This is a genomic window from Halorientalis brevis (assembly GCF_023077655.1).
The window spans coordinates 111755-225725 of sequence record NZ_JALLGV010000009.1 but is presented as its reverse complement, the minus strand read 5'-3'; the positions used below and the strand labels follow the sequence as shown (position 1 = coordinate 225725).

Sequence of the window (113971 nt, the reverse complement as noted above, 5' to 3'; positions counted from 1 at the left end):
GCCAACAGGTCGCCCGAAAAAACAGTGAAGCGTGGCGAAGCCACTTCCGGCTTCTCGACAAGTATCACGACAAGAGCGATTCCACCGTCACGAAAAAACCAGAACCACCGGGCTACTGGGGCAACCGTAATGACGGCTATGAACTCCACGGACTCATCAGAAACGACCTGTACTCGTTCGACTGGAATGAAGACAAGAGCGTGTTAGAGTTCGGTGTCGGAGACGTACTTGAAGACCGATACAACTTCGACCACAACGAGCGGGTCACACTCGAAGTCAGAGGCAACCCACAGTGGAACGGTAACGATAGCCGGTTAGAACTCATTTACGACGAAGCGGCCAACACACTCTGTGTCCAGCATCCAGTCCGAATACGGCCAGACAAGCTCCAAGAGCAACGACTGGATGCCTACACTCATACACTCACACCAGAGAACACGAGTCGTGTAGCCGCTCTTGACGTAGGTGCAAACAATACACTGGCTCTTGTCACCGATCACGGCGAAACCAGTGTCTATCACGCCCGGCCCGAGTTCGAACGATTCCAGAGTCTGACCAATAGGATTGCTACACTGCAATCGGAACTACCAGATGACCAGTACACCAGTACGCAGATCCAACGACTGTACGACCAGCGGTCACGAAAACGTGACCACGCCAGAGACGCAGCAGTGAAACATGCTGCCGACTGGCTCCTCAAACATAACGTTGAGACGGTGTACGTCGGTGATCTAACTGACGTACTAGAGACACACTGGTCAGCAGAGGTGAACCAGAAAACCCACGCATTCTGGTCGCACCGGAAACTGGTCGAACGAATAAGACTCACGTTCGAAGACATCGGAATCACCGTCACAGAAGTGAGTGAACAAGATTCCAGCAGTGAGTGTCCAGACTGTGAAAGCAGTAATGTAGCTCGTGATGGTGATTCATTCCGGTGCCACGACTGTCACTTAGACGCGCACAGTGACCTTGTAGGGGCGTGGAACATACTCCAAAATCAAGTTGGGGTTGGGCCGATGGCTCGGCCCGCCGCCCTCGGTGCTGGAAGCCCGAGGGATGAACCCGAGAACCCAACCACGTGTGATGGGGCATACTGGCAGTGGAACGGGCACGATTGGACACCAACGGAGTGGGAACAGTCGCGCCCATCTGACCAACCCAGCATCGGCAAACCCGCAAGTTGACAGCCGGGGTAGACCCACTGGCCGGGTCGCCCACGGAGGAATCCCACGATCTTCAGTCGTGGGAGGAAGTCAAAGTCGTATCACTGGATGTTCCTGCTGCTGCTGTGGTCCAACCGTCTGAATTCTGGCGTTTGATCTCCCATTTATCGGGATTGAATTTGACTTGGTGACCCGAATGCTCATTGTGCAGGACGAATTCAACCGTTTCAATATGCACATCACGTGGATCTGGATTATAAATAGCCGTTGAGGCATCGAGATAGATCTTCTCCCACGCAGTATCGGTAACTGGCCAGCAGACAGTCCTGTCGACGGCGTTTGAAAATGAAGGGCAGTCGGTATCTGTGAACACGATCTCGGGGTTCTCACTCGAACTGCCGGTAGTGTCTTGATTTCCATTCGCTGTCGTTGTTTTTGGGGTCTCGGTGTCATTGCCCCCTGAAGTCAATGGAGAACTACGGGTTGGTGAAGTAGTGTTGGAGGAGGTCAAACAGCCTGCAATACCAACTGTCAGAGTACTAATTGAGGTGAGTAGCGTGCGACGCTTCATAGACTCCTGTTTTGACTGTTGAAATAAGGTGGTTTTCTACGTTCAAACAGTTGTTTTAGCTTTCTTCTATTGATCAGTTTGCACATGTAGTGAGTAGGTGATTCACCATCGGTCTGCGTGTAAGAAAGGCCTGCATCAAAACCCAAACTCCGAAACTGTGTATCATTGAGCCGCTCTGTATACCTCTCTCACTGTGACTTAACAGTTATTCACCACGGCAGAAAGGAGGGTACTTGGAAGAATGGCGCCGGTCCGAACCAGCCAGCGGGCGGCTGACAGCGTGGATTAGCCCTCGGACAGGTCCGTTACTGCCATTCCGATCCCGTATGCCAGTGAGACTAACGCGACACCGAACACGAGAAGCCACAATATAAGGATGAAATTAAACGGAACGGTTATCACTCCCTCGGGGAGGACGCGCTTGACTGCGATCTTATCTGTAACGATCGGGCGGTAAACCAGCTGGATAACCATCAGAACGAGTCCGGTAGTGCCACCGAAGGCGATCGTCCACCAACTCCCGCCATCGGAGGTGGTCTGTCGGAGGATACTGACATAGTCGATCATGAGCGTCACCCCGATGGCGTACAGGAGACAGATGGTAAGAGAGGCTACAGAATAATCCAGTAACAGAAAATGCGAACTTAGCCCCATACAGATCCCTACACCCCCGCCAACGAGCGCTGCTCGCTTCGTTGGCGGATTCCGAGTTGCCTTCTTGGATGCTGACGACGACGTGGCGTGGACCGATCGATCGGAGTTCATCTGACATTCACCAGTCGTTGACGGGGAAATCGGGTCGGCGAATCTCGTTCAATATTCACACCGGCGACTGCGGTCGGAAGAAAGTTAATTTTGATGACGGCGTTTCAATGGTAGATACAGCGGTCAGAACTGACAAGTCTCAATACGCCGTGATGATTGCAGCCTCTCCACTGAGCAAACAAGTCGGGACGCTACTATTGGTCGATAGTGCAGTGGATGTGCCTCTGTATCGGTGCGCCCGTTAGGCGCGTGCCTCTGAAGACTTCGCGGCGTGGGGATCCGAAGGTGACATTTGATTTCACCAGTCCAATTCTTGCATGGTCCCTGATCGATTGTCACGTCGTGACGCCCTCAGCCTGTCAGGTGTCGCTCTCGTCGCTCTCGCGGGATGTACGACAGGCTCCTCGGATGGCACTTCCACATCGACAGCGACTGAACGAGACTACGCACAGAGCGTGGACTCCCCAGAATCAATCACCGTCCGCAATCCACAGGGTACACCTGCTGTGCGCTCAACGGCGTATTCTCCGGGAGAAGATCTGTTTGAATCGTCGGCGACGTGGGACTACGAAGATTGGCTCGTGACGTCTCCCAGTGACCGAGATGCGCTCGAGTTCTCCCAGGCAACCACTGGTGGCGCGGCGGCGAGGGACTTCATCGCCGCCACTGACCTATCCGAAACCACGCTACTCGTCCATCAATACAATATCGGTAGCTGTGATACACGGCGGCTCACCCGACTCAAATGGAGTTCCGAGTTCAGCTGTGGCGATCTCGACTGCATTGGTATCGCTCTCCGCTACGACTCGATCGACCGAGAGGACGACTGCGACGGTCCGGAAGGCGACGAGAGTGACAGTCCACCATACAGTGAGGGCACACACGCCAACGAAACCACGTTCATACGGATTCCGGCTCAGATACAGTCGTATGGACGATTTAGCGTGCAGGTTTAGCAGAGAGTCGTTGCCCATCGGGAGTTTCACTGAGAGCCACTTTGCTGCTCTCTGCCATCGGAGACCAACGGGGAATCGAAGCCGACCAGAAAACACTTGTCAGACTGATAGTCATCCGACATATGCACTATTTCGATCGTCACCCCCGCCGAGCGCTGTGCGTTCTTGGTGCGATTTCTATTCTGACCGGCTACCTCCTTGGCGGTGAACTGTTCCACGGGTATTCGCAGTCGGTGAATGCCGTGCTGGTCCACGCTGGGGTATATGCACTGCTTCTGGCTGGGACGATGTCGCTGTGTGCACAGACGTCCATGCGAGGTGATCGCTGTGGTCTCGTCGCCGCTTTCCTTGCACTCGTTGTCCTGTATCCACTCGCAGTGGGGTTCATCTGGTACGATCTCGTGGTCACGCCCCCGCCATACTACAGCGGCAATCCAACACTCGTGAACATGGCGCGTAACCGCCTGGCATTTGTGCTTGGACTCGCTCCGATCACAGCCGGTTTCATCGCCGGTGCCTCCCTGGCAACGCCCCGAGAAGAACGGTCACTCGTAGTCCCGATACTCGCCATCGCACTGGTCATCGGTGGCCCCATAATGGGATATTCGCTGGCTGTTCAAGGTGGGGCACATGGCGGCTTTGCGATGCTATTCTACCTCCTCCTCGCACTGGGTGCTGGGATTGGCTCACTCCCACTCGCACTCTTCGCAAAGCTCGAATATGACGCTCACAGCGACGAACAGGGCTCGTGATCGAACGACACTCTCGCACCTCCTCTGGCCACGATGGCATTCCGCAGCCCGAACAAAGGCTGCTTACCGTTTGTGTAGCCTCGTATTGATCGCTGACACCACATTGGCCAGTGTCATGTCGGTCCACGGGTCGAGCCAGAGGCCAAGGCCAATCAGTAGGTAGCCAGCGATCACTGGTGGAAGTGCAAAAAATGCGCCACAGCGATCGCCCGAGAGGACAACCGCCAGTGTGCTGATGGAGCCATGGACTCGCTTCGAGGAGAATTCGATAGTCGGTTCCTGGGAGAGCGCTTGGCCTGCCGTCAGGCAATAGCCACCCCAGGTAAACAGCGAGAACAGAACGAAGCCCAAGCCAAGCCCGAGAAGCGTAGCTGGAACCGTCCAGTTTGGCAGGTAAAGCGCACCGACGCCCACAGCTCCGATGGCAGCGATTACAACGACGATCGCCAGGTATAACGGCTCGACCGGGAGCGCCGGGCCGGTGCCGTCGATGAAATGGAGGGAATACCAGGACGCACTCAACAGCGCGTATTGAGCCGCTGCCAAAACGCTAAGCGCACAGCACACCATCGTGAGCCGAAGATACTGCAATGTCTGCGGCGGCTCTGCCATCCTCACGCACATGATTCCACACGAACACAAAGCTACTGGTATTGCTGGACGCCGTGAATACCGGTCGTCTCACTCGGTCGTGATGGGCACTACGTCTACGTCAATAGCCGCTGACACAGTTCGTGGGCGATGTGGGACTCACTCGAACCGATCCTGCTTGGAGAACACTGGCGAGCAATCCTTCTGTTTGTCGGGCTTGCGATCATTGCAGTGGGGCTCACCTATGATCTCGCCGAACTGCTCGACGTGCTGGGAGTGTCTCCTACCGAGCCAGCATGGATCATTCTCCTTGGCGGAATAATGCTGATTCTGCGGAGAGACGGAACTGAGAGATAACAGACGGTCGTTACCGTGCCTGACAGCCTACCGATCCTCAGCTTCACTACGCGGCCGGTGCGATTGGTCATCGGCCCGTGTAAGATACAACGAGTACGCGATTGAGCTCACTCCGCAGAGTTGGACTATCCGGGTGACGAACCGAAAGTAGTCCTGATAGATGAGGGGCAGGTTCCCTGCCCGGAGGAACGCCGTCCCGACGAAGGCCAGCACGTAGGTAACGCCGAACAGGAGCAACAGCCCGATCGACAGATACCGCATCGGGGGACTGTCATGGCGACGGAGCCCCCGGTACGCCTGATAGCCGATATAGAGCCCGGCCAGGGCTGTGACGGCAGCGACCGCCGTCGTCAGCAGGCCGATCGTCGTGAAGCCGGCGAACGGGCGCATCTTAGAAGTCCTCCCAGAGGCGTGTGAGGCGGTCGGCGATGTCGTCACCGTGGCGATCCACCTCGAACTCGAATTCGCCGCCAGCCAGCTGGATCGACAGTTCCGCCAGCGTCGCCACGTACACCGTATCGTGGTGGCCGTCCGCCCGCGGTCGGGTCCGCTCGGTGAGCAATCCGACGTCGGTCAGCCGCTCGACGCGGCGATACACCGTCGCCTGCGAGACGTCAGCCTGCTCGCTCAGTTCCTTCGCGCTCAGCGCTTCGACGTTTGTGGCCGTGAGGATGGTCCGGACAGTGGCATCATCGAGGAGGGAGATCACCGTCTCAAGCGGTACCTCATCGGACACGTCCGACGGATCGGATGGTGGTGTCATAACTATCGGTGTCCTGGACGCTCGTCCGGCGGTTGGACTGCCGGTGGAGTCGACGGGGGCGGTCGTGGTTCTCATGGCAATTCGTATTCGTAGAGTAGCAATGCCGGTTGCTCGTGAGAAGGCTCATACAGCACGCGGACGGTTGCGCCGGCCTCGAACTGAGCTGTGGTCACTGTCAGCAACTCGCCTGGGTCAAGCCGCTCTCCAACGCCTGGACCCGTCTCGATCGGGTCGACACCGTGGTCCTGAATCGTGAGCGTGTCGAGGGGAATCGAGTCGCCGGCTTCGTGAGTGATCGTGAGGCGCTGGGCGTCAGCACTGTATTTCGCGCTCCAGGTGACGGACGGTGTCAGCGCACCGGGACTGTAGTCCTCCCGAAATTCCTCGATCGGAGCGGTCATCGCGATGGTGGCTGTCCGCCCCGAGACGTCGACATCCACGGCGGTGGCATTGACCGCCTGGCCGTGTTGTTTGAGCGCTGTCTTGACCTCCCCAACAGTGACGTCGTACTCCGATGGGAACAGCCACGTTTCGACGTAGTACGCCCCGGACTCGTCGTGGTCGAACGCCATCCCCAGCCCCTCGATGTCTGCCTTGACGTTCTCGTAGCGTCGGAACGTCCCTCGAATCTCGCCCGGCCAGAGCCATGCCCACCGGCGGACGCCCGTGTGCGCCGCTACCGTCGCAAAGTCGGAGTTCTGGGCGTCGTACCGCGGGACGTCACCACGTCGGGCGGCCAGGACCGTGGTCAGGTTCTCCCGGGCTGGGCTGCCGGTCCCGAACACGACTGCATCGCTGCTGACGCCAACTGCGCGCTCAGTGTCCGGTCGCGTGTAGATCTCGTAGTTCCCGTCAGTCCCGACCGGTTCGTAGCTCGTCTGTGCGAGCGTCTCGTGGACGTCTAGCGTTGGGATGTCACCGAGCAACACCGCTGCTACGTCTGTTCCGAGAGCGAGATCGACGTCGTCGATCCCCACACCGACAAAGTCAGTGCTGGAGACCAAATGGTGGCGTTGATAGTTGTTTCTCGTCCAGTCTGGGGCAGCATCCGGCGGCGGTGCGTACACCTGGACGTCGTAGCCATCGTCGACGTCGGCCGCTGGGGGAAAGGTCTCGGCGGCAGGAAGCCATTTCTGGTAGGTTGCCTCCCCGGCGGTTGGGACTGTTACGCTACCGTACTTGATCTCTGGCCCCAGCGGTGGCAGACTGCCACAGCCGCTGAGGGCAGTGAGCCCGGTTGCCAACGCCCCGCCACAGGCTTGGAGGACTGCGCGTCGCGAGGACCGTTCGTCGTCTGGTGACATCCATCCGGTACGTCTCAACCGGCGATAATAAACAGCGGTCCCGTTCCGCCCACGCCTGCAGAGTGTAGAAACGTATAAATAAGTGGTCTGGCGGAACCCGGCGCACTCCGGCGGACTTCGACGAGTGCAGCCATCAAGGGGCGTCCACTGGGTTTCCGCTGCCGGTGCGGTGGCGCCTGATCGGGAGGGCCGCTGTCGCGACCACGCAGGCGCGCCCTGGACATGTCCACTCAGACCGCCAGGCCAGCCCATTGGCCATCGGGCGACTGTACTTCGAAGAGTAACGCTGGGTGACACGTGGGGGTGGTCACCGGCGCTGCTCTGTTCGGTGCCTCCATTTCCCAGCTAATCTGTCACGCGATCTTTCGGCCGGCAACTGTCTCGCTGGCTTCGGCACGGGCCACGACGATTTCTACTCGGTGTGCGAGCGGAGTCGCTCTGTGATCCAGGGGACGACGAACAGCGCCAGTGGCATGGCGATGACGAACGCGCCGGCCCACTTCATTCCGACCATCAGCAGTTCCATCGCTGGACTCTGCCAGGGCGCGTCCGCGCCGAACCCGAACGTCGTGAACAGCTGGATGACGACCTGGAGCGCGTGTATGACGCCCACAGTCTGTCCCTCCAGGGTTCGCATCCCCCACAGGTAGACCAGCGTGCACACTGGCACAGAGCAATTATGAGCACCAGAGAGGTGAGGGTGCGCCGGCGTCGTCGATTCATACCGGCTTATCTGCCCGGCATCAGATAACAGTCAGGTTCTTCTACAGGTTTGCAGGGCGAGTGTCTCGGGGTCGTTCGAGACTCTCCGATCTCGTGATGCCGTGACACAGAGCGTCTCTCATCACTTGCCCTCGAGGCGGGTCATCACTGCCGCTGTCTCCGCAGTTTGCGACGTCCGGGACTCCCCACTGCAGCGGGCCACGTTTGTACCAGGCTGGCTGAAACCGTGCGTTGATGACAGTCACAGCCCACTCGAGGGCATCGTCGAGCCAGCGGTGCAGCCACAGCCCTGTAGCCAGCGCCGGATAGCCGATGACCATTGGCAGTATACCAAGGGAGCCAGTACAGTTCCACCCGGTCGTTTTCACCGCGTGGATGGCGGGGGACCCGATATTCGGCGAGGAATACCCCTGGGAGTACCACATCCAGCCGAATTCGAGCGTGGGGACGGTGGGCTCGGCCATGCTGGCATCGCCTGTTTCGCACACGCCGGTCATCGACACTGTCGCAAACACAAGGAGCACGAAGCCACCGACCGTGAAGCCCGCTACATAATCGCCCCAAACACCCTGGTGTGCGCGCCAGAGGACGACCGCAGCGGCTCCCATCATGAGTCCGACGAACCACAACGGCGGGTACGCGAGCGGATGTGTCTCCTCCGCTGGCTGCGTGACGAGCAAGTACAGAGACGCATACAGCACCGCGAACTGGCCGGCAACGAGAACGGTGACCAGCCCCGTGATTGCCGTCACTCGTAAGAGCACTGGTGACCGGCCAGGGTCTTGTCTCGTGAGGAACATGTAGCGGCGGCACAGGCCCAGGAGCAAACAAACACCGTGGCTCGGGCGAGTCACAGGCCGTGGCGTTCCCGGTAGGTTACTACGCATGTGTCTTGAGCAACGGCGTCTGCAACCTGTGCTCTCCCCGCACTAGTCAGTGGGCGACAGGGTGCAGCAGTTTGCGCACTGCATCGCTGGTCACGCCGGGAGTCACTGCAGATCTTCGCTCGACTGTCTGGTGAATTCACGAAATTGATATTTAAGGTTCGCTATGTTTATTTCGCTGACTTTCCTACGATGTCACACTACCACATGGGAGAGGAATCCACCCCCTCTGTTTCTGAACAGCATCCCAGCGTTCAGGACGCACCATCGCTCCACACCAATCCGGAACTGCCCGAACGCGAGTTTGATGCCGACTTGTGGTTGGACCGGATCGCCCGGGCTCTTGGGTTCGGGTGGCTATCGGATCGGCTCCCTGGCGGGCTGCCACCGTCGTATCTCTACGCCATCGTGTTGATCACCACGATCGAACCGATCGGGAACTCCTATGCGTACGTCGCTGGCGACACAGTCGCATATCTGAAAAACCCGTTTCTCTTCTTGCAGCCGATCGCGTTGCTCATGGCCGTCTATGGGGCGCGCGCGTTACGCCGTCGCTACCACCACGTGATGCAGCAGATGGAGATCGAACAGCGCGCGAGCGAGCCTGCCAAACTGCTCGACATCGTGCCGGGATGGCTCCCGTGGCTGTTTTTCGTGGCGTCCCTCGTCCTGAACTTCACCCGTGTCCTGGCGCTTGGGGGTCCCGGGGTGATTTACGAACAGTATGGCTTGCCGGTCGTCATCGGGTACATGGTCGTCAACCCGATTTGGGCGACGATTTTCGCGCAATTCCTCGCAGTGTATCTCTCGATCGAACTCCTCGCCCCGTGGAGGCTCTGGCACTCAGACGTCGGCGTTCATTTTCTGGATCCGGAAAACCTCGGTGGGCTCCGTCCGTTCGGCGAGCTCATCAAGCATACCTACTACTACATGGTCGCTGGATTGACGCTGTTCGCACTCATCGCGTATGGGCCGGTGATCGTGCTGTCCGAGATGAGTCGCACCGCGACGACGAACGTCATGTTCACCGCCGTCTGGCTGGGGACGGTTCTCACCGTCGCCTTTGCCGTGTTCACACTCCACCGGTTCATGCGTCGCGAGAAACGGGACGAGCTGTGGCGCCTCGAGCGGCTCCGACAGGAGTATATCCAGAACCCGTGGGACATCAAATCGTTCAGCATCGCCGACGGGAAGCAGGAGACGGTCGACGAGATCGAGCAGCGGATGGAGCGGGTGAGCGCCACCAGGGAGTATCCGGCGACGTTTAGCATCTGGTCACAACTCTTGCTCAGTATCGTCCTTCCCAAGGCGTTCCAACTCCTGTTGGCGAGCATCTGAGTTTGCAGATGTGCCACTGCTGCCACCACTCGTGTTCCATACAGGGAGTCGTATTCGTGGGCCGCTCCTGTAACCATCGACCTCGTCGTTAATCGCGGCTACGCTGATCGTGTCGGTGCCCTCCGGCAGAAGGCGGCCTCGACCAAGAAGAGCGACGACGAGCCCGCCTTCCGATTCCTGCAGATCCTCGAACACCTGCGAGACGAGTAACTGGGTTCGGCTGTCTCGTCCTGATGAACCCGATGATGACTCCTGTGTTAGCTGGCGGTGGGGCTGTCAGGTGGTGAGGGTGATTCACGAACCCAGAAAGCCCCCGGACTCCTTCCCGCGACTCGGTGCGTTCCGCAGGGGTTGCGGTTCAGTTCTCTAGTTTGTAGAGGGACACGACGAACGGTAATCGGTCAAGCATCCAGAGCGAGAGCGGCAGCCCGATCACCGTCAGTGAGATGAGCCACGATATACCCATCCAGACGCCACTAAACCACCACCCCACGAGCAAGAAGTACACTGCCCGAAGCAGGAGGTTATGCTGCGCAGGGCCAGTAACTTCGACAGTCGTCTGCTCGCCCGTCTGGGTGATCACCTGCGTCGTCTCCTGTTTTTTCAGCGTGAGAACGAAGGGCACTTTGTTGATCAGTTTGATCCCCAGTGGAATCCCCACGACAGTCACGTTCAGAATCCAAGCGACCGCGAGCACAATACCAGACGCCCACCATCCGACGAGCAGCCACCAGAGGAACCGAACCACGAGCGAATGTTGATTCGCCTGCTGCACGACTGTCGTCGTTGTCTCATCACTCTCAGTCATACGAATAAGACGTGTTAGTGTGGTAACAAAGGACTTCGCACTACTTTTTAGCCACTCCGTCTCGCAAGCGAGAGCAGTAGTCCTGAATTCTCCGTTCACTACGTTCGATGTCTGGTGCATTTAGTTACGGCTTTCCCACCGAGCCAGGCCGCTCGTGAGCACTCGGTGAAGCGCCCACGGACGCCGCTCCCGCGACTCGGTGCGCTCAGTGTCGATCTGGATGAGTCTGCCAGCGCGATCTCGGGACAGTCATCCCGATTCGGGCGGTATCGGAAGTCGATCGAACGCGGCCAAGAACTAGTATCAGGGTCGCTGTTCGGTTGCGCTGACTGGCGACAGTTACGCCTTCCCCGCGGACGAGCCGGTGTAGGCCCATCTCTGGCTTCTTTTTTGGCGTTGAGGAGGTGCTGTGTGTTCAGTGGTGGATCAGTCGAGTAGCGGAGTGTGTATCTGGCGTGCGTCGTTGTTTCAGATCCCGCCCGGAGCGATGGAGCGGTCGGGCACCGGTGTTCGCCGCCACCCAGCGGCCCACCTCCTCGCCCTCCGCTCCTGCCCTCACGACGTTCGGGCAGCAGCCACACCCTTCCGAGCTTCCCCTGGTCCAGTGCCTTTCGGACAACGACAGACACTTCGTCCCGATTCCCCTACGGTCGGGCCATGCCTGAGTACCCGATCGTTGTCCGGACGCTCGGTGGTCAGAACCGCCTTGGCGTAGAGGAAGCCGATGCCCTGGAAGCAGACGTCAGTCGCGTCGTCACCGAAGGGTACGAGCAGATCGATGTCGAGCAGCGGGACGACGGTGAGCAAGTCGGCACTGTCGTCGCTTCCGCTGATAACGCCTCGATCGAGGAGATTCACTGGACGTAGTGGTGCCGATCTAGAACTCCCCCTCTAGTAGTCGCGTGTCTGGCGGGCCAACAGAGTGGGCTAATTCCAGTTGCCGGCTCTCAGTGTGAGATACTGATCTACTGGCAGATCTGGCGTCCCGCATACAGAAGGTGTATGCAGCTTGAAATGCTGATTGCTACCGCTCAATCAATGCTGAACTCACTGTTCACGAAGCCGGATTAGCTCTCAGAGGTTAAGAACAGGACGACGAGTGCTAAACCGATCGATGCCGCCGACAGTGGTTCCCAGTTTCCAGTCTTTCCCACGTGGTAAGTGGCGGCACAGACCGCGAAAATTCCCAGAAGAGACACAGCTAACTCCACTTTCTCGTCGACGATGAGTTTCGGTATTGAATCAGTACTCATGGCCTGAATGATTGGAGAATTAATTTTTAACCGTTATGCTATCTCGGCGACGTGTGTCCGGCTATTCCCTGTATTGAGCATCACTGCTGGTCGCTGATTCTGCGCTGTGCATTCGGCACAGGTTCGAGTATGTGTCTAGAGCCTTCAAGATCTGCTGGCTCTGAACCGCCCGAATTCCCCTGCCTCAACCTGGAAGATCGAGTCGTTCGATGATCGAACAAGGCCCTGCAACGCCCATACTTCACGGGGTGTAACCGCCCGATTGCGGCGGGATGGTCTGCCGATCGAACGCAGCGCCGGTGCGGTCGATAATCGAACGAGAGAGGGCTGCCACTGGGAGTCGCATACAGCCGGACTGGTGACAATTCGGAAAATCAATCGCCGATCGACAGGCAGCCCCGCTTACACGGCACGGATTTCTCGGTAACGCGTGGAATAGAACGCTGGCCACGGAACTCTTGAATCGATCAGTACAGATGAGGAACCTAACGGACGTAGTTAGTCCTGCTTTGCTTCGAGTTCTTCGACCCGCTGTTTCAGTTCTTCCAATTCCTCTTCCGTGTTTCCTTCAGTATCACGGTTAATGAAGGCGATTACGCCGAGGAATACAGGAACAGTGACTATTACGAACAGGAGGAGGAGAAACCAAACTTCAGGGCTCATACGCGCAATGTCGACTGATACTCAATCAACATTTCTGTTCAGTTCGCAGGTACAGTGAGCAGCGGCGGTTCGATTACCATTCGTCATGTCGATGATAAATACCAGCCACCCGCCCTGCTGCCTCTCGGGTCAGTCGCGCGGCGCTCGGACCGGTTCCACGGCCCTCGCGGGCGTCGAGACCGCGCGCTTGCAACGACTGGCCGGGGGTAACAATGCACTCGATGCCATGCCGAACTGGAACGAAGAGTGCCGAGACCTCGTCTCGATGTGGGGCGTTTGTCCCGTCCTGCAGGGTATGGCTTCCGGTGTCGAAACGACTTCGGACCAGGGCCGTGACATACTGACGTTCAGTTCGGGCCCGAAGCCGAGGGCAAGAGCGGCTTTTGACCGGTGTGAGACATGAGTCGGTCCGAACGCTTTTCCACGGAGCATAGGTCGGATTGATATGGACAACGCCGTCGATGATTCTCGTTCTAGCCGTTCTCTCGTGCGTCAGTGGAACAGCAAGCTCCACGAATTCATCAGATACATTCCAGACGGGGACTCGATTCCGGACGAGACCTGGAAGGGGCGTCACCGGAACATCCTCATTCTCCTCGTCGCCCACATGCCGTTTCTCTTTCTTCTTGGGATCTACGATGGAACTGAGTCGCTGATTACGGGGGCGACGATCCCTGAATTCCCCCTGGCCATCGTCTTCATTGCGATGACCGGTCTCCTCTGTTTCGCGATCGTGGGGAGCTGGACGCGCGTGGGACGACGGGAACGGACCGGGTTTGCGACGTTGGGGTTGTTGACTGCCTCCGCGACCCTGGTCTACTTCTCGGGGGGCTACATCGAAGCGCACTTCCACTTTTTCGTGATGATGGCTGTGGTTGCGGTCTACGAGGACTGGCTGCCGTTCCTCCTCGGCATCGGGTACGTTGCATTCCAGCACGGGTACTACGGCATGACGAGTCCGGAGCTGGTGTACAACCACGCCGCTGCCATCAATAACCCGTGGGCCTGGGCGAGTATCCACGCGACGTTCATCCTGGCGCTCGCGGTGGCCTTGATGACGCAGTGGTATTCGACCGAGCGGTCCCGGGAAGAAGCTCGGAAACAGCTTCAGGAGGCCAAAGAGAAAACCGACCAGGTCGAGAGTCTCGAAGCCAAGCAGGCGGAGATCGAGCAGGCGAAAGCCCAGGCCCAACAGGCACAGGCAGCAGCGGAAGCCAAACAGAAGGAGGTTGCGCAGTTGAACGAGCATCTCGAAACCAAAGCCGAAGCCTACAGCGCCATGATGGCACGGGCGGCCGACGGTGACCTCGCCGTCCGGTTGGATCCGCAGAGTGAGAGTGACGCAATGACCGAGATCGCCGAGTCGTTCAACGAGATGCTCGAGGAGACGGAATCGGCCATGCGAGACATTCAGGCGTTCGGCCAGGACGTCGCAGCCACGAGCGAGGAGGTCAACGCCGGGACCGAGGAGGTCACGCAGGCCAGCGAGGCAGTGAGCGATGCGATCCAGGAGATTTCGAGCGGCACGGCCGAGCAACGGGAAATGCTCGACGAGTTATCCACAGAGATGAACGACATGTCAGCAACGGTCGAAGAAGTGGCCGCCTCTGCCGAGACGGTCGCCAGCAACTCCCAGGAAACGGCGGCTGTTGCCGAGACTGGTGAGCAAACGGCACAGAAAGCAATCACGGATGCGCGAGAAGTCCGGGATGCGATCGACGTGACGGTCGACAACGTCGAAGCGCTCGATGAGCAGATGGCTGAAATCGGTGAGATCGTCGAACTCATCGGTGACATCGCCGAACAGACCAACATCTTAGCCCTGAACGCCAATATCGAAGCTGCCCGTGCCGGGAACGACGGGGGTGCGGGCGACGGTGAGGGATTCGCCGTCGTCGCAGACGAGGTCAAGCAGTTGGCCGACGAAACTCACGCCTCAGCCAGCGAGATTGAGCAGCTCATCTCGGACGTCCAGGCCCAGACGGACCGGACTGTCGAGGAAGTGAAGACAGCCCAACAGCACGTGGAGGAGTCGGTTAGTGCCGTCCAGGAAGTCGTCGATGCCTTCACACAGGTGGCGGAGAACGCCGAGGAAACCGACCGCGGTGTCCAGGAGATCAGCAACGCAACCGACGCCCAGGCCGCCAGTACCGAAGAAGCCGTGTCGATGGTGGAGGAAGTCGCCGAGATCAGCCAGACGACCACCGACGAAGTCGAGCGTGTGTCTGCGACCGCTGCAGAGCAGGCCTCGACCATGACACAGGTAAGTTCGAATGTCACTTCACTGGCCGAGCAAGCTGAGAACCTCCAGTCACTGCTGTCCACGTTCGAAGTCGCCGATGGGCAGGTAACACGCGAATAGCGACGGCAACGTGTTGCTCGTCGGCGAACGGGCGGGACGAGTTGTTGACGATGAGCCACGGCCGCTGGGCGTCCGGCCCGAGTTTGAACGGGTCAGTGCTTCGGACGACATCCCCGGGCTCGACGTCATCGATACTCAGAGGTACATCTCGCAATTGGTGTGCTGACGTAATCAGTGTACTGTCGTTCTCTCTCCTGAGTCGTTCGATGGAGGTGAGAACCTAGAGCACCTTCGTCAGGTCGTTTATACTGTCCGCGACCGCACCCATCGTCTGCTCGTCGACTTGGGCGACACGCTTCGCGATCTCTTGATCGGGGAAGCCGTGTAGAGACCACGGACTCACGTAGCTGGGATAGGTCTTCAGTTTACCCTCTGTGAGCGAGTCTTCAGTGAGTTTGACTGCCTGTGCCCGTTCCGTCGACGTGATAACCGCGACAGTGTACCGGTCGCCGAAGAACGGTCGGTTCCGATTCGAGACGATGAGGTAGGGGTGAATGCCACTCTTGAACGTCGCTGGTGCGAGCACGACACTGCCCTGTGCGTACGCCATCGGCGCTATGCGTTTTCCCCGAGATCAGGAGCATCCTCGGCCCACTCATCGTCCTCGCCGTACGCATCATCGCCGTATTCGGCCTCGATCTGCTGGAGGCTCACCACGTTCGCGATCCGTGAGGCAGCCACGTCGTCGGCAACTGCCCAGTAGGAGTCGACCTTGCGGACGAGTCCTTTGTCCTGCAGCCGTGAGAGGGTCTTGTGGACGCTCGAATGTGGGACGTCTGTGAGGTCTGCTAACTCCTTTGGACTGAACCCCATATCAGGGTGGTCGAGGAGGACCGAGAGGAGTTCGTGTTCGTTGGTCCCGGGTTTGACTGCCGGACCCTCGTCACCAGTGTCGTTCAGGTTGATCGGCATCGATGTCTGTCTATGTCAGTGTATGTCTGCGAACGTCATAAATATTGGTTCGCTGCCCCTCCTTCTCCCACTTTGGTGTAGGAGCAGACACGCGAGGTGTGCTGACGACGAGCAGGCAGACGGTGTTGAACCTGCTACGTACATCGTGCTTAGTCAGCACGCGAGATTCTTCGTCAGAACCATCAACGGATTGTCGGTAAGTAGAACTGTTCGATTCTCAGGACAGGTGAACGAAATACCAGGACCCGTCATACCGAGCAAGTAAGCTGTGTCTGTTGTTCTCATCCGTGAGTTGTTCACGGAGAGTACTGAACGCGTCCGAATCCGTTCCACACTCAGTGTACGTCCCTTCGATTGCTTGCGTGACGATGTCTCGCTGTTCGTTCGTGAGCTGGCCGAGGTCGGTACCGCGTTCCCTGCAGAGATACCTGAAGAACTCCTCCGGTGATTCAGCTACAAGTGTCGTGGAGACGGTCGTGCTCGTGATCTCGACTGTTCGTTGCTCATCGAAGACCAATCGTAGCAAGACATCATTCCACTCGAGATAGTGGCTCTCAGTCTCCGGGACGAACAGCGACCGGTGTCGCACCCCCGCATTTTCGTACGCGAACACGACCGAGAACGAATAGTGCGGTGCGTGAAGGAGATGTGGATTGCCGACAGCGCTGCGGAGCGATTCCCGATCGTGAGCCGGCAGATCAGCAAATGAGTGGCTGCCGTTGGTGTTCGGGAGTGATGGTTCATCGACACCGATCTCGACCGAATATTCGTACCCCACTGTCTCCGTCGCGTTGAAATCGGTCGTTTCGACGTGATAGTAGTCCCCAGACTCCGTGACGACGTACTCTTGTGGCGGGTGGAGAGCGTAATAGCTCCGGGACGTAGAGTCACCAGTCTCTGTCGCGAGTGCGCGAGTCAAGACCATCCGTGCGGCGTACGGTACCGATTCGATATCGGTACTGAACTCATTCGAGACGTGGGGCACAGTTACCTTTTGTAAGGAAAAGTGAGTGCCGTCGGGACACGAGTCCGATTGCCCGTCACGGCCTGGCACGCCGAGACACCCAGCAGTCGGGAGACCCGTTACCCCAATCGCTGCAAGAACCGATCGGCGTTTCATACGAGCCCCTACCGAACACACTCATAAGTTCCTGCTGTACGCTCAAACACCCACTTGAGTCAACTGCCACCGACACGGGCCGTAGTTGCCAAAGACTCTGGTCTCTGCTCCTCGGAAAGGATGCGTTTTGTTGGACCCATCCTCTGTTTGCTGCAGACACGTTCGAACTAACTGCTGTTATCGTGCGCTATCAGATCCCCTGCTTTACCTGCTGTTGCAGGGTATGGCATGCAGGGTGTGCTGATAGAACGTTTGGTATCGATACTGCGCAAGCCACCGCCAGGACGCGACTTGGTCGCTGCTCTCTCGACACATATCATGATAACACCCAATTCTCCACGGGAGACATATCGAATATCTAAACACCCTGGACATCCCACTGCCGCCTACGTGCATGTCCACTGCTGAGCGGACGGATGGAGTCTGGGTGACTCGCCTCATACGAGTGATCGTCGAGCGAAGTCCCTTCCGTGCGCTCCCAACGATCCTGCTCACCGTTGGATTGGTTCCGTTCCTGTTGACTGGGCTGTTTCTGGCGCTCGTTGGACCCGATGTTCGACCCATCTTCCTTGGGAGTCAACTCCTCGCAGCGACGTTACCGGCCGTTGGGGCGGTCCTCATCTGGCGATACGACACCGTCGTCTTTCCGACGTTCATCGAGCGCATCACGGAGGTCACGCCGTACGACGACAACCGTGAAATCCAGCGAATCGCTGGCCACTACGGCGCGTTCTTCGCAAATGTGCGAGCAACGACCGCCATCTGGACCGGCTTGGTACTGGTGGCGGTCATCGTCAACGATGCGTACTTCCGGTCGCTCGGGGTCACCGGGTACACCGACCCGTCCTACTTCGTCTACGGGCTCTTCGCCGCGTGGGCTGGTGCGATTACCGCTGTCGGCATTCGGATGGCGCTCACGACGATCCTCTGTATTCGCGAGATCGGCGACCTGGACTTCACCATCGATCCGTTACATCCGGATGGACTCGGTGGACTCAGCAACATCGGCTACTTCGCAATCCGGACGACGTCGATCCTCTCGATCGGCGCGCTGGGATTGCCCCTCGCGTTCGACGTCGTCCGCGTCAGCGGCGGGAGCGGTGTCATCTACGCGCTCGTGGGATTCTACATACTGTTGCTCGTCGGCTCGTTTGCCTTCCCGACCGTGTACATCAACCGCCGCGCGAACGAGATCAAACAGGAGTCGTTGGACGACAAACGCGAACAGATCCACGAGCTCCGCACTCGCCTGCTCGCGAGCGACGACCCGGAGGAAATCGAACCTCTCCAGATGAAACTCGCCGAACTTCGCAAGCAGTACGAGACGTATGACGCCGTGAACCTCTATCCCATGTCGCTGTCGATCGCCTCGCGCCTCGCCTCGTCAGTGTTGCTCCCCCTGTTCTTCTTGGTCATTGAGACGTACGTGCTCTGAACCCTATCGTGCGTTACACGTGGCTGAGCGCGTCATAGAACGCTTCCATTGGGATTCAGAGGCGATCTGTCCAGGTAACGTCAGTTCCGGAGGAACAGTTTCATGTCGCCGACGAAGTGCCACAGGATGTAGACGACGGTGGCTGCGACGACCGCGAGTAGTGGGAGGTAGACCTGAAACCACACGCCCACGGCCGCAAGGAGCACGGAGGCGGCGATAGTTCCCTTCGTTGCCACTTGTTTGCCGAGCCAACTTCGATGGCCGTCGAAGCCCTGATCCGAAAGCAGGAGTGGGACGTCCTCGGACCCGCGAACGGTGTACTCACCCTCGTCGACGTGTCCTTCCCCATACACACTGATCGTCTCTCCGTGAACCAGTGGTTTCGCTTCCAGGAGGTATCGGTCGAGCGCGACGCCGTCGTTGTGTCGCTCTACGGTCCCCTCGAATCGACTCAGCGGGAGATGGACTGTGTGCTTCCTGAGAAAGAGGGACCATGAATCCCACAGGTCGACAGAGAGTTGTGAGCGCTTCGTGATGCCCCCGACAGTCAGGGCAGCAAGCGGCTCGCTCTCGGACGCGCTGCGGAGGTGCTCCGGGTTGATGGCGATGGTTCGATCACCTGTCTCGACGCCGAGCTGTCCCCATTCGATGCCAGATGCGAACGTGTGATAGTGTTGTGTCTGCCACCCCCCATCTTCCGCTGTGAGACCCTGGTTGGTATTGTCCGGAAATCGAGCCCGCCAGACGTACGCCCCAACCGGTGAATCGATGGTGTCGACGGGTGGATCGCCCAGTTCGATCGGTTCGTCGACGACCAGGTCGCCCTCGATCGCGATTGGGTCGCCATCGACACCCTGCGGCGGCCGCTCGGCGTCGATCGATGAGAGCAAGCGAAATACCTGGATGGCCGTCAGTGTTCGGTAGCCAGACGCGAGCGCAACCACCCCGAGAACGCTCGACAGAACGACGACGAATGCCGAAGCCATCTAGCCTGGAGGATGTGGTGACACTCCCAAAAAGCCTCACGAAACCGCTGTCTTCGTGCCGCTGTGGCGGCCTTCCTACCGTGCACTATCACGAGAGGGGCTGCTCACAGATCGGCTCGCGCTCCGGTCGTACGGTGGGCGTGACGCCACAGGTGCTTATCATCCCGGGTGCCGAGTCTCCCCATATGACATCGGACGCACCCGCTCCCGAGACCCGAGAGACCGTCGAGACAGGCCGGTCTGGCCACGTTGGCCGGATCACCCTCTCGCGACCCGACGCGATGAATACCTTCAGTACGCAACTCGCGCAGGAACTCGACGACGCGCTCCACGAACTCGACGCCGACCCGGAGGTCCGGGCCATCGTCGTCGACGGTGCGGGTGACGCCTTCTCCGCGGGCATCGACATCTCCGAGCACGACGACCACGAGTCGAAGGACGCCTACCAGGAGTGGGTCGCGCGAATGGAAGAGCCGTTCCACACCGTCGTTGAGATGCGCACACCAGTCGTCGCCGCGGTGCACGGCCACGCGGCCGCCAACGGTCTCGGCCTCGTCGCAGCCTGTGACCTGGCTGTCGCCGCCGACGGCACCAAGTTCGGGGCCACAGCGCCGAAGGTAGGCCTGTTCTGCATGGGGCCAGCCGTCCCGGTGATGACGTCGCTCACCCGCAAGCGGTACAACGAGATGCTCCTGACGGGCGAACTCATCGACGCCGAGACGGCCCTCGACTGGGGGCTGATCAACCGGGTCGTGCCCGAGGGTGAGCACGTCGAGGGTGCCATGGAACTCGCCGAACCCATGATCGAGAAGAGCCCGGTTGGCATCCAGATGGGCAAACAGGCCGTCACCGAGATGGCCGGCCTCGAGTATCACGAGGCCATCGACTACTCGAACGAGCGGTTCGCCGAGCTGTGTACGACTGACAACGCTCGCGACGGTATCCAGGCGTTCCTGGAGGGCGACCCGCTCGGTGCCGAGGAGTGGCCCGACGAGTAAGTCCGCGACGAACAGAAGGACTGCGGTGACGAGTCGCAGCAGCACGGCGTCCCAACGGAAGCCGCGCCCGTTCGCATCGCTATCGATGTTCTGTGCAGTGTGTCCATATCGTGAAGTTACCTCCTGACCGATACGGATGGTGTATGCAGCAGGTCGTGAGCGCAGTTCCCCTGCCCGACGATCACGTGTCTTCGGGTGGCTCCGATTCCTCGTCAGTGGCCGTCTCGATGTCACGATCCTCGAGTGCGTCGACCGATTCAGGAAGCCGGCGTTCCACCAGCCACAAGGTCAGCCGATAGATGCCGTAGGCAAGCCCGACGAACAAGACCAAGTCGATGATGTACAGTTCGAGAAACTCGACGAGGGAGATCTCACGCAGTGTGAGATCGCCGAAGAGAATGAGGACTTCGAGCGTGATGACGAGGATCAAAACAGGCCCGAGAAGGACGAGGAGTCCGATAGCCAGTCGGCCGAGACGGTCGCGCGAGTCAGACGAGGCCATACCCTGCTAGTCACTCGCTCGGAATAAAATACTGGGCCAGGCGCGACGCCACTACCGACTTCACGATGGCGCTCCCTGCAGGATCGGTGCGGTGTCTGTCGTACACCGGTCTCGTTCCTTGCAGACACGTTCCGCTGAATCGGCTGCGCAGTGTGGTGCCCACTTTTTACGTCGTCGGGTGTCCTCGCTTCGCTGCGGGCACCACTCCTCGTAAAACCTGGACGAAAACCCCCGGACGACTCACTCACTTCGTTCGCTCGCGTCCGGTGAACCACCTCGCTCGCGGTGCTCGCTCGGTGGATGCTTCCGTGCTTACTGCACAGCCTGTACTGTACGGCACGGCCTGGTTGTCGGCGTCCCAAGAACGCGTCGCGTTCTGGTGTCCGAACGAGGCACAGTGTTTCGCCTGCACGCCGAGAGGTGTGTAGCGCGCGACAGCGTGCGCAGCGTCAGCTACCAACGACTGAAGGTCGTTGGCTTGCCGGTGGACTCCCGTTCTACCGACACGTAGGCGTCGGACGCCACGTCAGTCGCGTTCACGGTCATCACCCCCGGCTTCAGGGCGTACTGACAGAACGCCCCTCCAGCGGGGGACTTCTGCCCTCGCTGGAGTTTGAGCGCCAATTTCCGGGCGATATTCTTTGCTGCGTTGTAGTCGGCGTTCACTGAGTACGAACAGTCAAGGCAGGCGAAACGTTGCCCGTCGCGGTTTTCTTCGAGTGTACACCCACACTTCGAGCATTGTTGGCTGGTGTAGGCCGGTTCCACATTCTCAACCGCGATGCCAGCCAGTTCCGCCTTGTTTTCTGTCTGTTGTTGGAGTTCGTTGAAGGCCCACTGTTGGAACTTTTTGTCGTCGCTGATACGCTCTCGAATCTGTTTAAGATCCTCGAAGGCGATATGCGTACAGTTGTGGCGGTGGGATTCTGCGACGATTTCGTTAGAACACTGGTGCAGATAGTCTTGACTCCAGCGTCCGAACCGATCACCGATCCGGTGGTAGGTCAAGTGGCCGCTTCGCGTGCCCGTCTGTTGTAGGCTGGCACGCCGTTTCTCGAATTCGCGGCGCTGGTGGTTCAGATAGTCAGCATTGCCGACGAACCGTCCTGTGCTGGTCACGGCGATATGGTCATCGACATTGCAGTCCACGCCAAGGACTCTCGAATCCTCGGCTTTCTCAGGACTGTTCGCGTCGATTTCGCGCTCCATCACCGCGTGCAGGTAGAACTCGTCGGTTTTACTGTCGTAGTGGACGGTACTGGTTGAGAAGGAGTAGTCCTCGTTCAGCAGGTACTCGCCGTGTGGTGTCCCCTCGGGATCGTCTGGTAAGTCGTATTTGCATTCGACTCTCCCGTTGACGGTGGCGAGACTTACTTTGTCACGGTAGTAGGTGGCTGCTCGCTTGTCGTAGACAATGCTGAACGTGTCGTAGTGGGGCTTACTAGTGTTCTCGCCATCTGCAAGCCGGTCAACACAGTTGCCGATGTCGTCGGTGGCGCGTTTGATGGCTTTCTGCACGAGGTTGGCGTGGAGGTCGTCTGTTTCATCGCGGAGGGCGTCGTAGATGGCGGCTTCAGCTTCGCTCTTGCTAGTCACGCAATTTTCGTCAGGATAGCGCCACGCCCAGTCTGCGGTTCGATTCGCACAGTACTGGAATTTGGAGTTGGTGGCGTGGAGGTCGCTCTTGCGGTCGTCAGGCACGTTGAGACGGACGCGAACCGTCCGAGTTACCTCCCCGCCATGTGTGTCACAGTAGTTTCTACTCTTTATTACTATTTTTGTGAGCGTTGGGGAGTCAGCAATGCCAATACTGGTAAATTGTGGCTCGGAGCGTACGCGCTTCCTCCACACGGCTAAAGCCGTGGGCTTCCGCGCTGTTACCACTGTGACCTTCTCATTCCTTCCTGGGGAACGGGAGACGATCGAGCGCTGTCGTTCTCGCCCAATCGCCAATGACTGCCCCGAGCAGGCCGACAAACGCACAGAGCAACACACCGAGTACGAGAGCAAGCGGTGTCGCGAGTAGTGCAACCACGGCGACCCACTGTGAGACAGACGAAATCGTGGCGAACAGGTTCAGGAGATACAACAGAACGACCGCAATTGACCCTGTGATACCGGTGAGAACACCAGCGCGACGACTCCCGGACGGCCGCTCACTGTAGAGATACCCGACAACTACCCCGGCAACGAGCAGTGGACTCCCAGTGATCCGTCCCCCAGCAATCTGTCCCTCATCGAAAACGAGTCCCCGAGACAGGAAGACAGTAAACGGGATCGAAGCGATCCCTACGAGAATCGCAACTCGGTACGACTCATCGGTGATGTCAGCTCGAAGCTCCTGCAACCGTGATGCGGCCATTGTTTGAGAGTTCCAACACAGTCCAAAAATGCTGCCGCCGAGTTTCGCGTTCAGAAACCCGTGTGCTGAATAGATGTCCTGTCCCTCGCACGCCGGTACTGATGGCAATCAAGCAGGTGGCAAAGAGGCTGCATACACAGCGCGCGTTTAGCATCCAACCCGAACGTGACTTACTCCGGTCGAACTGGTCACCGATACTGAGCAGGCACTCCTGCTTCGTGCCGAAGATCTGCGGACGGAATTAGCGGTAGCGTACAACCACTCCCGCGAGAACGGCTCCGAGCAGATAGACGACTCCAAGCGCAGCAAAAACGGAGAACGTCCACTCGTTGCATCCGTCGTACCAGACGAGAGCCCAATTGGAAACCCGAATCCCACGGACTCCGGAGCACCGTACGTCCGGCAGAGCGCCACTTCTCGGCCCCCTAATCCTGGGGTGGTAATGAAACCGAGTGCGAGGAACAGACCTCCCAGACCAGCAGATACCGTACCGACACGTCTGATGTTCACCCACGAGACGTGATCTCTATCTGTAATGTAACGTCTGCTTCGTTTCACCGGGGACCGACAGCGATAATGGCAATTGTGACACACCTCCGGGTAGATGCCCTCCTCACGACGTCAAATTCTCGGCTTGTCCGCCCTGGGGGTGAGCGGTGCGGCCGGCCTCGCATCGCTCGCAACCCAGGAGGACACAGATCGCCAGTCACCGTCCGACTGGCCGATGGCTCGGTATGACCCGCCCGGGACCGGATACAACCCCCAGGCAGCAGGACCGACCGACGACGTGGCGGTCGCTTGGACACACGAGGCACCGGCCTGGTTTCGCGGGAGCACGCAGCCGGTCCGGCAGGGTGAGACGCTGTATGTCGGTGGCAACGGACTCCTGGCCCTCGATACCGAGACTGGCCAGCGGCGATTCAGCGTCCAGGGGCCGTATCACTCGAGTCCAACGGTTGCGCCAGCGTCGATCTATCGGACCAAGACACTCGGGATCACCGGCCCGACCGGTATTTACGGGCTCAACGCTCGTGGCGGACAGCCACTCCCCCTGACGGACCAGACAGTCGGTGGCGAGCGATGGACAGGGCCACGATCGCCCGCGCCCGGCTTCTTCGGGCCGGCCGAGGCAACGAGCCCAGTCACTGCGAACGGGCGGATCTACACGGCAGTCCCCGGGACGAATTCAGTCGTGGCGGTGGAGCCGAACAATGGAGAGGTGCTCTGGCGGCAAACCCATCACGAAGACGAAGGGATCAGTGGCCCCTACAGCAGACCCGCGGTGGATGACGGACTCGTGGTCGTCACTGCCTGGCCGGAACAGGCCACTGCGTACCGTGCTGATACCGGCGAGCAACACTGGCATCGTGAACTCGGTAAATCGACGGTTCTCCCGCCGATCGCAACGGACGAGGGCGTCGTTATCCCGACGCGTGAGTCCGTGCAGTTGCGTGCCCGCGCTGACGGGTCGCTCCTCTGGGAGCGCGACCTGGCGGGGAATGCGACTGACAGCACGCCAGCAGTTGCCAACGGCACGATCTTTGTCGCCGATGAGCAGGCGTCACTCCACGCGCTGTCACTGGCCACCGGTGAGACACGGTGGACAGCACCGTTCGAGGGAGAGACGACGCCCGTCGTCACTGACAACCGGGTCTACGCCGTCGACTCGCTGTGGGCGCTGAAAGCGTTCGACGTCGCCACGGGTGAGCAGCAGTTCGAGTATCACCCATCGGAGGTCCCCCTCTCGCCACCGATCGTCGGCGACGGCATGCTCTATCTGGCCAACCGTGGCCGCATCCTCGCGCTGGAGGACGCATAATGCCTGGTGAAGAGAACGACGAGCCCGAGATGGATGCCCGATCGAGACAGGCCTCACCAGCCACTCGCCTGTCCACCGTGGGCGTGATACGGGCTGCGCTCCGACGCATTCGTCGCGATCCAGTCCTCGCTGTTCCATTCGCCGTCGTTGGGGTGCTGGTCGCGCTGGCAGACTGGCTTCGCCAGTCCGACCCGATTCCGGTGGCAGCACCGGACGCGTTCAGTGATTCGGTGAGTCTCCAGTACTCCGTGCTTCCGCAGGGGACCGCACGCACGGTCCGGCAGGTTGATGCGCTGATCGACCTCACACTGCCGTATCTCCTCTGGGCCGTCGGACTCGAACTCGTCGTTGCGCTCGCTGTCGGTCTCGCGGGGTGGCTGACGATCAGCCGAACACTCGATAGCCGCTCTCACCCCAGGACGCTGGGCAGGTATCTGCTCGCCCTGGGTGCGATCGTCTCGCTCCCGCAGCTGCTGGGCGTCTCACCCGTCAATATCGACAATTTCCTGCTTGGACTCGCTCTGCTGGCTGCACTCTTGTTCGTCTTCGTCCGGCTGTTCCTCGTCCCCGCATTCCTGGTTACAGGGAGCGGGTTTGTGGCGGCACTCCGGCAGAGCGCCCGCCGGTCACGCGGACACGGCATGACGTTCGCCGGCCTCATCATCGTCGTTGGACTCGCCTCCTGGGGACTCGCAACCGTGCCGATCGCCGGTGGCTTGCTGAGTACGGCACTCGTGGCACCGGTCCACGCCGTCGCGCTCGGAATCATCTCCTCTCCCGAAACTGATGACGTAGACGCGACTCCGTCCACTCGTCCCGGTGACCGTGATGGTAATTCAGACGGCGATCGATAACCGCGTTCGTCTGTTCGCTCCCGGCGTCGATCGCGACCAGTTCGTCCTCAGGAACACGTCGAGCCGCCACTGGTTCCTTCGTCCTCGAATGTCAGCGTGTGTTGCTGGCCTGGTCTCGTACAGGTCTTGATCGTGGTGTAGACGTGCGTCTCGTTGTCACGGAGTTCCTCGACGATGTACACCGTCACGTCGCCCCGAGTCCACCCATCGATCGTGGTCGTCACTTTTTCGCCGGGGGCAACGGTGATGTGTTGCGCTGGGATTCCATCATCGGCCAGCGTCACGTTGTGATCCCTGTCCGACCAGACCAACTGCGAGAGCGTCTTGAGGCGGCGTTCATCAGCCCGGGTCGTGACCTCGAAGTTCATGTACATCGCTTTCTCTCTGCTTTCGACAGTGTATGCGGACAGCTGATACGAGGTCGTGTCGTTATTTTCGACAGTCAGTGTGGGCTGGGCGGGTCCCGACACGGTATCGTACAGGACAACGCCACTCACGAGCGCCAACCCGAGGAGGAGCGCAATCGTTCGGCGGGAGACCATCCGTACGGTGCACTACCTGCAGGGGGCAAAATATCATTCCGATTGCTCACTCCCTCTTTGGGAGTGGGCTCGCAGTACTGGCGCTTCGGAATCTCACGAACCTCGATGGCCGCATCGCGTACGCGGACGCGAAAGAGTCCCGTTCGCAGAAAAACTAGTTCCCGCAGCCAGTGGCCTCCTCCTCGGTGGCAGTCTCGGCATCGGGGCCTGGAGGTTCCCCAAACTGTCTGCGGGCAGTATTGCGGCATTTTCCCTCGGCGTCATCCCCGTGATGCACGACTTCTGGGCCGTCGACGACGAGCAGGGGGGAGGAACCGACCTCGTTCCTACAGACCCTCACCCTCCTCCGCGCTGCGATCGCGTTCTTCCAGCGTACAAGTCAGGACTAGATCCCGGCTGGGTGCCACAGCCAGTGGGTCACCTGTTCGACCGTCGTGAGGGCTGTTTCACCCCACGAGAACAGCTCGTGAATCCCGAACCAGAGTCAGTGGGAGTAGTGGTGTATCCCGCGCTGGAAGGAGAGTACACCGAGGACTGTGCTTATCGTCGCAGAGAGGCCACCCGGCGACGTGTCACGGGATCTGTCAGACATGGGAACGACGACGTAGTACGATCCGTTCCGAGCGAGAAGCCGCTCAGCATGTTGGAGCTCACTGCGAACGGTGACGTTTCCGGTCTCGACGGCCGTTGTCAGCGGGGCAGACCAGTGCCGAGTCGACACAGAGAGATTGGCCAACACTGCTCGCGCTGGAACCGGTTGCAGTGCGAGTGTCGTGTTTTCCTGGTTCTCGGTTGAGACCTGTTTATAGAACTCACCGTGATAGCTGTATCCCCGCCAGTTGTCGGGGCCGGTTGGCACCGTGAGATTCCCCGCTGTCAGTTGTGACTCGAGGGCACATCGGTCCGATACGCCAATCGGATAGCAATCGATCTGGAGCCCCGACTGGCCGCCGATTGCGCCTTCTGCTCTGTGTGCCGCTCTGTCTGGGCCAGAAAACGAGAGCGCATCCCGTTCTGGCTGCACCTCGACAGCAGTGTACTGAACGGTCCCAGTCAGTCCGAGTGCGCTCGGTAACCCGCCGACGAGCGGATGGAGCACCAGGATACTACCGAGGCTCAGAAAGACGAGTGCCTTGAATCGGTGTGAGGGAGACCACCCACGGAACAGCGGATCCGTGGAGCCCTCTTCAGGTTCAGGGCTCATAACTCTCTCGTCGACGGCATCGTGTTTGAATATTGTCTATTCGGAGTGGCTATGACACAGAGGACAGCGACCACGTACTCGAAGTATTCAGTCGTACTATATTTGGGGCGTACAATATGATGGGGGAACGAGTCGTGTTTCGTAACGAGGCTATCGGTCTCTCACCCAGTGAGCCACTGGTGAGCACTGTGCTCCGGTAACCAAATCCTCTTTTGGCACTCGTAGTGATACCTGCATCATGGAGCAGGCCGATGAACAGCCACGGGACGCCAGTCCGACGCTCGATCGGAAGCCCTCGTTTGGCCACCTCCTCGTGGTCTGGTTTCTCGTCGGCTCGTCGTTCTGGACCCTCGGATTCGCCCTGGTCGATGCAGTTTCGGTTGCCGTCCCCCTCTCGCGAATGGGTACCGGGCTGCTGTGTGGGACGATCGTCGTTGTCCTGCTCTGGGCAGTCGGGTGGTACCCCTCACTCTCGGCCAGCGTAGGGTACTTCGTCGCTGAAGCAGCCGTCAATCTGCTGTTGTTCTTTGGGATCGCTCCTGTGTTCAGTAGCGAGCTGACGCCCTGGCTTGAAGTTGGCCTCCATACCACTTCGATAACCCTGGCGGCGGCACTCGTTTTCTCGAACAGCGGCAGACGGATACGACGCTGGATCAGCCACCGCACCCGCGCACTGCTTAAACTGCCATCCGAAGACCATTCACCCAGTCAGGAGTGAAGAAACCTCCCTGACACCCGTTCGTAAGAGGGAGGTGAATCTCCTTTATCTTCTCAGGGTTCCCCATTTACAACGGGGGCCGATTGGCCAGGTTGGTTGCCGGCCAGCCAGTTCCCAATGCGTGCGCCAACTTCGCCGATGAGGGCAGCGATCCCGAATCCACAGAGTGCAATCACGAGCGTGAGAGCAACCGTAAGGACCGTCGCGCTTGTCACGAACCAGGCTGGCCCGGCCAACCCCGATGTCGCCGCCAACAGATCGAACAGGATCCACAACACTGGGAGTCCGCCAAGAAGCCCGACCCGGATTCCGACTCCGCGACTCTCACCGCCTGTTCTGGTGACCAGATAGCCCGCGAGCATCCCACCAAACACCACTGCTCCGAGTGAGAGTTCGGACCCTGTGTGCCAGTAACTGAAGGTGGTGAACGGAAGGGAGGTCAACCCACCGACGAGGGCGTACTTCAACCGTGTCGATTCGTGCTGTGGAGGAGGACCAGTTTCAGGCATACTGTCTCGAGTCGCATGTGAGGTCGGTGTGTTATAAAGGAGGTGGCAGAGTCACACGCTCGTTAACTCTTCCGAAGAAAGACTAATATGGTTCTGTCACGAGTATGATTGGATCAAGGCGACGGTTGTTTATGAGTCACAATGGGGCAGTGCGGAAGCCCGCGAGTGGACGCGTTGGTAGCCGACTCAGGTAGGCACTCTGTTACCCCTCGGCGGGGATTGCGTGGACCCAACAACGATGCTGCAATCAAGGCATCACGCCGGCGTAGGCGTTCCGGATGTCTAATACAACGGCCCGAGACCAACACTAACTCGGACTGCATTCAGGCGTTGCGTGGTGGTCAGGAGTACGTCTGTCCCCCCGAGATGGGGACCTGCTCACTGTCGCACCAGTCGGGGATTGCTCCGGTGACTTGTTGCCGTGGTGAACTTTTTTGTCACCTGTGTGTGAATAGTATCGCAGGATTATGACGACCCTCCAACGACTGCGAACTGACCTCCACCGACAGTGGGATGCGACGACGCTCGGCTTTGGTGCCCTGTTCGCGACGCTCTTTGGTATTCAACTCTGGACGATGCTGGTCACAGAGACCACGCAGGTCATCGTGGACGGCTTCGGCCCCCAGTCAGTCCCGATGTTCACCACGTCGGCGGTGGCATCGCTCGTCGGCCTTGGGGGAGGGACGCTCGTGTACGTTCGGTATCGTGCTCTCGACCTCGGCATGTCGTGGCCCCGGGAGGGGACCTGGCCGATCGCCCTGGCGGTCATCGTCGCTCCAGCGTTGCTTGCTGTTGCCGTCTCAGCCGTGGGAAACGCGCTGTTCGGTGTCTCGCTGAGTGCGATAACACAACAGTGGCTCAGTCCACAGGTCTCGGCTGAGTTCGTCTTCTTGCATCTCGTCCCATCGGACGTCTTCCGTGGGATCGGCGCAGGCCTCCTGATCTGTGGGGTCATCTACGAGTCCGTTCACAGGTTGGTTGGAGCCGACGACGCGGCCGGCTTAGCAGCCCTGTTCATCGGGTACTATTGGCTCATGCCGTGGTCACCGATCCCCACCATTCCACCGAGTCTCACCGACAGCATCCTCTTCGCGCTGACACTGCTACTCGCCGTTGCGTTCGGCATGGCCGTGGGCGTCCTGTATCGGACACTGTCCGACTCCCAGCATGCGAGCGCCTTGGCTCGCCGGGACATCCCCGTTTTCGGCGTTGCCTTCGTTGGCATCCTGGGTATCGCGTCTGATCTGCTCACCTTCCCCCAAGACGTTCGTCACCTCCTCTGGATCCTCGTTCTCGGCCTTGCTGTCATCGGCTACGCCCGGACGCGGTCGGTGTGGGTGGCTGTCCTCTCACTCGTCACGTATCACGTTGGAGTCAGCGCTGTGGTCTGGGTCGAGGCTTCGCTCGGACTGGCCGTCATGTGATCCAGTCTGACGGACAGCTCGTGGTGGTGTCGTCCACAGTGGGGGATGGCGAGAACGACTTCCTGTTCGACCGGAAGCACGACCTGCACGCCGAAAGTGACGCCACAAGTGCCCATTCAGGCAACGACCTGCAGAGTGGCGATATTTCCAGACTCCGTCACGGTGTGATCTACTTCCGCTGGCCCCCTCGGGATAGGACTCGGAGTGACAGAGCTGATAGGTTCCTTGATCGGGTGGCTACTCGCGATCGTGTGGGCGATGAGAAACCGACGTGAGCACGAGAAAACTGTCGAATACAGCTATCAGAGATCCGATCTGCCACTGTTTGGTCCGACAGTTCCGTCTACAACCGTTAGCAATTTGATGATACTGGCCGGGGTTCATCCGCTTACGGCTGGGAACTCGAGTGTCACGATCGTCCCACGGGGTTCGTTGTCCGCGATCGTGACTGTCCCCCCAAGTCGAGTTGCCAGCCAGTTAACCAGCCACAGGCCGATCCCACTCCCGTGCATGAGCGAGGTCTCTTCCCCTTCGCTGATCGTTTTGCGCTCCATCTCTGGCAGGCCGGCCCCCGTATCCACGACGCGAATGCGAACAGACTCATCGGATTGGACATCCAGTGTGACCGTCGGAGATTCCTGATCGCTGTGACTCAGCGCGTTCTCCACTAGCTCGTCCAGGATGCGCCGGAGCGCCGCTTCATTCCCCTGAATCGACGTCTCCGCTCCGGTCACCTCGATCGTGGCGGCAGGGTACGCCTCGAGATATGACGCCGCGATATCCTCTAAAAGGGGTTGAATGGCTACCGTCTCGACGATCTGGTCGTCGTCGGCACCCCGTTCGAACTGCTGGGCCTTCTGCGTGAGATCGATGAGCTCCCGTGAGCTCTCTTTGATCTGTTTGGTTCCAGTAAGCGCCGTCTCGAAGGGGAACGAGGTGACGTGCTCTATAGCGCGGTCGAACGTCGCGAGCTCACGTTGGAGCGACGTCGACAGATCAGCTAGCTCGGCCACGTGGCCGATGACCGCTCCGGGAGAGTGGTCTTCGTTGAGGGAATCGAGGGCCTGCAGCGTCGAGAGTTCCTCTTCGAGGAGATCGGCGTAGCCCATGACTGTACTGAGATTGTTGCGGAGGTTGTGCCGAAGAATCCGATTCAGTACCATCAACCGCTGTTCACGTTGTTTCCGAGCCGTGATGTCCTGAATCGCCCCGTGGAGGACGGTCTTCCCGTTCCGGACGCACCGTTGGCCGGTCGTCCGGACCCAGCGCGTTCGCCCGTCGGCGGTCACCAATCGTGCTTCGATATCGTACTCGATTCCCTGGTTCCGGCACTGGTCGACAGCCTGCTGGATGGTCTCCTGATCGTCGGGGTGGAAGAACTCGATCGCGTCGTCGATGCTCGGCTCGTACGAATCTGGCACCCCGTGGAGCTGCCGTGTCCCATCCGTCCAGCGAAGCGTCTGCGTCTCCGCCACGTACTCCCAGCCACCTGTACCAACCAACTGCTCAGTGTGGGCGAGCAAATCACGGTTCCGTTCGAGTTCCCGTTGGCGGTCGACGAGATCGGAGATGTCCCGCATTGTGATCACGACGCCGTCGACCGTTCCGTCCGGGTCTTCCAGGGGATAGTAACGAATATCGAACGTCCGATCGCCCGTTGACGGACTCGAACGGGCCATTCGGTACGACACCACCTCACCGTCGAGTGCCTGCTCGAAGTGGGGCTCGATCGTCTCGAGCCTGTCGGCATCGAAGACGTCCGCAAGTACCGTGTCGCCGAGTTTGTCCTGCTCGATTCCGTGAAAGCGACGATAGCGGCTGTTCGCGAAGAGATATCGATGCTCCGTATCGAGGGCTGCGATCAGATCGTGTGTCTCCTCGATGGCCCGCTTGTATTTGCGGAGCTGGTCTTCACGCGCTTTCTGGTCGGTGATATCGGTCTGAATGGCCACGAACTGCTCGATGTCGCCGTTCGACGTGACCGGGGCGATCGTCTGATGAGCGGTATAGTGGTCACCATTCTTGCGACGGTTGATGATCTCCTCTTCCCACACGTCGCCTGCGCTGATCGTCTCCCAGAGGCGCTGATAGTACTCCTGGGCGTGCTCACCCGAGTTGAGAATGGTCGGTGTGCGACCGATGGCCTCCGCAGCGGCATAGCCCGTGATGGCTTCGAACGCAGGATTGACGTACGTGATCGTCCCGTCAGGCGCGGTAATGAAGATGGCATGGCCAGCCGCTTCGACGGCGCGTTCAAGGCTGGCGGTGGTGGATGGCTGATGGGTATCGGTATCTGTCATCGTTGATGAATCCGGACGAACAGGGGCTCACCTGCGGTATTCGGTGAGACATGGGTCGAGCGGTTCGTCCAGTGCTGTCCGACCTGTCGCAAGCCATGTAAATAATTGGTGGGACTCAGCTGTCACAGAGTGAAACTGGTGGCGTCTGGTTCGCAGCGATCTGGGTGGCTCGACGCTTCTGGTCGCAATCGTTCCCGCTGGAGAGCATGACGACGCCCGACTGCGATCGGTTTGTCTGGGTTCGTCGGGGATGCGTGCGTCGAGGACCTGATCGAGTGGTTCGGCGAGAGCGTCGCGACTCACGTCTCCTCCCACCGATACGGTGTGACCCGACGGGGCCGTCCATTGACATTCTCCCCGCGCTAAAGCGCGAGGATTCCTCCGTGGGGCGTCGGGCCGTTCCATCGGCCCCCGAAGGCAACTTCCTCACCTCGCGTGGTGGTACCGGGTTCGTGCGCTACACGTCGGCCCTCGAAACGAGGGGATGGCGTATTCGGCGTCCGAGAGGGACCGGTATCCGCTTGTGCCGTACCCGATACCGCCTGAACCGAGGCGTCCGAATGCCGGGCAACCGTCCACGGTTGGAACGTGAGCGGACACGGGTCGTGCCTTCGACCATACTCCGCCGACGAGGGCGGAGTGCAACCGCGAACGGGGCATGTTTTGGTGTGCTGTCGCTCCCTCGTTTGCGCGGTCGTTGCCGACCGTCTCCAGTGACGGGTAGGGGTACTGTGAGGACGGCGGACGAACCTCAACAACGTACTCCTCACCGTTTGCCGGTGGTGGGCGTGGAACCGTCCGTATCAGCGGGAAGCGACCCCGAGTCTTCCTGTTGAGAGTATACGCGAGTTGTCTTACCGCACGATACGACGCTTGACTACTTGGGAATCTCGGTTGTGGAGGGTTTGTCGGCTTCATCCCCGAGTGAACGGCGAGGCTTTCGCCTCGAATTCTCCGTAAGGGAGGGCGGACGGACTCGCGGGACTCGGCTGATAGAATCTGGCTGGTGACACTCCTCGCTCTGGGGGACCGTCGCGTCCCGCGCTGGCGCTTCGAATCGCGAAATCTCGACGACACGGTATTGGTCGGTGAACGTAACACAGATTCGACAGTTATTTTGAAAGGGGTTTCTCACCCGCTATTCGTATGCCCTCCAGCAAGAACATCGTAACAGCTGCACTGCTCTTCAGTGTCCTCCTTTCACTGACGGGATGTACAGCGCTCTTCGAGGAGCCTGCCACGGTCCGCTGTTCATCGGAAACCAGGTCTGACGGTGAGGCTGTGATCAGTGGGTTCACGGCGACCGGGCATGATGGGGCAGTGTACCTCGTTGTCCCGGCCATCCGTGAGCAACTCGACCGATTCAATGTGAGCCGCATCGCCGTCTTTGACCGCCGTGGCGAGCTGGCGTACGATATTCCCGTCGACGAAGACAACTTTGCGATGAACAAGATGGAAGCCCCCCAGGTTAGTGACGGGGAGATTCCATACGCCGTCGCCATCGGTGCGGCCCCACAGCACGGCTGGTATCGAGTCGTGGTCTACAACGGAAGCGGTGGCGCGGTCCAGACGACGACCGGCGGGTTCAACTGCTATAGCGACGAATCCCTGTCACCGTAGGCACTGACTGCCTCCCGCTCCGGGTCGGGGCTTTGAATTCCGTTACGCCCCATTCGACAGCGAAGGAGGACGGACGTTCCCGCTTGCCGACGTCCGTCGGAGTTGAGACAGTCTCTCGCGCGACCGGTGATGAACCGTCCTGCGACAGCGGTGATGAGAACCGGCCCTATGAGGAAGCATGAACTACTAGGCATTCGCAACGAAGAGGAGACTTTCAGACCGTGTCTCCTACGATTGTCGTCAGCAGCGTCGTGCAAGAAACACAGCGCGAGTCTTGCACGACGATCTGCTCACATAGCGGGCAAGGAGACTCGGTCTCACGCGGGGCCATACATCGACGCCGAACCAACTCCCACAACGTTCGTGTGGCTATCAACAATACGGATACAACCGCCACAGTTCGACAGTAGTAGCGGAATGAGATAGCCAGGAGATTCCGGCGGGCTCATAACCCGCAGACCGGTGGTTCAAATCCACCTCCCGCTATATTCTGTCGCTCACAAATCGTGAGCGACGAAATCGCTGTGTGGAGTTGAAGCAGGGAGTGGAGTATCACGGAACGACCGTGGTTCAAATCCACCGCCCGCTATATTCTGTCGCTCACAAACCGTGAGCGACGAACATAGCTGCGTGGATTAGAACCTGGGAACGAGGGAGCGAAGCGATCGACGTTCACGTGGTTCAAATCCACCGCCCGTTATAATTAGAATACCACTCTCGGGTCCGCCTCTTTCACCCGACGCTGATTTCATGCCGATTATATACGTCGGTTGAATACTCACTATCAGGTGTCTTTCTGGTGAGCCTTGCGTCAAATCTGATTCCCATCGTCGTGACGATCCTCGGGCTGGGTGTCGTCTCCCAAATAATCGCAGATCGGCTTGAAGTTCCGAGTGTCCTCTTTCTCGTCGTTGCTGGGCTCGCCGTGGGCCCCGAAGGGCTGGGAATCGTGACTGCGGATTCGTTCGGACAGAGCCTCTCCGGAATCGTGGGACTGAGTGTCGCCATCATCATCTTCGAGGGGTCGTTCCATCTGACGCTGGACAAACTCCGGCAGACGCCGCGAGAGGCGCTTCGACTCATCACACTGGGGGCCATTATTGGGCTGGTCGGAACTGCCCTAGCCGTCCGCTTTGCGCTCGGTGTCTCCTGGGGACTGTCGTTCCTGATCGGGTCGCTGCTCGTTGCGACCGGCCCAACCGTGATCACACCCATTCTGGACGTGGTCCCAGTGCGAGATCGCGTTGCAGCCGCGCTCGAAACCGAAGGGATCGTCAACGACGTGACGGCGGCGATTCTGGCAGTCGTCACCTTCGAGTTGGTGGTCCTCGGCAATCACGAGAACGCCGGGCTGGTCGAAGCCTTCCTGTCGCGGCTCGGGATCGGCATGCTCGTTGGACTGTTTACCGCTGGCGTCATGTGGTATCTCCTCGAACACGTTGACCTCTCCCCGACGAATGCGATTCAGAACTCCAGATTGCTGGTGTTGGTTGGGGCGATTGCTACCTATGGACTGGCCGAATCCATCGCCGGCGAAGCAGGTATCGCCGCGGTCGCGACAGCGGGACTGTTGCTCGGGAACGCAGACATTCCATACGAGGACGAGATTGCAGCGTTCAAAGGTGACATCACGCTCATCGTCCTTTCGTTCGTGTTCATCACGCTCGCAACCCTGCTTTCGATCGAGGACCTGCTGGCCCTCGGGCTGGGTGGGTGGCTCGTTGTGCTCGCTATCGTCCTCATCATTCGGCCGCTCCTCGTGTTCGTCTGCACAGTCGGTGAGCGGTTCACCTTCCGCGAGCGGGTGTTCATGAGTACGGTCGCGCCACGGGGAATTATCCCGGCGAGCGTCGCAACGCTGTTTGCCATTCAACTACGCCCGACGAATCCAGAGGCAGCCTCGGTACTGGTCGGGACTGTCTTCCTCGTCATCCTCACGACGGTCGTTTTCGAAGGTGGCTTGGCCCGGCACATCGCACAGTTCCTCAACGTCCTGCCTATGCGCGTGATTATCGTCGGCGGCGGTCGTGTTGGCAAAGACCTGGCCGAACGACTCGAAGAGCGTGGCGAGAACGTCGTCATCATCGATGCCGATCAAGAGATGGTCACCAACGCTCGCAACGCTGGCTACACCGTCCATCACGGGAACGGAACCGATACTGCAGACCTCGAAGCCGCTGGCGCAGCGAACGCCAAGATCGTCGCCGCTGCCACTGGTGACGACGACGTGAATCTGCTGGTTTCGCAACTCGCCAGTACGAAGTTCGGCGTCGACACCGTCCTCGCCCGTGTGAACAAACCCGGCAACGAGGAAGCGTTCGAGGAACTCGGAGTGCGGGCTATCTCGGCTGGCAAATCCATCTCGTGGGCGATGGACAACGTCATCGAACGCCCGGCACTCTCCGAGTGGATGACCGAACTCGGCCGGTCGGGTGACGTCCAAGAGATCGAGGTCACCGCAGACGACCTCGTCGGGAAATCGATCAGCGACCTCGATACAGAGTTGCCCGACGGTGTTCTCATCGCGCTCGTCGGTCGTGAGGGAGACACCCAGATGCCGGAGCCGTCCTTCGAGTTAGCACATGGCGACCACATCACGTTCCTCGGGCGGAAAGATGCTGTCCGGAAAGCCATTACCCGCTGTCATCCCGAACGAGCCTGAGCCAGATAGTAACGTTAGCTTTCCGAAGCAAGCTCTGGGTGGTCACTGGTTGCATCGTGAGAGAGAACGAGGATGGAGTCGGCATCAGACTCCTGTGTGGAAATGATGAACTGCGTTCGTTTCTCACCAGAACCACGGACCTGGTACTCGATGGTGAGTGAGTCGGGATAGTCGAACTCACCTGCGATTGCGTCGACGGCTTCTTGCAACTTGCTCGGCGACGGGTCTTTCTGCGAACGGTTCGTCTCCATGACCATTTCTTCAAAACGGACCAATGAGAATATTATGTCCGGTTTGACAGAATTTATGCCGGCACAGGAGTGAGCGTCTCGACTAGACTAAGCGGATGATGTTCCCGTTCGTGGTGATGTGGAGGTCACGACCGACTTCGTATCCCTCGTTATCGGCCAGATCGACGTAGCCCGAGAAGCCCTTCATGTTCTGGTGGGCAGGAATCACGTGCTGGGGCTGGAGTGCATCCAGCATCTGGTAGTGACCTTCCTGGCGGAGGTGGCCGGAGACGTGGACGTCGTCGTAGATGCGTGCGCCCTGCATCCCGAGGAGTTTCTCAGCCTGGTAGCGGTTGCCCTCGTTGGTTGGCTCTGGGATGACCCGTGCGGAGAAGATGACCTTGTCACCGTCATCCAGTTCGTACGGCGTCTCGCCGCGTCCCATCCGCGTGAGCATCGCCCGCGGCTCACCCTGATGCCCGGTGACGACAGGAAGGAAGTTCTCCTTGCCTTCCTTCATGATGCGCTCGAACGCTCGGTCGACGGACTTGCGGTGGCCGTACATCCCGAGGTCGTCGGGGAACGACGCGGCACCGACGCGTTCGGCCGTCCCGGAGTATTTCTCCATGGACCGGCCGAGCAAGACCGGCTGGCGACCGATGTTCTCCGCGAATTCGACGAGACTCGTGACACGGGCGATGTGGCTGGAGAACGTCGTCGCGACGATTCCCCCATCGTAGTCTTCGAGACTCCGCATGACGTCTCTGAGCTGGCTCCGGGCGACTGCCTCGCTCGGCGTTCGCCCCTTCTTGTTCGCGTTGGTGCAGTCCTCGATGTAGCAGAGGACGCCATTGTCTTCGCGCCCGATCTCGCGAAAGCGCTTCATGTCGATGGGATCGCCGATGACCGGCGTGTGATCCATGCGCTTGTCCAGCCCGTAGACGATTGCGCCTTCAGGCGTGTGGAGGACCGGATTGATGGCGTCGATGATCGAGTGGGTGACGTTGACGAACTCCAGTTCGTTGCGCTCGCCGATGGACATCGTCTCGCCGGCTTCCATCTTGATCAGGTCGTTCTGGACGTTGAACTTCCCCTCGTCGTTGATCTCCTCTTTGACGAGTTCGAGCGTGAACGGACTCGCGACGATCGGCGCGTCGTACCGGTGGGCGAGTTTCGAGATCGCCCCGATGTGGTCGAGGTGACCGTGCGTCGGCACGATCGCTTTCACCTCACCGTCGAGGTCGGACATGATCCGATCGTCAGGAATTGCGCCCATGTCGATGAGATCGAGCGAGTGCATTCGCTCGGTTTCGACGTTGTCGTGAATCAGTACTTTCGAGAGGTTCAGGCCCATGTCGAAGACGACGATGTCGTCGCCGGCACGGACGGCTGTCATCTGGCGGCCGACCTCCTCGTAGCCGCCAATAGTTGCGATTTCGATTTCCATAGGTGGATCCGATCAGAGCAGTCCCAGAACCCGTGAGAATCCGCCAGTGATGGAGAGCAGGACGTCACAGCAGGCGTCAATGCCAAATCGCTGTGAAGGAATCGAATCGCTGCGTGTCACGCCCTTCCCGGGGACAACGCGTGTTTCGGTTACGAGGGAGTCGGTGGCCCCGACGTATATACCCCGTGGAAATCTCCAGAGCAGGCCAGTTACAGGTTGCGTTGATGGAGACAGGCGGTTACCAGAGTTGATGACACTCGGACAGGTGTGACACGTCGAAACACCCGGGCTGGATTTTAGTGAAAACGCGGCTAACGTGTGTGTATGGAGTTCAGCGTGGTACAGGGAGATATTGCGGAGGAGAGTGCGGACGCACTGGTGAACGCTGCCGGAACGAGTCTGCGGATGGGCAGCGGTGTCGCCGGTGCACTCCGGCGGAACGCCAACGGCCCCATCAACGACGAGGCCATGTCGAAAGGACCGGTGGACCTTGGAGAGGTCGCCGTCACGGACGCGTTCGACCTGGATGCTGAATACGTGATTCATGCTGCCGCGATGCCACACTACGGTGACGGCCGCGCGACGCCAGAGAGTATCCGCCAGGCGACGCGGAACACGCTCGAACGGGCCGACGAACTCGGCTGTGACTCCATCGTCATGCCGATTCTGGGAACGGGCGCAGCAGGCTTCGAGTTCGAACGCGGTGCGCGACTCGTCTGCGAAGAGATCGACGACTACGAGCCAGCAACGCTTACCGACGTCCGCGTCATCGGCTACTCCGAGCGAGAGACCGAGCAGGTCCGCGAGATTGCAGCAACACTACGGGACTAACGGACACTTTCCGCGTTGTCGGACTCGAACCGGTTCTAATCGGCAGAAGAAGGGCGTCGATAGCAGTGTAGATGAAACGCGGAAAGCGGTCACTTCGTCCAGCGGATCTCGTATTCGAGTTCGTAGCGCTGTTCACCAGTCTCCGAATCGGTCAGGCGTTCCAGTTCGACTTCGAAGCGCGGTTCCTCGGGGATGGCAACATCTCTGTCTTCGGATGCGCTCTCCAGATGCACGGAACCCGACTTTATCTCTTCAGCAGCAGTGCTGAGCGCGTCGGCGATGGCGGCTCTCGTCTGTCGCTCCTCGGTTTTGAAAAGGACCTCTTCTGGCATCATCCGCTAGTAGACTGCCTGTTCGTATAAACGGAGGAGGGAATTACCACAGCGTGAACGTCAAACGCATGTCAAAATATTCGCAGTGATGGGTCATGAGCGGAGAAGTGCTCTTCTCATATTATCAGTCATCCGTGACTAGTCGCTCCTTTTTCGAGAGGAGTTACTCGGATGGATCCTTGGAGACCGAAAGTTCGCGCAGCTCTCCGCGCGTCGACCGGAGTTCGAAGGCGAATTCATCGTCGGCCTGCTTCGTCACCCAGAGGACGCGATCCACTGCACTTGCGACCGCTGAGACTGTTGATTCGTCGTGTTCAGTGTAATCAAGACCGAAGAGACCGAACCCACCGGCCGTCCGAAGGCCCGTGATGCGGTCGAGTACGTCGGTGATCTGGCTGACGGATGCGTTCGCCAACAGCGGCGTGAGCGATGGGACAACGAGATGGCGCTCTCCGTCGTCTGGCGTTCGGTTCCTCGTGAGATCAGAGAGGGCAAGAACCAGTCGTTCGACGTCCTCCGCGGAGGGGGTGAACACCGTCGGGACCGTCTCGTACATCGCAGAAATCGATTGCTGTTCGGACACCGTGTCTACGATACAGATCGACGGCTGAGCGTTTGCATCATCGAGGGCTGTGTACGTCTCGATAGTCTTCTCGACGCCACGTGTCGTCGTGACAATGACGCCGGTATCGGTCGATTCCCCGAACTCCGCGAGCGCAAGCAAACTCAAGTCGTGAGCCGTCGGATCAAACGGACAGAGGAGTAGTGTCGTCCCCTCTCCGAGCGAGTCCGGCAGTTCACTCACAGATGGCTGCACTCGCTGCTGGTCAGATTCCTGTGCGGAGTCCATCGGTCAGCTTCCCTCCTGTTGAAGATCGCTTCTAGTGCGATGAACGTCAGAGAGCGTGTCTTCGGGATAATATCGTGCGCCACAGCGGGGACACTCTGCGACAGTGATCGTCTGGTCCTGTGAGGGAAGCGTCACGGGCAGCTCACGGACATCGACGGAGCGTTCGAAGAGCCCTGCACCACAGTCCGAACACGGGAGGTCTGTTTCGTGTATCATGGATTCACTCGTTTCGAGGGGTGTGACCCATTTCCGCCAGAGAGACCTGGTGCCCGCCGCGGGACGCACTTTCATCCGGCACGCACGTTTCAGAGCGCTGCCAAAGAGGACGCTTCCACGAGATGGCGAACAACAGGGCACGCGAAGAAAGGACGGAACTGGACGCCCTGGAACAAGTGGTCCTTCAGACCTCGGCGGTAAATACTCTTCGGCAGATTCTACGGGAAGTGAACGTTCCGTCAACTGAGTGACGATCGGCACCAGTACTTTGTCGCCCACCTGAAATTGTATACGTGAATGCCTTCGACGACTCCCGTTCAGTGTCCAGTCTGTGGGTGGACAGGAGACGCAACCGACCTCGGGACGAACCGCGGCGAGTCAACGTGTCCCGTCTGTGGTGAGACGATCGATTCGTAAGCACCCGTCACCGCTTCTGTGAGAGTGGGACTGAGCTGTGCCGACGGGTTTTAGTCAGCGACGAATTCACACTAGTTGAACACGGTGATCGACGTTTCAGTCGTCGCCGCCTGGCTTGTCCTCTGTCTGGGACTTGGGCTAGCCGGTGGCATCATCGCGCTGGGGGTCCTCCCGCTGCTCGGACGATACGCCGTAGCGTTCGGACTTCCGGTTGCATTGTTCGTACTCGGTCTCGTCGGATTGTGGTTCGGACATCTGTCGATCACCGCTGGACTGTGGGTCGGCATTGCGCTCTTGCTCCTGAGTTCGCTCGTAGTGGTTCGATGCGGCGAGTGGTACGAACAGTTCCGTCGAGGAATGCCAGCCTTCGGTGTGTTTGGCGTTTCTTTCCTGTTTTTGCTCGCACTCCGGGTACTGGACCCTGCCGTCGATCCGGCCAGCGGTGAGAAGTTCCTGAATTTCGGACTCCTGCAGGCACATCTGCGAGCCGACGTCCTTCCGGCTGAAGACATCTGGTTCGCTGGCGAACCATTCAGCTACTACTATGCTGGGCATTTCGTTGCCTCACTCCTCGCTCGACTCACGGGAACAGCAGCTCGATACGCCTACAATCTCTCGTTGGCGACGTTCTATGCCACACTGGTAACGGCGTCGTACGGGCTCACCGGGGCGATCGGGAAGCGGTGGAACGCCGGCACTGCAGCCGCACTGATGGGCGCCTTCTTCGCTGGCTTCGCGAGCAACCTGTTGACCGTTTCTCGACTCCTCGTCTGGGCACTGCCTGATTCGATCGCGTCTCTGCTCGGTGATGGAACGGTGTCGGAATTTGCGCTCTCACCGGGTTCGTTCCACTACTGGTCAGCCAGCCGAATCGTCCCGACTCTGATCAGCGAGTTCCCGCTGTTTGCGTATCTGAACGGCGACCTCCATGCACACATGCTTGCGATGCCGTTCGAGCTGCTCGCTGTCGCCTGTCTCTATGCATACTTCTGCACTGATAGTTCGCAGCGACGGTACAGACAGGTATTACTGTTCGGTGTCATTCCGGCTGTCTCTGGATTCGTCGCAGCGACGAACGCCTGGTCGGTGCCTGTTATCGCTGGGTTGACGTGGCTGACGGTGTACTTCAGGCCTTCATCGCTGGGGACACTTGGACCTGGCCGGGAATGGATCTCTGTTCCGTTCAACGACTCTCGATTCCCCGCTGTGTCTCGAACGTGGGGGCGACTCCTCGGCTCGTCACTCGTGGTCGGCGTTGTACTCGTGCTTGCCGTAGTGTGGTCGCTGCCGTTCTGGCACGTGTCCGAAACGTCCGGGATGGCACTCGGTGTCTTCCCCGCTCGAAGTTCGTTGGGTGCACTGCTGTTGATTCACGGGCCGTTCCTGGCCGTCCTGGTGCCCTCCCTTCTTTCTCGCCTGTCACCCGGCGTGAGTACTTACACGACAGCAACGATGATCGGGATGGTAATTGCGGCGGGCGGCGTTCTCTTTCCGACGTACGCTGCTGTCGTGCTCTTCGGAACGTTGGCAGTCGTCGTTTGGCGCGGTCTCGAACGGACACAGCGAGGGGAACACACCGATCTCGGGTTTGAAACGCTCCTCGCCTTTGCGGGTTTCAGTTTAATCGTCTTGGTGGAACTCGTCTATCTCCGGGAACCCGCAAAGCCCGGCCGGTTCAACACGTTCTACAAGACGTACGCCCAGATCTGGGTGCTCTTCAGTGTGGCCGCTGGTGTCGTCGTTGGTCGGTTCGTCACGAGTCGTCGAGCCATCGATCTCACGCCGGTGTCGAATACTGTTGTCCGCGGATTGGTAGTGGCAGTCCTCCTCATCTCAACGGGTGTCTACGGTATGGGTGCGGTCCACCAGTGGACAACCGCTGAAAATGACGCTGTCCGATCACCGGACGAACCGACGCTTGATGCGTTGGCCTTCGCCGAACAGCGGTATCCGGACCAGATGGCCGCCATCGAATGGCTCGATAACCGGTCAGGAACACCAACCATCATCAGTGTCCCAGGCGCGTACATTTGGCGAGAGTATCGATGGGTCAATGCACCATCGAGTCTTACCGGCGTGCCGACGGTTGCCGGGTGGGCTCATGAATCAGCATATCGAGGTGCAGATACGTACTGGAACCGCGTTGATGACGTCGGCCTCATGTTTAACGGTAGTCGAAAGACACAGTCCCGTCTTCTCGCGCATTACGAGGTGCAATACATCTTTTATGGACCGCTCGAACGGGAGCGATATGGGGCCACTCTGTTCTCAAACAGGACGGCCGTGCGTGAAGTGTATGAAAACGACGCTGTAACTATCTATCGGGTGAACCAGACACGCCTCACTGACCGGCTAGCAGCGGATACTTCGGCGACTTCGAACTGACCCAACACGGTACTCAATTGACGTGTAGAACCCCAGTGCAATGCGCGACTTCGCAACCAGAATTCACACCAGTCGGAAGGTCTCGAGATTGCGTGGAGCGACTGTCCGGAGATTGAGTTTCCGATAGAGTGCAGACGAGAGCTGATCCGTCGCCCGCTCGTCGCCGTGGACACACAGGATTTCTTCGGGCCGTGGGTTCATCGAGCGGACGAAGTTTTCGAGTCCGTTTCGGTCCGAGTGCCCGGAGAAGCCACTCACTGATTCGACATCGAACCGGAGCTCTACCCGATCAGCCCCTCCGCGTCCCTTATCGAGCGTGATCTCCCGCTGTCCAGACTGGATCTGGCGGCCCAAGGTTCCATCCGCTTGGTAGCCGACGAACACGAGCGTGTTCTTCGGGTCCGGAGCGAGCAGTTCCAGCCACGACATGATCGGCCCGCCGGTCACCATCCCCGACGTCGAGAGGATGATGCACGGCTCGCCGCTGGCAATGTCTTCGCGCATCTCTTCGCCGCCGTCGACCTGCTGGAACTGGTCGGCGAGGAACGGGTTGTCGTCCTCGTGGAGGATCCGTTGCTTGAGGCCATCCCGGAGGAATTCCGGATACGCCGTGTGGATGGCCGTCGCTTCGCGGATCATCCCGTCGAGATAGATCGGCATCGTCGGAATCGTCCCCTCGCGCATCCCCTCCTCGAGGACGAGCATCATCTCCTGGGAACGGCCGACGGCGAACGACGGAACGACGACTTTCCCACCTTTGTCGTGGGTCTCCGATATCAGTTCGTACAACCGGCGTTCGCTGTCCTCTTGGTCGGTCTGGTAATCGCCGTCCTGTCCGTACGTCGATTCCATGAACAGCGTTTCGACCCGCGGGAAGTCGTTCGACGCGCCGTTGAACAGGCGCGTATCTCGGTAGTGAATGTCTCCTGAAAACACGACGTTGTAGAGGCCGTCCCCGATGTGGAAGTGCGCGACGGCACTCCCGAGGATATGGCCCGCATTGTGGAGTGTCAGCTTGATATCCGGCGCGATGTCGGTGACGTCGCCGTAATCGAGCGTGATCGTGTGTTTGAGTGCTTCTCGCACCATCTCGCTCTCGTATGGCGCGACTCGCCCTTCTTTGACGGCGACGTCGAGATAGTCGAGTTGGAGCAGACCCATGAGATCGCGTGTCGGAGCCGTCGTGTAGATCGGGCCGTCGTAGCCGTACTTGAACAGGAGCGGGAGCAACGCGCTGTGGTCGAGATGGGCGTGCGTGAGGACGACGGCGTCGAGGTCGGCGATCGGGTTTGCCTCGGGCACCTGCAGATAGGGAACCTCTCCTTCGGCACCGGGCTTGTCGCCGCAGTCGATGAGCACCCGTGTCTCCGGCGTGCTGAGAATGAAACTCGCCCGGCCGACCTCACGACAACAACCCAGCGTCGTGACGCGAACCCACTCGGTGTCTTGTGAGGGTGTTCGGTAAATTCGCTTGCCGATGTCTTCGAGTAGTTCCTGGCGTTCTGCCCGTTCCTGCGTCAGGAACGAGCGGACGTTCGCCACTGTCGAGGATTCGATCGGCGGCGTTCGGAGGACTTCCGGCGTCCAGCCGACGTCTTCTGTGATTTCCTGGAGCGTGCTCGCCCGGCGTCCGATCGCCATCCCCGGTTTTTCGGCTTCCAGCAGTACTTCGCCAGTGTCGGGATAGAACTCGATGTTCGTAATCCCGGCATCATCGGGAACGATGTCCAGAATGCGCGATCGCGCGTCGTCCGGTGAGAGCCGACTCTCTGCTGTCGGTCGAATCGTGATCCGCTTTCGGAACGTACTCGCGAGGTGACCGATGATATCGCCACGCTCAGCGAACTTTCGGGGCGTCTCGGTGTAGATAATAAGCCGTGGGCCTTCGAACGTTACACGAGAGACCGAAAGTGCGTCCGGAATTTCGTCGACAATCTCGTCTCGAATGCTCGTCAAGTCGGTTATGTTCGTCGTCATATCGTGAAAGGGTATCGTGGTGCATCAGTCGAAAGAACGGTAAACAGACGCTCTGTATCCCCTGCGTACTCTTTCGGCGAAAGAGTCGCCGACTCGTGAGAGCCGGCGACCGGGAAAGAGCAGTGGAAGTCCGCGCCAGCGGAACGGAATCGTTCCCGGGGAGTGCGGGAGTTACTCACGATCTCCCCGTAGTGGCGCTCGGACCTACCCTCAGCCAATACGGCCTCATTGGGCACTGGCCATGGGCGCTGCCGACGACGTCACCACAGCAGCAATGATCTGCTTACCTGAAGCTCCTAGGTCCGGCAACTTAACAGTTCGGATAGGAGTTATCGTACTGTCAACTCCTCTATGTGATGTCAGCAGTCGATGAAACGTTCAATTTTGCGGTCTGTGTTCGCCTCACCAGTGAGGAGTGGTTACCCCTCTGAGCCCCAGTTTCTATTAATAGATTGACTGTCGTGACAAGTTCGTCTACAGTGATCGGTTTCTGTAGCCGTGCTGAATACATAGTGCGAATCCAGCAACAAGCGTCTGAGAAAGCACCAAGATACTCGAAGTCACTCGGCGGTGACAATCAAAATATCGTGAAGGACAGGCGGGAATTCCATTTGACCAGAAGTATAAGACAGACCAACGAAATCCACAATTCAACGCCATTTGAGGTGGTGGACTCGACACCCGAAAACACGTTCTCATCCAAGCAATCCTGTGAGCGGACTGTTTGAGGAACTTTAGCCTCTCTTATGAAATCTATCTACCAATATTATATATTGAAAAACATCTTGGTAATATAGATTTACAATTATATACCACTAAGGCTGTTGCTGATACAAACCCAACACCATCTATTGATATAGGCGGATATTATCAGCTTTCAAATGGAGAAACTAACTACCTCATCTCGTCGATGAAAGATCAGACACGCCGACGCGTGCTTCAGAGCACTGGCATTGCACTGACCGCCGGCTTCGCGGGCTGTAGCTCGAATGATTCTAGTGATAGTTCTGGTGGCGACTCCGGTTCGAATGGGGACTCGCCGGGCAACAATTACGAACCGGTCACGTTCATCGAGACGCCGGCTGAAACCCCGGGAGACACGGAGGAGATGTGGGAACCGTTCAGAGAGCACGTTCGGTCCGAGGTCAACGAAGCCGATTTCAACGTCGAATTCTCGGACAGCACCTCGGCGATCATGCAGGCCTTACTCAATAATCAGGGAGAGATGACGCGTAGCGACGTGGCTCTGCTCGCCAACCCGGACGAGTTCGACGTCGTCGGTATCGTGGAGGAAGGTGGTGCAGCGGTGTACTTCTCGGCGCTCGCCACCCTTCCGGACTCCGACATCGAGGAGACCACAGACATCGAGGGCAAGAGCATCGCGTTCGCCGACCGGCCATCGAGCAGCGGGTCGTTGTATCCTAATTACATGCTCCAGAAGGCCGGTCTCGACCCCGGTGAGGCCCCGTACGGTGATTCTGTCGACTACAACGCCATCTACACGGGTAGTCACAGAAACGCCGTCAAAACGCTCATCAACCGAGACGACGTCGTCGCCTGTGGCTGTGACATCGCAGTCCTCCTGAACCACATCCCGGAAGACCAGTGGCCGGAACGGGTCCGCGAACGGTCCGGTCGGTGGAACGACGACGTCGGAACGGAGTCGCCCGAACTGGAACTGGTGGAAGCGTCGACCTCGCTCCCCTTCTCCCCGATCATCGCGCGCAGCAACTGGGAACACCCGCTGCGGTCCGACATCGAGGAGGCGATCGTCTCGATCGACGACGGGACGCTTCGAAAGCCCGACGGGGACGTCGAAAACCCGCTTACGGCAGTCGAACCGGCCACCATCGAAGATTACCAGCCGGTCATTGACGTCATCAATACGCTGGACGTCGATCTGGGCAATTAATTCCTCTCCATGACCCTACGTGTCGAGAATCTAACCAAGCGATACGGTGAGACGACGGCTTTGTCCGAGGTCTCTTTCGAGATCCCTGACGGGAACTTCGCCGTCGTGCTCGGAGAGTCCGGGGCCGGCAAGTCGACGCTGTTGCGGATCCTCAATGGGTTGACCGAACCGACCGCAGGCAGCGTGTACCTCGATGGCGAGGAGATCACCAACTCTCGGTCGGACATCGGGATGGTGTTCCAACAGCACAACCTTGTCGAAGAGCTGAGTGCCTACGGCAACGCCTTGACCGGGACACTCAACCGAACGGGGTTCTTTCGGAGTCTGATCAACCGTCAGCCCGTCGACGATCGGGAACTCGCGCTGGAGGCCTTGGAGACGGTCGGGCTGCTCGGTGAGGCTGGCCAGAAAGTAGGCAGCATGAGCGGTGGACAGCAACAGCGCGTCGGGATCGCCCGCGCGCTGGTGCAAGAACCAGCTCTCCTGCTCGCTGACGAACCCGTCGCGAGTCTGGACCCCTCGAGTGCCGAGACGGTGATGGAGTATCTCCGGGAGACGGCCGAAACCCGCAACCTCACGACCCTGGCGAGCCTCCATCAGATAAATATCGCTCGTGAGTTCGGTGAGCAGTTTATCGGCATAAAGAGCGGAGAAGTGGTGTTCGACGGACCGCGCGAGGAGTTGACGAGTGAGATGCTGGAAGAGATCTATGGTCACATCGAGACCGACGACCTTCGTCAGGGAACTGAAACCGACGAGATGAGTGAACCCATCCAGACAGCAGACAAGGGCATCGGGACCGAACAATGAGTGCGGATTCCGACTCCATGGTCGAGCGGTTCCGTTCACGATACCTCGAGGATAGCCAAGGGGAATCTGCGGTCAAACAGCAGCACGCCGCACTGAAACGAAAACGGCTGATACGGCGTCTCTCACAATCGGTTTTGGTCGTCTTCATTGCGGTGCTGTTGGTCTGGTCGCTGGACATGGCCGGGTTCTGGACGGAAGAGTGGCTCCAGTACTGGCCGGAGTTCGTCACGGCGCTCACACAGTACTTCCCGCTGACGGCGTATTTCGATCTCGTTCCATTCGTCGACGTCGGCCAGTACTACCAATTCTGGGTCGAAGAAAAGCTGGTCGGGGAAGCCGGAATCACGCTAGCCATCGCCCTCGCAGGCACCATCATGGGGGCGCCGCTGGCACTCTTGTTGGGCATCCTCGGCAACGAGCGGGTGACGCCGTTCCCAATCAACTTCATATTCCGGGGGATAATGAGCATCATTCGCTCCATTCCGTCGCTCGTCTGGGCCCTTATATACGTCCCGCTGGGCGGAATCTCCCCGGTAACCGCGACTCTCGCCATCGGGACGGATACCATCGGAGAACTGGGTCGACTGCTCACTGACGAACTCGAAGAGATAGATGACGGACCCATCGAAGGGGTCAGGAGCACCGGGGCCAACAAGCCACAGGTAATCACGTTCGGGATGATCACCCAGATCGTTCGACCGTTCATCGCCTGGGCGATGTTCATCCTGGAAAATAACGTCCGGTCCGCGGTCGGCCTCGGAATCATCGGTGCTGGGGGTCTGGGCGTGACGTTGTCGATCGAGCAGCAGACGTTCAAGTTCACCAATATGATGGCGACGATCATGTTCATCGTTCTGTTGGTCCTCTCGGTCGAGATGATCAGTCAACGAACACGGTCGTACCTTCGTGGAGATGACGACGAAGAACAGTTGAGCCTCTACCAACTCATCGTTGGCTTCCCGGAACGGATGTCAAACTCACTACTCAAGTAGAAATACCTAATCCGTGCTACTATCTACCTGTATTTTCCGTTCTGAGGTGTGCTTCGGACACAGGCACGTGACTTGAGAAAAACCAGACTTCCTGGAACCAAAGTTAGCCGTAGTTATTGACCTTGATACATGAGATGGTTGTGAAAGGTCACACCGAGCAGGCTCAAACATGACCAGATGGTGAGCAGAACGCAGTCGATGCGAAACTGGAGGCGTTCGAGGCGTTCGTCACCCGGGTATCGGACCTGCCGACTGAGTCACTGCCCTCCACATCACCTGGGGTCACAGCCACGGCGAGTCCTCACTTTTCGAACGAATCAGCGTTTGAGGAGCAGTGTCGTACGGTTCGCAGGATTTTCGACGAGACGATCCGACCGCACAGCGTTGCTGATATCGATGGGACAGAATCGTTGCTTGCGACGATTCAGACCGGACTCACAGATTCGATAGCGGTCGCGATAGCGTCAGCGACAGAAACGTCATTTTCGCCGGACCTCAATCGAATGATCGTCGCGGAGGCGAACACTCGACAAGCGGAATTAGAAGTCCTCTGTCTGGTATTCGATAAAGAAATGATACAACTGAAGAGTGCCAGGAGCATCGTTGACGACATCACTGCCTGGCTAGCCGACGCGAATGAAACACCGCTGACCGACCTCGGCTTTGAGGCGCTCCAACACCGCCACGAAACACTGGCTGACCATCGCGACCGGTGTGAGAAATTGGCCTGCCAGCGTCAAGTATCCCTAGAAGAGACTACAACTAAGAAAATTAAAACTAAAATCCAACACTGGAGTCTCGTTTTATACATCTATCAGGAATTCTCGAGTAGTTATCCGTTATTGTCAACTGTCACCCGTCTTGATGACACATGCAAAGAGCGTCAGCGAGTGGTTCGCAGGCATCTGGTCTAGAGAGCCTGACCTCTCATGGGGTTTTCCACTTCTACGGGCAGGATAGGACCTGTTTGCAAAATACACCCTCCTATGGAACTCGGAATCATCCTTGAGACGAACGACCCTGAGCGCGTCTGGAATGCCTTCCGTTTGGCAAATACGGCACTCGATGCGGACCATTCGGTCGAAGTCTTCCTCCTCGGGGATGGCGTCGAGGCACCAGACCTCGACCACGAGAAGTTCAATCCACACGGCGTGATGCTCAAATACGCCCAAAACGGCGGCAAACTCTTTGCTTGCGGGACGTGTCTCGATTCCCGCGATCTCGACGCAGACGACCTCAGACCCCGGGCTTCGATGGACGACTACCTCCGCATCGTGGAGGACGACGAGAAGGTGCTCACTATCGGATAGCCAGACAGCAAATCCTGGCGAGGCCCTCGCAGCTTAATCGGCAGCCTGTTCGGTCTGTCGTGTCTTTTCGACCTGCAACGGATCTCCCGTCGTTGTCGCGGTGACCAGTCGCAAGAACTGCCCCGCGTTCGTGAGGAGTTTGTTCTCCGCTTTCCGGAGGTGTTCTTCGTACGTCGACCGCGCGACGGCAGTTTTGTCGGCCAGATCCCGGAGTGACGTCTTCCGGGGCTGTTCGTAGTAGCCGCTTTCTAGGGCCAATCGGAGTGCTGCCAGTTGCCGCTCGGTCACGTCCTCGAACAGCTGATCGACCGGGGCGAGCATACTGTGTGGAATCTGTTGTTCAGTGATTTCGGTTTTCGAGAGGACCTCGATGTCACGGTCAGCCTCCAGATCCTGCAGAAGTGCTCGGACGTCGCTCTCGTCGAAGGCGATCACCGAGTAGTGCTCCCATCCCTGGCGGTGAATCGTCGGCGGCTGGTACAGACAGTTGTACTCCTCGAAGCGCTCGATGATGGAGTCCTCCAGCGAACAGAGACAGGACTGGGTGACGACGTGGAGCCCGGATTCGTCGACTGACTCGTGAAGAATCGTTCCGAGTTGATCGATTTCGTCGAGGAGTTGATCGGTCGGCGCTCCTGGTGCTGTGAGTTCGATCACCTGGCAGTCGCTCAGATACCACTCGCGAATCGTGAGATCCGGATAGTGCTCCGAAATCTCTCGATACGGACATTCGTGTTTGACCCGGAACGAGGCCTCGTAGAGACTCATACGCGTGTAGATGGATTAGAGCGGATTAACGGTACCGGCCATGTCCGGCAGCACCTATATTCTCGTACTGTTCTTACGAGTGACCACACATGTCGGAGATTAGTCCTGAGACGCTCAGTGACCGATTGCAGGACGACGGAGGCGACTTGCTCGTGGTCGATATTCGCCACGAAGGGGAGTACGACGACTGGCACGTCCCGGACAGCATCAACGTGGATCTCTACGACGAGTTGAAGGACGATGCTGACACAGCACAGGATGCTCTCGGAGACCTTCCTGAAGAGCAAGAGATCGTGACAGTCTGTGGTGCGGGTGCCGTTGCCGAGACCGCGACTGAACTCCTCGAAGAGATGGACTACGACGCGGCGACGCTGGCGGACGGATTGAACGGCTGGAGCCGTGTCCACCGACATGCGGAAGTGCCCGCCGATCTCGATGGCACGCTCATTCAGGTCGCACGTCCGGGGAAGGGCTGCCTCTCGCACGTTCTCGTTTCGGACGGGGAAGCAGCGATCTTCGACCCCTCTCACTACCTTGAGGAGTACGAGGCGATTCTCGCCGACTACGACGCAGCGTTGGTCGGCGTCTTCGACACGCACGCCCACGCCGACCACGTCTCCGGTGCGGCGGACCTCGCAGAACAGCACGACGTCCCGTACTACCTCCATCCGAAGGATGCGCTGGCGCTCGACGCCACCCCGATTGAGGATGGGCAAACCGTCACGGTCGGCAAACTCGACGTCGAGGTGATTCACACCCCTGGACACAGCGAGGGAAGTGTCTCGTTCGATGTCGACGGTGCAGCACTGATTACCGGCGATACGCTCTTCCACGAGAGCGTGGGCCGGGTCGAACTCGGCGTCGAAGCCGGCATCGAAGACTCCGACGTGGAGGAGAACGCTGCGACGCTCTACGAGAGCCTCCAGCGACTGCTCGACCGCCCTGACGACGCCGTCGTCCTCCCGGCGCACGACCCTGGCTCACCAGAACCCCCGGTGACCGCGACCCTCGGTGACGTCAAAGAACGGAACGAGGATCTCAGACGCGACCGCGATGAATTCGTCCAAGAGCTTGCGTCGGATATTCCAGATCATCCGCCGAACTTCGAGCGCGTCAAACGGACGAACGTGGGCCAGGAATCGGTCCCTACCGACGAACTGGCCGAGTTAGAACTGGGTCCGAACAACTGTGCTGCGGAGTAATCCATGAGTACGGCAACAGATCTCACACAGGGAATCCGTGAACACCTCGGCCAGTTCTCGCTGCACGTCCTGCTCGTGTTCGCGACGGGGCTGACCATCGGCTCCGAACGCGCAGTCGTGCCCGTCCTCGGCGAGGAGGTACTCGGCGTGAAGTCGTTCCTCGTCATCGGCTCGTTCGTCGTCTCCTTTGGCTTCGTCAAGTCCATCCTCAACCTCTACGCCGGGAAATGGGGCGAGGAGTACGGCCGCAAGCCGGTGCTCATCCTCGGGTGGGCGACGGCACTGCCGCTGCCCCTCATCCTCATCTTCGCGCCGAGTTGGGGGTGGATCACGGCCGGGAACGTCCTGCTGGGCATCAACCAGGCGCTGACCTGGAGCATGGCGATCAACGCGAAGATCGACCTCGCAGGGCCAGACCAGCGCGGGCTTGCAGTTGGAATCGACGAGGCGTTCGGCTACACTGGCGTCGCCGCCGGTGCCTGGATCACGGGCGTCATCGCTGCACGGACGAGTCTCCGACCCGAGCCGTTCTACTTCCTCGCAGCGGTGGTCGTGCTGGCGTTCCTCATCTCGATCTTCCTGATCAAGGAGACCGTCCAGTACGCGGAGGCCGAGGGTGACGACGACCACCACGATGCGAACCTGCCGTTCATGGATGTACTGAAGCGAGCGACCTACGGGGACAAGACGTTGTTCGCGGCGGCCCAGGCTGGGCACATCGAGAACTTCGTGGACACGCTGTTCTGGATCGCCGTCCCACTGTATCTGACGAGCCAGGGCCTCGGCATCGAAGCCGTCGGTGTCGTCGTCGGGGTTCACAGTGCGATGTATTTCTCCCAGATCGCGACCGGCGGCCTCGCCGACCGAATCGGGCGTCGCCCGCCGGTTATCGCCGGCATGTTCCTGGCAGGTGGCGGTGTCCTCGGGATGGTTCTCGTCGAGGGATACCTTCCGTGGGCAATCTTCGCCGCCGTCTCCGGCCTTGGAATGGCGCTCCTCTATCCCAACCTGATGACCGTGCCCGGCGACGCCGCCCACCCGACCTGGCGATCTGCGGGCATGGGTGTCTACCGGATGTGGCGTGACTCCGGCTACGGCGTCGGCGCAATCCTGATCGGCCTCGCAATGCAGTTTGTGAACGCCGAAGCCGCGTTCTACATGACCGCCATCCTCATGTTCGTTTCCGGGGCTATCGTGTACGTCTGGATGGAAGAAACCCATCCTGACTTCGGCACCCACGAGCCACCCGCACCTGCTCCGGAACAGACAGCCCGGACGGTTCCGCAAGACTAGCTCTGCAGTCCCCTATTTTCATGGGAACCTGCTGTATCCACGTATTCCCGTCCCCAATTTGAACAATATCTGAGACAACCGTCTGCTGGATAGACGTTATGTGGCTCTCGACTCTTAATGGTATGTGTCCAGCTTCGGCGGGCGATTCATCTCTGCCCTACTCGCTCACCACAACTGCGTTCGCTCCTTGCGGCCGGAGGCTTCTCGCCCGAATCAGCTAATTGTGATTACGCCGACACTGATCCCGTGGAGTGGTCCGAAGGGCTCGTCGGGTTCAAGCCGACGTCGGTATTCGACATCTCCCAAATCGAGGGCGAGCCACTGCCCGAGCGACATACGGACAGTACAGTCAGCATGCGCAGTGGCCTGCAATCCACGCCGGATCGTGAGTTAACACATATATCCGCCACCCGTGCATTGCTACGTAACATGCAATTCTGTGACGAGTGTGGTTCGATGATGCACACGGAGGGCGACACGTGGGTGTGTCGCTCCTGTGAGAACGAGGAGCCGCGCGACTCGCAAGCGGAAGCGGCGATGGCGATCCAGGATGGACAGCGGGACGACGGCGCACCCGCCGTGGCCGACGCGACCCAGGGCGCCACCGAGACGATGCAGGAGCCCTGTCCGGCGGACGACTGCGACAGCGACCGGGCCGACTACGAGATGCTGCCGAAGCCGGGCGGCTCCTACGAGGTGCGGCTGTTCACCTGCGTCGAGTGCGGCCACAAGTGGCGCGAGTCCTGACGGCGCATCTCACGAATTCCGCGGCTACTGAGCGGCTGGTTCAACGTCTCCAGCACGAACGAACAGCAGCTGCCGTGCTGCATGCGGCCTCTATCGGTCATGGCGATTTCACCATGGCTGGAAACACCTCCGTTAGAATGGATGGGTACGTTCGCTAATACCTCTACCAGGAACTACAGCAGGTGCCCATGCTCCAGTGGCAGACGGTGGCTCAATCGCGCTCCGTGCAAAGTGTGGTGGCTGTCACTCCGGCAATGATTGACGTTTGGTGACGTAGAGGGAGTAGGCGACGAGACAGAAGCCAATGGCTGTCAACGTGTTTTCGACGACGAGCGCGGTCGCGCTGTCGACCCGCAGGAGTTGATCGACCACCCCCGCGAGTAACGACCCGAAGGTGATGATGCCAAACCCGACCGCAAGGACCGACAGGCCGTCGATCTCGGTTCGCTGCGAGGCTTTCACGGCGAGGTACGTGATGAGACCGCCGACGACGAGCGTCACCGTCTTCAGAGCGATGACGACGAGTGGGATGTGGTCGCTCATAATTGCTCACTCAGAAGGGTCCAGAACCTGCCCAGTCGCTCCTCCGCCGACTCCGGTTCGCGGAGCAGATTCGGTTCGAACGAGTCGCTCCCTTCGAGCGCCACGAACACGCCCGAACAATTCCGGACGTAGGCCGTCGTGTGATGTCCATCCGTTCGAACGTTCGTCCGTTCCTCGACCAGGTCGGCCGCGACGAGGTGGTCCAGTTTTCGGTAGCAACTCGTCTGGGGAAGTTCACACGCGGCGATGATCTCCTGTGCCGTCATCGGTTCGGTGAGTCTCTCCAAGATGGTGCGGCACTCCGGGTCAGCGAGCGCCTCGAAGACAGCCTGTTCGTCGATATCGTCGTTTGTCACGTGGGGGACCTCCTGTCTGGATGCACCCGACAGGGCATCGGTGACAGCCGTCCTCGCGGACAGCGTGAATGTGGACGGTGCATCGATGGGTTCCCGCTGTGTGGACGGTCGTGGAGGGACAGTCACAGCGGCAGGGGCTGGGCTACGTTCTGTGCGTCCGGTGATGTCGCACTCTCAATATAAATCGGGGGCGATTCTTTCCAGAATCTGGAAATCGGGATCCGGCTTTTCGGTCGGGCAGGGCGTACACCAAGCCGCAATGGAACGGTCCCCCAAACGCAGACGGTTCCTCAAGAGTACCGCCGTCATCGGGATTGCGGCGAGTGCTGGCTGTCTCTCGGCTGGACAGTCCAGTTCCGACGGCCCCGCCACCGATGATGAAACGCCTGCGAGTGGTGATCGTACATCACCGACTGCTGACCCCACCGCAACGGCCGAGTCACTCACGCCGCCGGACGACCTCGACGAGTGGCTCGCTGACGCTAATGGCTACACCGGCAGACCCGCTCGATTCGGCGCCGGGGACCGCCCGACCATTCGGGTGGGTGAACCGGTCGACGATGCACTGGCGTTTGCACCGGCAGTCATCGAAGTGCCACCTATGACCAAGGTCCGCTGGGACTGGACCGGGCATGGCGGCCAGCAAAACGTCGTAGCGCTCGACGGCACGTTCGACAGCGGCCGGACGAACGCGCAAGCCGGCACGGAGTACCACTACGTGTTCGAGGACACTGGCGAGTACCCTTTCGTCTCCGAACCACACCGTGATGAGGGGATGAAAGGCGCGGTGATCGTCAGGGAACCACCGTCGACCGGCAACGAAACCGTCGATATGTGGCTCCGGGATGCCGACAACTTCGAGGGTGAGATCGCTGATCGAACCGATGCAGGAACCGTGACGATCGAGACCGGCACGGAGCTGAATAACGGCTACTTCGGGTTCGAGCCACCAGTCCTGAAGATCTCGTCGGGGACGAGAGTCGAGTGGAACTGGAGTGGCGTTGCTCCACACAACGTCGTGTTCCAGAACGCGGATATCCACTCGGGGAAAGTTCGTGACGACGCCGGCGTTCACTTCCAGCACACCTTCGAGGAGTCCGGGACTTATCGGTATGCCTGTCAGCCGCATCGTGGGCTGGGTGAGAAAGGGGCAATCATCGTCGAGTAGGTGTTCACGCGTCGACGGTGGTCGTCTCGCCGCTCGATTCTTCTCTCTTGCCTCGATCGCCGACAACAAGAGGACGGCCCTCCTAGTTGCTTGGCCTTCGCAGGAGGTGAACTCGGCCCATCTCGGTGGGTGAGGACGGCACTTCACTCCGGATCTCGAGTCAGCAGTCTGGACTGTGAGCTACTGCTCTGCCTGTCGAACTGCTGGTTGGTATGTGACGATCCCGTCTCCGGTGTCCAACGCGCCTTCATATAACGGTTTGACCATGAATCCCTCGTCGGCGTCATACTCGGTCCCAAGTCCGTACTCGCTCGCCCGTTCGAAGCCGAAACGGGAATAGTATCCTGGGTCCCCCAGAACGACCACCGCGTCAACGCCGACCTTCCGACACTCTTCTAGCCCTCGCTGGATCAGCGACGAGCCGACTCCCTCGTTTTGCGTCGCCGGTCGGACGCCGATCGGGGCTACCCCGACCGGATCGACATCCGCTCCCAGATTTTCTGCGCGCGCTGGAGAAAACAGGACGTGGCCTCCGATTCGGTCGTCTTCGACTGCCACGAGCGAGACGACGGCCTTGTCAGCGTCGTGTAGTCGCTGTACGATGTGCGATTCGTCCGCCCGTCAAATGCACGTCGATGGACCTCGAAGACTGTCTCAGCATCACCAGCAGTGAACTACCCCGGCCTACTCAGCCGCGACAGCGGCTTCGTTGAGTCCGGGGCTTCCGTTCCTCTCGGGCGGGCTTCCTGATTCAACGACGGTGCGTGCAGACACCGACCGAGAATGGTCGTCACCCACAGCGGCTCCAGTCTCCAGCAGGCGTTGTACTTCGGACTGTCCCAGCCCTAGCTTCCGTAATCCGCGTTCTACCACATTCAGTGCGGCGTTCCAGTCACGATCAAGTTCGAACCCGCAACTCGGACAGCTGTGTTCTCTGACCCAGAGCGGTTTCTTGGTTTTCACACCACACTCGTGACACTGTTTCGTCGTGTTCGCTGGTTCGACCTGTCGGACGTGACACCCGTGCAGGTCGGCTTTATACTCCAAGAGCGTGATGAATTGCCGCCACGCGGCGTCCTGCTTGTTCCGAGCATTCTGACTTCCTTCCAGCATCGGTTTCACGTCTAAATTCTCGACGAACACGGCGTCGTACTCGATAATGAGCCACGTCGTCAATTTGTGCTGGAAATCAAGGACCTTCCGCCGAATGCGACGTTTGATGGACGCGACGTGGCGGCGCTGTTTCTCCCAGTTCTCGCTGCCGTGTACACGCCGTGACAATATGCGCTGCGCCTTCCGAAGATGTTCGTACTCGGCTTCCACGTCCAGTTTCCTGACGGAGAGACCGTCGCTCGTATGAATGTAGTTCAGGATACCGAGGTCAACACCCACACAATCGTCGGCTTCGAGTTCGTCGATCGCTGGTTTCTCCGGCAGGTGGTCGTCGTCGATCTCGAGGGCGAAGGAGACGAACCAGTCGCCGGTGGACTCGTGTTTGACCGTGACCTCCTTGATCACGGCTTCGTCGGGGATGTCGCGGTGGTAGCGGATCGGGATGTCGCCGATTTTCGAGAGCCACAGCGTCGCGGTCTGGCCGCTCGTGTTTTTGAGCTCGAAGCCGGACTGCGAATACGTCATGCTCTGAAAGTCCCGCGGCGACTTCCACTTCAACCGTCCAACGTTGTATCCGGCGTCCTTCTTGTCTTTCAGGTTCGAGAGGTTGTCGTAGAACCGTGCGACTGTGCGTTGCAGTGCCTTCGAGTGAACCTCGCCGAACACCGGAAATTCTGATTTCCAGTCGGTTAGCCGCTTATGATGTCTGTACGCGCTACCGATCGTGTCCGTGTCACTGGGCAGCGTCTCGTATTCGTAGCGGGTGTAGTTGTAGGCCTGGCGATGGATGTCAATGTGTCGGCGGAGTTCCACCGCTACCTCGTTGTTCGGGTGGGCGCAGTAGCGGTGCGTGTATTCCATCGCAGTACAGTGGTTACGGGTCGACAGAATCCTAAATGTTTGCACGAGGTGCGGCGCTGTATCCCCTCCCTACTCGCTCACGGCCAGTTCGCTCGTTGAGGAAGGGGCCTTAGCGCCTCAATTCAGGTAAACGGTCGTATCTGCACGAACTGTTCTTGTATTGGGGGATGATCGCACACAGCGTGAACTTCTCGAATTTGGGCGGCACTGATTCTCGTCTCCGTTGGCAACTTCGCCAGCCGCTCAGTGAATTTGGAGTGCCCGATAGGCGCTGTGTATTCAGCAGACAGTAAGCGAACTGGGTACGCTCGAACACTGCCGTGAACGCAGAAGGCACCGGTGCAAGGCCAGTCTGGTGTTTCGATGCTGCTTCGAGTATTGAATCATGGACACAATTCTCTGTAGCGAGAGGCTGTGCCCCCTCACGTGCGACACAATATCCGTTCAAATAAGGGTGACAGAATGGAATGCAGTTCTACTAATCTGACTCGTGTTGCACTAAATTAGTTCGGTTTTCCAATGCCAAACCAAACTTTGTGCATCAGAAAGTATATTAGAACAGAATACATTATTCTCTGATAGTCACCGACCGTTGAATTGTGCAAATCCACCACCGATGTGAACGCGAACAGACGGTGGCCAACGGTTGGATTATCCAGACGAGCACCCATGACGGCTATGCAAACCCCCACGACCGACGGTCTCGAATCATTCAGTGACCTCAGCACGTTCCAGCAGGAGACGCTGCTGGCAATCGCGAAACTGGAAGGCGCTCAGACAGCGTCGTACGGGCTCGCAATCAAACGGCAGTTAGAAGACGTGTACAACAGCGAGGTCAACCACGGCCGCTTGTATCCCAACCTCGACGACTTAGTGACCGACGGACTCGTGGAGAAGACGGCCCTTGACAAACGCACGAACGAATATACGCTGACCGAGCAGGGGGAACAGTTCCTTTGTGAGCAGCGTGATCGAATCGCCGCCATTCTCGACGACTACCACGACGCGACCGCGTAGAGACGTGGTCGGTCACCGGGACAGTCTCCGGTGTTAGTGATACTATAGGCGCGTGTACCTGCCCGACGAGGGTGCTATTTGAGGAACAACGTTGTAACCCGGTGTATGCCTCCAGATGAGTCTACTTCCAGTGGGAGGTCTCATCGCGCTCCGGACGGGCAGTCGCGCGTCCAGTACTGGGCCCCAGCGATCGCCGTGAGCCTGACGACGTTTCTGATCGTCATCAATGCATCCCTGATGAACGTGGCCATCCCCACGATGGTCGCGGAGTTCGATACCTCGATCACCGTGATTCAGGGGGCGGTTGCCCTCTACTCGCTGGTGATCGCTGCGCTGATCCTCCCAGCCGGGACGCTCCCGTCGCGGCGGAATACGAGGCGTGTCATGGCTATCGCACTGCTCCTCTATGCCGGTGGGACGCTGGTGGCGGCGATCAGTTGGAATACGGCGATCCTCTATCTCGGCTGGGCAGTCATCGAGGGTGCCGCGGCCGCTGTGTTGTTTCCCCTGACGTTCACTGTCTTGACAGTCAGTTACGATGACGACGCTCGGGCGACAGCGTTCGGATTGCTGGCCGGCGTCAGCGGGCTCGGCTCGACGCTCGGCCCGATTCTCGGTGGCGCATTAACCACCTACGCGAGTTGGCGGTGGGGCTTTGCGCTCCAGCTCGTCGGCGTCGCGGTCATTCTCGTCTTCGTTCGGTACGTGACGCCGCACCCACTGTCGGACCAGCCCAGCGCGCTGGATACGGGCGGGACGGTGCTGTCCATCGTCGGGTCGACGTCGCTCGTCACTGGATTCCTCGTGAGTGGCAAATACGGGTGGGTCGTCGCACGGCAGCCGTTCGTCGTCGGGGGGAGGCAGGTCAACCCGTTCGGGACCTCACCGGCGCTCTGGTTGCTCGGAGTGGGCCTCCTCGCGTTCGCGGCGTTCATTCAGTACGAACGGCGACTGGAGCGTGCGGGGCAGTCGCCGCTCGTTCCGCTGCACGTCCTGACGAACCGCGCGTTCCTCTCTGGCGTTCTCACGTACAACCTTCGCTCGATCGTCTCGGCCGGCTTCTTTTTCATCTTCCCGGTCTATCTCCAGGCCGTCCTCGGGTACACTGCCTTCGAAACCGGGCTCGCGTTGTTGCCGTATTCGCTCGCGTCGGTCCTGTTCGCGGCGTTTACGACCGGCTGGCGGAAGTTCATCGCGCCACGGACGCTCATTCAGATCGGTATCGTGTGTATGGGCGTCGGTCTGGGGGTATTGTACGAGCAGACGGGGCCTACTCAGACGATCACCAGGATGGCGCTCCCGGTGGCGCTCGTTGGGACCGGTGTCGGGCTCATACTGGCTCAGATCTCCAATATGACGATGTCGGCCGTCCCGACTGCGGACTCTGCCGAGGCATCCGGCGTCCTGAACGTCAGCAGTTCGATCGGCTACGCCATGGGGACGGCGGTCGTCGGCTCGTATTTCCTCGGCCACTTCTACGGGGGCGTCGTCGACGGGGTCCTCCGGGCAGAACACGTGACCGTTTCGACGGCGGACCGAAACGACCTGGTGATCGCCCTCGAAGACGCCGCAGAGACAGCGACCGAAGCCACGCGCCAACAGTTCCTGACCCACCTGCCGCCAGCACAACGGCAACTACTCAGGGGGATCTTTGAGAACGCGATGTTCGACGCGCAACGGGCGGCACTCCTCCTGCTCGTCCTGTTCGTGCTGGTCTTACTGCTCGCGTCGACGTTCTTGCCACGGCAGATACCGGACGTCGACGACCCACCTGCCCACCCCGAATCACGCCCCGAGCCATCGCGTGAGACGGCTGACACAGCCGTGGAGGACTGACCGACACCTGCTTCGAAAGAGAAGACCTGGCTCTGGGCGCCGGGTCGTCTCTCGAAAAACCGCCGGTGGCTGCTACTACGCGGGGACTTCGACGTGGCTGAGGTAGTCGCCTTCCCACTCGCGGCGTGAGGTGACCTCTGTCGTCCCCTGTTGCGTGAGTGAGTACATGTTGGTCCGGCGGTCTTTTTTGCCCTTCTCGACGAGACCACTTTCGACGAGGTCATCGAGATTGGGATACAGTCTCCCGTGGTGGATCTCTTCCTCGTAGTAGCTCTCGAGTTCGTCCTTGATGGCGAGTCCATGGGGTTCGTCTTTGCCAGCGATGATGTACAAGATGTCTCGTTGGAATCCAGTGAGGTCAAACATCACGAGAAATCTCCACAAATATCCGGAAGAAAGTGGCGTCTAAATGGTTAGGTAGGGTCGAAAAACGTCCCACCCGAACACGCCGGAAATCGGGCATTCACCGTCAGTATCGTAGTCACGTGCGTCCGGAGGTCGAGGGTGATCTAGACGGCTCAGGGTTCGAGCACGACTCTGAACCGCGCCTCGTTGTCGATCATCCGGTCGTAGGCCGTCTCGACCTCGTCGAGCGGGAAGGTTTCGATTTCCGGCGTGATGTCGCGGAGCGAGCTGAACTCGAGGGTGTCCTGTGAATCGCGAGCGTGACCCGACGCCCACCCCGAGACACTGCCGCGCGTCCCGACGAGTTGCTGGGCGTCGACCGAGACCGGCTCCCCGGGAACGCCGACGACGACGACCGAGCCATCGATCCCGAGGCCGCCGACGACCGAGGAGATGGCGTCGCTAGCTGGTGCAGTCGCGAGGACGACCGACGCCCCGCCCAGGTCCTGTAACCGCTCGGCCGGGTCAGTCTCGGTCACGTCGACGAAGTGGTCGGCACCCAGTTCGCGGGCGAGCGATTCCTTGTCGCCACTGGTCGACAGCGCGACGGTCTCGAAGCCCGCCGCGTGGGCGTACTGGATGCCGAGATGGCCGAGTCCGCCGACGCCCTGGACGGCGACGAGATCCCCCGGGCGTGCGTCGCTGTTTCGCAGGGCGTTGTACGTCGTCACGCCGGCACACAACAGCGGTGCGGCGTCGACTGCGTCCAGTTCGTCGGGCACGGCCGCGACGGCTTCCGCGGGCACGGTCGCGTACTCGGCGTACCCGCCGTCGTAGGTGATGCCCGTTACCTCGCCGTTCTCACACTGGAGGAAGTCCCCACGGCGACACGGTTCACAGGTGAAACAGTGGCCACCGTGCCAGCCGACGCCGACGCGATCGCCCACCGACCAGTCGTCGACGTCCGCGCCGACGGCATCGATCTGACCCGCGATCTCGTGGCCGGGAATCCGCGGGTACGAGAGCCCGGGATAGCCGCCCGATTTCACGAACGCGTCGCTGTGACAGATCCCACAGGCCTCGACCGCGACCCGGACCTCCCCTGGCTCCGGGTCGGGGATCTCGCGCTCGACGATCTCGAACTCGGCACCCGGTTCCGGAACGACCGCTGCCTGCATTGTATCGGACATACGATAGATTGGTGGGGACCGAGTCGGATAAAGTCTGGAAAGCCGGAAACAACCGCCCGCTTACCTGCCTCCGGGCGGTGGACAGTCACAGCGAGTGCGTTATGTCGATAATACTAAATGACGCGCACGTTCGTCGCACTCGTGACACGCCGCCCGAAGCGACGAATTGAGGTCAAAGCCATCGCGTACGTCGGCCTGGAGACGAGTAATCCAGCGGGCTGCACTCTGAACGGTGGTCGTCTCTCAAAGGAGCAGTGCTGTGGCACCGAGTCCGAGCAGCGACCCCCCGATACCGACAGCGCCATTCCGCAAAAGATGCTTTCGCTTGCTCGCAACGAGGCCCTCTTCTGTCCCGCGTCCAACCCAGAGTTTCCCCGTGTCTGGCGTGAGGACTCCGTTTTCGTTGGCCATACCCAGTATGTAACACGCCTCTCCCGGTGTCAATAGCGCTTCTCGGTACCGACGGCTTCCGTGCTGTCTGCCGATATCGACGAGGTTCGTGAGCGGTGAGCCTGTTGCGGGTTGTACCGCCGCTGTTTCGTCCACGAATCGCTGAATCGAAGCCGGCGGTGATTCCTCAGCTCCGACTTCAACTGCGGCGTCCCACTGTTGCATCTCCACCGAGAGCTCTTCGTCCACGTAGCCAGCCCCGACTGAACCCTGAGTTGTCTGGGGTAGCTCTCCCAGTACTTTGAGTTGCCCGACGAGATCGAACGAACTGTTGGGAAACTCGTGTGCGTGTGTCCCGGGAGCGACGCGCAGCTGTCCATATTCGTCTTCGATCGCGAACGGCACGCTCGTGACACCGATCGCTGTTGGCCGCCACATGTTGTATTTCGTGGCCTCATCCCACGTCTCAACCTGCCACGCACAGCAGACTGCCTCCGTGCCCGTGACAGGCGATGGAATCGTCTCGGCGGCTGCCGAGACTGTCCCCGACACCTCAACGGCAGTGTTTGGCCGCACCTCGCGCGTTGGGGTGGTTTCCGCGTTCCCCATCTGCCGGAGCGTACGATAGTTTTGACGGGCCAACCACATGCCGTACGCGCCTCCGAGGAGGCCTCCAACTGCAAGGGCATGTACCACGACACTCATTGCTCTCTGGTTGGTCTCAGACTCACAAGTTAAACCTGGATTTCATTATCTGGTTTGGATCTGCTGCTAATAATTATAGGCACCGAGCTTCGGTTGGTGGCGTTACCGGTCGGTCCAACTAGCCGAAAAACTCCCCAGTACGTGAGGGCTGTCCACCCCGGCGAAGTCTTCCTACTGTTGATCGACCGGAGAACTCTCACGTCGGTATCGAAGAACACATACGAGTCGTCCTGACGGTCGAAGAGGTGAAGTCCGCATCCACTAGCGGACGACTGTCACGGGGGCAGCCGCCCGTCTCGCAACGGTTTCGGCGACACTTCCGAGGAGAATCCTCGATGTCCCAGACCGGCCATGGCTCCCCATAATCACGTGGTCGATGTCGCTGTCTTCGACGTAGTCCAGGATCGCCTCCGCTGGTAGATTCGGTCTCGATTCGGTGAGTGTCGTCGTCGTGACGTTGACGTCGTACTCTGCAGCGAGCGCCGCTGCGTCTGCGAGTACCTGCTCTGCTTGTGCTTCGATTTGCTCGTACTCTGCTTCGGTGTGGACGAACTCTCCGTCGCCGAAGTGTGTCTCTAGTGGGTCGATCGCGTGGACGACTGTCGTTTCGACCTCCGGAAAGACCGAGACGGCGTATTCGAGCGCTTTTCGCGATTGTTCTGAGCCGTCGATGGGGACGAGATGGTGCCTGTCGCCCATCCGTTGCTGGGGGCGTACGATCGTGACGGGGACGGGCGCTCGCCGCAGGACGCGCTCGGCGATACTTCCCAACAGGATTCGTGACGTCCCCGATCTGCCGTGGCTTCCCATCATGATCTCGTCGACGTCGGTTTCCTCGCTAACGGTCACAATCTCACGCGCCGGATGACCAACGCGGATCTCGGTTGCTACCTCGACATCGTGACGGTCAGCGATCTCGAGCAACTCGGGAAACTGCCGTTCAGGTCGCAACTCGTCGTCGTCCGGGGTAGTGAAGCGAGCGTCGACGACGTAAAGGAGCGTAATGTTTCCATCCGGAAACGTGGCGATGGCATGTTCGAGTGCCGCTTGCGAGAGTGGCGATCCGTCAGTCGGTAGTAACACTTCCCGTGCCATAGCAGATGGTTCGGCCCCAACTCTGTTAGGGGTTATCGCACGATTTCTGAGACGACTGTGTGACTGAATCCATAGGCGATGCGAGGCCGATGCCCCGACCCTCGAGGTCGGGGAGGAAGCGGACACCCGATGACACAAACCCCATCACGGTGGCGGGCGGACTCTCAACTGTCACCGTAAGTTTGTGAATACTGTCGCACGAAGACACGACAGGAAGCGGCTGGTCCTGCAATCGTGTTGGCTAGGCAGAAGGTATATCCCAGTACGAATAGGTAGCTCTGTGTGATGCACTCCCGCCTTGCCCTCCGCCGTGGGGTCGCCAGTGCACTTCTGTCGGCACTGTTCGTCTCCGGCACCTTCCTCGCGTTCACAGTGCTTCAGGCAGCGCTCGCGAGTAGCCTCCCTGCGACCGGGCAGTTCCTGTTCGTCGTGGTGGGTAGTTGGGGATCGTCGTTCGTGTGGTATGCGCCGGTCCTCCTGGCCGTGGTCTTCGTCGTCGGCCGCGGCGTTACGCGACGGACACTCGTGGGCGGTGTGGCGCTCATCTACCTCGGGCATCTCTCCCTCGCTGTCGTACAGCGACTCGTTACACCGATGGTTCCCCTCACACCACGGGTGGCCGCCGAGCCGCTGGTCCAGGTGAGCCGCTTTCTCGGCATCGCGGTGGCGTACTGGATCGCCTTCGGTGGCGGGTACGAGTTCATTACGCTCGAAGCGCCAGCACACCCGCTGCTCGCCGTCCTCACCGACACCGAGATCGCGATGGACCTCGACGTGGGCCGTGCCGCCGTCGCGGCATCGGTCGCGGGCCTGCTCGCTGTGACCGGGGCTGTGGTGACAGCATTCGTCCAGGACCTCCTCGTGCAGCCAGCCGGCGCTCCCTTCCCGGTGACCGTTTCTGCAGGGGGTACTCCCGCCAACGAAGCCCCGATCGAGTGGGTGGTCGAGACGGCATTCATGCTGGCCGTCTTGTTCGTTACCGGCCCGGAGCCGACGCTTCGTGGCGTGCTGAAAGGTCTCGCTGTCGTCTTCGGTGTCGGCGCACTCGTCCGAATCGCGCCGGCCCTGCTCCCCCCGTACAGACCGGTCGACCTCTGGGATCCGGCCGGTCCGATTCTGGTACCCCTCGGTGACGGCGTGTTGCTGCTCGGGATCGCACTCGCCGTCTGGCTCGCACTCCGTGACGGCTTCGACCGCTTCCAGATACGACACGACGACCGCTCGGTCCCGGAATAAACTGCGTCCCGACCGGTCTGGGTCCGGTTAGCTGTGGTCTGCTTCCCTCGGAGGCCGGGTATACCAGAGTGCCCAGAGGAGCAACACGCCCTGAAGGGGGAGGCGCCCCCACCGAACGAGGGCGGAGGGGTCGCCGCCACCGGGTAGCCCCTCGATGACGACACCACTGGTCGCCATGTAGACGTTGGCCGGGAAGATGGCGACGAGTAACGCGACCGTCGCCCACGCTGCATACCGTCGCGTGCGCGGAATCAAGAGGCCGATACCCACAGCGACTTCAGCGACGCCGGATAGATAGACGAGTGCCAGCGCTGCCGGCAAAACCGGAGGCACGATCTGGACGTACAACTCCGGCACGACGAAATGCAACACGCCTGCGACGACGTACAGCGGTCCCATTAGATACAAGAGCGGACGCTTGAACCGCTGCAGAACCTCGTTCATCGTTCACTGGTACTGTACACGACGGTGAAACGGTTTCGCTCAACTGTCGCGTCGCGACTGAAGCCTCTGCTCAGGAGGCATCCCTAGACCAATGGTCGATATCGACGCGGGAACTCTCCGACACAGAGTCTGTCTCTGGTGGAGAAGGGATTATCCTCCTCCAGGACGTAGGCGGACAGATCTTCCGCGCGTGATGATTCACCGCACTTCGGTCAATTGATCTCCGAGTGCGAGACACAGGCACGCCTTTCTATCTCTCCCAGCTGAACTGGTACGTGTCCGAATCATCTGGAAGGGACCGGGCAACCGCAACTGGCGTCGGACTCGGACTCGCTCTCGGTGCTGGCGTTGGTACAGCGATGGAGAATATCCCCCTCGGCATCGCGATCGGGTTCGTCCTCGGAGCAGCAATCGGTCGTACGCGGGAAACGAGGCACGAGCAGGCGACGAAGCCGGAGTAGTTCACACCTTCAGTACCGTTGTTCCACTCCTTCTGACAGCACCTGGATCGGTCCCAGTGATCGTGGGAAGGTCAGTGTTTGCTCAGCAATCAATCCGAGATCGGCCCGTTGAGTTCTCTACGAAACAATCTGGGGATGGCTGCGCCAATCGACCGTCTGGGGATACTTCGTTCGATGTCAATTCCCCTGTATTCCATCGATAACAACTGTTCCCGCCACGATCGGAGCGAGTGGGACCGAACTGCGATCGCTGATCGTGATTTCGTACTTGTCAAACACGGCGAACCCGCTCTCGATGGTCCCCACTGAGTTGCCCTCGGCATCGGTCACCTCGAACTTGTGTCCGATCCACTGGCCCACTGGCAGGAGCTTTCGAGCGACGGTGTAGAGTGCGCCACGTGAACTGATTTCGGCCAGGAGCGACTCGTCTTCGGCGTCACGGATGCGCCAGGTGTCCTGGAAGAGCGAAAAGTCGTTGTCCAAAATGACGAGTTCCTCTCCGGTCTGGCTATCTGTGAGCAGATAGTCGCCGGCGATGTCCCACTTGCCGCTGGCCTCGACAGTGAACAGTTCAGTTCCGTCGTCGTCGACGAAGGGGAACCTATCGTTGCTCTCGTACATCTGGTGGGTGCAGTGAAAGAGCGTCTCGCCAGTGACGTCCCTGGCTTCGTATTCGGGGCGAAAGTTCTTGTCCGTCCCTGTCTGTTCGACGGTATACTCGGTGCCAGAGAAGTCGAGGGCAGCGATCTCGTATTCCTGTGGTGCTCTCATTGTTCGAGGTTGTTTGCCTATGATACACTTAAAGCCGGGCCACCAGTTTCAATACAACAATGAGTTTACATAGGGAGTAGAGGAACCAACCCCTGTCGATCACCTCGCGTCGCGATCTGCGTCATAAACAGACCAGTTGCTGTCAGAATCGTCGTACCGTTATCGAGGTGCCAGTTAGCACGCGATTCCTCCCGAAGATTCTGAGGGTTTCAACAGAGTCGGTAGCTCAACCGGCGTGACACCACTACCCAGGTCCGAGCGCCGCGATATCCGCACCTACTGTCGCGAGCGCGTCGGCGGGGTTCGGGTCACTGTCCGCTAGATGCGTGTACTGGTGGTTCGGGATGCTCGACAGCGCCGCCGTGACGGCCTCGCTGTACGTTTCGACGCCTTGTTCCGTTGGGTCATTGCCGCCCCAGATGTCTCGGATGACCGTCATCGAGTCGATACGCACCTCCAGACGCTGTGGCTCGTAGCGGGCCAGGAGTTCGGAGAGACCTAGCTGGAGGGCGACGTACTCTGCGGTGTTGTTCCCCGTCCGGGAGCCGACGGGGCGGCCGAGACGGGCGAGTTCGTTCTCCCCAGCGTCCATGATGACAGCGCCCGCACCTGCGGGGCCGGGGTTGCCCCGTGAACTGCCGTCGACGTACAGGACGAAGGGTCCGTCCGTCGGCTCGGGGATCGATGGCTGGGTGACCCCCGACGCCAGCAGCCGTTCGAGTGCGCGACGTAACTCGCTCTGGGTGGTCGCGGGATCGAACAGGCCGCCGTAGCCGGGGACCGCGTCGTCGATACCGTCGGTAGCAGCTGCCATGTCGTAACCGACATTCGCGAGTACTTCGTCGACGAGCGTGGCGAGCGGTGAGAGGTGTTCGGACGGGTGCGGGTCGTCAGTCACGCCCTCTTCTCCCTTCGGCTTCGGTAGCGGGCTCTCACATCCGCACTCCCGGATACGGTCGTTGGCCGATTGAACCACTGCATGGAGACCTCTCGGTGGTCAAGCGGGATAATCCCTTCAGATGGTACCGGTTGTGACACGTTTCGAGTCAGTCACTCGTAATGGGACCACTGATTACTACAGCTCCCACAGACTGTGTCCGTCGATGGAATCCGAAGCTGACTGGGCGTAGACTGCTGATTTTGCCATCAGTGACATTGCAATGGTTCAGTCGACGATGGATTCGGCCCCACTCGTAAACTGCATGTGGCTATATGAAACGAGGGCCCTTTCCTTCGCCGCGGTGGCCGCACCTAGCTCGTTCGAGAATCACCGGGAGAACGGCGTCACTGGTAATCGTAGCCCCACTCCCGGAGTTGATCCGCAACCTCGCTGGGGTGGTTCATCGCAACCAGAATTGCGGCTTCGCGGAGGTCAGTCAACTCGACACTTTCCCCGACGTTCTCCTCGACTTCAGAACGGAATGCGCTCTCTTGTTGTGCGGTAGACTGTTGAAGGTGCAATTGCTTCGTTTTTTCCCGACCGTCCCTGGCGTTTTCCCGGTGATAGATCCAGGGCAGCGGCTGATTGGTCGTGGGTCTGTCGTCTGTCGTCGTCGTTGTGGTTTCAGCTTCGGCCTGTCCTGTGGTTTCTGTGGGCTCTTCCGTGACGGTCGTCGGCTCTGAGTTCGACGCTGTCTCAGTCGACGACGTCGTCGGGGACTCTTCCGATGGTTCGCTGGCGAATGGATCGTCAGCTGACCCTTGTTTCATGCTTCGACCTCCGTCGGTGCTCGAATGTACTCGGCGAGTTGGTCGAATTTTTCGAGCGTCTCTAATTCGTGATCGCGCTCCCTTTCGCGGTGCTCGTCAACGTACGTGAACGCTGTACACTGTTCTGCCCAGCACCCCTCGAGGAGGGAACTGCGCTCGCGGAGGGTGATCGGGATATCCCACCCGTCTCTCTGGAGTTCTTCGAGGAACCGGTCCTGATCGTTCATTCCTTTGTAGCGATTCGGGACGACTGCGAGCACACCGACCTCGATACCGAGATTATTTTCGAGCCCACTGACGAGTTGGTCGAGTCCCTGGACGGATTCATAGCCTTTGCCCGATGGTTCGAACGGGATCACCAGGTGCCGCGTCGCATGGATCGCATTATGGAGCTTGATGTCTGCCGTCGCCGGGGGGTCGATAATCAGGGTATCGTACATGTCCTGGACGCCGGCTTCCCGAAGCACTCGGAGCAGTTGCTTGTTCGGGTTGAACGACTCGCCGAAATCAGCTGCTTCCTCCTCGCGACGCCGCAGGTGTTTCGAGGCGTATTCGAGGATGTTGTGGGCCGGGACGATATCGATCCCCTCGCTCGTTTTGATGAGGTCCTCGAACGGTCCCCGCGGTCGATCGATCATGTGACGTAACAGGCTATCCGCCTGATCGTTCCCGCGGTCATCAGCGACGTCGAGGAGATGCGAAAGGGACGCTTCCTGTGTGTCGAGATCGATTACCAACACGTCGCGGCCGGCACGTGCCTCCGCCTTTGCCAGGTTTGCGGCGAGCGTCGTTTTCCCGACGCCCCCTGCTTCACTGTAAACAGTGTACGCCAGCATACTCACGCATATGTCTGGGGGAGATAAGTAACTTCGTCAGACAAGTGACGTTCGATATATATCTAAGTGAGTAATATGGCTGTGTTTTCTACCACACTAATCTAACTCAGAAATCTAACTAACACATCTTAGATAGGGACATAAGATAAATTTATAAGTTGGAAATATGTGTTGTGTTAATAATATATATGTGTACCGTAGATGTGTGAGTATGATATAATAGTAACCTATGCATGTTTGCTGTCTGTGTTTGGTATCTATGTTTGTCGTATGGGGTGGTTAAATGACTTACATGCATTAGTTTGGTTACAAAGATCGCTATCTCTGGTAGTGAGCAAACGAAGTAACTATTCTCTCCAGGGAAACGATACGCTTGTCGGCAACGTACACACGAGCTGAATCCCCGTCTGATCTGAATGTTGTCTCACCAGTAACAGCGGACGCTATCCCCTGCTCGGGACGTCTCTCTTCCCGAGGTCTTCCTCAGGAAACACGGACTATATCTAAGTTAGATATCTAACTTAGGCACACGTCTTAGATGCTTGGGTGAGCTGGCGTCTCGATCGGCTTCTGAAGAGCACACCCGCAGTGCTTCTGTGCTCCTCTCGAGGACTAGGCGATCCCTCACTTCGGGGTCCGTCGGACTCGATACGACCCTCAGAACTGATAGTGAACCACGTCGTTGTGACGGCTCGATTCTTTCGTAATCGGTGTGGCGGATCGGGCTAGCAAAAAATATCGTGTAGCGAACAGTCATCCCGTCAGCCTCTAGCGCCGAACTGATAGTTGTTATTCCGCGCGCGCAAGAGGCCTGCACTATCGATCGGGTTCCATCGAATTACGGCGAGTGATCGTACCTCTCATTCACTGCAGTGGACTCCAGTGAACTACGCGAACTGTCAGCATCGGCTTCGCTTAGGGAAACAAATACGCTCGCGGGAACGGCGGCCGTACTGGTACCCTGGTAGTCTCCTCGCTGAGGGAACTGGCGAAAGACGAATTCTCCAGGCTGGGCTGATGGTTCTCCTGATCTGGGCCCTCTTAGTGATGCTCGTGATGGGCTGGTTTGATTCTCCATGGATAATCGGGCCGCCCTGATTCTATATAGCGGTATGCGGTTCATTCCTGCCTGTAATACTACCTCCGCCATGTTGTGTTGTGTACTTGTCTGACCGAGACAACTACACAACATCAATTATTGGTGTATTGTTATTTTGTCTCTGGTGGGCGAATACGGCACTCTCAGCACCGACACCGGAGACAGCAACTGAGTTCCTCCCTCGCTTTTCATCACGTGCAGAAACGACTGCAGAGAACTCTCTCGGGCAGTCGCGCGACAGCGACCAACGCCGGACAGAGACGCAGTCGGCAAACGCCACGAGTCTGGCGCTGGAGGGTAGGCAGAGTGGAAGACACAAGTTCGGCTCGCACGAGGCGAGTTCGTCCCGGCCGCTGATGGCACATCGGGCTCCCTCAGATAACGAGCGCCCAGGCCGCAGCGACCGCTGCACCGCCGACGAGAGCGCTCACGGCTGCGTGCGTCCGGAGGCGGTCTTGGAGTTGGTGGACGTCACCCGAATGGTCCGACGCGTCGACGGGACAGGTGTCACTGCCGGTGGTGCATTCGGGGAGGAGGTCCACGGCGACGTGCAGGAACACCCCTGCTGCGATGCCAAACAGCAACCCTCGCAGTCCGCTCGCCGGCGAGAACCCAACGATACCGACGGGGAGAGCGACGAGCCCGACTGCAGCCGCTGGCAACAGGAGCGTGACGACGGATCGACCCCTCGCCGCCAGCCGTCGCGCTGCCGCGTAGCCGGCCGGCGCTTTGTGTGAGACCAGAGCGATGCCGAGGATCGACGTCAACGACGGCATCGCGGTGTAAATCGCCCCGATGATGGCCCCTGCAGAGAGTGCGTGGACCGTCAGCTCGGACGCCGTGTGATCGATCGGGAGTTCGAGGTGGGTGAAACGGTGGCTGACGGTGTGACCGACGTACCCGCCGAGAAACCCGAGTGCGATCCCGAGACTCCCGAGCCGAGTGTGTTGGCCGAGTGCCTGGGGCACGAGGAAAAGCGCCGCGCTGGTCACCATCGCACCGCTGGCGAGCCCGTAGCCCCAGACGGGTTCCAGTGGGTGGTCAGTCGATACCGCCCGAGCGCCGAGCGGGGCACCGACCGCCATCGCCGCGAACGCCGTCCACGAAACCGCGATGAGTTTCCAGTTCACGCCTGCCAACGCCCCACCGACTGAGAAGACGAGTAGCACAGCTACTCCGAGACCACCAAGCAGCCATGCTTGTTTGTCGTGCTGCTGATACCCCGCGCCTGAGTGAAGGTTGTTCCCGGTCACTATTGTACGTTAATAACTATACTCTGTATATTATTAATAGTTGCGCCCGTTCCCACAACGTGCAGTCCGATCGCACCGGGCAATTCACGACTGCGGTGGCTGGAAACACGTCTTCGCCTCATTTCTCGTCCCTCTGCGTGCCCTCGGTACAGCCCCGCTTCTTGAATCAGCGCATCAGTCACCGGGCGATCGCGCCTCGGCGGACGTCTCCAGCCACCAGCCAATACGGCGTAATTGTGTATGTATAACACATCTGCCACATCGACGTAGCTATCACTGAGCCGATGAATGGGCCATATTCTGCGTGTGAGGCACTTGGCCAGCGTTGCCTGCTGAAGTGCAGCTCCCCGCATGTCGGTTGTCCGCCAACGGGACGAGCAGCCAGGCTCAGAGAGTCACAGGCTCGGTTGGAAAGGATCTCTCAAAGCGTCGCGAGCGGCAGACGGCAATTGCGACGGGAACAATCGTTCCACCAGCCGCAAGATTGGACTGATACACGCCATTTAAATATCAAATTTGTCGATGTACCTGCGTTTGGTGACCTCAACCACTGTTCTGACCCAACCATCTGCTATGGCACGGGAAATGCTCATACCAACGGATGGGTCGCCACTCTCGAAAGACGCGCTCGCCCTGATAGAACACGACGATCTCGACTACTCACTGTTCACAGCTCGGCCGATGCAGACGTGACCTCCCCCCGTCGTGAACAGTAGATGCCGAATCAAATTGTGACCGGAAGTAGTCCGGTACTCTCGACAGTTCAGTTGTCTGGTGTTGTTTAATATAGGCTTAGAAATACATTACTGTACTTGAATCAATTGCCATCTTTTTGACGCTATGTCTTCGCATCTCCGGCCAGTTAAACGGAATCACATGCTACCGTTTCCCGTTAGTATTGCAGATCAAAGACAATATTAGATGCGAGAACTGAGTCAGGGTTGATGACCTACGAGTTCGAGCTCCCGGAGCTTGGAAACGACGCAGATGAGGGGACGTTCGTCGCCTGTCACGTCGAACCGGGTGACGTCGTTACCGAAGGCGATCTCGTCGCTGAAGTCGAAACCGACAAGTCCGTCATCGAGGTGTCGGCACCGGTCGATGGCACCGTTACCGAAGTCGTCGCTGACCTCGACGATACCATCTCCGTCGGCGAAGTCGTCCTGCGTTTTGATACCGACGGGACAGTCCCAGACGACACCTCCGATGACGCGGATGCCGATGACCTCACTCCGGCTGTAACGCGACTCGAGACGCCGGACGAGGAAAACGACGCGCACGAGTCGGCTGAGGGCGTGACCCCGGCTGTCACCCGCATCGAGGAGGGGACCGGGTCCACGGGACCGTCAAAAGCGTCCGCGAACACCGCAGATGGCGTTCCCGCGTCGACCGAAGTACTCGTTATCGGGGCTGGTCCCGGTGGCTACGTCGCGGCCATCCGCGCCGCCCAGCTCGGGCTCGAGGTCACGCTCGTCGAGAAGGACGCCTACGGAGGCACTTGCCTCAACGACGGCTGTATCCCGTCGAAGGCACTCATCCACGGGGCAGACGTGGCCCACGAAGCGACGACTGCGGAGCATCTGGGAATCTCCGCCGAGATCAGCATCGACGTCGACCGACTGACCGACTGGAAAGACAGTGTGGTCGATCAGCTGACCGGCGGCGTCGAGAGCCTGTGTCGCGCAGCCGGCGTCACGCTCGTGGACGGCCACGCGGCGTTCGTCGACGACCACCGCGCCCGCATCTCAACCGACGACGGGGAGGCCACCCTCTCGTTCGAGTACGCGATCGTCGCCACCGGGAGCCGCCCCATCGAGATCCCGGGATTCGAACCTGACGGCGAATACCTTCTCGACTCAAGTGACGCACTCGAGTTGTCCACCCGGCCAGACGAGCTAGTCGTCATCGGCGCGGGCTACATCGGCATGGAGCTGTCAACAGCCTTCGCGAAACTGGGTACAGACGTCACTGCCGTCGAGATGTTCGACGACGTCCTGCCGATGTACGACGACGACATCTCACGGGTCGTCCGCGAGCAGGCCGTCGAGTACGGCGTCGAGTTCCGGTTCGGAGAGCGCGCCGCCGACTGGGAGCCAGCCGACGACGGCGTCCTCGTGACGACCGAGGACGAAGACGGCGCGACGGCGCAACTCGCCGCCGACGCCGCGTTGGTCGTCGCCGGGCGTGAACCGGCGACCGACACTGCCAACCTCGAGGCGCTCGGCATCGAACTCGACGAAGACGGATTCGTGCCGACCGACGCACAGGGACGGACGGTCCGCGATCACGTCTTCGCCATCGGCGACATTGCCGGCGAACCGATGCTCGCACACAAGGCCAGCTACGAGGGTGAGATCGCCGCGGCCGCGATCGCCGGCCAGCCGGCCGCACTCGACCACGAGGTGATGCCAGCCGCGGTGTTCACCGACCCCGAGGTCGCGACGGCCGGGCTGACACGCGACGAAGCTGCCGACGCCGGCTACGATCCAGTCGTCGGACGGATGCCTCTCCAGGCCAACGGCCGGGCGCTAACCGTCGAAGCGACTGATGGGTTCGTTCGCGTCGTCGCCGATGCGGCAACAGAACGTGTCCTCGGCGCCCAGATTGTCGCCCCGAACGCCTCCGAACTGATCGGCGAGATCGCGCTCGCACTCGAGGTCAGTGCCGATCTCTCGACGCTCGCCGGAACGGTCCACACGCACCCAACGCTGTCGGAGGCGATCATGGAAGCCGCCGCCGACGCTCGCGACGAAGCGATCCACACGCGCTGAGGGCCCTGTCGGCAGACGCCGATACGGGACCGCTGTCCGCTCGTTTCGATACCGTATTTATATCCGATCGATTCACAAGGCCTTTTGCTGAATAGTGGATGTTGTACAATATAGACATGGACGACATCTCCCTGACGACGACTAGCGACGACGGCTTCGACACACAGAGCGTCATCGGCGACTTCGCACTCGCCATCGATCCGATGGAAGAGACGGGTCCGAATCCGGTCGCGGTGCTCGTCGCCGACTACGCGTCGTGTTTCCTCCCGGCCGTCCGAGTCGGTGCGCAAAAAGCCGGCTACGACGATCTTGGTCAGTTAGAGATCGACGCATCGGCCACACTCGACGACGAGGACGATCTCGAGGCCATCGAGTTCACGTTGAAAGTCGAAGCTGACGTCGACGATCCCGAGGAACTCGCCGCCCTCGGCGAAGAGATCTGTCACGTACACGCGGCGCTTCGCGAGGACCTACACGCCGACATCACGGTCGAAGACGACGCGTTCTAGTCTTTCGGCGCGGTAGCACTATTCACACGTTTTTCGGACTGATACACGATAGTGCTACACTGAAAGTCCCGAATGGAACGCTTCTCGAGATCGTCGTCACCGACGACGAACGGATGACGGAGGTCCGCGTGACCAGTTATCTCTTTCTCGAACCACCGAAGAGTGTCACAGCGCTCGAGGCCCTACTCGAGGGACACCCGACGGGCGTTTCTCGAGGGACGCTCATCGAGGCAATCCAATTACCCGACACATTATCGGCAAATGAATGTACAGCGAGCCGGTGCAGCAGTCCCTCGAGGGCATTCTGTTGGAGCGGCACGACGAGGGAGACGACTGAGGCAATGGACCGGTTTCCCTCCCGGAGCCGACAGTCCGGCACGAAGCGACACGTTCAGCTGCGAAACCGTCGGAAAGACAGCCGCCCGTCGCAACAGAAACGAGAGTCGCGTGTTGCGATTCCTGCAGCAGCGACGCGGGACGCGAGCAGGGGCGTGCTCGCCTCGTTGGCCGGTTCGACTCTGCCCAGGGGAGCTCCCAGCACCGGAGTGTCGATCAGAGATCAGTAGACGACAAGTGAAAGGTACAACTGGCCGCCGCCAGCAATCACCATGACCACACCGGCGAGCCGCTTTACCCAGCCGGCGTGCGTCAGCACGCGATTGGCGTTGCTGACGATACCGACCCCAGTTGCGACGGTCGTCGCCGCCATCAGCACAGCGACGACACCGGCGTAGACCCCCAGAACGAGCACCGCTGCCTCGGTCGGAAGGGTGATGGCGCGAGCAACGACAGCCAGAAAGATCGGCGCGACACAGCCAGCACCGGCCAGCGCGTACCCCGCACCGAACAGACCGAAACCGGCAACGCTCGAACGCCGCTGTGGCAGCGAGAGCGACAGAGACGGAGCGCGGCCGAGCGCAACAAGCAGCCCGAAGACGACGAGGAGTCCGCCGACGACAGTGTCGAAGATGGTGACGTCTGACAGCGTTTCGTGCCCCAGCCACGCTGCTGCACCGCCCAGAAGGGAAAACGTCGCAAGCACCCCGATTGCGGCTGCTACGCCGCGGATCCCTGCGCCAGTAACGGAGGCGCTCTCGGTGTCGACGGAGTTCACGTAGAACCCAACGTAGCCCGGCAGGAGCGGGTACGCACACGGCGAAAAGAAGGTCGCGACCCCCGCTGTGAGGGCGAACGTGACAGTTGTCACGAGCGTCTCGCTGATCATGCGTCGAGCGCCGTCTCGATACCCGCCACGATCTCGTCGGCGGTGTGGACACCCGGTTCGGACCACTGGATCCGAGCGGTCGCATCGATTGCAACGGCAGTCGGGTACGCTCCTACGTTGAGTTTCGCCGCGAGCTCGGCGGTCACGTCTGCCGCAACCAGCCAGTCGCCGTCGTTTTCGCGCCACCAGTCGACGACTGTCTCCTCGGTCAGCGAGCCCCCAACGTCTTCGGTCGTCACGGAGACGAACAGCACCTCGTCGCCGAGCCGGTCTTCGGCCTCGCCGAGCGCCGGCATCTGCTCGACACAGGGCGCACACCACGTCCCGAAGAAGTCGACGAACGTGGCCCGATCGTCGGCGGGGATCGTCACCTCGCCGTCGCGGCTTCCCGGCGCTTCGATCGTCTCGAGCGTCGTCGGTTCGACTGGCTCCGGCGTGTCAGTCCCGCCGTCGAGCGCGTCGGGAATCGCACCGGTTGCAACGAGGCTAGCGCCGCCAAGTACACCGGCACTCCCGAGTCCGGCGAGGAGGTGCCGACGCTTCATGCCGAGACCACCTGCGTGAAGTCGTCCTCGACCCGCTCGACGTCGACCGTCGCCCCGTTTGGGTAGGCTCGCTCGACGATCCCGCGCTTGTTAACGAGGAGGATCAGCCCGTAGTGGGGAAACTGGTACTCCAGGTTCTCGAGGTCGTCGGCGGGTTTCTTCTCGATGACGAGCCCGAAGTGCTCGTCTAACAGTTCCTGGCCCGCCTCGTAGCTCTCCGGTCGGAGGAAATGCCAGTTGCCAGCGTCTAGATCGACGCCCTGTTGGCCGGCGTATTCCCGGAGGACATCAGTCGTGTCACGCTCGGGGTCGAAGGTGAGCGCCAGAAAGGCGGCGTCGTCGCCATATCCCTCCGCAGCTGCGACTTCCTGCGCTCGACGGAGGCGGAGAATGAGGGCCGGACAGACGCCGTCAGGACAGTTCGTGTAGAACGACGTCCAGAGGATGGCTTTCCCCTCGCAGTCTGCGGTTGATATCTCCTCATCTGCAATCGGATCGGGAACAGTGAACGCCGGCATCTCGTCGCCATAACTCGGATGCGATGCCTCACTCAGATCCAGTTCTGGCGGGCCGAGCACCGTCTTCTCGGACCCGGAGTCATCAAATACGCCAAGACACCCCGCGATGCTGACAGTGGTCCCGGTCGCGGCGACCGACCGGAGATAGGTTCGACGATCCATGGTTCGGGCTTGCCACGACCCGAACAAATATCGGCTGGCGTTTTGCAGTCCCAGCAAAGAAGCTATATTGACTATTCCGGAGATTTGCCATCGGACGCGCTAGGGCTCAGGTGTGTTAACGCGAGGCGGGGCGGGCTACGTTGCTACGTCGCTACAGAAGTCACCGACCAGGGTGGGAGGTCACCGCTTACATGACGGGGAGGACGTCCACATCTGAAGAGCCATACCGATGATACCGACCGTCACTGCCGAAACGAGGACGCGGACGAGGCCGCCACCGAGTGCTGCCGTCGTCCCACCGGCGACTGCAGTCCCGACAGCACCCGTCGTTGCCGGTGCCGCAACGAGACAGCAGAGACTTACTGTCCCACCGAGTCCGAGGAGCGACCATCGTCCCCTCGACCTCGCCTCGTCGGTCGCGTCTGGAGAAGCGTCAGTCATCGTTTATTTACTGCTAGTGCGATTGTTGGTCCTGTGTTTCAATTGTACAGGTGTCACACGAACTCCGTGACCGGACATAGAGGAGTCCCGCAAAGAAAACGACACTCACGGCGCCGAGCAGCGGCCGTAACGGGTCAAAATACGTCATCAGAGCGGAGCTGCTAAACAGAGCGAGGAGGAACGCATTGCAGATCGGGCAGCCGAATGCCAGAAAGCCCAGGACGGCACTCGCAGTCGCTGTTCGATCATCGCTGCGCTGGGCGCTCGTTCGCTGGTAGGTGTACACACCCAGGAATGCGGACGTGAGCGTGAGAAAGAGATAATCCAGTGGCGTTCGTGGCACTCGCCGAATGTACAGTGGGTTCGGGATGAGGCCAGTCACGACACCAAAGAGGACGAACGCGCCTGTCCCGACGAGCACTGCTTTGAGATGATGTCTCGATGGAGATCGCATCCGTGCCCGTCGTTTCAGTGCATGGGAGATAAAGGGAATCGGCTGTTTGCTCGTTCGTAGAAAAGCCGGGCTGATCCACTCACAGCCTCGAGATCGGTAAAGCTGTATGCTCCCTCAATCGCGGTCGTGTCGAACCGTCGCTTCTTTGCAGACGAACTCAGTATGTGGACACATGACGACAGGTGACGTCGGCGACTCTGCGGCCCTCTTTCAGCTGTTCGCGGACGACTATTCACGGGAGATTTTGCTCGCCGCTGACGAGGAACCGCGCACGGCGAAGGACCTGAGCCAGCGATGTGATGCGTCGTTGGCGACGATCTACCGGCGGATTTCCACGTTGCGAGAACACGATTTCATCGCGGTGCATTCGACCATCGGGTCCGGTGGCGAACACAAGCAACTGTTCGAGACGACGATCGAATCGCTCCACGTCTCGATTTCGGACGGTGAGCTCGAACTCTCGGTCGAGACACGTGACGAACTCGCCGATAATTTCACCACGCTCTGGGAGAACATTCGTGATAACGTATGATCAGCATCCCAATTATCCTCATAAAGCTGATCGCGTTGCTGCTCAGCCTTTCGGTCGCCTATCTCGCGTTCTATGCGTACCGACGAAGCGAAAGCTCGCCGATGTTTTACGTCTCAGTGGGATTCGTGTTCATCGGGGTTGGGGCGATTTGCGAAGGGCTCATTCTTACCGCGCTCGACACGTCGATGTTTTCAGCCGCGCTCGTTCAGGCGATACTCGTCTCTCTCGGAATGGTTCTGATCTTGCGTTCGATTACGCTCGATTCCGACCACCAGAACATCTAGGTTCGACTCCTGTGAATCACTAGATAGCGTCGGTTTCGCCCGATAGAACCTGGAAGATGCAGCAGGAAATTGGCGACGCCCTATATCGAAAATCGACCACTTCACGAGCAAAGCGGTAACGTTAGCTAACAATGTCGTTGATGGCAGAGGCGAAGTCGCCACCCCTTTGGGCGGCGACGTCACCGACTACGCTCTCGTATCGCTGCACTGTCTGCGGGTGTACTGTGATGAAACGTACTGCAACCCACTCGATCTGTTGAGTGAGATGCCGCATGTTCTCGGGGAGATCGGCCTTGAAGCGGGAACTCTCCCCGATCAGTTGCCGTCAGTGAAGACGCCTGCTAGATTTGAGATAAAAGTCTGGCGAGTTCTGCTTCGACTCCCGTCGGAGTTGCACGAGCTATCGGGTCACGCCGCCATCGACGCCACGTTTTTCGATCGCGAGAACGCGAGCAAGCACTACTGCCGCCGGACGAATTATCGCGTTCAGACACTCAAAGCGACCACGCTCGTCGACACAGAGAGTCAAGTCATTCTTGACGTTCACTGTACGACCGAGAAAACCCACGACACACAGCTCGGCTGGTGAGGTCGTCTGCGTAGCGGCAGGCAACCTGACCAGCCTCGCCGCCGACAAAGGCTACGACTGGATGCAATTACGCGATAAACACCGTGAAAAGGACGTAAGACCGCAAAGCCACTATCGAGCGTGCAAGATGGCATGACTGGCAACAGCACAGCCGTTGCCAGTCAATCGAACGAGGCGCTCACTGCATCTGCGAGCACGCCCGGCTTGCGGTAGTGCTTGCTCACGGGTGGAATCTCCTCATCGAGGTCGAGCAGGTCATAGACGGCGGTCATCGCCGTCCGCACCGAGTACTCGACGGTGAACACGACGTCGCGTCGGAGTTCGGCGTACTGCCCGATGAATGCGAGATTGTGCGAGCTATCGGGGACGACCTGCGGCCGGTCGCCGGGCGTCCGGGGCTGGAAGTGGGCCGTAATGAACGGCATCATGCACGGCACGCAGTCCACGTCCTCCAGGATCTCCGGCAGGCGATCCACACACTGCAGGTGGTAACAGAGCTCTTCGAGGATCTCTCGTCCGGTACATTCGGACATTTTCTTTTCGACGTAATCGCCCTCTTGGTCGGTGAACAGGGCGTACCCCCAGAAGATCTTCACGTCGTCAGGCTGGTTCGGGAAGTGCGGCTGGGCTGCGACGACAGTGGACAGAAGCCAGGACGAGTCGACGTAGGTCACCAGCCCGTTGCCCGGCTCCTCGTCGGTGAATTCGACGATGTGATCGAATAGATCAGTGTTGTGCAACGTGACGGTAAAGGACTCCCACTTGGTCTCCTGAACGTTACCCGCGAAGACCTCGGGATCGCCGAACCCGGTGTTGTCCTCGGCGATCGACCGCCACAACTCCCAGGACGCTCCGGTCTCGTTCGTTTCGGGTGCTTCGTCCCATGCCCCGAGATCCGAGCCATCGGTCATCGAACCGTTGGTGAAAAAGACCAGGTCCGTGGGTTCGACCGCGACGCTCTCGGTGCCGTCTCCGGTCTCGTAGTGGAGCCGCTCGACAGTCCGCCCTGCTCGCGACGTCACGATGTCCATATCGGTCACGCGACGGTCCTGCTGGAAGTCCACGTCACGGGTTTCGAGCCAGCGCCGAAGCGGCAGGATCATCGAATGATACTGGTCGTACCTGGTCCGGTCGATATCTTCCAAGGTGTGTAGACCGGGGAACACGTGAAGGAAACGATATATGTACCGGCGGACTTCAGCGACGCTGTGCCACGGCTGGAAGGCGAAGATCGTCGCCCACATGTACCAGAAGTTCGTCTCGAAGAAGTCGTCGTCGAACCACTCTTCGACCCGGGTGTCCCCGAGTCGTTCCTCGGGTGTCAGTAGAAGTCGAACCAGTGAGATCCGGTGGTGCATCTTCAGTTCGTACTGTGAGGCATCGAGACGGGTGCCATTCTCGACCAGCCGGGTCTGCGCATATGACTCGTGGATCTCGTTGAACTCGTTTATCTCTTCTTTGACCGAGATGCTGGAGTCCTCGAGCGAAGGGATCGTTCGGAAGAGGTCCCAGGTACATTCGTAGGCGGGGAAGTTGAACATGCGTCCGCCGCGGATAACGTACCCTTCGTCGGGGTTGCCTGCACCGTCCATCGCCCCACCGAAGACGTCGAGTTTCTCGTAGACATGAACGTTTTCGCCAGGCATATCTCCATCGCGAATCAGGAACGCCGCGGCTGCCAGGCCGGCGATACCACCGCCAACGACGTGGGCTTCGCGGTCGGCGACGTGTGGCGTCTGCTCACCGAGCATGCAATCCCTCCAACAGCGTACTCGTTCGAGAATGAGCGTGGGCAGTCATACGGTCTGTATTCGGCTGAAGTGCTAGTAGTGGTGTCATGGATCGTCCTCTGGATTGCTGCCGACCTCACAGGGGAACCTGTCGTTTCATCACAATTGAATAGGCGAAGCGATAAGGATTTTTAAGAGAATGTGCGATATATCACAGCAGTTATTCAATAATGGCAGATATAACTACCTATTCAAACAGATCTTTGTCAGTAAATTCGTCTCGATGTGTCGTCTATACTGTCAAGCAGGCAGTATAACAGTGAAATTACGCCGCGTGTGGCGATTCACCACGGCCATCCGAGCCAAATATCCGTACGAGAACAACGGCTGTCTGGCAACCAACACTGAATACTACGTACCTCGTTGTTCTTCTTCCGGGTAGACTCCGGTGGCAGGCCGATGTGACTACGAGAGTGCGGTACTGGTACGTGTGATATTGGTGACCTCTTGGCGAGCTAGACATCATAGTTGCACGAACTCTCGGGCCGTGAGAACGGACGCCGGGCTTGCTTCACTTGGCTCTAAGAATGTGGTGTCGCAGGACGATGCGATACCAGCGCCCACGTGTCCCGACTACAGTGCCAACGTCCTGTGACTATTGCCATCCAACCCTTCTCCTCCGGACGTTTTCGACCGATTCTCGTCTTGCCAGTGGTCTCTCCCCGGAGAGCTATCGGCGACCTGGCTGTGATCAGGGTCTCTGAGTGGTGCTCTTCGAGTCCTCCCCACGACGAACTGCGTGTCGACCCTTCACCTCGGCTCGCAGTCACTGGTCCAGCCGCCAGTGCGACCGGTACGCTCGTAACCGTCCATGACATATGCTCTACTATGCCACGCACCGCTGGATCAGTCGCGCTCAGTAGCCTGTATTCATAACGATGTCTCCTAGCTTCCAGACGGCGACTGTAATGCTCCTGCTGGCAGTCTTCGTTGTCGCCCTCCTCATCGGCGTGAGTGTCTCCCGTCTGTTTCTGCGGGGCACTGCTGGTCCACTGCTCCGCATCGTCGGCATCGCGGTCATCCTGCTCGCCTTCAGCATCGGTCTCTACTGGCGATGGCTCGGGGACGGGCTCCACGCCGACGAGTGAGAGTAACAGAGCACCGCCCACGAGGTCTCTCTTGGCGGCCGGCGTTACCCGAACCGCGCCGCTCGCATGCGCCGCGTGATGAGCGCGTCGACGTTGTAGAACAGGACGCCGATACTGACGAGCGTGGTCAGGAGGTAGATAATGAATCCTGGCGGACCACCGACTGTCGCACCCGCGAGCCCGCCCGTGATACCGACGACTGTCAGTTCGATCCAGGTGACGAGCACGCGGGAGAGCAGTCGCGGTGGCTCGCCTGATACACCGCTAGCATCCGACGCGCCCTCTTTGTCGCCGGCGTCCGAAACCGAATCTGCATCGCCGGTCGAGACGTCACTGGCGTCGCCCATCAGTACGATTCCCCCGCTTCGATCGGGCCGCTGAACGCAGAGTAGAGCACGATGAAGTAGACGAAAACTAGCGGCAAGAGCAGGGCTGCCCCGATCGACATGATGTTGAGCGGGATCGTCGAAACGATAGCTGTCTCGACGGTCAACGCGACCGCTGGGTCGACCTGGGGATACATCAGGCTAGCGACGAGGCTGACGAGCGTGTACACCAGGCCGGCCGCTGCCGCAAAGGCGACGTAATAGCGGTCGAACCGCGTCGCAGCGGCGTACACCACAGCGAAAAGCAGCGTCGCAGCGACGAGCGCGACCACCAGCGGGGACAGCAGCTGTGCGCGAAGCGCGGGCACGCCGACGTAGACGTATCCGAGAGTCACGACGACCAGCACGAGATACGCGACGAGGGATTGGTAGCCAGCCGTCCGAAGGTCGGCGCGGACGTCGCCACGCGTCTTCAGGCGCAGGAACGCGACGCCGTCGACGACGGTGAGTGCGACGACCGTGAGGCCCACGACGACGGCGGGGAGCGTGATAGTGGTCGTAGCTCCGACCAGCCAGTTCGCCGTGAACATGCCGAGAAAGAAGGGCGCCGCGATACTGCCGACGACGAACGCCCGGCCCCACCACCGCTGCCAGCGGTCGTCGTGGCGCTGTTCGTACATCTCGGGGGCGAGGCCGCGGACGATGAGCGCCCCGAGAATGGCGAACATCAGGAGATAGTGGCGGCTGAACAGGTTCGCGTAGACGGCCGGAAACGCCGCGAACAGGGCTCCGCCGAAGACGACCAGCCACACCTCGTTGCCGTCCCAGAATGGCCCGATCGCGGCGAGGAACTGTTCGCGTTCCTGTTCGTCCGCCCGGGTCGCGAACAGTAGCCCCGCGCCGAAGTCGAACCCGTCGAGAAACAGGAAGGTGCCGAAGATGAAAAACACCAAGCCGAACCAGAGGTCCGGGAGCGGGAGCCCGAACAGCGGGCCACTGGCAAGCCACCCGTCAGTCATCGACGCCCACCTCTGACGGGGACGGTTCCTGGCGGTCCGCGTGGGTGAGGTCGCTCACGGCCGGGGGACCGTCACGGACGATTCGGACGATCACGTAGACGTACAGCACGAGCAGCAGGGAGTAGACGAACGCGAACCCGGCCAGCGACGCCGTCGCCTCGGCGCTCGACAGGGTCGTCGAGACGCCCTCGCTGGTCTTCATTACCCCCTGAATAATCCAGGGCTGGCGTCCGACCTCAGTGACGATCCAGCCCAGATGGACGGCGAGGATACCCAACGGCGTCGAGGCCATCAACGCCTTGTGCAGGAGGTCGTCCTCGAGCAGTTCGCCGCGCCACCAGCGGTAGCCGCCCCAGACCGCCAGGAGGATGAACCAGAAGCCCAGCGCGACCATGATGCGGAACGACCAGAACACGAGCGCGACCGGGGGTTGTGGCCCTTCGAACTCTTCGAGCCCGCGTATCGTGGCCTCCGGGTTGCCGCCGCTGGCGAGCCAGGAGGCCCCGCCGGGAATGCCGATGCCGAAGATGTCCTTCGCGCGCGGGTCGAGGAGGTCTTCCACGCTCGTCGGGAACGCGATGAGATACTCGGGAACGTACGAATCCGTCTCCCAGATGGCTTCCATCGCCGCGAACTTCTGGGGTTGGGTTTCGTACACGTGACGGGCGTAGAGGTCGCCCTGGACCACCTGAAGGGGCGCGGTAATCAGCAACACGACGAGGGCGATCTTGAGCGTCCGCTCCCAGAAATCGACCTGTTCGATGGGGTAGCCCCAGACGTAGTGGCGAAAGACGAAATACGCGCCCAGGCCAGCCATGACGAGCGCGACGGACTCGACGGCCGCGTTCTGCATGTGAACGAACATCCAGAGGAACCGGGGATTGAGGTACGCCGCCATCGGCTCAGTGAGTCGCACGACCTGCTGGCCGTTCTGCGTGACCAGTTCGTAGCCGCGCGGGGTCTGCATCCACGAATTGGCGATGAGAATCCAGACGGCCGACAACCACGTCCCGATCCCGACTGCCACGGCCGAAATCATGTACAGCGCGTTGCCGACGCGCTCGCGCCCGAAGACGAAGATACCGAGGAACGTCGCTTCCAGCATGAACGCCATCATCCCCTCGAAGGCGAGCGGGCCGCCGAACAGTTCGCCGGCGGCCGTCGAGAACACTGCGAAGTTCGTCCCGAACTCGAACTCGAGGACGATTCCCGTCACCGTCCCCACGACGAAACTAATGGCGAAGATCTTCGTCCAGAACCGCCGTAACTGCTCGTAAATGGGCTCTCCAGAGCGAATATCTTTCCACGTGAAATAGATGAGGAAGGGCGCTAACCCCATGCTCATCACGGGAAAGATGATGTGGACGATGGTCGTCACGGCGAACTGCAGGCGGCTTGCTGTTACTGGATCTAACATTGATCGATCACGTCGGCGGCTCAGATGGTCTCGGTCCGATTACAGGTCTCTGTGACCGCGCTGAGGCGGTCGGCGCGTTGGCTCGTCTAGGCACAGCGTGCACCTATCCTTTTTTCCCCATCAGTTGGCAAATCAGACCGACGAACTGATTCCCGGCTGACAACGATGGTTCGACGCAGCCCCAGGCCCACAACTCTGCAGGACGCACTACGAGAGACGCAGTTCTCGAGCGTCCCAGACACTTTGTCGCCTTCCTGGTGACCTAGACGCCATAGTTGCACGAACTCTCACGCGCTGAGAATCAACGAGGGATTTACGCTCCATCGCACCAAGGTTGAATTGTCACAGGACAGCACAAGACCAGCGCCCTTGTGTCCCGCTCTACAGTGCCACTGTCCTGTGATCAGGACATCCACACCTTCTCGGACGGACGTCTCTCGGCGTCTCCACTCGGACGCCACGTCTTCCGGCGAGATCCCGGAGACATTTGTAGTACTGCCCAGGTGACCCCAGCTATCGTAGTCAGCAGAAATTTTCACTGTTCACGAGCGTCAGCAGGTCTGTTTTCAGGCTCGCAACGCCCTGACCGAGTAGACTGTGAGCAAAGACTTCTGGAGACTACTATAGTACTGCTGCTCGACTGCCCGCCCGAGGGGTGATCGGCAAGTTCTATTTTGATGTCCGCAAATTTGGTTTCCAGAACCCAAAATATATTTTGCTGTAGGCGGTTGTTCATAGTACAGGCATGACCGAAACACTCCCGAAGACGATGGCGACAGGAGGGGCTTTCCAGTGGTAAGTATCGAGGCGATAGCGTTCGTGTTCGGTGCGGGACTCGTGACGGCGCTCGCGACGGGACTGGGTGCAATACCGTTCTTTCTCTTCGACGAGATCAGTGATCGCTGGAACGTCGCACTCTGGGGACTCGCCTCGGGTATCATGCTGGCAGCGTCCGGCTTCGGGCTGCTGGCCGAGGGTCTCGCTGCCACGAGCGGGCTGCCACTTCTCCTCGGTGCAGGGGTCGTGGCGGGCGTCGGGCTCGTGATCGTCGCCGATGCCGTCATCGATCGGTTAGACGTCGGCGCAACGGCTGCAGCTGCCGGCGTTGACAGCGACCGGGCGGCGACCGACAGCAGTCGTGAGTATCAGACCGATGGCGGCCACGTGTCGGCGGGCACCGCAGACCAGCCCACGGCCGACACGTCGACACAGCAGTCCCGCCCGGACGACCAGCCGCTGGTGTCGACGGCGGTCGCTGACGGCGATCTCCGAAAACTGGCGCTGATCCTGGGAATCTTGACCGTTCACTCGTTCCCGGAGGGCGTGGCGATCGGCGTCTCGTTCGCCGACGTCGGATTGAGCGGCGGCGTCCCGATATTCGGCGTCGTGGTGCCCGTCTTGGCCGTGTTCATGACGATCGCGATCTCGATCCACAACGTCCCGGAAGGAGTCGCCGTCTCGATCCCGCTCCGGTCGATGGGCGTCAGCGAGTGGCGCATGGTCGGTGCGGCAGTCCTCTCGTCGCTCCCACAGCCGATCGGGGCCGTCCTCGCGTTCGTGTTCGTCACCTGGGCCAGAGCCTTCCTCCCGTTCGGCTTCGGCTTTGCCGCAGGTGCGATGATCTATCTCGTCATTACGGAGTTCATCCCTGAAGCGCTCGAAATCGGCGAAACGCTCCAGGGCGATGGCTACCGCGAACTCACCGCCGGCGTCGCGGCTGGCATCCTGCTCATGATCCCGCTGATGCTGGTCTAGACCCCAACCTGACAATCAGCCCGGCAGTCGAAACGAGCGAAGTGCCGATCGCAGTGCTCGGTCGGGAGGCCTGCGTTACTGGTCCGGCTCCGAGTGGTCGATCTCGACTGTGACCTCGTTTTCCAGACTGTCGACGATCGGTGACTTGGACCCGATGGACGCTTTGAGCTCTTCGAGTTCCGCAGTCGAGGCCGGCGATTCGATGTGGGCAGTACACTCGATCTTCTCGAAGCCTGCGCGGACGTCGTCACCGAGTCCGAGGAGGCCGCGCATGTCGACGCTGCCCTCGAACTCGAAACGCATCTCCGTGATTTCGATGCCCTCTTTCGCACCGTGTGCCGCGTAGGTGATCGTCAGACAGGTGCCGAGCGAGGAGAGTAGTTGTTCGAGCGCGTTGGGCGCCTCCCGATGCCCGAACAGCGCGCCTTCCATCGTAAACTCCGGTGAGTCGACGAGCGTTCCACCCTTCTCGATGTCACTGACAGTGGTTTTACACGTCGTCTCACCGGTCCACTCCGTCTCGGCGAAGAACCGAAACTCGGCGTTCGATGCATCCTCCTCTGCCGCAGCCGTCAGTTGCTCGAACTTCTCTAGGTCGATCCCGTTATTGGCAGTCATGTACTGGTCTCACAATGTCATCTCGGCCGACGGCGTTGTAAACTCCGTGGTTGACAACATTATTGGTGTTTGTCGACGGAACGCTCTGGCCATCCTCCGGCAGCACAACCGATTTCACACAAGTGGTTTGTACACTTTGTACAATACATGTCAACGGCTGACGCACAGGGCTGTTAGCGCCTTCACAACGAGAGAGCACGACTCCGGGTAACGAGACTGCCACAGCGAGCGCACGAGGACGGCCGACAGTGGGAGACGCAACAGCCCACGCAAACTGACGAATTCGGTGACACGGTCACGGAGGCTCACTGCTGTCCAGAGACGGTATGAGTCCCGTCGGAGTGGCGCCGCATCGTTCCCAGGCACCCGATTCGTTAACTCGAAATCGGGTGTCTGAAGACGCCGGTCTCGCCGGTCACTTCGGCGAGGCGCTGGACACCACAGACGCGCCCTCGGCGTCGATCGGTTCTGCGATACCGTGAGCCGCTCGGAGATGCTCACGCCCGACGGCCGGACCGCGTCAGTGGACTGCAATCCCAGTGAGGGAACGATCGGCGGTGTTCGGCAGCTCGTGGTGTCCGGTGACGAGCAACGGAAGCGCCGCTACGTCTCCGGCCAGCGCTCGATGTAGACCGTCTCGTCGGTGTAAAACCGAACGACGTCGTCGGCCTGGGCGTGGAGGTCGCCGAAAAACGAGTCCTTCTGCCCGCCGAAGTGGAAAAACGCCATCGGAGCGGCCGTTCCGGCGTTGACCGCCAGGTTTCCGGCTTGGGCGGTGCGGCGGAACAGCCGTGCCTCGGACCCGCGGTCCGTAAAGAGGCTCGCGGCGTTGCCGTAGTCGCTCTCGTTCAACACGTCGATACCCGCCTCGACGCTCTCGACGGGCATCACGCCCAGCACCGGGCCGAATATCTCTTCGGTCGCGATAGTCATGTCCGACGTGACGTCCCGGAAGATGCAGGGGCCGAGGAAGTTCCCGTCCGCAGCTGCGTCGGTCGCGTCGCGACCGTCGACGACTAACTCTGCGCCGTCCTGAATCCCAGTTTCGACGTACTCGCGGACGCGCTGTTCGTGTGCTGCGGAGATGAGCGGGCCGATGGTCGTCTCCTCGTCGAGTCCGTTGCCGACGACCTGTCGGTCGGCTTCCGCGACCACGAGGTCGAGGAACTCCTCGTAGACGGACGCTTCGACGCAGACGACGTCGTTCGCGAGGCAGCGCTCTCCCGAACAGGCGAGCGCCGAGCCCACGGTCTTCTCGGCTGCGTACGAGAGGTCGGCCGTCGCCGAGACGATGACGTGGTTTTTCGCGCCGCCCTGTGCCTGGACGCGTTTGCCGTTCGTGGCGGCCGTCTCGTAGACGTGCCTGGCGACGGGCGTGGAGCCGACGAACGAGACGCCCTCGATCCCGTCGTGTTCGAGGATGGCGTCGACGGTGTCGACGCTTCCGTGCAGGAGTTGGACGACGCCGTCGGGGAAGCCCGCCTCGTCGATGAGTTCGAACAGCTTTTGGGCGGTCAGCGGTGTCTGCTCGCTCGGTTTCAGGATGAACGCGTTGCCGGACGCGACCGCGTAGGGGAGAAACCACAGCGGGATCATCCCGGGGAAATTAAAGGGCGTAATCGCCGCGAACACCCCGAGGGGTTTGCGGACGGCCGTCTCGTCGATGCCCGGCGCTGCGTGTTCGACGTGTCCGCCCTGCAGCAGCGACGGCATGCCACAGGCGACCTCGACGTTCTCGATGCCGCGGCGGAGCTCGCCGCGCGCTTCAGCGAGTGTCTTGCCGTGTTCACGAACCAGCACGGTCGCGAGTTCGTCGAGGTGCGCTTCTAACAGACGCTTCAGCCTGAAGAGCGGCTGGATGCGGTCTTCGACTGGTCGACGGTGCCACTGATCGAATGCCGCGGTAGCGGTTTGGACTGCCGCGTCGACGTCGCTCGCCGAGCTGAAGTCGACCGTCGCCAAGCGCTCGCCCGTCGCTGGGTTCGACACGTCCTGTCCGTCGGCCGACGGCGCAGTCCACTCGCCGTCGACGTAGTTATCCGGGTCGCTGATTGTTCGTCCTGCCCGAGTCACAATGCCCCGAGATACAGCGAGCCTGCCTAACAAACTTGCTGAATCGTCCTGACGGCCGGGCTCGCCGCCTGATTCGTACTGTTTGAATGGGTGCGCTCACGGACGCGACTACCCGTCCCGCCGGCCCTCACACGCCCCGCAAAACTGGCAGATTAACGACACTCCTCTACTGGTCGGCGTCGCGGTAGTCGTCGAGCACGCCAGCGATACGGTCACGCTGTTCTGTGAGGAACTGCTCGGCCTGCTCGGTCAGCGTGTATTCGTTCGTGCGTTTGTCGAGCGCGCGTTTTTCGACGAGTTCTGCGGCGACCAGGTCGTCGAGATTGGGGTACAGTCGACCGTGGTTGACGTCCGCTTCGTAGACGTTTTCGAGTTCCCGCTTGATCGCGAGTCCGTACGCGTCGGTATTTGCTGCTTCGAGTTTGGCGATCGAGAGCAGAATCTCCCGCTGGAAGGTGCTGAGATCAGTAAACGATTCGACGGCGTCGATAGTAGGTTCTTGGATAGTAGCCATGGTGGGAGTTCACTGTGGTTCGTCTGCTTGTTGTCCAGCATTCCCATGACACCACAATACTATGTCGCGTGGCGACCAGTCGGCCCGTTAATTTCACAGGATCTCTGGACAAGTAGGCTGTAGGTACTCCCACTCTTTTGTCTATATCGATATCGATTGCGACGACTCGGACGGGATATCTATGCCACTTTATCATTCAGAATATGGTCGTCACGGTACAATGCTGGTGGTGATCGGTCGGGTAGCGCAGGTGAGCTGTGGGCGTCCAAATTACGCTGCGGGGAGTCGCCGACGCGTCTCTCGCTGTCGTCCGGCCGTCCCCAGAGCGTGTTCGCCAATCGACGAGCTATTTTCGGCTCGGTCGCAAGGTGTCCGTATGGAACCGAACGAGGTCCGTGAGGACTGGGCCGAGCGCTCCGGGAAGTACTCGCCCGAATACTACGCCGAGATCGGTCCGAACGAAGTGAGTGACACGCTCCTCCAGGTCCTCGACCACTACGTCACCACCGATGCGGCGATCCTCGAACTCGGCTGTGGCTCCGGCCGACACCTCGCCCACCTGTACGACAACGGGTACGAGAACCTCACCGGCATCGACATCAACGACGAGTCGTTCGACGTGATGGCCGAGCACTATCCCGGACTGGCCGAGACCGGGACGTTCCACACGTCCGCCCTCGAGGAGTTCGTCACCGGCGTCGACCCTGACGCGTTCGACGTGGTCTACTCGGTCGAGACGCTCCAACACATCCACCCCGACGACGAGTGGGTCTTCGAGACGGTCGCAGAGATCACCGCAGATCTGCTCATCACCGCGGAAAACGAAGGCAACAGCCCGAAGCGCGGCCGGGAGAACGACGGCGTCAGTTACGTCGACGACGAGTTCCCGCTCTATCACAGGGACTGGAAAGCCGTGTTCACCGACGTCGGCTTCGCACAGTTGCTCTGTGAACCCACGGCCCGCGATACGATCCGGGTGTTCCGAACCCCCTGACCGCGCCGCCACGCGAACCCGTCCTCGCGGCGACGCAAACACAATCCATATTCCCGACACCTCGCTACCGCAGGTGTGACCGATATCGCCCTCGCCACCTGTGCCGATCTCCCCTCGCTCGTCGACGACGACGCCTCGTTCGTCGAGGCGCTCCGGAACCGCGGTGCGACGGTCGATCCCGTGGTCTGGTCCGACGACGCCGTCGACTGGAGCGACTACGACGTCGTCGTCGTCAGGTCGATCTGGGACTACTACGAGCGCCCGGCCGCGTTCTCGCAGTGGGTCGACGAACTCGCCGCCGCACCCTGCGACGTGTGGAATCGTCCCGACCTCCTCAGGTGGAACAGTCACAAGTTCTACCTCCGCGACCTGGCCGACAGCGGCGTCCCGACGCTGCCGACGGCCTACGTCGACCGGGGAAGCGACGTGTCACTCGCGGCGCTGTTCGAGGACCGCGGGTGGGAGGAACTCATCGTCAAGCCGGCCGTGAGCGCCGGTGCGTTCGAGACCAGACGGATCGCCAGCGACGACGCCGACGCCGCGCAGCCGTGGGTCGAGTCGCTCGTCGCGGACAACGACCTCCTCGTCCAGGAGTTCGCTGCCGACATCACCGCCGGCGAGTGGTCGCTCGTGTTCTTCGGCGGCGAGTACAGCCACGCCGTCGTGAAGCGTCCCGAGGCAGGCGATTTCAGAGTCCAGGAGGAATACGGTGGGAGCGTCCACGTCGAGACGCCGAGCGACGGGCTCCGAACGCAGGCCAAGCACGTCGTCGACGTAATCACCGATCGGTTCGGCGGCGCCCCCCGCTACGCACGCGTTGACGGGATCGAGCGGGCAGGGACGTTCCGGCTCGTCGAAGTCGAACTCATCGAACCGGAACTGTTCTTCCGGGTCGACCCAGCCGCCGGTGAGCGGTTGGCCGACCTCGTGGTGCCCCCGAACTGAGGACGTCTCACTGCCGCTCTGTGACCCCGGAGTGGGTCCCGTCGACGTTCCGAGTCGGTTCCTGTCCGGCGACTCGGCCGGACGCTCGTGGTCTCAGCCGAGACCACAACCACGACCGCTGTACGCTTCGGCGAAAAACGGGAGGACACGACGCCGGTCTGAGAGCGACTCGCTGTCGGTCGATGGCGTCTCCAGTGAATCCGCTCTCGAAGGCTCTGGTGAGTGCAGCCTCGAACTGTGTCGGTGTTCCCAAACCACCGTGTTGGACGTTGTGTCTGCCTCTGTCGCGGCCGTTGTCCGATCACAGTGAGAGTCGTCTGCCGATAGTTTGCGTCGTGGTCGGAATCGAAGCGAGAGCGATCGCTGACGACAGACGAACGTGAAAAACAGAGCGACGGTGGCCGATCAGGCGCAGTCGTCGTGGACGATGACGCCGTTCTCGTTCGGTCCCCGTCGCTGTCCGGGGCGAATGGGGTCGCCACAGCTCGCACAGGTCAACCCGTGCGTCGCCGCTTGCTCCTCGGACGCGGTCTCGGTGACTGTCTCAGGTTCCGTCCCGGTTGATCCAGCGGAGTCCGCCCCGATCTCGTACTCGGAGCCGTCGTCGCTCTCGGACGCTCGTGACTTCGTCGCGCCTGCGCCGAACGCGACCGCTCCAGCACCCGCGAGCGCGCCTCGCAGTCGCTGTCCGTTTCGAAGCGAGCGAATCGAGACCAGTGCGAACACGACGGCGAGCAGAACGTTCACCGCGCGATTACCGCCGGGGAGGGCATCTCGTAGCTCCATACGTAGATACGACGCCACGGACGCTTGTATGCTCACTGTTTCCTGCAGAACGTGGGTGTGACTCGCGCGTGATTCCCCCGCTCAGCCCACTAGGTGGCCCATCCCGTTCGCCGCCCAGTACCCCACGTAAACTGCGAGCAACAGTGCGCCTTCGGGGCGGCCGACCCGGCCCCTGAACAGAATCGCGCCGACGAGCGCCAGCGAACCGAGGAAGAACGGCCAGTGGACGGTCACGACCGCGCCGTCGGTCGTGAGCGGATGGACTAGTGCCAGGACGCCGACGTTGGCCGTGACGAAAAAGAGCATGCTCCCGACGACGTTGCCGATCCCGAGGTGAGGCCGTCCCTGTCGGACCGGTTCGACGGTCAGGAAGAGCTCTTCGAGCGACGCGACGAAACTCATCACGGTCGCGCCGAAGGCCAGGCCCGAGATACCCAGCGTCGCGAGTACGTCTCGGGCACCGATCACGGCCAGTTCCGACCCGACCGTCATCCCGACGACCGCCAGTAGCGTGACGGCGAGCGTCCACCACGCCACGCGCTCGTCACTGTCGGCATCGCTGGGCCCTCCGTCCGGGCTCGCGTGCTGGTTCCCGTCGGCTTCGATGCGGTCAGCGACTTCCTCCGCCGACAGATACTGGGTGTCAGTGTGCCGTTCGAGGACGTACACAGCCCCGAGCAGGGGGAGGAACGCGAGCGTCAGCACGCCGCCGTCGAGCCGACTCACCGTCCCATCGGCCGCGAGGAGGAAAAACAGCGCCGGCGAGCCGACCGTCAACAGCAGATAGGACCGGGGAACGGTCGTCTCGAACGGACTCAGTATACCAGCGATCCCGAGCGCGACGCCGAGGATGAACAGCGCCTCCCCGAAGACGGTGCCCAGAGCGAGATCGGGCAGCCGACCGAAGACTGCCGCCAGGCCGAGGATCGCGTTCTCCAGGTCGGTTCCGGCGAGCACGACCGTCAGGAAAAATGCCGAGAAGCCCAGGGAGAGGGCGCTCTCGGCGACCGATTCGACGAACCGCTCGACGCTCTCGACGACCAGCGCGACGCCGGCCAGAAAGAGCACGAGCGCACCCAGTGTGGGTGGAATGCTGGGGAAGAGCACAGTCATCGATCTGCCGCGTCAGTTCCCGAGTCGTCCTGGGGACGATGCAGTACGCACGCGCCGCAGTCCGGACACGTGACGGAGACGACCGTCGTCGGGTCGGTACAGCAGGAGTCCAGCCGAGCCGTCGTCCGGTCGAGCGGGCCGCCACATCGCGGACAGTCCTCGAACGCGCTCCGCAGCGTCGAGAGGACGCGCCGGCGCTCGCCGGGCGACAGGTGCGCCCAGCGGTCAGATCGGGCGTCAAGCAGGTCGGCGGCGGCGACGTCCGCGACGAGCGCGAGCTCGGATTCCCACTGCAGCAGATCGTCGTCCAGGACGTACGCGACGCTCCCCGGGACGGCCGAGAGATCGCTCGCGTCGACTCCCAGGGTCTCCGCGACCTGCCGCGGATCGGGGTCGTCACCTCGCAGCTCCGCGATACGCTCCCGCCAGGCGGCACGGAACGCGTCGGAGACTGCGGGAGACTGCGCATCGCCGGCTCGCTCCGCTGCGACCGCGTCGACGTCGATCGACGGCGGGCGTGAGGGCTGTTTGCCGAACAGTCGGAGGAACCACGGTGGTGCGTATTCGCGCGTGATCGTCGGCGTCCCCGGCACGAGATACCCGCGAAGGTAGATGATCGCCGAACAGAAGGACAGGGCGGTCACGCCGGTCGCCACGGAGCGTCTCGCCGCGAGGACGCTACTGATGGCAACCGCGATCACGACGTTGAGGACTGTACACGGGAGACACCGATTCGTGCCGGTGTATGCCGGCTGCGTGAGCCGCGCGCTGGCAGCTCTCACCCGTTCGAGCACCGGGTCCATCACTCCTCGTTCCACGTCCGGACCAATAACGATTCGTCTGGGGGAGCGAGACGTAACTTAACCTTTTCTGGGCATCCTTTTTAGGGGCCGACGTGGAAACCATCGTCGCGTAACTGGTCGCCGGGGCCAGCTACTCCCACGCACCGCCCGTGTGACTTGCGCGCGGGATACCCGATCGCTGTCACTCGATTCTCTGATGGCAGCCGATCGGTTGGGACTCGGTGCAGAATCGAAAACGGAACCACGAATTCTTAAGCGGATTGCTATGGAACGGGAGTGCGGCCTGTGTCACGCTATCACGTAACACGGGCAGGGCACACCCGACAATGACGTACGAGACACCACAAATCGACCACGAAGAACGCCGGCAGTTCCTGAAGGTACTGGGGATTGCGGGCGCGGCCGCAGCGGGCTCTGAGCTCACGATGAGCGAGCTCAGGAACGCGGTCGAGAGCGACGGCGCCGCAGAACTCGCGGCGATGGGACAGGCCATCCGGGCCGACCTCTCGGCCGACCTCGACGCGGCACTCATCGAAGCAGAACTCGCGAACATCGGGGCACAGATCGACCGAGTACCGGCGCTTACAGCGATGGGCGTCCCGGCAGCGGACAGCACTGTCTATCAGGAGGTCGCCACACCCGTGTGGCGCGTGTATGACCACCTCGCGGAGGCGGATTTTTTCGCCGCAGCCGAGGCGAACCTACCAGCGTTCACGACGGACCACATCGAATCGACGGCGCGTGAACTCGTCACCGCGGAACCGCTCGCGGCGGCGCTCACCGACGCCGGCTTCGACGAGGCGGAGATGACGGCACTCATCTCCAACGTCGCGACCAACAGAGGCCAACTCGCGCGGTGGATGCCGACCAAGGAGATTCCCGACGGCGTCGAATTCGACCTCGAACACGTCGCACCGCTCCACCAGCGAGCCATGGGCGGGGTCGCGCTGTGGATCGAAGACCTCGACACGCGTCTCTGGCAGATGGAGTACCTGCTCACGGACGACCTGATCGAGCGCGGGATGTGGGACGTGAAATCCATGCTCGGTGGCGCGAACCTCGTGTCGCTGGCAGCCCGTGACGTCGCTGGCGCTGCTGACCTGACGGACAGTCAATTCACGGCCGCACTGACGGCAGGGACGGCCAGCATGATCATGGGACAAGAGGACCTGACGAACGACCTGTACCGAATTACCGACGACGTACGTGCGCCGCGCGCGGGGGGTGACTAAGCGATGAGTGCACTCGACAACGACGAGGCGGTCAAGGCGGCCCAGGCGATCGAACTCGTCGAGATCGACGACGGCTACACGCTGCGGAACACGCCCGACGAGGACGTCGTCCACCAGCACGACATTCAGCAGATTCCAGAGCAGGACATCACCCAGCAGATGCTGAACCAGTCGGCTCAGAACCCCGAGGCCTGGCTGATGTACGGCGGCGGCTACGAACAGCAGCGCTTCACCACCGCCGACGCCATCACGACGGACAACGTCAGCGATCTGGAACTGGAGTACCTGATCGAGACGGGCGTCTCCAACAGCATGGAGGGGACGCCGATCGTCGTTCCCGGGGACCCCCCGATCATGTACCAGACGAACGGGCCGAACCACGGGAAAGCCATCAACGCCCGGAACGGGGACGTTCTCTGGAGTTACACCTACTCCAATCCGCAGGAAGTCCACGGCAACCAGGGCGCGAACACGAAGCTCCTGCTTTGCTGTGACTCGAACAACCGCGGCTTCGCCGTCTACGGCGACAAGGTGTACATGACCACGCTCGACTCGGGCATGGTCGCGCTCGACCGGTTCTCCGGCGAACCACAGTGGTACACCAGCACCGCCGACTACCGGAAGGGATACTCCGCCACGTGGGCTCCGATCGTCTGGAACGATCAGGTGCTGACCGGGAGCGCGGGCGGCGAGTACGGCGTCCGCGGGTTCGTCGCCGCGCTCGATCCCGAAAACGGCGACATCCTCTGGCGCACCTACACGACCGATCCGGAGCGCTGGGTCGAGACGAGCTACGAGCAGGGCTGTGCGACGACCTGGATGACGCCGACGCTCGACCAGGAATCCGGCACGATGTACTGCCCGATGGGCAACCCCGGCCCGGACTTCAACGGAGCCGTCCGCCCTGGGCCGAACCCGTATAGCTGCGGGACGCTGGCGCTCGATGCGACCAACGGCGATCTCCAGTGGAACTTCCAGGAGAGCGCCCACGACGTCTGGGACTACGATTCCTCGTCGCCGAAGGTCCTCATCCGCGACCAGGAACTCCACGGGGAGAGCCGGAACATCGTCGTGAGCGCCGGGAAGACCGGCTGGGTGTACACCAACGACGCCGAGAACGGGAAGCTCCTCCGCCGGAGCGAGGAGACTGTCCAGCACATCAACATGTGGGAGATGATCCCCCATATCGACGAAGAGCGGCGGATCTCCTACGTGCCGGGGGCGCAGGGCGGCAACGACTGGCAGCCGCCCTCCTACAGTCAGGAGACCGGTCTCGTGTACATGAAACAGCAGAACACGCCCCACGAACTCATGTGGCTCCACGAGGAGTACACGCCGGGCGAAACCTACTGGGGCGGGGCGCTCAACGACTGGCCGCACGTCTCCAACCCGGAGGGCTGGAACGGCCACACGAGCGCCGTCGTCGCGGTCGACCCGGTCTCTGGCGAGCGAGTCTGGCGCGAGTGGATCGACGACCAGAACTACCTGTGGGGCGGCTCCCTGTCGACGGCCGGCGGGCTGACCTTCCTCGGCACGCAGAAAGGCAAGTTCGTCGCCTACGACAGCGAAACCGGCGATCGCCTCTGGGAGTCGCCGAACCTCGGCGCACCGATCAGTTCCTCGCCCAGTAGCTGGTACGACCCCGGGACGGGCAAGCAGTACGTCGCCGTGCAGGTCGGCGGAAGCGGCTGGCTCCGACACGGCCGGCGTGGCAGCACGGTCGCCGTCTTCGCGCTGGAGGGCCAGCAGAGTCAACAGCAGGGACAGCAGGGCCAGCAGTGAGTCGACGCACAATATTTCACCACTATCAACAATGACGTCACAACAAACACGGCGATCGTTTCTCGCGGCGGCAGGAGTCGGCGTTCTCGGCGTCGGGGCCGCCTGGCAGGCCGGCGGACAGGAGAACCTCGCGGAGATCTATCGACTCCGGATGACCAACGACGGGTTCGTCGGGAACGAACCCGAGGCAATCGCAGAGGAGGCCAGCCCCCGGCTGGAGCTGTCGGCTGGCCAGCGCTACGGGGTCGTGGTCGAAAACGAGTCGGACCAGGCCCACAACCTCGTCATGACGGACGCGTACCCGGGCGGGATCGCGATGTTCCGAACGAACGTCGTCGACCCCGGCGGTGCACAGGGAGTCACGTTCACCGCGAGGCCGAGTCTCACCGCTTACTACTGCGAACAGCACAGCCACGAAGTCGGACCCGTCGCAGTCCAGGGGGCGGCCGGGACCCAGACCGGCAACGTCACCGCCGTGAACGCGACCGGTCCGCGCGGCGACGTCAACAACACGACGGCGACGCCGACGCCGCGACCGCCCGTGAACGTCACGGAGCGGCCGGGCACCCCCGCGGTGAACGAGTCGGTCCTGCCCGAGAACCGGACCGGGAACGCCACCGGCGAGAACATCGCCAATCCGACGGCCCGATTCACGGACATCTCCGGCGTCCAGAACGCCTCGGAGAACCAGACCGGGAACGCGACTGGAAACGTGACCGGCAACGCCACCGGCGACCTCGCCGGCGCGTCACCGGACCCTGCGAAGACGTTCAGGTTCGTCGGCTCCGTCCCGGCGTGGGTCGCACAGGCCCCACAGGAGATTCAGGGCCAGGAGAACCCGGAACTCCCCGTCGAGCCCGGGGAGACCTACGAGATCGTGTGGGTGAACGCCGACGGCGCACCGCACAACTGGTTCATCGAGACCGAGGACGACGAATCGCTGGTTCGCTCGGACACCATCCAGCAGGCCGGCTCGTGGCAGACCGTGAAGTTCGTCGCCTCAGAGAACATGTATCAGTACTACTGTCAGTACCACCCGGTCGCGATGCGCGGCGACCTCAATCTCGGGGGAACCTAACGGCGAACCGCGTGACGACCGCTGGCTGACGGCGCCCGGGGTTTCCCGGGCAGTCGTTCACAGAGCCATGATTCGAACTGACGACCTGACCGTTTCGTTCGGCGAGACGCGTGCCCTCGACGGCGTCGACCTGCGGGTCCGGGACGGCGAGTTCGTGACGATCCTCGGGCCGTCGGGCTGTGGGAAAACGACGCTCCTGCGAGCGATCGGCGGCCTCCAGTCGCCGACGGCCGGCGACGTGCGGGTCGACGGCCGACCGCCAGCGGCGGCCCAGACCGCCGGTGATCTCGGGTTCGTCTTTCAGAACCACACGCTGTTGCCCTGGAAATCCGCCCTGGGGAACGTCACGTTCCTGCGGCGGCTGGCTGGCAAGGACCCGGCGCCCGAGGCGGCCCGGGACCTGCTCGCGACGATGGGACTCGCGGGCTACGAAGACGCGCGTCCCGCGGCCCTCTCCGGTGGGATGAACCAGCGCGTGTCGATCGCCCGGGCGCTCCACCTCGGTGCCGACGTCCTCTTGATGGACGAGCCGTTCGGCGAACTCGACGAACTCACCCGCGAGGAGATGGGCATCGCGGTCCGTCGCGTCTGGCAGCGCGAGGACAGAACCATCGTGTTCGTCACGCACAGCGTCCCGGAGGCCGTGCTGTTGGCCGACCGGTGTTTCGTCATGTGCGGGCCGCCCGGGCGAATCGTCCGGGCGGTCGACGTCGAGTTGCCGCGGCCGCGAGACGAGACGGTGCTCGAATCGGCGCCGTTCCATCGAACCGTCGCGACCGTCCGGACGGTGCTCTCGGAGGGAGCCGACGCGATCCAGTGACCGGCTAGCTCACGTCGAGCTCGCTGCCGCCGCGCGGCTCGGTGAACTCGATCTCGATCTCGAGTTCGTCCTTGCGGCCGCCGGTGAACTCGACCTCGACCTCGATCGGTTCCGTGAACTCGAAGGGGATCTCCCAGTCGGCCGTCGAAATCGTGAGCCGGCGTTCGCTCTGGATCTGGTCGGCCAGGTTCCGCAGAAACGTCGCCGTCTCAGCCCGGGAGAGGTGCACTTCGCGCTCGAAGAAACCGTCAGTCACCGTCTTCTGACTGGTGTCGCGGTCGTCCGGAAACTCGACGCGATCGCTCATGGCCACAGCTACGGGCGCAGACACAGTAACCGTTCATTCCGGGACCGTTTCTCGATACGTGCCGGTTCCCCACACGTGCCGGCCGCATCCACACCAGCCTGTCTCGGGCTCTGACGTGTGCTTTTCCGGGTCCCGCCCGTAGTCTGCGTATGTCCCTGCTCGACGTACTGGGGAGCAAATCGCGACTGAAAATCCTCCGGGCGCTCTCGCACGAACCCAAGTACGTCACGGAACTCGCAGAGGAAGTGGGGATGGACGGCAAAACCGCCGTCCATCACCTCCGGACCCTCGAAGACGCCGGCCTCGTCGAGCCGTATCACCGGGGCAATCGCAAGTACTACCAACTGGTCCGGACCGTCACGTTGCGCGCCGCACCGCCGCCCGAACGGACCTTCATCCTCCAGGCCACCGCCGACGGCGACCGGTCGAGCGACGACGGCGAGCAGGCGCCCGGCGAGTCGTGATTCGTGCTGTTCTGTCGACAGCACCGGCACGCTCGGTTGGTCGCGTGTATAAGATTCCAACGAATTTGCCTCCACAACAACGAGGGACCAAATGGGTGAGCGTGGAAAGAGAGCGGTATGGCCGCACCCAGGTTCCTGACCGTGCCGCTCGTCGTACTGCTGGCGGTCGCCCTGGTGGTCACTCCGGCAACCGCCCAGGGAACTGGAGAGGATGCCAAAGAAGGTGAGGGTGGTCTGGAAGGAGTGATCGAGGGCTTCGTCGACGACCAGGGACTGCTGGGGACGGTGCTCGTCCTCGCCGTCGGGGCACTCCTGTTGACTGCCTGTGTCGAGAAACTGATCAGCTATCTAACGAGGGCGGCGCTCGGGTTGCGGATGTCGCTGTTCGCGCTCGCGATCGTTTTCACTGGGTTCGAGTTCGATGATACGATTCTCGCGCTCGTCCTCTCGGCGGGCGATCTCGAGGGCGTCGCTCTCGGGACGGCACTGGGAACGGGCCTGGCGATCATCGGCATCACTCTCGCACTCGCTGCGATCATCCGACCCTTCCCGGTCGATCTCCCGCCGGATTACGTGTTGCTGTTCGCACTGGCGCCGGTCATGTTGGTGCCGTTTGTCCTCGCAGGGACGCTAACCTTCGTCCACGGTCTCTTGCTCCTCGGAGCCTTTCTCGTTATATTCGTATACCTCATCGCCAGGGAGTATCAGCGTGAGACGCCTGTGTTCCGAAATACCGAACTCGGCGAGGAGGTTCAGGTCGACGGTGGCGTGACGCTGCCACCGAGCGTCGCCGAGATCCCCGAAGATCGCCTCGTCGGCGGGTATTCAGGTACCGGGTGGATTTGGCTCGGCCTCTGCGTGCTCGCACTGGGGGGAATCGTCTTCGGGTCGATACTGCTGGAGGCAGGGTCGGAAGCCGCCGTCGAGGGCTTCGGCATCGAGGAGACAGTCTTCGGAGCAACCGTTCTGACTGCGATCCTCACGTTCGAAGATATCATGCTCACGATCGAACCAGTTCGACGGGGCGTCCCCGAAATCGGCGTGGGGAACGTCATCGGGAGTGTCCTGTTCTCGGTGACCGGCAACGTCGGCGTCATCATGCTGCTGAGTGACCTCGCGATTTCTCGGTCGGTACTGACGTTCCACCTGCCTGCAGTGATCGTCGGGACTGCACTCGCCGCGTACTTCCTCTTCGAGGGGCGCCTGAAACGATGGCACGGCTATCTCCTCGGAGGCCTCTACGTGGTCTACTGGCTCGTCGCGCTCGTCGTGTTCGGGGGACTTCCGATCAGCGGCTGAACCCGGTCGCCAGTCGGTCGTGACTGGTTGCCGGGTCTCGTTGGGCCACGGACAACGGTTAAGCGTTCAGTCGACGACTGTCTACACGAGGCAGCAGTCCGGACAGGTCGGCCGACGCGTGGTGATCTGGGGCGTCGCACGTTAAGTACGACGGACAGCGAGTCCGTTTCGACACGGGGATCTCGACTGTGCGAATCGAGCGGTATCCGGTACTCACGGCGGCCGATCGCGACCTCGTGAGACGTCTTGGCGTCGGTCTGGGAGACCGGGAAGCGCGCGTCCTCGCGTATCTGCTCCGCCGCGAGGCGGCCGACGAGTTCGGCCAGGAGCCCGCGACGCTCCTCGCCGTCCGGATCGGGACGGAACTGGGCCGGTCGGCGGCGAAGGCGGCGCTCTCGTCGCTCGTCGAGGCCGGACTCGTGACCGAGACGACGGCCGAGACAGACGGGCAGGGGCGGCCGCCGTCGGCCTGGCGCGTCGACGCGGACACAAAAACGATTCTCGCGCAGGTGTACGCGACCCACGCGCGAGCACTCCTCGACCGCGCCACCGAGTTCACTGCCGACGAGTCTGCGCCCGATCACGACGCCGACGAGGTTGATGGGCCGCACCAGACCCGGTCGATCACGGTGAGTCTGAACTGGCAACCGAACGGGCTCCAGGCGCCCCTGTACGCGGCACGCGAGGCTGGTGCGTACAGCGAGCGGAACCTGTCGGTCACGTTCGCGCCGCGGACCGGTTCCGGTGCGGCGCTTCGAGACGTCGTCGCGGGCGACTCGCTGCTCGGCATCGTGGGCTCGACCACGCTTCTCAGGGCCGTCGCGGACGAGCAGCCAGTCGTCCCGCTGGCGCTCCTTTACCAGCGAGCGCTCGCTGTTCTCTACACCACGCGGGCGGCGTTCGGAGAACCGTTCGAGCGCGTCGCCCAACTCCGCGGTCGTCGCCTCGGCATGCCCGTCGATTCCGAGATCGGCCTTCTGGGGCGATTCTACCTGCGTCAGGCGGGCGTCGCCGACGACGTGACCGTGATCGATCTCCAGGGCGAGGAACGGACCGCACTGCTGGCGGACACGGTCGACGCGGTCACCGGCTCGCTCTCGGATCCGGCTCGGGTCCGAACGGGGGACGCGACTGTCGACACGATTCGCCTCGGCGACCGCTTTCCCATCTACGGTCCCGCCGTCGTCGCGCGTGAGGAAGCGCTCGCTGCGGCCCGATCCGTGCTCGCGGACTTCCTCGCCGGAACGATGGTCGGCGTCGCCCGGGCTCGCGCCGACCCGGCGGTCGCTGCCAGCGCCGTTGACGGCGACGAGTCCGCCGCGCGGGCGCGCCAAACCTTCGAGGACGCCATCGAGACGGGATGGACGAGCGACGCGGTCGCGGCCCACGGCTGGGGCTGGCACCAGGCCGAAGACTGGGAACGGCTGCGGGGCGTGCTTGCGCAGGTCGACCTCCTTACGGAGTGACCAGCCGACGGGCGCCCGGACGGGCCGGCCTCAGCGGCGACCGATCCGCCCGGCGTAGTCGGTGATCGGCGGCGCGTCGTCGAGAAACTCGTTCGTCCACGCGGCGTCGGGATCGACCGGCCCGTCGAGGAGGTCGGTGTCAGCGAGGGTCCCGGCGAGCGACCGCCAGCGATCGGCGTCGTGGTGGCCCCAGCCCATTTTGCGGACGTGTGGCGTGAACTGCAGGTCGGCGGCCGCGGTCTCGAACTTCGCCTGCTCGATCTCGCGAGTGCGTTCGAGCGTGGCGTTGCGAGCGACCAGCGCGTCGATAGCCCCAGTCGGGTCTTTGGTCGCGGCCGCCCACCCACGGGCCGTCGCCCGAAGGAACGAGCGCACGGTATCGTCGTTCTCCCGGGCGAACTCGGGACTGGTCACGAGCGTCATCCCATAAACGTCCAGATACTCGCCGATCGGTAGCTCGTCGGCAGGGCGGTCGTACTCGCGTTCGAGTTCGAGGCCGTTGGTGACGACGCCGACGGCGGCGTCCACCTCGCCGTCGAGCAGTTTGTGCTGCACGCGGTGATGAGTGTGTTCGTCGACGGGCAGGAGTTCGACCTCCTCGCGGATGCCGGTAGATTCGAGCAACTGAGCGGTGAGAATGCGGGTTTTGGTCGCGGAGGGAGCGACGGTGCGGCCGGCGAGTTGCTGGGGGTCGGTGAGTCGCTCCCCGAACACGTCACGCAGCGTGTAGATGGCTGCCGGCGTCTGTTGGGTGACGGCCGCGACGGCGAGCGGGTCGACGCCCTGACTCCGGACCGAGAGGACGGCGCTGCCGCCCGCGAGTGCGAACTCGCGACGACCCTGTCCAGCCTGTTCGGCGGCGAACGGCGAACCGTGGCCCTCGACGAACCGCACGTCCAGGCCCTCCTCCGCGTAGAACCCCTGCTCGCGGGCGAGGAAGTACGGCGCCTGGAACCCGTTTGGCTCCCAGTTGAGCTGGAAGTCGATCGTCCGGGTCACCCTCACACCTCCAGCCGGAAGGTGCCCTCCGGGATGCGGTCGACGCCGAGGACGTCGGTGCCCGCAACGTCGTGCAGATGTTCGAACAGCCGGTGCATTCCCCGGACGGTCTCGTCGTTCCAGTCCCGGACGACCATCTCTCGCCAGCCGTCGCGGACGGCGGTGACTATGGCGTCGTCTGCGCCGTCCATCATCTCCGCCCCGAGTTCGCGCCAGAGGTCGTCGTCGCGCCGGAGCCGGTCGACGGCCGCGCGGTACGCCTCGCGGAACCCCCTGACGGCGTCGGGATGGGCCTCGAGGTACGACTCGGTCGTGAGGAACGTCGAGACCGGGATCTTCTCGTCGGTGGCCGAGAGCCGCTGGACCAGATCCGACATCGGCAGGACCTCGCGATACGCGCCGCCGTCGACGATGGCTGGGATGAGTTGCCAGAACTGTAGCGCCGCGTCGACCTCGCCCCGTTCGAGCATCGCGGTCAGTCCCGACTTCGAACCGGCCTCGACGACTTCGGCCTCCTCGTCCGGGTCGTAGTCGTGGAACTCCCGACAGGCCGCCCGCGTGAGAATCCAGTTCTTGTCGAGTCGGCGCACGACGCCGACGCGGTGGCCAGCCAGATCGTCGATTCCCTCGATCGGGGAGTCTGCAGGGACGACGAGTCCGCCGACCGTTCGTCCGTAGGGGTAGATGCCGACGATTGGGGCGCCGTCGGCCCGTTCGCGGGCGGTCGAGACGTAGTCGATGTCGATGAGGTCGGCGTCCCCGTGCTGGAGCTTGGCCTCGACCGTTTCCAGGTCGTCTTCGATGTCGTCGGCGACGAGTTCGACGTCGAGGTGGAACCCGGCGTCGTGGTCGAGGCCGAACTTCTTGATCGTATACAGGACGTACCGTGGGCTGCCGTTCTCTTCGAAGCGGGCGCGCATCACGGTGCGGCCGTCCGGGTCGTCGTGGTGGGCGTCGAGTGCGCTGTGAGACACGAATAGCTTCACCAGTGTGGAACGTCAACGATACTCATGATAACGGTGGCCGATCGTTCGCGCCTGTAAGCAAACGCTATTCCAGCCCCCGCGTTCCAAACGCCGGCTTATAAAAAGGAAAGCGGAAAATGTTCAAAAGGGTGTAGCCCGTGTGTGGACATCTCATGCACGGGGTGCGTGACGCCAGTCGTCGTCGGGCATTACGCGTCGGTGGAACGGCGCTCGCGGCAGGGCTCGCCGGCTGTAACGGGATGCTGGGGCGATCAGGGTCGAACACGTCCACGTCCACGGGTGTTCGCGCCGTCCTGAACTGGAAGCCGAATCCGACCCAGGCCGGGTACTTCGTCGCTCAGGACCGCGGCTTCTACGCCGACCAGGGACTCGACGTGGATCTCGTTCCCGGGCAGGGCGGGAGCTTCGCCACCAAACAGGTGGGGCTGGGCAACGCGGCGATCGGACTCGGCAGCGGCGTGGCGGTGTTGCAGGCGCGTGCGAAGGAGCTGCCGGTGCGGTCGTACGCTGCCGCCCAGCAATCCTCGAACGCCGCGCTCTTCACCGTCGAGGAGGCGTTCGGCGGGTCGTTGTCCGACGTCAGTCAGCTCGAAGGGGCGCGCATCGCCGTCGTCTCCGGGTCCGCGAAAACCAAGACCTACCTGGAGTCGCTGCTGGCGACCGCGGACATCAGCGAGTCTGTCGATCTCGTCTCGGTCGGGGTCGAGCAACAGACGTCGAACCTGCTCGCCGGCAACGTGGACGTCGCGACGGGCATCTTCTCGAACGCGTTGGCGCTCGAAACGGAAGGGTACGACGCGTCGTTGCTGTTGGTCGGGGACTACGTCCCGACGGTCGGCCGCGCGGTATTCGCACGCCCGTCGTACGTCGCCGACAACCAGGAGGCCGTCCGTGGGTTCCTGCGAGCGACTGCGCGGGGCTGGGCAGCGGCGGCGAACGATCCGCAGGCAGCCGAGGACGCGATGATCGCCGCCCAGCCCAGCCTCCGGAGCAGTCGCGACCTCGGCGTGACGAAGATCAAGTTCACGGCGAAACACCTCATCGCGACCGACGCAGTCCGCGAGCACTGCTGGGGCTGGCAGTCCGGCGAGACCTGGCGGCGCGTCCACGGGTCGCTCGCGTCCGCCGGCATCCTTCCCGACGACATGGACGTCGACGCCGCCTGGTCGAACGACGCACTCGACACGTCGGCCCCGGCCATCGGCGACTTCGCCGACCGTGTCAACGTCGACTACCGGACACAGATCTAGATGCTCGAACGCACCCGCCACCGGATCGAGGTGGGCTGGCCGGCGTCGGTGGCAGTGCCGGACTGGGTCCGCGTCGGCGCCGAAGGGGCCGGTGCGGTGCTGGCTCTCCTCGTCGGGTGGCAGGCGGTCGTGTGGCTGACGGGACTGCCGGCCGTGCTGGTACCTGCGCCGTTCGACGTCGCCGCTGCCGTGAGCGCTCACGCCGATCTCGTGCTGCGCGACGCGGTTTACACCGGCGGCGAGATCGTGCTGGGATGGCTGACTGGCGTCACCGTGGGGATGGTACTGGGGTTCTGTATGGCCGCCTCGCGCCGACTCAGGCTGTTCCTCTATCCCCTCCTGATCGCCGTCCGGATCGTCCCGCTCGTGGTGTTCGCACCGGTGTTCATCGTCGTCCTCGGGCCGACCCTGGAGATGCGAATCCTCCTGGCTGCGATCCTCTCGTTTTTCCCGGTCGTCGTCGCCACGCTCGACGGGCTCCAGTCCGTCCCCGAGGAACAGGTGGCGCTACTCCTGTCGGTCGGTGCCACTCGCTGGCAGCGGCTCGCTCACGTCCACCTTCCGAACGCGCTCCCCAGCGCGGTCGCCGGAGTGAAGATCGCCACGCCGCTCGCCGTCGAGGGCGTCGTCATCGCCGAGTTCCTCGCCGCCTCGAAGGGCGTCGGACACGGGATGGTATCGGCTGTCGACCGACTGGACACCGCGCTGCTGTTCGGGTACATGCTCGTCCTGATCGCGATCGGTCTGGCGGTCTTCGTGGCCGTCATCGCGCTGGAACGCGCCGTTTCCTGGGACACCGGCGGTGACGCGTTCGCGACCGACCAACTCTGGACGCCCGAGTCGGCGTCCAGCGGCGGCGCGGTGACGACTGGCGTCGTGATGGGGATCGCGCTGGTCGCCCTCACCGTCGGCTGGGAGGCCGCAGCCACGGCCGTCCCCCACGCGCGTCTGTTCCTGGCCGGGCCGCAGACGGTCGGCGACGTCCTCCTCGGCTCGCCGGCGCTGTTCGTCGCGGCGACGGTGGCGACGCTGGAGAAACTCGCAGCCGGCTGGGCGCTCGGTGCGACCGTCGGCATCACCGTCGGCACGGTCGCAGCGCTGTTCCCGCGACTCCGGACGGGCGTCTACACGTATCTCGTCGGCTTCCGCGTGATGCCGGTGATCGCGTTCGCGCCGGTGTTGCTGGTGTGGTTCGGCGTCTCCTTCGCCGCTGGCGCGCTCCTCGTCGCTGCGGCCGTCTTCTTCCCGATAGCCATCGGCACGGCCACCGGCCTCCGCCAGCTTCCCGAGACCCAGCGGGACCTCTTTCGCCTGGTTGCAGCGCCCCCGCATCGAACGGCGCTGGTCCGGCTCCGGTACGCGGCGCCGACGCTCCTGGCCGGCTGTAAGCTCTCGATCGTCACCGGGCTCTCCGGGGCGATCGTCGCCGAGTGGTTCGTGGCCGCGGACGGCCTCGGCCTGCTCGTACTCCAGCAGACGCGCACCTTCCAGCCGGCGCTTTCCTTCGGCGCGATCGCCGTCCTCTTCGCCTGTGGCAGCGTGCTCTTCGCGCTCACTACACTTCTCCAGCGATCGCTCCGATGGTGACACACTCATGACTCACTCACACGACTCAACCCGCGGTTCGGCGTACGTCGCCGACCGGTTCGACCGATGGGGGTCTCGCTTTCGGGCGAAGGGCCTCGACAGCAGCGGCATCGACCGTCTCAAACAGGACATCGACGCGTGGCCGGACTGGTGTCGCGCGTTCAGCGCTGTCGGCGAGGAACACGCCGACCGCGGCCGGGATGCACTCGAACACGGAAACGAGATCACGGCGAGCGAGCACCTGCTGCGCGCGGCGATGTACTACCACTTCGGGTCGTTCGCTTGGTTCTTCGACGAGGACGAACGCGAACGAGCGCACAGACGGGCCGTCGCCCTGTTCAGACAGGCCGGGGCGTACTTCGACCCGCCAATCGAACGGATCGAGGCGCCAGCGCCCGACGGCGACTACGTGATCCCGGGCAACCTCAGGGTGCCCGACCGGAACCCCAACGGTCTCGACGAGTCGCCGCTGGTCGTCCTGTTGTCGGGGCTCGACTCGACCAAAGAAGAACAACACACCCGCGCGTCTGACTTCCACCGCCGTGGCGTCGCGACCCTCACCGTCGACGGCGCGGGCCAGGGCGAAGTCTGGTACCACCAGCGCATGACGCCGGCGTATCCCCGGTTCGTCTCGGCGATCGTCGACCGAGTGCAGTCGGAGCAGGTGTCGGGACTCGACGCCACCCGCCTCGGGATCTACGGCGTGTCGCTGGGCGGGTTCTACGCGCCACAGGTCGCTGCGACGGACGACCGATTCGACGCCTGCGTCGGCCTCTCCGGACCGTTCACGGTCGGGCCGGTGACCAGTCATCAGTCGGAGTCGCTGATCGAGGGGTTCGAGCACGCCTGCAAGACTGACTCACTGGTCGACGTCGACCGGATCACCGAGCGGATGCACCTCAGAGACCGCATCGAGGACCTCCAGGCGCCTGCGCTGTTGATCGCTGGCGCGAACGACCACGTCATTCCACCGGCCCAGACCGAACGCATCGCCCACGAGGCTCCGAACGGCGAACTGCTGTACTACGAGGACGGCGACCACGTCTGTAAAAACAAAGCTCACGACTATCGGCCGCGGGCGGCCGACTGGCTTCGGGACCGCCTCGTCGCCGCTGGGGGTGAGTGACGTGCGGGGCGTCGACCACGTCAACGTCGACGTGGACGACCTGGCGGCGTGTCTCCAGTTCTATCGCGACGTGCTCGAGCTCTCGCTCGTTCGCGGACCGGACGACTTCGGCGGCGAGCACGCGATGTTCACGGTCGGCGACACGACGGTGACGCTCGCGGAAACGGGATCGGCCGCCGGGTGGGACGAGCGGGGAATCGACCACCCCCTCGACAAGGCACACCTCGCCTTCGAGGCCGACCGCGACGAGTACGAGCGCCTGATGGACCGCCTCGACGGGCAGTTCCCCAACCAGGGGCCCTACGACTGGAGCGACTTCGAGGGGTTCTACTTCCTCGACCCGAGCGGGAACCTCCTGGAAGTGATCACGTACGAGACGCCCGCTGACCGAGACCGATCGCTGCTCACTCACAACGACGTGGTTCCGTGAGCTATTGCCCACGTAGGTAGGAATTGTCGCACTCGTCGTGCGCCAGAACACACAGGTATCGAAGTAACTAATTTAGATTTACAATAATAAGTGAAAACCGAAATACTGCCAATAATTTAACCGAATACAGTTTCACAAGGGTGGCAACCACTAACACGCTCTGGCCCGTATGTAATGGGTGAGACTAGCAATGACAGAACTCGGTGGATTCCAAGATCACGTCGCACGCATCGACCTCTCGGACGAAGACGTCCAGTACGAGAGCGTCCCCGACGAGGACGCGAAGAAATACATCGGGGCGCGGGGCCTCGGTGTCAAGTACGTGTTCGATCAGGGGCCGGACGTCGACCCCCTCAGCGAGGAGAACCTGCTCTCGTTCACGAACGGGCCGCTCACCGGGACCCAGGTGACGATGAGCGGCCGCATCGCCATCTGCACCAAATCACCGTTGACGGGCACCGTAACGGACTCCCACCACGGCGGCTGGTCCGGCGCTCGCCTCAAGTGGTCGGGGTTCGACGCGCTGCTGTTCGAGGGGCGCGCTGACGACCCGGTGTACGCCTTCGTCGAGGACGGCGAAGTCGAGCTCCGGGACGCCTCGCACCTCTGGGGCAAGGGCGTTCACGAGACGCGCGACACCCTGGAAGAGGAAGTCGAGGGGGCCTACGGCAAGAACCTCTCGATAATGGCGATCGGGCCTGGCGGCGAAAACGAGGTGAAGTACGCCTGCATCATGAACGAGGACGACCGCGCCTCGGGTCGCGGCGGCACGGGCTGTGTGATGGGCAACAAGAACCTGAAAGCCGTCGTCGTCAAGTCCGGCACGAAGATGCCCAAGCCCGCCGATCAGGAGACCTTCCAGGAGGGGCACCGCCAGGCGATGCAGGTCATCCAGGAGTCGGACGTCACTGCGCCCAACGAGGGCGGCCTCTCGATGTACGGGACGAACGTCCTGATGAACATCACCGAGGAGATGGACGGCCTCCCGGTCAAGAACGGCGTGTACACTTCGACGCACTCGGAGGCCGAAGACGCGCCGGACGAGCCGAACATCGACTCGGAGAAGGTCTCCGGTGAGAACGTCCGCGAGAACATCCTCGTCGACGAACCCACCTGTCACTCCTGTCCGGTCGCCTGCAAGAAGATGGTCGAAGTCCAGACCATGCACAAGGGCGAGGAGATGAACGTCAAGATGGAGTCCTACGAGTACGAGTCCGCGTGGGCGCTCGGCCCGAACTCCATGAACGACGACCGGGACGGCATCGCCGTCATGATCGACCGGTGTAACGACGTGGGCATCGACACCATCGAGACGGGGAACATGATGGCCCTCGCGATGGAGCTGACCGAGGAAGGCGGGCTCGACGAACTCGACGACGTCTCCGAGTCGGGAGACTCGGAGGCTCGGGAGACGAAGTCTCCCGGTGGCATCGAGTGGGGCGACGCCGAGGCGATCATCGACATGATCGAGAAGATCGGCCACCGCGAGACCGAACTCGCGGACCACATGGCCGAGGGCCAGGAGCACCTCGCCAGCGAGTTCGGCGACATGACGAACACGCTGACGGTCAAGAACCAGGCCATCGCAGCGTACGACCCGCGCTGTATGAAGGGCATGGGCATCGGCTACGCCACCTCGAACCGCGGCGCCTGCCACCTGCGCGGGTACACGCCCGCGGCGGAGATCCTGGGCATTCCGGAGAAGGCAGACCCCTACGAGTGGGAGGGCAAAGGCGAGATCTGTGCGCTGTTCCAGGATCTCCACGCCATCAGCGACTCGTTCGACATCTGCAAGTTCAACGCCTTCGCCGAAGGCATCGAGGAGTACGTCCTCCAGTACAACGGCATGACCGGCCGCGACGTCAGCGAGGACGAACTCATGCAGGCCGGCGAGCGCGTGTACAACCTTGAACGCTACTACAACAACCTCGTCGGCTTCGACGGCGACGACGACACCCTGCCGAACCGGTTCGTCGAGGGCGACGAGCACGCGATCCCCGGCCAGGGCGGCAGCGAAGGCGAACTCTGCGAACTCGACGAGATGAAAGAGGAGTACTACGAGGTGCGCGGCTGGGTCGACGGCGTCGTTCCCGACGAGAAACTCGACGAACTCGGCATCGAAGTCGGCCCCGGAACGGGCGTCAGCAGCGAAGGCGCCGCCGCGACGGGCGACGACTGATCGGCGCCCAGCTGGGCGGCCCGTCCGGGCACTTTGACCTCTCGAATCCGGATTTTTCGTCACGCGTCGGAGCCAGTCGTCAGCTCCCCGAGGAGTCGCTGCCCGCAACGAATCCGAGATCGACGACCGGCTGCCCCGCCGAGACGTACGGCCCGTCTTCCTGCCCCTGAGAGGTCGAGAAGTCGTACGACTGGTTGCCGTTCGTGTCGCGATGAGGCATCGGAATGAGCGGCGGTGCCGGCGGGAATTCCACGGTCGTAATCGCACTGGGATCGTCGAGCTGAACCTCGACAGCGGTGTGGCTGCCGGGATCGAGGTACGCCG

The 113971-nt window shown here is 61.0% G+C and carries 110 protein-coding genes, 1 tRNA gene and 4 pseudogenes (2 of these 115 cut by a window edge); 54 read left to right on the top strand and 61 right to left on the bottom strand.

Annotated elements, in window-relative coordinates; genetic code table 11:
* Positions 1 to 1187, top strand: the 3' portion of a protein-coding gene (locus tag MU553_RS20930) for a transposase (protein WP_247381311.1). Its footprint begins 220 nt before the window's first position; only the last 1187 of its 1407 coding nucleotides appear in the window; its start codon lies beyond the left edge, outside the window; the stop codon is at positions 1185 to 1187.
* Positions 1188 to 1239: 52 nt separating this feature from the next.
* Here the strand turns inward: MU553_RS20930 and MU553_RS20925 are convergent, their stop codons facing one another.
* The gene (locus MU553_RS20925) at positions 1240 to 1737 is read right to left on the bottom strand and encodes a hypothetical protein (protein WP_247381310.1); all 498 of its coding nucleotides are present in this window, start codon (positions 1735 to 1737) and stop codon (positions 1240 to 1242) included.
* A 285-nt stretch (positions 1738 to 2022) separates the two neighbouring features.
* Complete coding sequence (locus MU553_RS20920) at positions 2023 to 2502, bottom strand: hypothetical protein (protein WP_247381309.1); 480 nt, start codon at positions 2500 to 2502, stop codon at positions 2023 to 2025.
* Between the two features lie 1078 nt (positions 2503 to 3580).
* Here MU553_RS20920 and MU553_RS20915 point away from each other — a divergent pair.
* Entirely contained in the window at positions 3581 to 4210 is a 630-nt protein-coding gene (locus tag MU553_RS20915) for a hypothetical protein (RefSeq protein ID WP_247381308.1), read from the top strand.
* Positions 4211 to 4273: 63 nt separating this feature from the next.
* On the opposite strand, the gene MU553_RS20910 is transcribed toward MU553_RS20915, so the two are convergent.
* The gene (locus MU553_RS20910) at positions 4274 to 4822 is read right to left on the bottom strand and encodes a hypothetical protein (protein ID WP_247381307.1); all 549 of its coding nucleotides are present in this window, start codon (positions 4820 to 4822) and stop codon (positions 4274 to 4276) included.
* A gap of 129 nt (positions 4823 to 4951) precedes the next feature.
* On the opposite strand from MU553_RS20910, the gene MU553_RS20905 reads away from it, so the two are divergent.
* Positions 4952 to 5158: a hypothetical protein gene (locus MU553_RS20905; RefSeq protein WP_247381306.1), complete on the top strand. Its 207-nt coding sequence runs from the start codon at positions 4952 to 4954 to the stop codon at positions 5156 to 5158.
* Between the two features lie 27 nt (positions 5159 to 5185).
* On the opposite strand, the gene MU553_RS20900 is transcribed toward MU553_RS20905, so the two are convergent.
* The 5 genes from MU553_RS20900 to MU553_RS20880 all read right to left on the bottom strand — a co-directional run bounded on the left by MU553_RS20900 (position 5186) and on the right by MU553_RS20880 (position 8700).
* Complete coding sequence (locus MU553_RS20900) at positions 5186 to 5548, bottom strand: DUF7521 family protein (protein ID WP_247381305.1); 363 nt, start codon at positions 5546 to 5548, stop codon at positions 5186 to 5188.
* Position 5549: 1 nt separating this feature from the next.
* Positions 5550 to 5894 (bottom strand): helix-turn-helix domain-containing protein, encoded by a 345-nt coding sequence (locus tag MU553_RS20895; RefSeq protein ID WP_247381304.1) that lies wholly within the window; start codon positions 5892 to 5894, stop codon positions 5550 to 5552.
* 98 nt (positions 5895 to 5992) lie between these two features.
* Entirely contained in the window at positions 5993 to 7225 is a 1233-nt protein-coding gene (locus tag MU553_RS20890; protein ID WP_247381303.1) for a hypothetical protein, read from the bottom strand.
* Positions 7226 to 7637: 412 nt separating this feature from the next.
* A complete protein-coding gene (locus MU553_RS20885) occupies positions 7638 to 7838 on the bottom strand; it encodes a hypothetical protein (protein WP_247381302.1) in 201 nt (66 codons plus the stop codon).
* 151 nt (positions 7839 to 7989) lie between these two features.
* Positions 7990 to 8700 (bottom strand): hypothetical protein, encoded by a 711-nt coding sequence (locus tag MU553_RS20880; RefSeq protein ID WP_247381301.1) that lies wholly within the window; start codon positions 8698 to 8700, stop codon positions 7990 to 7992.
* A 339-nt stretch (positions 8701 to 9039) separates the two neighbouring features.
* Here MU553_RS20880 and MU553_RS20875 point away from each other — a divergent pair, with 339 nt between their 5' ends.
* Positions 9040 to 10170 carry a hypothetical protein gene (locus tag MU553_RS20875; protein ID WP_247381300.1) on the top strand — a complete coding sequence of 377 codons (1131 nt, stop codon included), beginning with the start codon at positions 9040 to 9042 and terminating at the stop codon, positions 10168 to 10170.
* A gap of 358 nt (positions 10171 to 10528) precedes the next feature.
* Here MU553_RS20875 and MU553_RS20870 read toward each other — a convergent pair whose 3' ends face one another.
* Positions 10529 to 10978: a YccF domain-containing protein gene (locus tag MU553_RS20870; protein ID WP_247381298.1), complete on the bottom strand. Its 450-nt coding sequence runs from the start codon at positions 10976 to 10978 to the stop codon at positions 10529 to 10531.
* Positions 10979 to 11635: 657 nt separating this feature from the next.
* Between MU553_RS20870 and MU553_RS20865 the strand changes: the two genes are divergently transcribed.
* Positions 11636 to 11845 (top strand): hypothetical protein, encoded by a 210-nt coding sequence (locus tag MU553_RS20865; protein ID WP_247381296.1) that lies wholly within the window; start codon positions 11636 to 11638, stop codon positions 11843 to 11845.
* Positions 11846 to 12045: 200 nt separating this feature from the next.
* Here MU553_RS20865 and MU553_RS20860 read toward each other — a convergent pair whose 3' ends face one another.
* Both MU553_RS20860 and MU553_RS20855 read right to left on the bottom strand, forming a co-directional pair.
* Positions 12046 to 12231 (bottom strand): hypothetical protein, encoded by a 186-nt coding sequence (locus MU553_RS20860; protein WP_247381295.1) that lies wholly within the window; start codon positions 12229 to 12231, stop codon positions 12046 to 12048.
* Between the two features lie 498 nt (positions 12232 to 12729).
* On the bottom strand, positions 12730 to 12894 hold the full coding sequence (locus MU553_RS20855; RefSeq protein WP_247381293.1) for a hypothetical protein: 165 nt from the start codon (positions 12892 to 12894) through the stop codon (positions 12730 to 12732).
* A gap of 445 nt (positions 12895 to 13339) precedes the next feature.
* On the opposite strand from MU553_RS20855, the gene MU553_RS20850 reads away from it, so the two are divergent.
* Positions 13340 to 15256 carry a methyl-accepting chemotaxis protein gene (locus MU553_RS20850; RefSeq protein ID WP_247381291.1) on the top strand — a complete coding sequence of 639 codons (1917 nt, stop codon included), beginning with the start codon at positions 13340 to 13342 and terminating at the stop codon, positions 15254 to 15256.
* 220 nt (positions 15257 to 15476) lie between these two features.
* Here the strand turns inward: MU553_RS20850 and MU553_RS20845 are convergent, their stop codons facing one another.
* The 3 genes from MU553_RS20845 to MU553_RS20835 all read right to left on the bottom strand — a co-directional run bounded on the left by MU553_RS20845 (position 15477) and on the right by MU553_RS20835 (position 17288).
* The gene (locus MU553_RS20845; protein WP_247381289.1) at positions 15477 to 15806 is read right to left on the bottom strand and encodes a type II toxin-antitoxin system PemK/MazF family toxin; all 330 of its coding nucleotides are present in this window, start codon (positions 15804 to 15806) and stop codon (positions 15477 to 15479) included.
* A 5-nt stretch (positions 15807 to 15811) separates the two neighbouring features.
* Positions 15812 to 16168: a MarR family transcriptional regulator gene (locus MU553_RS20840; protein ID WP_247381288.1), complete on the bottom strand. Its 357-nt coding sequence runs from the start codon at positions 16166 to 16168 to the stop codon at positions 15812 to 15814.
* Between the two features lie 217 nt (positions 16169 to 16385).
* Positions 16386 to 17288 carry a hypothetical protein gene (locus MU553_RS20835; RefSeq protein WP_247381286.1) on the bottom strand — a complete coding sequence of 301 codons (903 nt, stop codon included), beginning with the start codon at positions 17286 to 17288 and terminating at the stop codon, positions 16386 to 16388.
* A gap of 427 nt (positions 17289 to 17715) precedes the next feature.
* Between MU553_RS20835 and MU553_RS20830 the strand changes: the two genes are divergently transcribed.
* The gene (locus tag MU553_RS20830; RefSeq protein ID WP_247381284.1) at positions 17716 to 18723 is read left to right on the top strand and encodes a hypothetical protein; all 1008 of its coding nucleotides are present in this window, start codon (positions 17716 to 17718) and stop codon (positions 18721 to 18723) included.
* 80 nt (positions 18724 to 18803) lie between these two features.
* Here MU553_RS20830 and MU553_RS20825 read toward each other — a convergent pair whose 3' ends face one another.
* The gene (locus tag MU553_RS20825; RefSeq protein WP_247381282.1) at positions 18804 to 19709 is read right to left on the bottom strand and encodes a hypothetical protein; all 906 of its coding nucleotides are present in this window, start codon (positions 19707 to 19709) and stop codon (positions 18804 to 18806) included.
* A gap of 185 nt (positions 19710 to 19894) precedes the next feature.
* Here MU553_RS20825 and MU553_RS20820 point away from each other — a divergent pair, with 185 nt between their 5' ends.
* Positions 19895 to 20707, top strand: coding sequence for an enoyl-CoA hydratase/isomerase family protein (locus MU553_RS20820; protein ID WP_247381280.1), 813 nt, complete (start codon positions 19895 to 19897; stop codon positions 20705 to 20707).
* Positions 20708 to 20888: 181 nt separating this feature from the next.
* Here MU553_RS20820 and MU553_RS20815 read toward each other — a convergent pair whose 3' ends face one another.
* The 3 genes from MU553_RS20815 to MU553_RS20805 form a co-directional block, all read right to left on the bottom strand.
* Positions 20889 to 21209, bottom strand: coding sequence for a hypothetical protein (locus MU553_RS20815; RefSeq protein ID WP_247381278.1), 321 nt, complete (start codon positions 21207 to 21209; stop codon positions 20889 to 20891).
* A gap of 453 nt (positions 21210 to 21662) precedes the next feature.
* Entirely contained in the window at positions 21663 to 22910 is a 1248-nt protein-coding gene (locus MU553_RS20810) for an RNA-guided endonuclease InsQ/TnpB family protein (protein WP_247381276.1), read from the bottom strand.
* Between the two features lie 193 nt (positions 22911 to 23103).
* Entirely contained in the window at positions 23104 to 23571 is a 468-nt protein-coding gene (locus tag MU553_RS20805) for a DUF5518 domain-containing protein (RefSeq protein ID WP_247381275.1), read from the bottom strand.
* 634 nt (positions 23572 to 24205) lie between these two features.
* On the opposite strand from MU553_RS20805, the gene MU553_RS20800 reads away from it, so the two are divergent.
* Together MU553_RS20800 and MU553_RS20795 are read left to right on the top strand one after the other, a co-directional pair.
* A complete protein-coding gene (locus MU553_RS20800) occupies positions 24206 to 25390 on the top strand; it encodes a PQQ-binding-like beta-propeller repeat protein (protein WP_247381272.1) in 1185 nt (394 codons plus the stop codon).
* Positions 25390 to 26244, top strand: coding sequence for a hypothetical protein (locus tag MU553_RS20795; RefSeq protein WP_247381270.1), 855 nt, complete (start codon positions 25390 to 25392; stop codon positions 26242 to 26244). The genes MU553_RS20800 and MU553_RS20795 overlap by 1 nt, the downstream gene beginning before the upstream one ends.
* Positions 26245 to 26291: 47 nt before the next feature.
* On the opposite strand, the gene MU553_RS20790 is transcribed toward MU553_RS20795, so the two are convergent.
* Positions 26292 to 26786, bottom strand: coding sequence for a hypothetical protein (locus tag MU553_RS20790; protein ID WP_247381268.1), 495 nt, complete (start codon positions 26784 to 26786; stop codon positions 26292 to 26294).
* A 32-nt stretch (positions 26787 to 26818) separates the two neighbouring features.
* On the opposite strand from MU553_RS20790, the pseudogene MU553_RS23825 reads away from it, so the two are divergent.
* A pseudogene (locus MU553_RS23825) lies at positions 26819 to 27175 on the top strand (DoxX family protein).
* Positions 27176 to 27270: 95 nt separating this feature from the next.
* Here the strand turns inward: MU553_RS23825 and MU553_RS23975 are convergent.
* Complete coding sequence (locus tag MU553_RS23975; protein ID WP_465262025.1) at positions 27271 to 27990, bottom strand: DUF8127 domain-containing protein; 720 nt, start codon at positions 27988 to 27990, stop codon at positions 27271 to 27273.
* A 238-nt stretch (positions 27991 to 28228) separates the two neighbouring features.
* Between MU553_RS23975 and MU553_RS20785 the strand changes: the two genes are divergently transcribed.
* Complete coding sequence (locus MU553_RS20785; RefSeq protein ID WP_247381266.1) at positions 28229 to 28708, top strand: hypothetical protein; 480 nt, start codon at positions 28229 to 28231, stop codon at positions 28706 to 28708.
* Between the two features lie 53 nt (positions 28709 to 28761).
* Here the strand turns inward: MU553_RS20785 and MU553_RS20780 are convergent, their stop codons facing one another.
* Complete coding sequence (locus tag MU553_RS20780; RefSeq protein WP_247381264.1) at positions 28762 to 29217, bottom strand: DUF5518 domain-containing protein; 456 nt, start codon at positions 29215 to 29217, stop codon at positions 28762 to 28764.
* A 467-nt stretch (positions 29218 to 29684) separates the two neighbouring features.
* Here MU553_RS20780 and MU553_RS20775 point away from each other — a divergent pair, with 467 nt between their 5' ends.
* Positions 29685 to 30641 carry a hypothetical protein gene (locus tag MU553_RS20775; protein WP_247381262.1) on the top strand — a complete coding sequence of 319 codons (957 nt, stop codon included), beginning with the start codon at positions 29685 to 29687 and terminating at the stop codon, positions 30639 to 30641.
* A gap of 380 nt (positions 30642 to 31021) precedes the next feature.
* Here the strand turns inward: MU553_RS20775 and MU553_RS20770 are convergent, their stop codons facing one another.
* A complete protein-coding gene (locus MU553_RS20770; protein WP_247381260.1) occupies positions 31022 to 32941 on the bottom strand; it encodes a sensor histidine kinase in 1920 nt (639 codons plus the stop codon).
* Between the two features lie 1146 nt (positions 32942 to 34087).
* Between MU553_RS20770 and MU553_RS20765 the strand changes: the two genes are divergently transcribed.
* The 3 genes from MU553_RS20765 to MU553_RS20755 all read left to right on the top strand — a co-directional run bounded on the left by MU553_RS20765 (position 34088) and on the right by MU553_RS20755 (position 37223).
* Positions 34088 to 34561: a hypothetical protein gene (locus MU553_RS20765; protein ID WP_247381258.1), complete on the top strand. Its 474-nt coding sequence runs from the start codon at positions 34088 to 34090 to the stop codon at positions 34559 to 34561.
* Between the two features lie 411 nt (positions 34562 to 34972).
* Positions 34973 to 35047, top strand: a tRNA-Met gene (locus MU553_RS20760).
* Between the two features lie 313 nt (positions 35048 to 35360).
* Entirely contained in the window at positions 35361 to 37223 is a 1863-nt protein-coding gene (locus tag MU553_RS20755; RefSeq protein ID WP_247381256.1) for a cation:proton antiporter domain-containing protein, read from the top strand.
* Positions 37224 to 37237: 14 nt separating this feature from the next.
* Here the strand turns inward: MU553_RS20755 and MU553_RS20750 are convergent, their stop codons facing one another.
* Together MU553_RS20750 and MU553_RS20745 are read right to left on the bottom strand one after the other, a co-directional pair.
* Complete coding sequence (locus MU553_RS20750; protein ID WP_247381254.1) at positions 37238 to 37474, bottom strand: hypothetical protein; 237 nt, start codon at positions 37472 to 37474, stop codon at positions 37238 to 37240.
* Positions 37475 to 37556: 82 nt separating this feature from the next.
* Positions 37557 to 38900 (bottom strand): RNase J family beta-CASP ribonuclease, encoded by a 1344-nt coding sequence (locus tag MU553_RS20745; RefSeq protein ID WP_247381251.1) that lies wholly within the window; start codon positions 38898 to 38900, stop codon positions 37557 to 37559.
* A gap of 324 nt (positions 38901 to 39224) precedes the next feature.
* Here MU553_RS20745 and MU553_RS20740 point away from each other — a divergent pair, with 324 nt between their 5' ends.
* Positions 39225 to 39731 (top strand): macro domain-containing protein, encoded by a 507-nt coding sequence (locus tag MU553_RS20740; RefSeq protein ID WP_247381249.1) that lies wholly within the window; start codon positions 39225 to 39227, stop codon positions 39729 to 39731.
* An 89-nt stretch (positions 39732 to 39820) separates the two neighbouring features.
* On the opposite strand, the gene MU553_RS20735 is transcribed toward MU553_RS20740, so the two are convergent.
* Positions 39821 to 40063, bottom strand: coding sequence for an amphi-Trp domain-containing protein (locus tag MU553_RS20735; protein ID WP_247381247.1), 243 nt, complete (start codon positions 40061 to 40063; stop codon positions 39821 to 39823).
* A 163-nt stretch (positions 40064 to 40226) separates the two neighbouring features.
* A complete protein-coding gene (locus MU553_RS20730; RefSeq protein WP_247381245.1) occupies positions 40227 to 40913 on the bottom strand; it encodes a DUF7504 family protein in 687 nt (228 codons plus the stop codon).
* Positions 40914 to 41630: 717 nt separating this feature from the next.
* Here MU553_RS20730 and MU553_RS20725 point away from each other — a divergent pair.
* Positions 41631 to 43931 carry a DUF2298 domain-containing protein gene (locus tag MU553_RS20725; RefSeq protein WP_247381364.1) on the top strand — a complete coding sequence of 767 codons (2301 nt, stop codon included), beginning with the start codon at positions 41631 to 41633 and terminating at the stop codon, positions 43929 to 43931.
* Positions 43932 to 43994: 63 nt separating this feature from the next.
* Here the strand turns inward: MU553_RS20725 and MU553_RS20720 are convergent, their stop codons facing one another.
* Positions 43995 to 45908, bottom strand: a complete 1914-nt coding sequence (locus tag MU553_RS20720; RefSeq protein ID WP_247381243.1) for a beta-CASP ribonuclease aCPSF1 — start codon at positions 45906 to 45908, stop codon at positions 43995 to 43997.
* Between the two features lie 910 nt (positions 45909 to 46818).
* Between MU553_RS20720 and MU553_RS20715 the strand changes: the two genes are divergently transcribed.
* The 5 genes and pseudogenes from MU553_RS20715 to MU553_RS20695 all read left to right on the top strand — a co-directional run bounded on the left by MU553_RS20715 (position 46819) and on the right by MU553_RS20695 (position 50932).
* Positions 46819 to 47820 (top strand): PhnD/SsuA/transferrin family substrate-binding protein, encoded by a 1002-nt coding sequence (locus MU553_RS20715; protein WP_247381242.1) that lies wholly within the window; start codon positions 46819 to 46821, stop codon positions 47818 to 47820.
* A 9-nt stretch (positions 47821 to 47829) separates the two neighbouring features.
* A complete protein-coding gene (gene phnC / locus MU553_RS20710) occupies positions 47830 to 48630 on the top strand; it encodes a phosphonate ABC transporter ATP-binding protein (protein ID WP_247381241.1) in 801 nt (266 codons plus the stop codon).
* The gene (phnE, locus tag MU553_RS20705) at positions 48627 to 49622 is read left to right on the top strand and encodes a phosphonate ABC transporter, permease protein PhnE (protein WP_379815048.1); all 996 of its coding nucleotides are present in this window, start codon (positions 48627 to 48629) and stop codon (positions 49620 to 49622) included. The genes phnC and phnE overlap by 4 nt, the downstream gene beginning before the upstream one ends.
* A 194-nt stretch (positions 49623 to 49816) precedes the next feature.
* A pseudogene (locus tag MU553_RS23895) lies at positions 49817 to 50536 on the top strand (DUF7260 family protein); the annotation flags it as partial.
* Between the two features lie 72 nt (positions 50537 to 50608).
* Complete coding sequence (locus MU553_RS20695; RefSeq protein WP_247381238.1) at positions 50609 to 50932, top strand: DsrE family protein; 324 nt, start codon at positions 50609 to 50611, stop codon at positions 50930 to 50932.
* Between the two features lie 33 nt (positions 50933 to 50965).
* Here the strand turns inward: MU553_RS20695 and MU553_RS20690 are convergent, their stop codons facing one another.
* Positions 50966 to 51700 carry a helix-turn-helix domain-containing protein gene (locus MU553_RS20690; RefSeq protein WP_247381237.1) on the bottom strand — a complete coding sequence of 245 codons (735 nt, stop codon included), beginning with the start codon at positions 51698 to 51700 and terminating at the stop codon, positions 50966 to 50968.
* An 89-nt stretch (positions 51701 to 51789) separates the two neighbouring features.
* Between MU553_RS20690 and MU553_RS20685 the strand changes: the two genes are divergently transcribed.
* The 3 genes from MU553_RS20685 to MU553_RS20670 all read left to right on the top strand — a co-directional run bounded on the left by MU553_RS20685 (position 51790) and on the right by MU553_RS20670 (position 54942).
* Positions 51790 to 52902: an MBL fold metallo-hydrolase gene (locus MU553_RS20685; RefSeq protein ID WP_247381236.1), complete on the top strand. Its 1113-nt coding sequence runs from the start codon at positions 51790 to 51792 to the stop codon at positions 52900 to 52902.
* A 3-nt stretch (positions 52903 to 52905) separates the two neighbouring features.
* Positions 52906 to 54195 carry an MFS transporter gene (locus MU553_RS20680; RefSeq protein WP_247381235.1) on the top strand — a complete coding sequence of 430 codons (1290 nt, stop codon included), beginning with the start codon at positions 52906 to 52908 and terminating at the stop codon, positions 54193 to 54195.
* Between the two features lie 429 nt (positions 54196 to 54624).
* Positions 54625 to 54942, top strand: a complete 318-nt coding sequence (locus MU553_RS20670; protein WP_247381361.1) for an RPA12/RPB9/RPC11 RNA polymerase family protein — start codon at positions 54625 to 54627, stop codon at positions 54940 to 54942.
* A 243-nt stretch (positions 54943 to 55185) separates the two neighbouring features.
* On the opposite strand, the gene MU553_RS20665 is transcribed toward MU553_RS20670, so the two are convergent.
* Together MU553_RS20665 and MU553_RS20660 are read right to left on the bottom strand one after the other, a co-directional pair.
* A complete protein-coding gene (locus MU553_RS20665) occupies positions 55186 to 55485 on the bottom strand; it encodes a DUF7521 family protein (protein WP_247381234.1) in 300 nt (99 codons plus the stop codon).
* Positions 55482 to 55841 carry a winged helix-turn-helix domain-containing protein gene (locus tag MU553_RS20660; protein WP_247381232.1) on the bottom strand — a complete coding sequence of 120 codons (360 nt, stop codon included), beginning with the start codon at positions 55839 to 55841 and terminating at the stop codon, positions 55482 to 55484. Before MU553_RS20660 ends, MU553_RS20665 begins: the two co-directional genes overlap by 4 nt.
* 259 nt (positions 55842 to 56100) lie before the next feature.
* Between MU553_RS20660 and MU553_RS20655 the strand changes: the two genes are divergently transcribed.
* Positions 56101 to 57009, top strand: a complete 909-nt coding sequence (locus tag MU553_RS20655) for a halocyanin domain-containing protein (protein WP_247381231.1) — start codon at positions 56101 to 56103, stop codon at positions 57007 to 57009.
* Between the two features lie 180 nt (positions 57010 to 57189).
* Here the strand turns inward: MU553_RS20655 and MU553_RS20650 are convergent, their stop codons facing one another.
* Positions 57190 to 57567: a GNAT family N-acetyltransferase gene (locus tag MU553_RS20650; protein WP_247381229.1), complete on the bottom strand. Its 378-nt coding sequence runs from the start codon at positions 57565 to 57567 to the stop codon at positions 57190 to 57192.
* 126 nt (positions 57568 to 57693) lie between these two features.
* Entirely contained in the window at positions 57694 to 58983 is a 1290-nt protein-coding gene (locus tag MU553_RS20645; protein WP_247381228.1) for an RNA-guided endonuclease InsQ/TnpB family protein, read from the bottom strand.
* A 678-nt stretch (positions 58984 to 59661) separates the two neighbouring features.
* On the opposite strand from MU553_RS20645, the gene MU553_RS20640 reads away from it, so the two are divergent.
* Together MU553_RS20640 and MU553_RS20635 are read left to right on the top strand one after the other, a co-directional pair.
* Entirely contained in the window at positions 59662 to 60000 is a 339-nt protein-coding gene (locus MU553_RS20640; protein WP_379815054.1) for a PadR family transcriptional regulator, read from the top strand.
* 195 nt (positions 60001 to 60195) lie between these two features.
* Positions 60196 to 61836, top strand: coding sequence for an MFS transporter (locus MU553_RS20635; protein ID WP_247381226.1), 1641 nt, complete (start codon positions 60196 to 60198; stop codon positions 61834 to 61836).
* Between the two features lie 75 nt (positions 61837 to 61911).
* On the opposite strand, the gene MU553_RS20630 is transcribed toward MU553_RS20635, so the two are convergent.
* From MU553_RS20630 to MU553_RS20615, 4 genes are all read right to left on the bottom strand, one after another.
* Positions 61912 to 62202: a PadR family transcriptional regulator gene (locus tag MU553_RS20630; RefSeq protein WP_247381225.1), complete on the bottom strand. Its 291-nt coding sequence runs from the start codon at positions 62200 to 62202 to the stop codon at positions 61912 to 61914.
* A gap of 152 nt (positions 62203 to 62354) precedes the next feature.
* Positions 62355 to 63359: an alcohol dehydrogenase gene (locus MU553_RS20625; protein WP_345893426.1), complete on the bottom strand. Its 1005-nt coding sequence runs from the start codon at positions 63357 to 63359 to the stop codon at positions 62355 to 62357.
* Between the two features lie 255 nt (positions 63360 to 63614).
* On the bottom strand, positions 63615 to 64466 hold the full coding sequence (locus MU553_RS20620; RefSeq protein WP_247381223.1) for a hypothetical protein: 852 nt from the start codon (positions 64464 to 64466) through the stop codon (positions 63615 to 63617).
* A 261-nt stretch (positions 64467 to 64727) separates the two neighbouring features.
* Positions 64728 to 65561 (bottom strand): universal stress protein, encoded by an 834-nt coding sequence (locus MU553_RS20615; RefSeq protein ID WP_247381222.1) that lies wholly within the window; start codon positions 65559 to 65561, stop codon positions 64728 to 64730.
* A 285-nt stretch (positions 65562 to 65846) separates the two neighbouring features.
* Between MU553_RS20615 and MU553_RS20610 the strand changes: the two genes are divergently transcribed.
* Positions 65847 to 66797: a hypothetical protein gene (locus MU553_RS20610; protein WP_247381221.1), complete on the top strand. Its 951-nt coding sequence runs from the start codon at positions 65847 to 65849 to the stop codon at positions 66795 to 66797.
* Between the two features lie 27 nt (positions 66798 to 66824).
* Here MU553_RS20610 and MU553_RS20605 read toward each other — a convergent pair whose 3' ends face one another.
* Positions 66825 to 67241 (bottom strand): DoxX family protein, encoded by a 417-nt coding sequence (locus MU553_RS20605; protein WP_247381220.1) that lies wholly within the window; start codon positions 67239 to 67241, stop codon positions 66825 to 66827.
* Between the two features lie 227 nt (positions 67242 to 67468).
* Here MU553_RS20605 and MU553_RS23970 point away from each other — a divergent pair, with 227 nt between their 5' ends.
* Positions 67469 to 67702, top strand: a complete 234-nt coding sequence (locus MU553_RS23970; RefSeq protein ID WP_486860561.1) for a glycine zipper domain-containing protein — start codon at positions 67469 to 67471, stop codon at positions 67700 to 67702.
* Positions 67703 to 67879: 177 nt separating this feature from the next.
* On the opposite strand, the gene MU553_RS20600 is transcribed toward MU553_RS23970, so the two are convergent.
* From MU553_RS20600 to MU553_RS20580, 5 genes are all read right to left on the bottom strand, one after another.
* Entirely contained in the window at positions 67880 to 68473 is a 594-nt protein-coding gene (locus tag MU553_RS20600; protein ID WP_247381219.1) for an LURP-one-related family protein, read from the bottom strand.
* A gap of 244 nt (positions 68474 to 68717) precedes the next feature.
* On the bottom strand, positions 68718 to 69371 hold the full coding sequence (locus MU553_RS20595; protein WP_247381218.1) for a ribonuclease HI family protein: 654 nt from the start codon (positions 69369 to 69371) through the stop codon (positions 68718 to 68720).
* Positions 69372 to 69757: 386 nt separating this feature from the next.
* Positions 69758 to 70183, bottom strand: coding sequence for a DUF7970 domain-containing protein (locus MU553_RS20590; protein WP_247381216.1), 426 nt, complete (start codon positions 70181 to 70183; stop codon positions 69758 to 69760).
* Positions 70180 to 71019: a ParA family protein gene (locus MU553_RS20585; RefSeq protein ID WP_247381214.1), complete on the bottom strand. Its 840-nt coding sequence runs from the start codon at positions 71017 to 71019 to the stop codon at positions 70180 to 70182. The genes MU553_RS20590 and MU553_RS20585 overlap by 4 nt, the downstream gene beginning before the upstream one ends.
* A gap of 1473 nt (positions 71020 to 72492) precedes the next feature.
* Positions 72493 to 73203 carry a ZIP family metal transporter gene (locus MU553_RS20580; protein WP_282594401.1) on the bottom strand — a complete coding sequence of 237 codons (711 nt, stop codon included), beginning with the start codon at positions 73201 to 73203 and terminating at the stop codon, positions 72493 to 72495.
* 1112 nt (positions 73204 to 74315) lie between these two features.
* On the opposite strand from MU553_RS20580, the pseudogene MU553_RS20575 reads away from it, so the two are divergent.
* The 3 genes and pseudogenes from MU553_RS20575 to MU553_RS20565 all read left to right on the top strand — a co-directional run.
* Positions 74316 to 74528: pseudogene (locus tag MU553_RS20575) on the top strand (biotin/lipoyl-containing protein); the annotation flags it as partial.
* 159 nt (positions 74529 to 74687) lie between these two features.
* Positions 74688 to 76142: a dihydrolipoyl dehydrogenase gene (gene lpdA, locus MU553_RS20570; RefSeq protein WP_379815114.1), complete on the top strand. Its 1455-nt coding sequence runs from the start codon at positions 74688 to 74690 to the stop codon at positions 76140 to 76142.
* Positions 76143 to 76258: 116 nt separating this feature from the next.
* Positions 76259 to 76651 (top strand): OsmC family protein, encoded by a 393-nt coding sequence (locus MU553_RS20565; RefSeq protein WP_247381210.1) that lies wholly within the window; start codon positions 76259 to 76261, stop codon positions 76649 to 76651.
* A 559-nt stretch (positions 76652 to 77210) separates the two neighbouring features.
* Here the strand turns inward: MU553_RS20565 and MU553_RS20560 are convergent.
* The 5 genes from MU553_RS20560 to MU553_RS23820 all read right to left on the bottom strand — a co-directional run bounded on the left by MU553_RS20560 (position 77211) and on the right by MU553_RS23820 (position 79996).
* On the bottom strand, positions 77211 to 77876 hold the full coding sequence (locus tag MU553_RS20560) for a cytochrome c biogenesis CcdA family protein (protein WP_247381208.1): 666 nt from the start codon (positions 77874 to 77876) through the stop codon (positions 77211 to 77213).
* The gene (locus MU553_RS20555; protein ID WP_247381206.1) at positions 77873 to 78421 is read right to left on the bottom strand and encodes a TlpA family protein disulfide reductase; all 549 of its coding nucleotides are present in this window, start codon (positions 78419 to 78421) and stop codon (positions 77873 to 77875) included. The genes MU553_RS20560 and MU553_RS20555 overlap by 4 nt, the downstream gene beginning before the upstream one ends.
* Complete coding sequence (locus MU553_RS20550) at positions 78418 to 79101, bottom strand: SCO family protein (RefSeq protein WP_247381203.1); 684 nt, start codon at positions 79099 to 79101, stop codon at positions 78418 to 78420. The genes MU553_RS20555 and MU553_RS20550 overlap by 4 nt, the downstream gene beginning before the upstream one ends.
* 180 nt (positions 79102 to 79281) lie before the next feature.
* Positions 79282 to 79542 (bottom strand): hypothetical protein, encoded by a 261-nt coding sequence (locus MU553_RS20545; protein WP_247381201.1) that lies wholly within the window; start codon positions 79540 to 79542, stop codon positions 79282 to 79284.
* Between the two features lie 13 nt (positions 79543 to 79555).
* Positions 79556 to 79996, bottom strand: a complete 441-nt coding sequence (locus tag MU553_RS23820) for a hypothetical protein (RefSeq protein ID WP_345893417.1) — start codon at positions 79994 to 79996, stop codon at positions 79556 to 79558.
* A 172-nt stretch (positions 79997 to 80168) separates the two neighbouring features.
* Here MU553_RS23820 and MU553_RS20540 point away from each other — a divergent pair, with 172 nt between their 5' ends.
* The 3 genes and pseudogenes from MU553_RS20540 to MU553_RS20530 form a co-directional block, all read left to right on the top strand.
* On the top strand, positions 80169 to 80528 hold the full coding sequence (locus tag MU553_RS20540; RefSeq protein WP_247381199.1) for an ArsR/SmtB family transcription factor: 360 nt from the start codon (positions 80169 to 80171) through the stop codon (positions 80526 to 80528).
* Entirely contained in the window at positions 80525 to 80812 is a 288-nt protein-coding gene (locus MU553_RS20535) for a DUF7521 family protein (RefSeq protein ID WP_247381197.1), read from the top strand. Before MU553_RS20540 ends, MU553_RS20535 begins: the two co-directional genes overlap by 4 nt.
* A gap of 82 nt (positions 80813 to 80894) precedes the next feature.
* Positions 80895 to 81519, top strand: a pseudogene (locus MU553_RS20530) (transposase); the annotation flags it as partial.
* 43 nt (positions 81520 to 81562) lie between these two features.
* Here the strand turns inward: MU553_RS20530 and MU553_RS20525 are convergent.
* Positions 81563 to 83152 (bottom strand): oleate hydratase, encoded by a 1590-nt coding sequence (locus tag MU553_RS20525; RefSeq protein WP_247381195.1) that lies wholly within the window; start codon positions 83150 to 83152, stop codon positions 81563 to 81565.
* Positions 83153 to 84069: 917 nt separating this feature from the next.
* Here MU553_RS20525 and MU553_RS20520 point away from each other — a divergent pair.
* On the top strand, positions 84070 to 84279 hold the full coding sequence (locus MU553_RS20520) for a DUF8073 family membrane protein (RefSeq protein ID WP_465262027.1): 210 nt from the start codon (positions 84070 to 84072) through the stop codon (positions 84277 to 84279).
* Positions 84280 to 84323: 44 nt separating this feature from the next.
* Here MU553_RS20520 and MU553_RS20515 read toward each other — a convergent pair whose 3' ends face one another.
* The 3 genes from MU553_RS20515 to MU553_RS20505 are packed head-to-tail and all read right to left on the bottom strand — an operon-like array spanning position 84324 to position 87041.
* Positions 84324 to 84626 (bottom strand): hypothetical protein, encoded by a 303-nt coding sequence (locus tag MU553_RS20515; protein WP_247381191.1) that lies wholly within the window; start codon positions 84624 to 84626, stop codon positions 84324 to 84326.
* Positions 84626 to 85624, bottom strand: coding sequence for a cytochrome d ubiquinol oxidase subunit II (locus MU553_RS20510; protein ID WP_247381189.1), 999 nt, complete (start codon positions 85622 to 85624; stop codon positions 84626 to 84628). The genes MU553_RS20515 and MU553_RS20510 overlap by 1 nt, the downstream gene beginning before the upstream one ends.
* On the bottom strand, positions 85617 to 87041 hold the full coding sequence (locus MU553_RS20505; protein WP_247381188.1) for a cytochrome ubiquinol oxidase subunit I: 1425 nt from the start codon (positions 87039 to 87041) through the stop codon (positions 85617 to 85619). The genes MU553_RS20510 and MU553_RS20505 overlap by 8 nt, the downstream gene beginning before the upstream one ends.
* 792 nt (positions 87042 to 87833) lie before the next feature.
* On the opposite strand from MU553_RS20505, the gene MU553_RS20500 reads away from it, so the two are divergent.
* Complete coding sequence (locus tag MU553_RS20500) at positions 87834 to 88796, top strand: ZIP family metal transporter (protein ID WP_247381187.1); 963 nt, start codon at positions 87834 to 87836, stop codon at positions 88794 to 88796.
* A gap of 75 nt (positions 88797 to 88871) precedes the next feature.
* Here MU553_RS20500 and MU553_RS20495 read toward each other — a convergent pair whose 3' ends face one another.
* On the bottom strand, positions 88872 to 89414 hold the full coding sequence (locus tag MU553_RS20495) for an OsmC family protein (protein WP_247381186.1): 543 nt from the start codon (positions 89412 to 89414) through the stop codon (positions 88872 to 88874).
* A gap of 478 nt (positions 89415 to 89892) precedes the next feature.
* Here MU553_RS20495 and MU553_RS20490 point away from each other — a divergent pair, with 478 nt between their 5' ends.
* Positions 89893 to 90045 carry a hypothetical protein gene (locus MU553_RS20490; RefSeq protein ID WP_247381185.1) on the top strand — a complete coding sequence of 51 codons (153 nt, stop codon included), beginning with the start codon at positions 89893 to 89895 and terminating at the stop codon, positions 90043 to 90045.
* Here the strand turns inward: MU553_RS20490 and mmsA are convergent.
* Both mmsA and MU553_RS20480 read right to left on the bottom strand, forming a co-directional pair.
* Positions 90018 to 91487 (bottom strand): CoA-acylating methylmalonate-semialdehyde dehydrogenase, encoded by a 1470-nt coding sequence (mmsA, locus tag MU553_RS20485; RefSeq protein WP_247381184.1) that lies wholly within the window; start codon positions 91485 to 91487, stop codon positions 90018 to 90020. The genes MU553_RS20490 and mmsA overlap by 28 nt on opposite strands.
* A gap of 166 nt (positions 91488 to 91653) precedes the next feature.
* Complete coding sequence (locus MU553_RS20480; protein WP_247381183.1) at positions 91654 to 92001, bottom strand: helix-turn-helix transcriptional regulator; 348 nt, start codon at positions 91999 to 92001, stop codon at positions 91654 to 91656.
* Between the two features lie 376 nt (positions 92002 to 92377).
* On the opposite strand from MU553_RS20480, the gene MU553_RS20475 reads away from it, so the two are divergent.
* Together MU553_RS20475 and MU553_RS20470 are read left to right on the top strand one after the other, a co-directional pair.
* Positions 92378 to 92995: a class I SAM-dependent methyltransferase gene (locus MU553_RS20475; RefSeq protein WP_247381182.1), complete on the top strand. Its 618-nt coding sequence runs from the start codon at positions 92378 to 92380 to the stop codon at positions 92993 to 92995.
* 75 nt (positions 92996 to 93070) lie between these two features.
* Complete coding sequence (locus tag MU553_RS20470; RefSeq protein WP_247381181.1) at positions 93071 to 93940, top strand: ATP-grasp domain-containing protein; 870 nt, start codon at positions 93071 to 93073, stop codon at positions 93938 to 93940.
* Between the two features lie 405 nt (positions 93941 to 94345).
* Here MU553_RS20470 and MU553_RS20465 read toward each other — a convergent pair whose 3' ends face one another.
* The 3 genes from MU553_RS20465 to MU553_RS20455 form a co-directional block, all read right to left on the bottom strand.
* The gene (locus MU553_RS20465; protein WP_247381180.1) at positions 94346 to 94726 is read right to left on the bottom strand and encodes a DUF2892 domain-containing protein; all 381 of its coding nucleotides are present in this window, start codon (positions 94724 to 94726) and stop codon (positions 94346 to 94348) included.
* Between the two features lie 81 nt (positions 94727 to 94807).
* Entirely contained in the window at positions 94808 to 95839 is a 1032-nt protein-coding gene (locus tag MU553_RS20460) for a sodium:calcium antiporter (RefSeq protein WP_247381178.1), read from the bottom strand.
* Positions 95836 to 96642 (bottom strand): DUF8054 domain-containing protein, encoded by an 807-nt coding sequence (locus MU553_RS20455; RefSeq protein WP_247381175.1) that lies wholly within the window; start codon positions 96640 to 96642, stop codon positions 95836 to 95838. Before MU553_RS20455 ends, MU553_RS20460 begins: the two co-directional genes overlap by 4 nt.
* Before the next feature lie 326 nt (positions 96643 to 96968).
* On the opposite strand from MU553_RS20455, the gene MU553_RS20450 reads away from it, so the two are divergent.
* The 4 genes from MU553_RS20450 (at position 96969) to MU553_RS20435 (ending at position 101554) form a co-directional block, all read left to right on the top strand.
* On the top strand, positions 96969 to 97874 hold the full coding sequence (locus MU553_RS20450) for a twin-arginine translocation signal domain-containing protein (RefSeq protein WP_247381173.1): 906 nt from the start codon (positions 96969 to 96971) through the stop codon (positions 97872 to 97874).
* Positions 97875 to 97877: 3 nt separating this feature from the next.
* Positions 97878 to 99656: a pyrroloquinoline quinone-dependent dehydrogenase gene (locus MU553_RS20445; RefSeq protein WP_247381171.1), complete on the top strand. Its 1779-nt coding sequence runs from the start codon at positions 97878 to 97880 to the stop codon at positions 99654 to 99656.
* 31 nt (positions 99657 to 99687) lie between these two features.
* Positions 99688 to 100734, top strand: a complete 1047-nt coding sequence (locus tag MU553_RS20440) for a plastocyanin/azurin family copper-binding protein (RefSeq protein WP_247381169.1) — start codon at positions 99688 to 99690, stop codon at positions 100732 to 100734.
* 67 nt (positions 100735 to 100801) lie between these two features.
* A complete protein-coding gene (locus MU553_RS20435; RefSeq protein ID WP_247381167.1) occupies positions 100802 to 101554 on the top strand; it encodes an ABC transporter ATP-binding protein in 753 nt (250 codons plus the stop codon).
* 4 nt (positions 101555 to 101558) lie between these two features.
* On the opposite strand, the gene MU553_RS20430 is transcribed toward MU553_RS20435, so the two are convergent.
* On the bottom strand, positions 101559 to 101861 hold the full coding sequence (locus tag MU553_RS20430; RefSeq protein ID WP_247381165.1) for an amphi-Trp domain-containing protein: 303 nt from the start codon (positions 101859 to 101861) through the stop codon (positions 101559 to 101561).
* Between the two features lie 149 nt (positions 101862 to 102010).
* On the opposite strand from MU553_RS20430, the gene MU553_RS20425 reads away from it, so the two are divergent.
* From MU553_RS20425 to MU553_RS23815, 3 genes are all read left to right on the top strand, one after another.
* On the top strand, positions 102011 to 102325 hold the full coding sequence (locus MU553_RS20425; protein ID WP_247381164.1) for an ArsR/SmtB family transcription factor: 315 nt from the start codon (positions 102011 to 102013) through the stop codon (positions 102323 to 102325).
* 117 nt (positions 102326 to 102442) lie between these two features.
* A complete protein-coding gene (locus MU553_RS20420; protein WP_247381163.1) occupies positions 102443 to 103624 on the top strand; it encodes a sodium:calcium antiporter in 1182 nt (393 codons plus the stop codon).
* Between the two features lie 188 nt (positions 103625 to 103812).
* Positions 103813 to 105090 (top strand): ABC transporter substrate-binding protein, encoded by a 1278-nt coding sequence (locus MU553_RS23815; protein ID WP_247381162.1) that lies wholly within the window; start codon positions 103813 to 103815, stop codon positions 105088 to 105090.
* 30 nt (positions 105091 to 105120) lie between these two features.
* Here MU553_RS23815 and MU553_RS20410 read toward each other — a convergent pair whose 3' ends face one another.
* Complete coding sequence (locus MU553_RS20410; protein WP_247381161.1) at positions 105121 to 106089, bottom strand: ABC transporter substrate-binding protein; 969 nt, start codon at positions 106087 to 106089, stop codon at positions 105121 to 105123.
* Positions 106090 to 106091: 2 nt separating this feature from the next.
* Complete coding sequence (locus MU553_RS20405) at positions 106092 to 107075, bottom strand: ABC transporter substrate-binding protein (protein WP_247381160.1); 984 nt, start codon at positions 107073 to 107075, stop codon at positions 106092 to 106094.
* 152 nt (positions 107076 to 107227) lie between these two features.
* Here MU553_RS20405 and MU553_RS20400 point away from each other — a divergent pair, with 152 nt between their 5' ends.
* From MU553_RS20400 to MU553_RS20380, 5 genes are all read left to right on the top strand, one after another.
* A complete protein-coding gene (locus MU553_RS20400) occupies positions 107228 to 108325 on the top strand; it encodes an ABC transporter substrate-binding protein (protein WP_247381159.1) in 1098 nt (365 codons plus the stop codon).
* Complete coding sequence (locus MU553_RS20395) at positions 108326 to 109912, top strand: ABC transporter permease (RefSeq protein WP_247381158.1); 1587 nt, start codon at positions 108326 to 108328, stop codon at positions 109910 to 109912.
* Between the two features lie 7 nt (positions 109913 to 109919).
* Complete coding sequence (locus tag MU553_RS20390; RefSeq protein ID WP_247381157.1) at positions 109920 to 111038, top strand: alpha/beta hydrolase family protein; 1119 nt, start codon at positions 109920 to 109922, stop codon at positions 111036 to 111038.
* Between the two features lies 1 nt (position 111039).
* Complete coding sequence (locus MU553_RS20385) at positions 111040 to 111468, top strand: VOC family protein (RefSeq protein ID WP_345893425.1); 429 nt, start codon at positions 111040 to 111042, stop codon at positions 111466 to 111468.
* Positions 111469 to 111658: 190 nt separating this feature from the next.
* A complete protein-coding gene (locus MU553_RS20380) occupies positions 111659 to 113647 on the top strand; it encodes an aldehyde ferredoxin oxidoreductase family protein (RefSeq protein WP_247381153.1) in 1989 nt (662 codons plus the stop codon).
* A 79-nt stretch (positions 113648 to 113726) separates the two neighbouring features.
* On the opposite strand, the gene MU553_RS20375 is transcribed toward MU553_RS20380, so the two are convergent.
* Positions 113727 to 113971 carry the final stretch of a DUF7282 domain-containing protein gene (locus MU553_RS20375; protein WP_247381151.1) on the bottom strand. 727 nt of this gene lie beyond the right edge of the window, so 245 of the gene's 972 nt are visible here — the last part of the coding sequence; its start codon lies beyond the right edge, outside the window — the gene reads right to left on this strand; the stop codon is at positions 113727 to 113729.

Bases quoted from the DNA above. Each gene is read 5' to 3' on its own strand.
- MU553_RS20670 (WP_247381361.1), top strand. From the start codon at position 54,625: ATGCAATTCTGTGACGAGTGTGGTTCGATGATGCACACGGAGGGCGAC.
- MU553_RS20480 (WP_247381183.1), bottom strand. From the start codon at position 92,001: ATGGCTACTATCCAAGAACCTACTATCGACGCCGTCGAATCGTTTACT.
- MU553_RS20520 (WP_465262027.1), top strand. From the start codon at position 84,070: ATGTCTCCTAGCTTCCAGACGGCGACTGTAATGCTCCTGCTGGCAGTC.
- MU553_RS20790 (WP_247381268.1), bottom strand. From the start codon at position 26,786: ATGGTCTCCCGCCGAACGATTGCGCTCCTCCTCGGGTTGGCGCTCGTG.
- MU553_RS20865 (WP_247381296.1), top strand. From the start codon at position 11,636: ATGCCTGAGTACCCGATCGTTGTCCGGACGCTCGGTGGTCAGAACCGC.
- MU553_RS20565 (WP_247381210.1), top strand. From the start codon at position 76,259: ATGGACGACATCTCCCTGACGACGACTAGCGACGACGGCTTCGACACA.
- MU553_RS20730 (WP_247381245.1), bottom strand. From the start codon at position 40,913: ATGGACTCCGCACAGGAATCTGACCAGCAGCGAGTGCAGCCATCTGTG.
- MU553_RS20890 (WP_247381303.1), bottom strand. From the start codon at position 7,225: ATGTCACCAGACGACGAACGGTCCTCGCGACGCGCAGTCCTCCAAGCC.
- MU553_RS20920 (WP_247381309.1), bottom strand. From the start codon at position 2,502: ATGAACTCCGATCGATCGGTCCACGCCACGTCGTCGTCAGCATCCAAG.
- MU553_RS20915 (WP_247381308.1), top strand. From the start codon at position 3,581: ATGCACTATTTCGATCGTCACCCCCGCCGAGCGCTGTGCGTTCTTGGT.
- MU553_RS20615 (WP_247381222.1), bottom strand. From the start codon at position 65,561: ATGGCACGGGAAGTGTTACTACCGACTGACGGATCGCCACTCTCGCAA.
- MU553_RS23820 (WP_345893417.1), bottom strand. From the start codon at position 79,996: ATGCGATCTCCATCGAGACATCATCTCAAAGCAGTGCTCGTCGGGACA.
- MU553_RS20515 (WP_247381191.1), bottom strand. From the start codon at position 84,626: ATGGGCGACGCCAGTGACGTCTCGACCGGCGATGCAGATTCGGTTTCG.
- MU553_RS23975 (WP_465262025.1), bottom strand. From the start codon at position 27,990: ATGAGCCCTGAACCTGAAGAGGGCTCCACGGATCCGCTGTTCCGTGGG.
- MU553_RS20775 (WP_247381262.1), top strand. From the start codon at position 29,685: ATGACGACCCTCCAACGACTGCGAACTGACCTCCACCGACAGTGGGAT.
- MU553_RS20525 (WP_247381195.1), bottom strand. From the start codon at position 83,152: ATGCTCGGTGAGCAGACGCCACACGTCGCCGACCGCGAAGCCCACGTC.
- MU553_RS20435 (WP_247381167.1), top strand. From the start codon at position 100,802: ATGATTCGAACTGACGACCTGACCGTTTCGTTCGGCGAGACGCGTGCC.
- MU553_RS20750 (WP_247381254.1), bottom strand. From the start codon at position 37,474: ATGGAGACGAACCGTTCGCAGAAAGACCCGTCGCCGAGCAAGTTGCAA.
- MU553_RS20685 (WP_247381236.1), top strand. From the start codon at position 51,790: ATGTCGGAGATTAGTCCTGAGACGCTCAGTGACCGATTGCAGGACGAC.
- MU553_RS20745 (WP_247381251.1), bottom strand. From the start codon at position 38,900: ATGGAAATCGAAATCGCAACTATTGGCGGCTACGAGGAGGTCGGCCGC.
- MU553_RS20610 (WP_247381221.1), top strand. From the start codon at position 65,847: ATGCACTCCCGCCTTGCCCTCCGCCGTGGGGTCGCCAGTGCACTTCTG.
- MU553_RS20605 (WP_247381220.1), bottom strand. From the start codon at position 67,241: ATGAACGAGGTTCTGCAGCGGTTCAAGCGTCCGCTCTTGTATCTAATG.
- phnC (WP_247381241.1), top strand. From the start codon at position 47,830: ATGACCCTACGTGTCGAGAATCTAACCAAGCGATACGGTGAGACGACG.
- MU553_RS20590 (WP_247381216.1), bottom strand. From the start codon at position 70,183: ATGAAACAAGGGTCAGCTGACGATCCATTCGCCAGCGAACCATCGGAA.
- MU553_RS20465 (WP_247381180.1), bottom strand. From the start codon at position 94,726: ATGGAGCTACGAGATGCCCTCCCCGGCGGTAATCGCGCGGTGAACGTT.
- MU553_RS20400 (WP_247381159.1), top strand. From the start codon at position 107,228: ATGCACGGGGTGCGTGACGCCAGTCGTCGTCGGGCATTACGCGTCGGT.
- MU553_RS20505 (WP_247381188.1), bottom strand. From the start codon at position 87,041: ATGTTAGATCCAGTAACAGCAAGCCGCCTGCAGTTCGCCGTGACGACC.
- MU553_RS20795 (WP_247381270.1), top strand. From the start codon at position 25,390: ATGCCTGGTGAAGAGAACGACGAGCCCGAGATGGATGCCCGATCGAGA.
- MU553_RS20690 (WP_247381237.1), bottom strand. From the start codon at position 51,700: ATGAGTCTCTACGAGGCCTCGTTCCGGGTCAAACACGAATGTCCGTAT.
- MU553_RS20535 (WP_247381197.1), top strand. From the start codon at position 80,525: ATGATCAGCATCCCAATTATCCTCATAAAGCTGATCGCGTTGCTGCTC.
- MU553_RS20780 (WP_247381264.1), bottom strand. From the start codon at position 29,217: ATGCCTGAAACTGGTCCTCCTCCACAGCACGAATCGACACGGTTGAAG.
- MU553_RS20875 (WP_247381300.1), top strand. From the start codon at position 9,040: ATGGGAGAGGAATCCACCCCCTCTGTTTCTGAACAGCATCCCAGCGTT.
- MU553_RS20475 (WP_247381182.1), top strand. From the start codon at position 92,378: ATGGAACCGAACGAGGTCCGTGAGGACTGGGCCGAGCGCTCCGGGAAG.
- MU553_RS20765 (WP_247381258.1), top strand. From the start codon at position 34,088: ATGCCCTCCAGCAAGAACATCGTAACAGCTGCACTGCTCTTCAGTGTC.
- MU553_RS20720 (WP_247381243.1), bottom strand. From the start codon at position 45,908: ATGACGACGAACATAACCGACTTGACGAGCATTCGAGACGAGATTGTC.
- MU553_RS20715 (WP_247381242.1), top strand. From the start codon at position 46,819: ATGAAAGATCAGACACGCCGACGCGTGCTTCAGAGCACTGGCATTGCA.
- MU553_RS20770 (WP_247381260.1), bottom strand. From the start codon at position 32,941: ATGACAGATACCGATACCCATCAGCCATCCACCACCGCCAGCCTTGAA.
- MU553_RS20545 (WP_247381201.1), bottom strand. From the start codon at position 79,542: ATGACTGACGCTTCTCCAGACGCGACCGACGAGGCGAGGTCGAGGGGA.
- MU553_RS20655 (WP_247381231.1), top strand. From the start codon at position 56,101: ATGGAACGGTCCCCCAAACGCAGACGGTTCCTCAAGAGTACCGCCGTC.
- MU553_RS20510 (WP_247381189.1), bottom strand. From the start codon at position 85,624: ATGACTGACGGGTGGCTTGCCAGTGGCCCGCTGTTCGGGCTCCCGCTC.
- MU553_RS20835 (WP_247381286.1), bottom strand. From the start codon at position 17,288: ATGAAACGCCGATCGGTTCTTGCAGCGATTGGGGTAACGGGTCTCCCG.
- MU553_RS20395 (WP_247381158.1), top strand. From the start codon at position 108,326: ATGCTCGAACGCACCCGCCACCGGATCGAGGTGGGCTGGCCGGCGTCG.
- MU553_RS20925 (WP_247381310.1), bottom strand. From the start codon at position 1,737: ATGAAGCGTCGCACGCTACTCACCTCAATTAGTACTCTGACAGTTGGT.
- MU553_RS20850 (WP_247381291.1), top strand. From the start codon at position 13,340: ATGGACAACGCCGTCGATGATTCTCGTTCTAGCCGTTCTCTCGTGCGT.
- MU553_RS20440 (WP_247381169.1), top strand. From the start codon at position 99,688: ATGACGTCACAACAAACACGGCGATCGTTTCTCGCGGCGGCAGGAGTC.
- MU553_RS20905 (WP_247381306.1), top strand. From the start codon at position 4,952: ATGTGGGACTCACTCGAACCGATCCTGCTTGGAGAACACTGGCGAGCA.
- MU553_RS20665 (WP_247381234.1), bottom strand. From the start codon at position 55,485: ATGAGCGACCACATCCCACTCGTCGTCATCGCTCTGAAGACGGTGACG.
- MU553_RS20740 (WP_247381249.1), top strand. From the start codon at position 39,225: ATGGAGTTCAGCGTGGTACAGGGAGATATTGCGGAGGAGAGTGCGGAC.
- MU553_RS20805 (WP_247381275.1), bottom strand. From the start codon at position 23,571: ATGGCCGCATCACGGTTGCAGGAGCTTCGAGCTGACATCACCGATGAG.
- MU553_RS20585 (WP_247381214.1), bottom strand. From the start codon at position 71,019: ATGCTGGCGTACACTGTTTACAGTGAAGCAGGGGGCGTCGGGAAAACG.
- MU553_RS20450 (WP_247381173.1), top strand. From the start codon at position 96,969: ATGACGTACGAGACACCACAAATCGACCACGAAGAACGCCGGCAGTTC.
- MU553_RS20910 (WP_247381307.1), bottom strand. From the start codon at position 4,822: ATGGCAGAGCCGCCGCAGACATTGCAGTATCTTCGGCTCACGATGGTG.
- MU553_RS20845 (WP_247381289.1), bottom strand. From the start codon at position 15,806: ATGGCGTACGCACAGGGCAGTGTCGTGCTCGCACCAGCGACGTTCAAG.
- phnE (WP_379815048.1), top strand. From the start codon at position 48,627: ATGAGTGCGGATTCCGACTCCATGGTCGAGCGGTTCCGTTCACGATAC.
- MU553_RS20600 (WP_247381219.1), bottom strand. From the start codon at position 68,473: ATGAGAGCACCACAGGAATACGAGATCGCTGCCCTCGACTTCTCTGGC.
- MU553_RS20420 (WP_247381163.1), top strand. From the start codon at position 102,443: ATGGCCGCACCCAGGTTCCTGACCGTGCCGCTCGTCGTACTGCTGGCG.
- MU553_RS20380 (WP_247381153.1), top strand. From the start codon at position 111,659: ATGACAGAACTCGGTGGATTCCAAGATCACGTCGCACGCATCGACCTC.
- MU553_RS20560 (WP_247381208.1), bottom strand. From the start codon at position 77,876: ATGATCAGCGAGACGCTCGTGACAACTGTCACGTTCGCCCTCACAGCG.
- MU553_RS20695 (WP_247381238.1), top strand. From the start codon at position 50,609: ATGGAACTCGGAATCATCCTTGAGACGAACGACCCTGAGCGCGTCTGG.
- MU553_RS20900 (WP_247381305.1), bottom strand. From the start codon at position 5,548: ATGCGCCCGTTCGCCGGCTTCACGACGATCGGCCTGCTGACGACGGCG.
- MU553_RS20680 (WP_247381235.1), top strand. From the start codon at position 52,906: ATGAGTACGGCAACAGATCTCACACAGGGAATCCGTGAACACCTCGGC.
- MU553_RS20555 (WP_247381206.1), bottom strand. From the start codon at position 78,421: ATGAAGCGTCGGCACCTCCTCGCCGGACTCGGGAGTGCCGGTGTACTT.
- MU553_RS20735 (WP_247381247.1), bottom strand. From the start codon at position 40,063: ATGCCAGAAGAGGTCCTTTTCAAAACCGAGGAGCGACAGACGAGAGCC.
- MU553_RS20495 (WP_247381186.1), bottom strand. From the start codon at position 89,414: ATGACTGCCAATAACGGGATCGACCTAGAGAAGTTCGAGCAACTGACG.
- MU553_RS20645 (WP_247381228.1), bottom strand. From the start codon at position 58,983: ATGGAATACACGCACCGCTACTGCGCCCACCCGAACAACGAGGTAGCG.
- MU553_RS20625 (WP_345893426.1), bottom strand. From the start codon at position 63,359: ATGCAGGCAGCGGTCGTTCCGGAACCGGGTGCCGAGTTCGAGATCGTC.
- MU553_RS20640 (WP_379815054.1), top strand. From the start codon at position 59,662: ATGCAAACCCCCACGACCGACGGTCTCGAATCATTCAGTGACCTCAGC.
- MU553_RS20455 (WP_247381175.1), bottom strand. From the start codon at position 96,642: ATGGACCCGGTGCTCGAACGGGTGAGAGCTGCCAGCGCGCGGCTCACG.
- MU553_RS20825 (WP_247381282.1), bottom strand. From the start codon at position 19,709: ATGGCTTCGGCATTCGTCGTCGTTCTGTCGAGCGTTCTCGGGGTGGTT.
- MU553_RS20815 (WP_247381278.1), bottom strand. From the start codon at position 21,209: ATGGCCTCGTCTGACTCGCGCGACCGTCTCGGCCGACTGGCTATCGGA.
- MU553_RS20540 (WP_247381199.1), top strand. From the start codon at position 80,169: ATGACGACAGGTGACGTCGGCGACTCTGCGGCCCTCTTTCAGCTGTTC.
- MU553_RS20580 (WP_282594401.1), bottom strand. From the start codon at position 73,203: ATGGCGGTCGGTGCCCCGCTCGGCGCTCGGGCGGTATCGACTGACCAC.
- MU553_RS20870 (WP_247381298.1), bottom strand. From the start codon at position 10,978: ATGACTGAGAGTGATGAGACAACGACGACAGTCGTGCAGCAGGCGAAT.
- MU553_RS20425 (WP_247381164.1), top strand. From the start codon at position 102,011: ATGTCCCTGCTCGACGTACTGGGGAGCAAATCGCGACTGAAAATCCTC.
- MU553_RS20620 (WP_247381223.1), bottom strand. From the start codon at position 64,466: ATGAGTGTCGTGGTACATGCCCTTGCAGTTGGAGGCCTCCTCGGAGGC.
- MU553_RS20820 (WP_247381280.1), top strand. From the start codon at position 19,895: ATGACATCGGACGCACCCGCTCCCGAGACCCGAGAGACCGTCGAGACA.
- MU553_RS20840 (WP_247381288.1), bottom strand. From the start codon at position 16,168: ATGCCGATCAACCTGAACGACACTGGTGACGAGGGTCCGGCAGTCAAA.
- MU553_RS20390 (WP_247381157.1), top strand. From the start codon at position 109,920: ATGACTCACTCACACGACTCAACCCGCGGTTCGGCGTACGTCGCCGAC.
- MU553_RS20860 (WP_247381295.1), bottom strand. From the start codon at position 12,231: ATGAGTACTGATTCAATACCGAAACTCATCGTCGACGAGAAAGTGGAG.
- MU553_RS20855 (WP_247381293.1), bottom strand. From the start codon at position 12,894: ATGAGCCCTGAAGTTTGGTTTCTCCTCCTCCTGTTCGTAATAGTCACT.
- MU553_RS20460 (WP_247381178.1), bottom strand. From the start codon at position 95,839: ATGACTGTGCTCTTCCCCAGCATTCCACCCACACTGGGTGCGCTCGTG.
- MU553_RS20430 (WP_247381165.1), bottom strand. From the start codon at position 101,861: ATGAGCGATCGCGTCGAGTTTCCGGACGACCGCGACACCAGTCAGAAG.
- MU553_RS20630 (WP_247381225.1), bottom strand. From the start codon at position 62,202: ATGTTTGACCTCACTGGATTCCAACGAGACATCTTGTACATCATCGCT.
- MU553_RS20550 (WP_247381203.1), bottom strand. From the start codon at position 79,101: ATGGATCGTCGAACCTATCTCCGGTCGGTCGCCGCGACCGGGACCACT.
- MU553_RS20785 (WP_247381266.1), top strand. From the start codon at position 28,229: ATGGAGCAGGCCGATGAACAGCCACGGGACGCCAGTCCGACGCTCGAT.
- MU553_RS20445 (WP_247381171.1), top strand. From the start codon at position 97,878: ATGAGTGCACTCGACAACGACGAGGCGGTCAAGGCGGCCCAGGCGATC.